The sequence below is a fragment of the Streptomyces roseifaciens genome (assembly GCF_001445655.1).
GTDB lineage: Bacteria > Actinomycetota > Actinomycetes > Streptomycetales > Streptomycetaceae > Streptomyces > Streptomyces aureoversilis.
The window spans coordinates 1-115,343 of sequence record NZ_LNBE01000005.1 but is presented as its reverse complement, the minus strand read 5'-3'; the positions used below and the strand labels follow the sequence as shown (position 1 = coordinate 115,343).

Here is a 115,343-nt window from a genome sequence, read left to right as displayed (position 1 = left end):
CGCGAAACGAGTGCTCCCCCGCCTACATCGCCCTGGCGACCCTCGGCTGTTCCGACCCCCGTCTGACGCTCTCCGCCGCCGAGTGCTCCGCCCTCGAAGGCCTCGCCGCCGAGTGGTTCGCGCGCGGCGTCACGCCGTTGGAATTCGCGCGGATCCTCACGACCGGGCTCCCTGACGTCATCCACTGCCCAGGGGCATTCACCCGCAAGAGGCTCATCGACAGGCTGCCGCCTGAGCCTTTCCAGGTCCCGTACGGGGTGGCCTCGGCACCCCACCGCGTCATGGAGTGCACCGGTTGCGGCGTCCCCGGCCGCCCCGAAGCCCTGTCCGGCGGCCTGTGCCGCCCCTGTCGCGGTGACGTGCCGTCCTCGGACCCGCTGGGCGAGGTACAAGCTGCCGTCCGCAGTCACGTCTCCCAGTTGCGCGCTCTGGCACGGGCACGGCGCTGACCAGCATCTACGCATGGGGCGCCAGTGGCAGGTGCCCTGTCGTCCGTCGCATCGTTGTGGTGCGGGTCAGAGCAGGCCGGCGCCTCCGTTCAGTCACCGCTGGCCATCACCATGGCCAGCAACCGCCCTCGGCAGGACGGGTCTCAACCCAGGGCCGGGGCGGATGGCGCTGCACACGCTAGGGACAGGGGAACGTCGGCATCAATGAGATTGCAGGCGATTGCAAGGCGATCACCCTTCGAGGACGCCGATGGCAGCTGCGACCAGTGCTCGGGCCTCACTTCCGTGGACCGCCATCTTGGACAGTTCGGCGAACGCCCGTGCGTATGTGACGACATCGCTCGGTTGTGTGACGGTGACCTTGGCTGTCAGCAGCTCCACGTGGACCCGTTGATCATCGAACATGGTGAACGTTTCCTGCCCCCACATACGCCGAGGAGCCGCGCGCGGGATGATCCCCAACGAGACGGACGGCAACGGCATGACGGACAGCAGGTAGCCCAGCTGGGCGGACATGGCCCGGGCGTCGCCGTAGCGGTAGTAGAGAACGTCCTCTTCCATGAGCAGAGCGAAGCTGTGGCCGCCTTCCCGGATCACGTGGGAGCGCGCGACGCGTGCTGACGCGGCCTCGGCTGAATCGTCCGGCAGCTGGCGGAAGCCGGCGATCGTGGCAAGCAGGGCGCGGGCGTACTCCTCGGTCTGGAGCACGCCGGGGACGACTCTGGAGGAGTAGACGCGGAAGTGTCGTGTCCGTTCATACAGAGGGACGTACGACTCTTGGAGTCTGCGCAGTCCCGTGCGCTGGAGGCGTCGCCACTGGACGTACATGGACTCGGCGGTATGGCTCGCGGCGATCAGATCGGCTGCCTGGTCTTCGGCACCACAGGCGCGGCACCACGCCCGGATGTCGTCGTCCGAGGGCCCGGTCCTCGCGTTCTCCAACCGGGAGGACTTGGCCGGGTGCCAATCGCACCGGGCGGCCACGTCGCGGCCTGACAGCCCCGCGTCCAGGCGCAGCTCCCGCAGGCGCGCTGCCAGCGCTTCACGGGCCGCTTGAGCACTGGACGACGGGGATGAGGACATGAGCTGTGGTCCGGCGGTTAGCCGATCAGACCTTGAAGCTGTCGTGCGGGACGCCGCGCGCCCACACTGTCTCGAATGCCGAGGCGCAGAGCCGCACCACTGCGGCCTCATCGGCCACTTCGGGGCCGGCGGATGCGCCGTCACCGGTGAAGTGGTTGAACCGCACTACCCGCTCGTCGAACAGCCAGAAGTCGTTACCGGGCAAGGCGATATCCGAAGCCTGCCGCCTGGGCAGCCAGCGGATCTCTTCGCCAGCTTCGATATTCAGCCCCGTTCCCGCATGCTCGAAACGGATGTACTCGGAGACAGGTTCCGAGACGATTCGGGCACGACGTACGGCCACGCCGCGTCCGACCGTTTCCCGTACAAGATCCAGCCAAGCGCGGCGTCGGCCCGTCCGGTCGTGTCGGCTGCTGTCGTCCCCGGCCTTCCATGCCTCGAACTCTGCCGCCTCCGGTGCGATCCCGTACGTGTCCCGCATCTCCAGATGAACGGCCGAGTGCCGGCAGCCGGCCATCATTTCAGCGAAGCTCGGTACGCTCTGCGGCATCGCACGCCTTCCGGATGAGCGGCACCATGCGTGCCGGGATACGAACGACAGCCTCGGTCTCCGGGATATGGCCGACCATCAGGCACTCCTTCTCGGTCGCCTCGTCGGCCCTCCACCCCTGAAATACAAGGTCGGCTGTCCGGTCGTCCACCCACACCGTGGGGCACTCGTCGCCATCGGTGTTGGGATCCTTGCCGAAGAAGACTAGGGACATGATCGCCTCCGCTGCCCAGTGGATTGCGCACCGCTGCAAGACGATTGACCTCATCAGTGATCACGTCAAGAGGGCCTCTACAGCCCCCGCCCAACCGGTCCCTACCCAGGCTCATGGCTTCGACGACGGCACGCGGGTTCGCCGCTGCGCCCGGTTGTGAAGTTAGCTTTGGGCGAGGTCGTTGTCCTTTGATGCGGAGGTGTGGGATGGCTCAGGTTCCTACTGCTGTTGTTGCTGCTGGTGGGCTTGTCGGTGGGTATGGCGTTGCTCGGTGGACCAAGAAGCGGCCGCTCGGTGGGGCGGCGCTGGCTGTGGCCGGTGGGGTGGCTGCCCGGCAGTGGGCCGGGAAGGTCGGGGCGCCCAAGGCTGCTGCGCTGACCGGGCTGTACGTTGCCGCGTTTGCCGGGTCGCATCCGCTTGCCAAGAAGGTCGGGGCCTGGCCGGCCGTGTTCGGGGTCGCCGGGGCCGTGGCCCTGGCCTCTTGGGTGGCCGAGAGCCGGGCTTGAGGGAAGGGCTTCGAGCGGTGTTCTTCCGCTCGAAGCCCTCCGCCTTGATTACGCCGACGCTTCCGTCAGGCGCTTCAGTTCCGCGTCCGTCAGCTTCAGGTCCACCACCGCCAGCAGCGGCTTGAGCTGCTGCACCGTGCGGGCGCTGGCCAAGGGGGTCGCCACGGTGGGCTGAGCCGCCAGCCAGGCCAGGGCGACCGTGGCGAGCTCGGCCTCGTGGGCCGCTGCCACCTCGTCCAGGGCCGTCAGGACGCGGCGGCCGCGGTCCGTTTGCAGGTACTCCGCGGCGCCCTCCGCCCGGGCGCTGTCCACCGTCGTGCCCGGGCGGTACTTGCCCGTGAGGAAACCCTTGGCCAGGGCGAAGTACGGGACGGCCGCCAGGCCGTGCTTCTCCGCCACCGCCGCCAGGTCGCCCTCGTAGGTGTCGCGCGACACCAGGTTGTAGTGGGGCTGGATCGCCACGTACTTCGCCAGGCCCGATGCCTCCGAGAACTCCAGCGACTCCTGCAGGCGCTCCGGCGTGATGTTCGAGGCCGCTATCTCGCGGACCTTGCCCTCCTTCACCAGCGCGTCGAGAGCGGTGATGAACTCCTCCACCGGTACCGACGGGTCGTCGTAGTGCGTGTAGTAGAGGTCGATGTAGTCGGTGCGCAGGCGGCGGAGGGATTCCTCCACGCCCGCCTTGATCACCGATGCACGCAGGCCCCGCGGCTCCGGGACGCCCGCGCCGACCTTCGTGGCGAGGACGATGTCGGCACGGTTGCCGCGCGAGGCGAACCAATTGCCGATGACGGTCTCCGACTCGCCGCCCTCGTTGCCCGGGACCCAGGCCGAGTAGACGTCGGCGGTGTCGATGAAATTGCCGCCCGCCGCCGCGTACGCGTCGAGGACGGCGAAGGATTCCGCCTCGTCCGCTGTCCACCCGAAGACATTGCCGCCGAGCGCCAACGGGTGGACGGAGAGATTGCCGATCTTCTTGTGAATGTCAGCCATGTACTCCTGCAGCGTCCCTGCGGGGGCAGGTATTCCGCTACGGCTGCAGGCCCCTGCTCCTCAGCCACCCCAGCGGGTCGATCGGGGCGCCCCCGCCCGGCCGCACCTCCAGGTGCAGGTGCGGGCCGGTCACGTTGCCCGTCGCACCGACACGGCCTATGACCTGGCCCGGCGCGACCTTCCCCGACGTGACGACCATCGACGACAGGTGGCAGAACCACAGCTCCGTACCGTCGTCGAGCCTCAGGACGATGCGGTAGCCGTACGCCCCCGCCCAGCCGGCCTGAACGATCTTGCCGCCGCCGACCGCCCTCACCGGCGTGCCGGTCGGGGCCGCGAAGTCCTCCCCCGTGTGGTTCGCGGACCACATGTTCCCTGCCTGACCGAAGCCGGCCGTCAGGGTGTACGAGGCGAGGGGGAGCTTGAACCCGCCGGAGGTGGAGTGGCGAGCCGCCGGGGCGGGAGCCTGAGGGGCCGGAGCCTGGCGGGCGGATCGCTGCTTCTTCGGCGTCTGCTGCTTCTGTACGTGTTGCTTCTGTACGTGTTGCTTCGGTGCCTGCTGCTTCGCCGTCCGTCGCTCCGACGTCTGCTGCTGCTCCGGTGCCGCCGCCCGCGCCTGCGGCGCCTCCGGTTCTGCAGCTCGCTCCCGCTCCTTCTCCGCCTCCGCCGCCTCAGCCGCCTCAGCCGTCTTCCGCTCCGCCGCCTTCTTCTGCGTCTCCGCGGCCTGCTTCACCTGGGCCGCCTGCGCCTCGGCCTCGGCCACGCCCTGCTGGTGGTCGGCCTGCTCCAGGATTCTCGCCCGGAGCACCTCACCCGCCGCCGCCGCGCTCTCCGCCATCTCCACAGCGGCCGACGCGCCTTCCTCACCGGCGAATTCGGCGGCGGCGGAATCGACCGAGCCCGCCGCGCTCCCCGCGAAGAACGAGCCCACTCCCGGCAGCTGGGCCAGGTCGGGCATGGATATGGACGCCGCCGGGCGCTCCTGGGCGTGCGCCATGCCGCCCGCGCCGACCGCCGCGATGACGCCCACGCCGAGCACCGCGCCGCTGCGGGCCATCGTGCCGCCGCGCTGCTTCACGACGCGGTGGCGGCCTCGGCCCGTGCCGAAGGCGTTGTAGACGGAGGGACGGTGGGAAGCGGGGGCGTACGGCGACTCGGGGTCGTACGCGCTGTCCGACCCGTACCGCTGCTCCGGCCGAAGCTCGGGCTCCGGCTCGTACGGCGGCACGTACGCCGGGACCAGCGGCGGATCGTACGCGGCAGGCTCATACCCGACAGGCTCATACCCAGCAGGCTCGTACGCAGCAGGCTCGTTGGATGCCACGAAGGCACTCCTTTCCTTCCTTCTCGCCTACCGGGTTAGCTGACGGGTTCGGAGCAGGAAGGTCTCCTACGGATCCCTCCGGAAAGGGGCCCGATTCACCCCAGGGACACTTGGGTCCCCGGCTCCCCTGGCTCGCGCCGTACGGGGACTCGGCGATGTCTGCCCGGGCCGCGGATGCGACGCACATCTGACGGACAGACGCTTTGACGCTAGACGCCGCCACTTTCGATCGGCAAACAGAAGCCCCATTTTGTGGCCCACGCCACAACGCAGACGTGCAACCACTCCGCTAAATCGGACATTTGGCAGGCACACGCGCCTCAGGGGCGCGCGTGCCTGCCGGTTGACGGGCCGACCGGTGCGGCCGGCCCGCCGGGGGGCCTCAGCCCGTGATCACGGTCACTTCCCCGATGCCGAGGGCCCGGACGGGCTCCTCGATCTGCGCGGCGTCACCGACGAGCACCGTCACCAGACGGTCGACCGGGAAGGCGCTCACCACGGCGGCGGTGGCCTCCACCGTGCCCGTCGCGGCGAGGCGCTCGTACAGGCGCCCCTGGAAGTCGTCCGGCAGGTGCTGCTCGACCTGGTCGGCGAGGGTGCCCGCGACGGCCGCCGCCGTCTCGTACTTCAGCGGGGCGACGCCGACGAGGTTCTGCACGGCGGAGTCGCGCTCCTCGTCCGTCAGGCCCCCGGCGGCGAGGGTGCGCAGGACGGTCCACAGGTCCTCCAGCGCGGGGCCGGTGGAGGCGGTGTCCACCGAGCCGCTGATGGCGAGCATGGCCGCCCCGGTGCCCTCCGGGGTGGACAGCAGCACCTGGCCGAAGGCCCGCACGCCGTAGGTGTAGCCCTTCTCCTCGCGCAGGACGCGGTCCAGACGGGAGGTGAGGGTGCCGCCCAGGCAGTACGTGCCGACGCTCTGGGCGGGCCAGACCTGGCCGTGCCGGTCCGCACCGATGCGGCCGATGAGGAGCTGCGTCTGGACCGCGCCGGGGCGGTCCACGATGACGACGCGGCCGGTGTCGTCCGCGGTGACCGGCTTGAGCGGGTACGGCTCGGCCGGGGAACCCGTCCAGGCGCCGAGGGAGTCCGCGAGGGCCGCGTCGAGGTCGACCCCGGTGAAGTCGCCGACGACCACGGCGGTCGTGGTGGCGGGGCGCATGTGGGCCTCGTAGAAGGCCCGCACGGAGGCGGCGTCGATGCGGGCGACGGTCTCCTCGGTGCCCTGGCGCGGGCGGGACATCCGCGAGTCGGCCGGGAAGAGCTCCTTGGAGAGCGCCATGGCGGCCCGGCGGGCGGGGTTGGCCAGCTCGTGCGGGATCTCGTCCAGGCGGTTGCCCACCAGCCGCTCGACCTCGTGGTCGGGGAAGGCGGGGGCGCGCAGCGCGTCGGCCACGAGGCCGAGGGCCTTGCCGAGCCGGGAGGCGGGGACCTCCAGGGACACGCGCACGCCGGGGTGGTCGGCGTGGGCGTCGAGGGTGGCGCCGCAGCGCTCCAGCTCGGCGGTGAACTCCTCGGCGGTGTGCTTGTCGGTGCCCTCGGACAGGGCGCGCGCCATGATGGTGGCGACGCCGTCGAGGCCCTCCGGCTCCGCGGCCAGGGGGGCCACCACGTTGATGTCGACGGCGACGACCTGCTGGCCCGGGCGGTGGCAGCGCAGCACCGTCAGGCCGTTGGGGAGCGTGCCGCGCTCGGGGGCGGGGAAGGCCCAGGGGGCCGCCGGCCCTGGCTGGGGCTGGGGGTGGAAGTCCATGGAAGGCTGGGTGTCAGCGGCCAGGGCGTCGCTCACTTGGCCGTCTCCTCTTCTGCTTCGGCGTTCTCGTCGGCGGCGGGGGCGGCCGGCTCGGTGGGCTCGTACACCAGCACGGCGCGGTTGTCGGGGCGCAGGCGGGCCTGGGCGACCTGCCGCACCTCCTCCGGCGTGATGTCCAGGACGCGCTGCACGGCGGTCAGGGCGAGCTGGGGGTCGCCGAACAGCACCGCGAAGCGGCACAGTTCGTCGGCACGGCCGCTGACGGTGGAGAGCCGGTCCAGCCACTCGCGCTCCAGCTGGGCCTGGGCGCGCTCCATCTCCGCGGGGGTCGGGCCCTCGGCGGCGAAGCGGGCGAGCTCCTCGTCGACGGCGGCCTCGATGGCGGCCACCTCGGCGCCGCCGGACGCCTTGACGTCCAGCCAGCCCAGCGAGGGGGCGCCGGCGAGCCGCAGCAGGCCGAAGCCGGCGGCGACGGCGGAGCGGTCGTGGCGGACCAGGCGGTTGTGCAGGCGGGAGGACTCGCCGCCGCCGAGGACGGTGACGGCCAGGTCGGCTGCGTCGGCCTCGCGGGAGCCGTCCTGCGGGAGGCGGTAGGCGGCCATCACGGCGCGGGCCGGGACCTCCTCGCGGACGACCTGGCGCAGCTCCTCGCCGATGACGTCGGGCAGTCCGCCGTCGCGCGGGGGCTGCTTGCCGTCGTGCGCGGGGATCGAGCCGAAGTACTTCTCGATCCAGGCGAGGGTCTGCTCGGGGTCGATGTCGCCGACGACCGACAGGACGGCGTTGCCCGGGGCGTAGTAGGTGCGGAAGAAGGCGCGGGCGTCCTCCAGGGAGGCCGCGTCCAGGTCGGCCATGGAGCCGATCGGGGTGTGGTGGTACGGGTGGCCGTCCGGGAAGACCATGGCGGTCAGCCGCTCGAAGGCGGTGCCGTAGGGGACGTTGTCGTAGCGCTGGCGGCGCTCGTTCTTGACGACGTCGCGCTGGTTCTCCATCGACTCGTCGTCGAGGGCGGTGAGCAGGGAGCCCATCCGGTCGGCCTCGAGCCACAGGGCCAGCTCCAGCTGGTGCGCCGGCATGGTCTCGAAGTAGTTGGTGCGCTCGAAGCTGGTGGTGCCGTTGAGGGAGCCGCCGGCGCCCTGAACCAGCTCGAAATGGCCGTTCCCCTTGACCTGTGCCGAGCCCTGGAACATAAGGTGCTCGAAGAGGTGGGCGAGACCTGTGCGGCCCTTGACCTCATGGCGCGAGCCGACGTCGTACCAGAGGCAGACGGCGGCGACCGGGGTCAGGTGGTCTTCGGAGAGCACCACCCGCAGGCCGTTGGCCAGGCGGTGCTCGGTCGCTGTGAGGCCGCCGGTACCGGCCTGTTGCGTGGCCGTGTGACCCATGGGCATGTACGTCCCTTCGATCGCTTCAAATCTCGCGCCGGTGCGCGATGACTCGCGTGATGAGCAGTGCTGTCACTGTATGCAAGCGCGCTGACATCCGGCGAAGTTCCCGGCGCGGTGCCCCCTTACGGACGGGTCGTGTCCGGTGTTGTCAGTGGCGCGGTCCACAATGGTCCGCGTCAGCACCCTGCCTCGGCAATCGATCGAAGGAGCCGCAGCCGCGATGGCCCGCCGCAGCACGAAGACCCCGCCGCCGGAGAACTTCGAGGAGCGCATCCTCGACATCGACGTCGTCGACGAGATGCAGGGTTCCTTCCTCGAGTACGCCTACTCCGTCATCTACTCCCGGGCCCTGCCCGACGCGCGCGACGGCCTCAAGCCGGTCCACCGCCGGATTCTCTACCAGATGAACGAGATGAGCCTGCGCCCCGACCGCGGCTACGTGAAGTGCGCCCGCGTCGTGGGCGAGGTGATGGGCAAGCTCCACCCCCACGGCGACGCCTCCATCTACGACGCCCTGGTGCGCATGGCGCAGCCGTTCTCCATGCGCGTGCCGCTGGTCGACGGCCACGGCAACTTCGGCTCCCTCGGCAATGACGACCCGCCCGCGGCCATGCGTTACACCGAGGCCCGGATGGCGTCGGCGACGTCCCTGATGACGGAGTCGATCGACGAGGACACGGTCGATTTCACGCCGAACTACGACGGCAGCGAGCGGGAGCCCGTGGCCCTGCCCGCCGCCTATCCCAACCTGCTGGTCAACGGCTCGTCCGGGATCGCGGTCGGCATGGCGACGAACATGCCGCCGCACAACCTCGGCGAGGTCGTCGCGGCCGCCCGGCACCTGATCAAGCACCCGGGCGCCGACCTCGACACGCTGATGAAGTTCATCCCCGGCCCGGACCTGCCCACGGGCGGCCGGATCGTCGGCCTCGGCGGCGTGCGCGACGCCTACGAGACGGGCCGCGGCACGTTCAAGATCCGCGCCACCGTCTCCGTGGAGACCGTGACGGCCCGCCGCAAGGGCCTGGTCGTCACCGAGCTGCCCTTCACCGTCGGCCCCGAGAAGGTCATCTCCAAGATCAAGGACCTGGTCGGCTCGAAGAAGCTCCAGGGCATCGCCGACGTCAAGGACCTCACCGACCGCGCCCACGGCCTGCGCCTGGTCATCGAGATCAAGAACGGCTTCAACCCCGAGGCCGTCCTGGAGCAGCTCTACAAGCTCACGCCGATGGAGGAGTCCTTCGGCATCAACAACGTCGCCCTGGTCGACGGCCAGCCGCTGACCCTGGGCCTCAAGGAGCTCCTGGAGGTCTACGTCGACCACCGCTTCGAGGTGGTGCGGCGGCGCAGCGAGTTCCGGCGCGGCAAGCGGCGCGACCGGCTGCACCTGGTCGAGGGCCTGCTGGTGGCCCTGCTCGACATCGACGAGGTCATCAGGATCATTCGATCGAGTGAGAACGCGGCGCAGGCCAAGGAGGCCCTCATCGCGCGCTTCTCCCTCTCCGAGGTGCAGACGCAGTACATCCTCGACACCCCGCTGCGCCGCCTGACGAAGTTCGACCGCATCGAGCTGGAGGCGGAGCGCGACAAGCTCACAGAGGAGATCGAGGAGCTGACGCGGATCCTGGAGTCCGACGCGGAGCTGCGCAAGCTGGTCTCGGGCGAACTGGCCGACGTGGCGAAGAAGTTCGGCACCGACCGCCGTACGGTCCTGCTGGAGTCGGCGGGCGCCCCGGCGTCGGCGGTCCCGCTGCAGGTCGCCGACGACCCGTGCCGCGTGCTGATGTCCTCCACCGGCCTGCTGGCCCGCACGGCCACCGGCGAGCCCTTCCCGCCCGCCGCGGGCGAGGCCAAGCGCGTCAAGCACGACGTGATCGCCTCGGCGGTGCCGGCGACGGCCCTGGGCGAGGTGGGCGCGGTGACGTCGTCCGGGCGCCTGCTGCGGATGCGGGTGATCGACCTGCCGCAGCTGCCGGAGACGGCGGCGGCGCCCAGCCTGGCGGGCGGCGCACCGGTGTCGGAGTTCCTCTCCCTGACGGACGGCGAGACGGTCGTCTGTCTCACCACGCTGGACGAGTCCTCGCCGGGGCTCGCGATCGGCACGGAGCAGGGCGTCGTCAAGCGCGTGGTCCCCGACTATCCGGCCAACAAGGACGAGCTGGAGGTCATCTCCCTCAAGGACGGCGACCGCATCGTCGGCGCCGCCGAGCTGCGGACGGGCGAGGAGGACCTGGTCTTCATCACCGACGACGCCCAGCTGCTGCGCTATCCGGCCTCGCAGGTGCGGCCGCAGGGCCGGCCCGCGGGCGGCATGGCGGGCGTCAAGCTCTCCCCGGACGCGAAGGTGATCTCCTTCACCGCCATCGACCCGGCGGCCGATGCGGTGGTGTTCACCCAGGCCGGGGCGCGGGGCACCCTGCTGGGGGCCTCGGAGGGCACGGCGAAGCTGACCCCCTTCGACCAGTACCCGCGCAAGGGCCGGGCGACGGGCGGCGTGCGCTGCCAGCGCTTCCTCAAGGGCGAGGACTGCCTCGTCATGGCCTGGGCGGGTGCCGCCCCGGCGCGGGCGGCGGATGCGAAGGGCGCCCCGGTGGAGCTGCCGGAGGCCGACCCGCGGCGGGACGGCTCGGGCACTCCCCTGGCGAAGCCGGTGAAGGCGCTGGCCGGCCCGGTGTAACCGGCACGGAGGGCGGGGGCGCCGCGTGCGCCCCCGTCAGCCCTGTGCGTAGCGCAGGACTCCCCACATGCTGTTCTCCTCCGCCGGCGGCTCTCCCGCGGTCACGCGGCAGCGGTCCAGCCCGGCCCGCAGGGCCTCCGTGTCGACCCCTCTGCCGATCAGCACGAGCTGGGTGAGCCGTTCCTCGGCCCGCGCCCAGGAGGAGCGGTAGAAGCGCAGGAAGTCGCCCACGGCGTGGACGGTGAACTTGTGCTTGTGCCCGGCTATGCCGAAGTACACGAAGCCCTTGATCCGGTAGAGCCCCTCCGGCCGGCTGTCGAGGAACTCCATCAGCCGCCGCGGGTCCACGGGCTCTTCGGAGACGAACTCGACGCTCTCGTAGGCGGCGTGCAGGTGCCCGCCGTGGTCGCAGCCGTCGTGGCAGCCGTCGCCGTGTTCGTGGTCATGGCCGTGGCCGTCCTGCTCGTCGTCGGCGCACAGGTCCTCGAAGGACAGCTGGCGCGTCTTCGACGGGTCGTCCTCGCGCGGCTTGCGGTCGAAGAGCAGCTCCGGGTCGATGCGCCCGTACGAGGCAGGCACGACGGGCGTGCCGGGGCCGAGCTCCTCCAGCACGGCGAGGATCTCCCGGCGGGCCTCGTCGCCGGCCCTGTCCGCCTTGTTGAGGACGACGAGGTCGGCGATGGCCACGTGGCGGTCGAGCTCCGGGTGCCGGGCCCGGGTGGCGGCGAACTCCGCCGCGTCGACGACCTCGACGAGGCCTCCGTAGACGATGTCCTTGTTGTCGCTGGCGAGGATCATCCGGATGACTTCCTGCGGCTCGGCCAGGCCGCTGGCCTCGATGACGATGACGTCGATGCGGGCCGCGGGGCGGGAGAGCCGGTCGAGGAAGCCGTCGAGCTCGCTGGTGTCCACGGCGCAGCACAGGCATCCGTTGCCGAGCGAGACCATCGAGTCGACCTGCCCGGCGACGCTCATGGCGTCGATCTCGATGCTGCCGAAGTCGTTGACGATCGCCCCGATGCGGGTGCCCCCGCTCCTCCCCAGGAGGTGGTTGAGGAGCGTGGTCTTGCCCGATCCCAGGAAACCGGCAAGCACGATGACCGGGATCTGTCGCTTGGCCACGGGGGGCGCCTCCATCGTCAGTCGAGCACGGCGGGGACCGGCTGGGGCGGGGGCGGGCCCACGTACCGGGCCGCCGGGCGGATGATCTTCGAGTCGTCCGCCTGCTCCAGGATATTGGCGCTCCAGCCGACGACGCGGGCCGCACAGAAGGTGGGGGTGAACATCTCGCGCGGCAGCCCGCACAGCTCCATGACGACGCCCGCGTAGAACTCGACGTTGGTGTGAAGCTCCCGGCCGGGCTTGAGCTCGGCGAGAATCGCCTCCACCCGGCCCTCGACCTCGACGGCGAAGTCCACAAGGTCCCCGCCGAACTCCCGGGCGATCTCGCGGAGCATCCGGGAGCGGGGGTCCTCGGTGCGGTAGACGGGGTGCCCGAAGCCCATGATCCGTTCGCCCGCGAGGACGCGTTCGCGGATCCAGGAGTCGATGCGGTCGGGGGTGCCGATGGCGTCGAGGGTGTCGAGCGCCCGGCTGGGGGCGCCGCCGTGCAGCGGACCGGAGAGCGCGCCGATCGCGCCGCACAGGCAGGCGGCGAGGTCCGCGCCGGTGGAGGCGATGACGCGGGCGGTGAACGTCGAGGCGTTGAAGCCGTGATCGATGGTGGAGACGAGGTACCGCTCGACGGCCCGCGCCTGCCGGGCGTCGGGCTCGGCTCCGGTGAGCATGTACAGGTAGTTGGCGGCGTGCGGGAGGTCGTCGCGCGGCTCTACGGGCTCCAGGCCGCTGCCGAGCCGGTGGAGGGCCGTGAGCAGGGTGGGGACGGCGGCGCAGGCGGCGAGCGCGGCGGCCTCGCGCCCGGCGGCGTCGGTGTCGTACAGCGGCCGGAGCCCGGACGAGGCGCCGAGCAGGGACAGCGCGGTGCGCAGCCCGGCGAGCGGGCCGGAGGCGGCACCGGCACGGGCGATGCCCGGCAGGGCGTCGCGCACGTCCTGCGGGAGCCGGCGCAGGGCCGCGGTCTCGGCGGCGAAGCGGGCGCGCTGCTGCGCGTCCGGCAGGGAGCCGCGGAACATCAGGTGCCAGACGTCCTCGAAGGACCGGGTCTGCGCGAGTTCGACGGCCGAGTACTGGCGGTAGTGGTAGAAGCCCTCCCGGCCGCGGACGTCGCCGAGGGAGGTGTCGGTGACGACGACGCCGGCGAGTCCGCGCGGCACTTCGGTGATCGGCATTGCTGCCCCCTGATCCGTGTTCAGTGATCGATCAAACCTTGACCCGACTGTCCATGCTTGACTCAATAGTTGTCAATGTTGATTCAAATCAATATGCAGAGGTGGATAGCGTGTCCTCCATGGCGGATCACAGGACGAAGGACGGCGCGGGTCGGCAGCCGGCGGACGGCACGGAGCGCGACGGCGGGCCGGGCGAGCGGCTGACCACCCGCGAGGTCGCCGAGCGGCTCGGCGTGAAGCCCGAGACGGTCTACGCGTACGTCAGCCGCGGCCAGCTCACCAGCCGCCGCGGCCCCGGCGGGCGCGGCAGCACCTTCGACGCGCGCGAGGTCGACGCGCTCGTGCGGCGCGGACGGCGCGAGACGGCGTTCGGCGGCGAGACGGCGATCCGTACGGGCATCACCCTCATCGAGGACGACCGGTACTTCTACCGCGGCGTGGACGCCACCGCGCTCGCGGAGCGGTACGGCTACGAGGAGGTCGCGGAGTGGCTGTGGACCGGCCGGCTGCGGCCCGGCACGCGGTTCACCGCCCCGGAGGACGGCCTGATCGCGGCGCTGCGCGCGGTGAGCGCCATGCCCCCGCACAGCGGCCCCACCGACCACCTGCGGGTGGCGGCGATCGCGGCGGCCGCCGCCGACCCGATGCGCTTCGACCTCTCGCCCGAGGCGGTGCTGGGCACGGCGCGCGGACTGATCCCGACGCTGGTCGACGCGCTGCCGGCCGCCGGGCGGCTGCCCCGGGAGGACGGCGGCGGCGCCCCGCTCCCCCGCAGGCTGTGGTCCCGGCTGACCGCGCAGGCGCCCGACGAGGCGTCACTGTGCGCCCTGGAGGCCGCACTCGTGCTGCTCATCGACCACGACCTGGCCGCGTCCACGCTCGCCGTACGGGTCGCCGCCTCCGCCCGCTCCCACCCCTACGCCGCGGTCTCGGCCGGGCTCGGGGTGATGGAGGGCCCGCTGCACGGCGCGGCGAGCGGCCTGGCGCACCGGATGCTGACGGAGGTGCTGCAGCGGGGCAGCGCGGGGGCGGTCGTGGCCGACCACCTGCGCGGCGGGCGCCGCGTGCCGGGCCTCGGCCACCGGCTCTACCCGGGCCCCGACCCCCGCGCCACCGCCCTGTTCGCGCGGCTGGAATCCGTACCGGCGGCCGCGGACGCCCTGGAGGCGGCGCGCGAGGTCGAGGCCACGACGGCCCGGCACGTGGCCCTGCACGCCAATGTGGACCTCGCCCTCGCCGTGCTGTCGGTCTCCGCGGAGATGCCGCCCGAGGCCGGGGAGACGGTGTTCGCGGTCGCCCGTACCGCCGGCTGGATCGCGCACGCCCTGGAGGAGTACACGGAGCGTCCGCTCCGGATGCGCCCCACGGGCGCCTACTCGGGCCCCAGGCCGCCCCAGCCCATGCCGTGAGCTTCAGCCACCTCCGCAGTGCGCCGTACGATCATCGGCAACTCAGGTTAGGCTTACCTTCGTGAGTACGTGCGCGACCGCCTCCCGCCACCTGTCCGAGCCACTGGCCGGCACCGCCGCCACCGCGCGGACGTGGCTGCTCGTCGAGCAGCCCGGGCCCTGGGGTGCGGACGCGCTGACCGCGAGCCACCTCGACCCCGCCGTCGGGCGGGCCCTGGACGCGGCCGCCGAGGGCACGGGCGTCCGGATCGCGCTGATCCGCCGCCCCGGCCGGCACGCCGACTGCCACCAGCCCGGTGCCCACCGGGTGTTCGCCGCCCACACCGCCCCGGGCCGCTCCTGGATCCGCACCACCGCGGTCGCCGACCCCGCGGAGCTGACCCGGCTCGACCTCGCCGCACTCGGCGCCGGCGAGCACGGCGGCCTGTGGGAGGCCTACGAGGGCGACCCGCTGGTGTTCGTGTGCACCAACGGCAAGCGCGACCGCTGCTGCGCCCTGCTGGGCCGCCCCCTGGCCGCCGAGCTGGCCGCCTCCGGGGCGGAGGCCTGGGAGGTCACCCACATCGGCGGCCACCGCTTCTCGCCCACGCTCTTCGTCCTCCCGTACGGCTACGCCTACGGCCGCGTCACCGCACACGGCGTCAAGGAGGTGCTGGAGGCGGTGCGCGACCGCCGGATCGTCACCGGCGACTGCCGGGGCCGCTCCGCGTGGGAGCGCCCGGCCCAGGCCGCGGAGCTGGCGGTGCGCGAACTGACCGGCGAGGAGGGCGCGGACGCCCTCGACGTGACGCGCACCGAGGGCTCGGCACCGCACTGGTCGGTGACCGTCGCCCACACCGACGGCCGCTCCTGGCGGGTGGCCGTCGAGCAGGGTGCCGCGGAGCCGGCTCGTCCGGAGAGCTGCGGACGGGCGCCGGGCATGCCGGCGCGGATGGACGTCGGGTCCGTCGTCCCGCTCTCCTGAGGCGCTCTCCGGGGGTGCTCTGCCGGGGCGCTCCCGGCAGGGGTCACCCCGCCTTCTTCACGAACTCCGTGGTGTAGGTCTTCTCCAGGTCCACCTTGGCGTCCTTCAGCGCCGGGTTGAAGGACTTCAGGACCTGGTGGACGGTCTTCGGCCCGTCCTCGGGCATCACCCCGTCCTTGGTGAACATCGGCAGCGTGTTCTTGATCGCCTCGACGTAGAGGTCCTTGCCGCCCTTGGCGTAGTCCTCCGGCATCTTGGCCGCGATCTCCTCCGGCGTGTGCTCGGACATCCACCCGAGGGTCTTCACGAAGGCGTTGGCGAGCTTCTGCACGACGTCCTTGTGACTGTTGACCCAACTGGTGTTCATGTAGAGGCTGGAGGCCGGGTAGAGGCCGCCGAGCGCCGCCCGGGACCCCTCGGGCGTCCGCATGTCGACGAGCACCTTGCCCGCGTCCTTGGCGAGGATCTGCGCGACGGTCGGGTCGGTCGTCATCCCGCCGTCGATGGCGCCCTGCTGGAGCGCGGAGATGAAGGTCTGCCCGGCGCCGACGGCCACGGGCGTGAAGTCGCTGACCTTCACCCCGTTCTTGACCGCCAGGTACTTCGTCAGGAAGTCGGTGGAGGAGCCCAGTCCGGTCACGCCGAGCTTCTTGCCCTTGAAGTCCTTGGGCGAGGTCAGGTTGCCCACGGCCTTCTTGGAGACGATCTCCACCTCCCCCGGCGTCTGCGCGAGCTGCACCACGGACTCCACCTGCTTGCCCTTCACCTGCAGGTCGAGCGTGTGGTCGTAGAAGCCCACGACGCCCTGGACGTCACCGGCGACCAGGGATGTGGTGGCCTGCACGCCCGCGGGCTCGGTGAGGAGGTTGACGGTCAGCCCCTCGTCCTGGAAGTAGCCGAGCCGCTGGGTGAGGACCGCCGGCATGTAGATGACCTTGTCCAGGCCGCCCACCATGATCTTGACGATGTCGCCCTTCGCCGCCTCGATCGCCGAATTCCGCTTGTTCGTCGAGTTGTCGTCGGCACACCCGGCCAAGGTCAGGCACATCACCGCCGCGACTGCGCCCGCGCGGGCTCCGGCGGTCTTGCTGAACGTACGCATCGCTGTTCCTTACGGTCGGAGGTTCGTAGGAGGCAAAACAGGACGTGCCGGGGGGTGGGGGATGTGCAGGGGGTGGGGGTGTGCGGGCCGCCGTGCCGTCACTCCCCCGCGCCGGAGCCGCCCGGCTTCCAGCGGAAGAGCTTCCTCTCGGCGAAGGTCAGCAGCCCTTCCGTGACCAGTGCGACGACGGCGAGGATGGCCATCGCGGCGTAGACGCCGGCCGTGTTGAAGGTGCCCTGCGAGGCGGAGATCAGCAGCCCGATCCCCTTCGCCGCACCGAGGTACTCGCCGACGATCGCGCCGATGAGCGCGAAGCCGAAGCTGACGTGCAGGCTGGTGAAGATCCAGGAGGTCGCGGAGGGGATGACGACCTGCAGCGTCACCCGGCGGTTGCTCGCGCCCAGGATGCGGGCGTTGGCCACCAGGTTGCGGTCGACCTCGCGGGCCCCCTGGAAGGCGTTGAAGAACACGGGGAAGAAGACCAGGACGACCGCCGACGCGACCTTGGACGCCGGACCCAGCCCGAACAGGATCAGGAAGACCGGCACGAGGGCGATCCTCGGCAGCGCGTTGAGCACCTTGATGTAGGGGCTGAAGACGTCCGCCAGGAAGCGCACCCGGCCGAGCGCGATCCCGAGCACCACACCGCCGGCCACGCCGAACACCCAGCCGAGCAGGGCCTCGTAGAGCGTGTACCAGATCTGCTCGCCCAGCGAGCCCTGCGGCGTGCCGTGGAGCGTCCACTGGACGATCTGGTCCCAGATCTTCGACGGCATCGAGAAGTTGAACGGATCAATGATGCCGTTGCGGGCCGTCAACTCCCATGCACCCAGCACGACGGCGAGCACCAGCAGCCGCGCCGCGTACACGGTCAGCCTGCGCCGGCGGACGGCCTTGGCGCGGGCGGCGGTCCGGCCACCGGCCGGGGGAGCAGGGAGCTTGAGGGGCTCTTCCAATGCAAGCGCCTCGGCCGAAGCGACCGAATCGACGGACTCAAGCGACACGGGAGGCACCCCTCTCACGGGTGATGCGGACCTCTTCACCGAGGGACGACCAGATCTCGCGGTAGATCTCCACGAACTCCGCCTCCAGGCGCACGGATTCGACCTTTCGCGGCCGGGGCAGCGGGATGGGGAAGACCTCCTTGACGGTCGCCGGCCCGGCGGTCATCACGACGACCTTGTCGGCGAGGGCGATCGCCTCCTCCAGGTCGTGGGTGACGAAGATGACGGACGCGGCCCGCCCGCCGGGGCGGGAGCCGCCCCACAGCTCCAGGAGCTCGTCCGACATCAGGGCCCGGGTCTGTACGTCGAGCGCCGAGAAGGGCTCGTCCATCAGCAGGATCTCCGGGTCGCCCACGAAGGTCTGGGCGAGCGCGACGCGCTTGCGCTGGCCGCCGGAGAGCTGGTGCGGATAGCGGTCGGTGAAGGCCGCGAGCCCCACGCGGCCGAGCCACTCGCGCGCCCGCTCCCGCGCCTCGGCCTTGGGCACGCCGCGGAAGCGCGGGCCCGCCATGACGTTGGACAGCACCGTCCGCCAGGGGAAGACGGCGTCCTGCTGGAAGACGAAGCCGACTTCCGGCCGGATCCCGGTCACGGGTGCGCCGCCGATCAGCACCTCGCCCTCGGTCGGCTCCTCCAGGCCGCTGACCAGCGTGAGCGTGGTGGACTTCCCACAGCCCGTGGGGCCGACGACGGCCACGAACTCGCCCTGCCCCACGGTCAGGTCGAGATCCCGTACGGCCGTGTGCGAGGCGCCCGAGGGCGTACGGAACACCTTGCTCGCTCCGCGCAGCTCGATCGCCGGGGCGTGGCCCGGCGGGGTGCCGCTGATCATCGTTGCCGCCTCCTCCTGTGCAGGTTTCCGGCCATGCGGGTGACCGGTGGTGGAGGCTAGATGTGTCGCATGGCGCACAGACAGCCTTGTGAGCGCTGTGCGGCTTCAGCGCACGAACCCTGTTCTGCTCGTTTTGCTCGCGGTAGAACAACGAAAGCGCCACGGAACCGGCGGCGGGGGGCAGGACCGGCTACGTTCGGTCCACAGTGCGGAAACGGAACGCCGCTGAAGCGGAATTGGACACTCCGGTCAGCGGCCGGCAGATCACCCGGCCGGAGGACGACATCAGGACGAGAGGGAGGGGGACACGCATGCGCCCCCGCTGGCCCCGCCGCGTCTTCGCCCAGGTCCTGCTGGTCCAGCTGCTGATCATCACCGGGGTCGCCGGGCTCGCCGCCGGGCTCTTCCTCGCGCCCCTCGCGGCCCAGCTCGACGAGCAGGCCGAGCGCCGCGCCCTGGCCATCGCCCAGGCCACCGCCGCCCAGCCCGGCATCGCGCACAGCCTGCTGGCCGGACCGCCCTCCCCCGACGGGCCGGTGCAGACCGACGCCGAGCGCATCCGGCTTGCCACCGGGGCGAGTTACGTCGTGGTCGTCGACACCCGTGGCATCCGCTACTCCCACACCGTCCCCGGGCGGATCGGGGAGCGCGTCAGCACCGACCCCGGCCGGGCCCTCGGCGGGCAGGAGTGGACGGGCATCGGCCGCGGCACCCTGGGCCGCTCCGCGCGCGGCAAAGTGCCCCTGCGCGACGGCGAGGGCGCCATCGTGGGCGCCGTCTCCGTCGGCATCGCCTACGACAACGTGCACGCACTGCTGTTACGCGCCGTGCCGGGCATCCTCATGTACGCGGGTGCGGCCCTCGGCGTCGGGGCGCTCGCCGCGCTCGCCGTCTCCCGCCGGCTGCGCAAGCGCACCCACGGCATCGAACTCACCGAGATCTCCGCCCTCCTGGGCGAGCGCGAGGCCATGCTGCACGGCATCCGCGAGGGCGTGGTCGCCCTCGACCGGCACGGGCGCGTCCGCCTGCTCAACGACGCGGCCGCGCGCCTGCTGGGTATCGGCCGGGACGCCATCGGCCACCCCCTCGACCGCGTCCTGCCGCCGGGCCGCACCACGGACGTGCTGGCGGGCCGCGTGACGGGCACCGACCTGCTGACCGTCCGGGACGGGCGGGTGCTGGTCGTCAACCGCAGGGACACCGCTGCGGGCGGCACCGTGGCGACGCTGCGCGACCGCACCGAGCTGGAACAGCTCCGCCGCGAACTCGACGGCACCCGCGGCCTGACCGACGCGCTGCGCGCCCAGGACCACGAGCACGCCAACCGTCTGCACACCATCGTCGGGCTGCTGGAACTGGGCATGCACGAGGAAGCCGCCGACTTCGTCGCGGAGGTGACCGGGGCCCACCGGGCGACGGCCGAGCAGGTCACCGAGCGCGTCCGCGACCCGCTGGTGAGCGCCCTGCTGGTGGGCAAGAGCGCGGTCGCCGCGGAGCGCGGTGTGGCCCTGCGGGTGAGCCCGGCGACCCGGCTGCCCGACCGGGTCGTGGACCCGCGCGATCTCGTCACCGTGCTAGGCAACCTCGTGGACAACGCCTTGGACGCCACGGCGGGCGCTTCACGGGCCGCGCCGGCTGTCTCTGCGGAGGGTGCGGAGGACGTGCCCCACGACGCGCCGTTCGTGGAAGTGGAGCTGCGGGCCGTCGGGGAGACGCTCGTCGTCCGGGTGGCGGACAACGGCCCCGGGGTGCCGGCCGCGGTCCGCGAACTGGTCTTCACCGACGGCTGGTCCACGAAGGAAGCCGTCCCGCACCGCCGCCGGGGCCTCGGCCTCTCGCTCGTACGGCGGCTGGCCGAGCGGTACGGCGGCTCGGTTCGGGCCGGCGAACGGGACGGCGGCGGCGCCGTGTTCACCGTGGAACTGCCCGAAGCGCTGCGATTGCCTGCCCACCCGGCCCACCCGGCCCACTCAGCTCGCTCGAAGGGGTGAACGATGATCGAGGTCCTGGTCGTGGACGACGACTTCCGTGTCGCCGAGATCAACGCCGCGTACGTGGCGCGGGTTCCCGGCTTCCGCGTCGGCGCCAAGGCCCACAACGCGGCACAGGCCATGGCCGTGCTGGAGAAGGGCGGCATCGACCTGGTGCTGCTGGACCACTTCCTCCCGGACGAGACCGGCCTGGGGCTGGTCCGCCGGCTGCGGCAGCTCGGCGACCTCACCGACGTGATCATGGTGACGGCGTCGCGCGACGTCGCGACCGTGCAGACCGCCATGCGCTACGGGGCCCTGCAGTACCTGGTCAAGCCGTTCACCTTCCCCGGGCTGCGGGTGAAGCTGGAGGCGTACGCACAGCTGCGCCGGACCCTCGACGACGCGCAGGAGGCGGGGCAGGACCAGGTCGACCGCATCTTCGGCACCCTGCGCACGGCGGCGACCAGCACGCCGCTGCCCAAGGGCCACTCGGCGCCCACGGCCGAGCTGATACGACGGGTCCTCTCCGATGCCGCGTCCCCGCTGTCGGCGCACGAGGTCGCGGCGCGGTCGGGGCTGAGCCGCTCGACGGCGCAGCGCTATCTGAAGCGGCTGGAGGAGTCCGGGCGGCTGAGCCTGACCCTCAAGTACGGCGAGACGGGGCGCCCGGAGCACCGCTACGCGTGGACGGGCCGCTGAGGCCGGCCCCCTGCGCGCTGCGGTGAGGCCGGGCGCTCCGCACGGCGGACCGGGGCCCTCGGCGGGGCCCGGGCGGCCTGCCGCTACGCCGCACCGGCTCCCGTCAGCGAGCGCACTTCCGTCTCGGCGTGGCCGCCCGCGTCGGCCGGCTCGGGCGAGGTCACCGTGCCGAGCCAGCCGGCGAGGAAGCCCAGCGGGACGGAGACGAGGCCGGGGTTCTCCAGCGGGAAGAGCGCGAAGTCCGCACCGGGGAAGATCGCGCCCGGGCCGCCGGAGACGACCGGCGAGAGGACGACGAGCACGACGGCCGGGACCAGGCCGCCGTAGACGGACCAGACCGCCCCGCGGGTGGTGAACCGCCGCCAGAAGAGCGTGTAGAGGAGCACCGGCAGGTTCGCGGAGGCGGCGACGGCGAAGGCGAGCCCGACCAGGAAGGCGACGTTGAGGTCCTGGGCGAGCAGCCCCAGCCCGATGGCCACCGCGCCGGTGCCGGCGGCCGCGACGCGCGCGACCGCCACTTCGCTGCGGGGCGTGGGGGCGCGGCGGCTCAGCGTCCGGTACAGGTCGTGGGCGACCGAGGCGGAGGAGGCCAGGGTGATCCCGGCGACGACGGCGAGGATCGTGGCGAAGGCGACGGCGGCGACCACGGCGAAGAGGACCGTGCCGCCGGTGGACCCGGCGCCGCCGCCCAGGTCGAGGGCGAGCAGCGGCACGGCGTTGTTCCCGGCGGCGCCCGCGGCCCGTACGGCGTCCGAGCCGAGGACCGCGGCGGCGCCGAAGCCGAGCACGATGGTCATCAGGTAGAAGCCGCCGATGAGCCCGATGGACCAGACGACCGAGCGGCGGGCGGCGCGGGCGGTGGGCACCGTGTAGAAGCGCGAGAGGATGTGCGGCAGACCGGCGGTGCCGAGGACGAGCGCGAGGCCCAGGCTCACGAAGTCCAGCCGGGAGGTCCAGCCGCCGCCGTACTTCAGGCCCGGGGCGAGGAAGGCCTGCCCGTGGCCGCTGCGGCCGGCTGCCGTGGTGAGCAGGGCGGAGAGGTCGCCGTGGAAGCGCAGGAGGACGAGGACGGTGAGGGCGATCGTGCCGCCCAGCAGCAGGACGGCCTTGACGATCTGGATCCAGGTGGCGGCCCGCATGCCGCCCAGGGTGATGTAGACGACCATCAGCACGCCGACGCCGACGACGGTCCAGGCGCGGGCGCGCTCGCCGGTCCCGCCCAGCAGCAGCGTCATCAGGCTGCCCGCGCCGACCATCTGGGCGACGAGGTAGAGGACGGAGACCGTGACGGAGGAGGCTCCGGTCGCGATCCGGACCGGGCGCTCGCGCAGCCGGGTGACCAGGACGTCCGCGAGGGTGAACCGGCCGCAGTTGCGGACGAGTTCGGCGACGAGGAACAGCACGACGAGCCAGGCGACCAGGAAGCCGACGGTGTAGAGGATGCCGTCGTAGCCGTAGAGGGCGATGAGGCCGGTGACGCCGAGGAAGGAGGCGGCGGACATGTAGTCGCCCGCGATGGCGAAACCGTTCTCCATGGGGCTGAAGAGCCGCCCGCCCGCGTAGAACTCCTCCGGCGAGCCGCGGCGCTCGCGGCCCACCCAGGTGGTGATGGCCAGCGTGACCAGGACGAAGACGCAGAACAGCGCGAGGGCGAGGCCGTGGTGAGTGCCCGTCATGCGCGCTCACCCCGGGTGCGGACCGGTCGGGCGCCGCAGCGCGGGTCCCCGTCGGCCGGGAGGAGACGGGCCCGCTCCTGGAGAATCGGCTCCCGGCCGTCCTGCCCGAAGGCCTGCGCCCGGAGGGTCTGCTCCTGGCGGGCCTGCTCCTGACAGGCCTGCTCATGGCGGGCCTGCTCCTGGCGGGTCTCCAGGGTGACCGCCCAGCGCAGCTCCAGCGCCGCCGGGTCCCGGTGCAGCCGTGCGTGGCGGGCGTAGGCCCAGGTCAGCAGGAACGTCGTGGCGAACTGGGCGAGTCCGGCGAGCATGGCGACGTTGAGCGCGCCCGCCACCTGCCGGGCCATCAGGCCGGGGGCCGCGGTGGCCGTCACCACATACGCCAGGTACCACAGCAGGAAGGCGGCGGCCGCCGGGAAGGCGAACCGGCGGTAGCGGCTGCGGACTTCCTGGAAGGCCGCACCGCGCTGGACCTCGCTGTAGACGTCCGGCGCGGAGAGGGCGCGAGCCGGCTGAATCGTTCCGGCATCGGCGCTTCCGGTACCGCGTCTGTCCTGTTTCTCCACCGCACTCTCCCTGGGTCCCAAGCCCGTTCGACGACCGACCGGTTGACAGCCGTCACCCGCAGCCGGGGACCCAAGGATGGACAGAACGCCGGGATGCGGACCCGGTCGTCGCCCCGACGTTCACCCCATCAGGTGATGGATGACTCCGGGGGCCGCGCGATGCCGTGCTGGAAGGCATAGCGCATGGCCTGGGCCCGGTCGCGCGCCCCCGTCTTGGCGAAGAGGTTGTTGATGTGCGTCTTGACCGTCGCCGTGCTCACATGCAGCCTGCGGGCGATCTCGGCGTTGGACAGACCGTCGGCGACCAGCGCCGGCACCTCCGCCTCGCGTGCCGTACGGCCCGGACGATCTCCTCGCCGCCCGCGTCCTTGGTGAGATAGCCGCGCGCACCGGCCCGGAGCGCCGGGAAGAGCGAGTCGTCGTCGGCGTAGGTGGTGAGGACGACGACGTGAGTGGCCGGGTGCCGGGCGCGGATGCGCCGCGTGGCCTCCACCCCGTCGCAGCGCGGCATGCGGTAGCCCCGCACGGCGGCGACCCAGACCCCGAGCCCGGCGGCGAGCAGTGCGTACCCCCAGCCGTGGAAGGGCCCCTCCCGCAGCACCCCCCACAGGACCAGGCCGGCCACCGCGGCCCGCCCCCCACGTCATCGCCTGTCTGCTCCGCGGTACCCCCATGCGGGACAGCGCCTCGCGGGCGGGCCAGGCCGTCCAGCTCTCCACCGGCACGCGAGCTCCCCCCTGCCGCCAAGGTCAGCCGCCGGCCGTGCACCGACGAGCGATGCTCCGAATCTACGGACGGGGCTCCCGGCGCGGATCGGAGCACGGGTGGGTGCCGGGTGGAGAGGCACGACGGCGCCTCTCCACCCGGGGGTGGAGAGGCGCCGCTGAGCCGGGGCCCGGCCGGGCCCCGGAAGGAGAAAACGCGGTCAGGCGTCGATGCGGGAGCGGTCCAGGGTGGCCGCGGAGTTCGTGATGAACTCCTTGCGGGGTGCCACCTCGTTGCCCATCAGCAGGTCGAAGGCGCGCTCCGCCGCCTCCAGGTCGCTGATGTTGATCCGGCGCAGGGTGCGGTGACGCGGGTCCATCGTGGTCTCCGCGAGCTGGTCGGCGTCCATCTCGCCGAGACCCTTGTAGCGCTGGATGGAGTCCTTGTAGCGCACGTTCTTGCGCTCCAGCTCCAGCAGCGTCTGCCGCAGCTCGGCGTCCGAGTACGTGTAGATGTACTTGTCCTGCCCCTTCTTGGGGTGGGTGAGCTCCACGCGGTGCAGCGGGGGCACCGCGGAGAAGACCCGCCCCTCCTCGACCATCGGGCGCATGTAGCGCTGGAAGAGGGTGAGCAGCAGGCAGCGGATGTGCGCGCCGTCGACATCGGCGTCGGCGAGGAAGATGACCTTGCCGTAGCGGGCCGCGTCGATGTCGAAGGTCCGGCCGGACCCCGCTCCTATGACCTGGATGATCGCGCCGCACTCGGCGTTCTTGAGCATGTCCGAGACCGACGACTTCTGGACATTGAGGATCTTGCCGCGGATCGGCAGCAGCGCCTGGAACTCGGAGTTCCGCGCGAGCTTGGCCGTGCCGAGCGCCGAGTCGCCCTCGACGACGAACAGCTCGCTGCGCTCGACGTCGTCGCTGCGGCAGTCGGCGAGCTTGGCCGGCAGCGACGAGGACTCCAGGGCGGTCTTCCGCCGCTGGGCCTCCTTGTGCTGGCGCGCCGCGATACGGGTGCGGGCCGCGGCGACGACCTTCTCCAGGACGGCCCGCGCCTGCTGCTTGGCGTCGCGCTTGGTGGAGGTCAGGAACGCCTTGAGCTCCTTCGCGACCACGTTCGCCACGATCCGGGAGGCGGCCGAGGTGCCCAGGACCTCCTTGGTCTGCCCCTCGAACTGCGGCTCGGCCAGGCGTACGGTCACGACCGCCGTGAGCCCCTCCATGGCGTCGTCCTTGACGACGTCGTCCTCGGCGACGCGCAGCAGCTTCGACGAGCGCAGGACCTCGTTGACGGTCTTGGTGATCGAGCGCTCGAAGCCCGTCACGTGGGTGCCGCCCTTGGGGGTGGCGATGATGTTGACGAAGGACTTGACCGTGCTGTCGTAGCCCGTGCCCCAGCGCAGGGCGATGTCCACGCCCAGCTCGCGGGTGACCTCGGTGGGGGTCATGTGGCCACGGTCGTCCAGGACCGGCACGGTCTCCTTGAAGGTGCCCTGCCCGCTCAGCCGCAGCACGTCGCAGACGCCCTTGTCCTGCGCCAGGTACTCGCAGAACTCGCTGATGCCGCCGTCGTAGCGGAAGACCTCCTCGGTGGCCTGCTCGCCGTCGATGCCGCGCTCGTCGCGGACGACGATCGTCAGGCCCGGCACCAGGAAGGCGGTCTGGCGGGCCCGCCCGTAGAGGTTCTCCAGCGAGAGCTTGGCGTCCTTGAGGAAGATCTGCCGGTCCGCCCAGTAGCGGACGCGGGTGCCGGTGCGCACCTTGGGGATCTTCTTTCCCTTGAGCAGGCCGTTGGCCGGGTCGAAGGGGGCGTCCGGGCCGGACTCGGTGAAGATGCCGGGGACGCCGCGGCGGAAGCTGATCGAGTGGGTCCTGCTGTTGCGGTCGACCTCGACGTCCAGGCGCGCGGAGAGCGCGTTGACCACCGAGGCGCCGACGCCGTGGAGACCGCCGGACGCCGCGTAGGAGCCGCCGCCGAACTTGCCGCCCGCGTGCAGCTTGGTCATGACGACCTCGACGCCCGACAGTCCGGTCTTGGGCTCGACGTCGACGGGGATGCCGCGGCCGTTGTCGCGCACCTCCACGGAGCCGTCGTCGTGGAGGATCACCTCGATGCGGTCGCAGTAGCCGCCCAGGGCCTCGTCGACGGAATTGTCGATGATCTCCCAGAGGCAGTGCATGAGGCCGCGGCTGTCGGTCGAGCCGATGTACATGCCGGGCCGCTTGCGGACGGCTTCCAGGCCTTCGAGGACGAGCAGGTGCCGCGCGGTGTAGTTGGACCCGTCCCGGTCTGCCCCGGTCAGCAGCGCAGTGGACGGCACGGACGTTTCGGCGGTCACGCGGGTTCGCTCCTCGCTGAATTTCTTTTCGGCCCCGGTCGGGCGGGCCGGCGGCCCGGTTGCCGTTCAGAGGGTACCGATGCCTGGTAGAGCCTTTGTGCAGCCACCCGTGGGAACGCCCATGCTAGTCCAGTGATCGATCACACGTTCGATGACACGATGGAGTGACGTGCACATCACGTTCCCTTGGAGGCATGAACCATTTAGGCTCCGGGCACGTCCTCAAGAACACCGGCAAGCCGGCCGGGAGGACGAAAGCCCCCAGCGATGTGAAACCGTAGGCCCACGCAATACGGCTCATTCGCCGCCAACCGTCAAGATCTGGCCGACTCGGAAGAGACTCGGAAGGAACTTTCGAGGAAAAGCCGCGAGCGGGAACGTTTTCGGCCTGGTTGGATGTTGACCCTGGTACGACAGCTCGTCGAGCTAGAGAAGAGGCGACGTGACTACTGTTCTGACCCCCGCGAGCCCGCTGACGGCCGCTGACCGCTGCGACCGGTGCGGCGCTCAGGCCTACCTGCGCGTCGTTCTCATGAGCGGCGGTGAACTGCTCTTCTGCGCCCACCACGGGCGTAAGTTCGAGCCAGAACTCAAGAAGATCGCCGCGGAAATACAGGACGAGACGGAGCGGCTCACCGCCCCCCCGGCGTCTGCGCCCGAAGAGGACCGCTGAGTCCGTAGCGGAACGCTGACACATCGCATCCGACGACGAGCGAGGTCCGGCCCCTCATGGCCGGGCAGCCGCGGGCGGCTCCCCCCTTCACGGGGGAAGCCGCCCGCTCTCGTACGCTCTTGCGCACCTTCGCGGTGTGGTGCTGGTGCTGCTTGTGCTTCTGCGGCTGCGTTGCAGCTGCCGCGGCCCCCTGGTGAGCGGCGGGAGCAGCCGGCTGGACGGCCGGGGGCTGGCCCTGCGCCGCCGGCGACTGGGCCTGCTGGGCGCCTTCGCCGCCGTGCGCCGCCACCAGCGCCGTGTAGGCCGACATCCGCGTGTAGACCCCGGGATACTGCGGCTGCCCGCAGCCCGCCCCCCAGGACACCAGGCCCACGAGCTTGCCCTGCGCCACGAGCGGTCCGCCGCTGTCCCCCTGGCAGGCGTCCCGCCCGCCGAGCGGCATCCCGGCACACAGCATGGAGGCCCGGCGGAAGACACCGTCCGCACTCCCCGGGTACGCCCGCTCGCACACCGCGTCCTGCAGGACCCGTACTCCCGCCCCGCGCAGGATCTCCGAGTAGGTGCCGTTGCCGATCACGTCGCCCCAGCCGTAGACCGTGGCCTTGGTGCCCACCCGATAGGCGGCGTCGCCCTGCTGCGCCACCGGGATCACATAACTCTCCGGCACCGGGTTGCGCAGGGTGAGCACGGCCAGGTCTCCCGCGTTGGTCCCCGGATCGAACCCCGGGTTGACCCAGGTCTCCCGCGGCTCCACCTCGGCTCCGACGGCACCCCGCAGGTCATCACGGCCCACGATGACCCGCAGGTCCCTCGCCTCGCTCACGTCGACGCCGAGCACCTCGCGGCTCAGGCAGTGCGCCGCCGTGACGACCGTCCTGCGGCCCACGAGGACCCCGCCGCAGAACTGTCCGGCCCTGGCAGCCCCGAACCGCTGCCGGCTGCCCAGAGCCACCACCCAGGGCGCCTCCGAGGCCCTCACGGCCTGCCCTCCGACGACCGCACGGTCCGCCACCGCCGGGGCCGGGACCGCGAAGACCATGGCGATCGATCCGGCCAGCAGACAGCTCAGCGAACGCATACGATCTCCTGACTCTGCGGGGTTCCTTGCACACCCAGAGTCAACCCGCACGGCGATCGGCGCATCCGGAACCTGGACGGCATGCCTCCGGATCGGCAGCACTGTCACCCGTACAGCCCGCAGGGCCCGGCTCCTCGGGGAGAGGTGCCGGGCCCTGCGGGGTCGTCGTCGTCCGTCCGGTCCTAGTCCAGGTAGTCGCGCAGGACCTGGGAACGGGACGGGTGGCGCAGCTTGGACATCGTCTTCGACTCGATCTGACGGATGCGCTCACGCGTCACGCCGTAGACCTTGCCGATCTCGTCGAGGGTCTTCGGCTGGCCGTCGGTGAGGCCGAAGCGCATGGAGACCACGCCCGCCTCGCGCTCGCTGAGCGTGTCCAGGACGGAGTGCAGCTGCTCCTGGAGCAGGGTGAAGCTCACGGCATCGGCCGGCACGACCGCCTCGGAGTCCTCGATGAGGTCACCGAACTCGCTGTCGCCGTCCTCACCCAGGGGGGTGTGGAGGGAGATCGGCTCACGGCCGTACTTCTGGACCTCGATGACCTTCTCGGGGGTCATGTCGAGCTCCTTGGCCAGCTCCTCCGGGGTGGGCTCGCGGCCCAGGTCCTGGAGCATCTGGCGCTGGACGCGCGCGAGCTTGTTGATGACCTCGACCATGTGCACCGGGATACGGATGGTGCGGGCCTGGTCGGCCATCGCGCGCGTGATGGCCTGGCGGATCCACCAGGTCGCATACGTGGAGAACTTGTAGCCCTTGGTGTAGTCGAACTTCTCGACCGCGCGGATCAGACCGAGGTTGCCCTCCTGGATCAGGTCCAGGAAGAGCATGCCGCGGCCGGTGTAGCGCTTGGCCAGGGAGACCACCAGGCGGAGGTTGGCCTCCAGGAGGTGGTTCTTGGCGCGGCGCCCGTCCTCGGCGATGATCTCCAGCTCGCGCTTGAGCTTGGGGGCGAGCTTGTCGGAGTTCGCCAGCTTGTCCTCGGCGAACAGGCCCGCCTCGATGCGCTTGGCGAGCTCCACCTCCTGCTCGGCGTTGAGGAGGGGGACCTTGCCGATCTGCTTCAGGTAGTCCTTGACCGGGTCGGCGGTGGCACCGGCGACGGCGACCTGCTGCGCGGGAGCGTCGTCCTCGTCGTCGTCGGAGAGGACGAAGCCCTTGTTCTCGCCGGTCTCGTCCTCCTCCTCGCCCTTGCCCGGGGTCGGGGTCTCGTCGACGAGGTCCTCGTCGATGAGCTCGTCGGCGTCCTTCTTCGCGGCGGTCTTCTTGGCCGCCGTCTTCTTGACGGCGGTCTTCTTCGCCGCCGTCTTCTTCGCCGCCGCCTTCTTGGTGGCGGCCTTCTTGGCGGGCGCCTCCGCGCTCTCGTCGTCGCCGTACGCCGCCGAGGCGGACGTGGCGGACGCCGAGGACGCGGTCTGCCTGGCCGTGACCGTCTTGGAGGCGACGGCCTTGGTGGCGGTGCGCTTCGCCGGGCTCTTCGCTGCGACGCTCTTGCGGGTGCGCTTGGGCGCCTCGGCGGCACTGACCATCAGCGTCACACCCTCCTCGTCGAGGACCTGGTTGAGGCTGCGCAGAACATTCTTCCACTGGGTTGGCGGAATCTGGTCAGCCTCGAAGGCCCGACGCACGTCGTCGCCGGCGATCTGCCCCTCGGCCTTTCCCTGCTCGATGAGCGCCATCAGAGACTCGGATTCGGCGATCTCCGGCGGGAGCGTACGGGATGTGCTGGCCGACACGAACAACCTCTCGGAACGATGGAAACGGCTTCCGGCCCCGGCCCGCCCTGATCGGGGAACCGGTTCCGACGACCGCCGGCATGGATGAACCGACGGCGCGCGGGTGATGAGATGCAGACGGACACAGCGCCCCGGACGAGGCCCGTATTCCCTCCGCGTCCACCACCTCTTTAGTCATCGCATTGCCTCAAGGAGCGTTACGCCCAATCCTCGTGGCCCGAGTCACACCCCAAAACGGAGTGAATGCCCGCCCAACTGGACAGAACACTCCACTTCCTGGCTTCCCGGTCCGAGTTCCGGGAGGGGCGCCGGCGCCACCGGACGGCTCACGGGTGCGGTCGCGCATCCGGCCGCACGCGTGAGCCCTGTCCCGGCCCGGCGCGTGCGGCCCTTCCGTACGAACCCACCCGTACCGTCCCGCTCCTCTCCGCGGTCAGTGCTCGCGGGGCGCGGGCACCACGCGCTCGACGTCCGGGTGGGCGATGAGCAGCTGCCTCATCGCGGCCTCGGCCCCGGCCCCGTCGCCCGCGCCGACGGCGTCGACGATGCGGAGGTGGTGTCCTACGCCGGCCTCGGTGGGGCGGTCGCAGCCGCCGGAGGGCGCGCCCGAGACGTGCAGGGCGGAGGAGACGATGCCCGCGAGGTGCTCGAGCATGCGGTTGCCGGCGACCTGCAGGAGCAGGGAGTGGAACTCGGCGTCGGCGCGCGTGAAGGTGAGGGAGTCACCCTGGGCCAGCGCGTGGCCCATGATCTCGGCCATGTCGGCCAGGCGCTGCTGGACGTCCTCTCGGCCGTGGCCGGCGGCGAGGCGGGCTGCGAGGGGCTCGATGGTCCAGCGCAGCTCGCACAGCTCGCGGCGCTGGTCCTCCCGCTGGGGGCCGAAGGCCCGCCACTCGATGATGTCGGGGTCGAGGAGGTTCCAGTCGCTGACGGGGCGGACGCGGGTGCCCACGTTGGGGCGCGCGCTGACGAGGCCCTTGGCCTCGAGGACGCGCAGGGATTCGCGGACGACGGTCCTGGAGACCTCGAAGCGCTGCCCGATCTCCTCGGGGACGAGCGGGCGGTCGGCGCCCAGGTCCCCGGAGACGATCATCTGGCCGAGCTGCTGCACGAGCTGGCCGTGCAGGCCCCGGCCCCGGCTGCCTGCGGCCCGGCGGCCGGCGCGGCTGAGCTCGGCCTCGCCGTCCCAGGCCGGCGGGGCCCCGCGGTCGTGCCCGGAGGCCTCCGCGTAGGAGTAACGGTCAAGCTCGCCCGGGCCTGCGAGGCCGGAGTCGGCGGGGCGAGCCGCGGTCATCATGGTGTGCGCAAGGGTACTCACGCCTCCTTTGTCGGCGACACCTCGAAGTCCCTTGAGGTCTTTGGTGAAAAGCACACGAAAGGGTGATCGCCCATTACCTCACAATTGACGGCCAAACGGACAGAAAAGGGCACTCTCCGAGACGGCTCGTATGCGGAGCGTGATGTCGACGGCCTGCCAACTCCGCACGTGGGAAGGGGCGTCGGGGGTCCGGGGCCCCGCGGCGGCGGCCCTCATCGCGGCCTGCCGCGGAACACCGCGAGGACATAGGCCCCGAGAAGTGCCGTGAGTGAGAACGCGAGCGCCCAGCCGACCGGTTGCGAGACCAGCCGCAGGGCGGTCGAGACGCCCCGGTCCATGCCCGAGGGCCATTGCACGACCGCGGCCGCGCGCAGCCGCTCCGGGAGCCCCACGAGCGAGCGGGCCGCGGGCTCGGCGAGCACGCTGCCCAGGACCGGCACCACGAGCGTCGGCACGGCGAGCACCGCGACCAGCCCGAGCGCCGCCGACCGGAAGAGCCCCGCGGCCAGCAGCCCCGCCCAGGCGCAGCCCAGGGTGAGCGCGGCCCAGCCGGCGAGCAGGACGGCCCAGTCGCGCGGGAGGGCGACGACCTCGTCGCCGAAGAGCAGCCCGAGGACGCCGGCGTCGAGGAAGAGGGAGGCCAGGGCGAGGAGGACGGCCGCCACGGCGGTGACGGCGAGCTTGGCGGCGAGCAGGCCGAGCCGGCGCGGCACGGTGCCCTGGTCCGGGGCGAGGGCCGGATAGCGGAACTCCTGGCCGAAGGCCATCGCGCCGATGAGGCCCGCCCCGAAGACGGCCGGCGGCAGCGGCAGCAGGGCGGGCCAGCCGGTGAGCACGCGGGGCGCCGGGGCCGATCCCGCCCGGGCGAGGAGGACGGACACGAGCAGGGAGGCCGCGAGCGCGGCGGCCGCCACGATCCAGCCGGTCCGCACGCCGGTGGCACGGCGCAGCTCGTAGCGCAGCGGCCAGGCGGGGTCGGGGGCCGGGAGGCGGGGATGGACACGGGGGAGCTCCACGGCGAGCTCCGGCGGGACGGCGGTGCCGGGCGTGCCCGCGTGTGCGGACCGCACGACGGGGCCGGGGTGGCCGGAGGGCTCCGCTTCCCCGGCGGGCGGGGGGCCGCCCTGTGCGTCCGCGCAGGGGTCTGCAGGGGCGTCTGCGGCAGCTTCCGGGGATGTCGTGCCGGGCGGCGCAGCGGTGCCGGCCCGGCGGCCGTCGGCACGCAGCAGCGGGGGCATGGCGCCGCTGTCCCCGATCTCCTCGGTCAGCCGGTGGACGAGGATCCCGTGCCGGTAGGCGGTCTCTCCGACGGCTGCGCAGGTGCTGCCGTAGACCGACAGCCGGCTGCCGCCCTCCTGCACGACCTCCACGGCCTGCCGGCCCTCGGCGGCCTCCGCCTGGTCGGCCTCGGCCGTGAGGGCATGGGCGAGGCGGGCGGCCAGGGGCGACTGGACGGCGACGCGCGGCCGCAGCCGGGTACGGGAGAACTCGGCCGCCTCCTGGTCGGCGACGAGGCGGCCGTCGTCGATGGTGACGACCCGGTCGGCGATGCGGGCCGCCTCCTTGGGGTCCTGCGAGGTGACGAGGACGGCGCCGCCGTGGTCCGCGTAGGCCCGCAGCATTCCGTGCAGCCAGGCGGTCTCGCGGGGCGAGAGGTCGTGCGCGGGCTCGTCCAGGACGAGGGTGTGCGGATCGCCGAGGAGGGCGGCGGCGATGCCGAGGCGCCGGTCCATGCCCAGGGAGAAGTCCCCGAGGTGCTGGCCGGCGAGGCCCGTCAGGCCGACGACCTCGAGGACGTCGTCGGCGCGCTCGGCGGGGACACCCGCCGCGGCGCTGAGCATGCGCAGGTGCCCGCGGGCGCTGCGGGCCGGGTGACCGGGGACGTCCCCGAGGACGACGCCGATCTCGCGGGTGGGGTGCGGGACCCGGTCGAGGGGGCGGCCGCGGAAGAGCGCGACGCCGCGGCCGGGGTCGAGGCGGAGGAGGAGGCGCAGGGCACTGGTCTTGCCCGCTCCGTGGTCACCGAGCAGGACGGTGACCCGGCCGGGGCGGGCCTCGAAGGTGAGGTCGTCGACGGCGGGGAACCGGTTGCGCTGGGGGGCGCTGGTGAGTCCGATGGCCTGGATCATGGCTTCTCTCGCGGGGCGTGAGACGGCTCGGCGGCACCCCTCGGCCCGCTCGGTGACCGAGGCGGCCGAGGGCGCGGAGGAACTGCGGGGAGGTACGGCAGCACCGTAACCCGCTATGTCCTATTTGCTACGCAATGTAGGCAGTTGTGAGGCGTGTCCTACCCCCGGGCATGCCGAAGCACGGAGTGCCCGGGACGCGCGCGACCCCGGCGGGACTAGGCCTCGGGGCGCAGCATGGGCGGGTTGAGGAGGGTGGCCCCGCCGGCCCGGAAGAGCTGGGCGGGGCGGCCGCCCTGGCGTGTCGTCGTGCCGCCGGTGGGGACCAGGAAGCCGGGCGTGCCGGTCACCTTCCGGTGGAAGTTGCGCGGGTCCAGAGCGACGCCCCACACCGCCTCGTAGACCCGGCGCAGCTCGCCGACGGTGAATTCCTGGGGGCAGAAGGCCGTGGCCAGCGAGGAGTACTCGATCTTCGAGCGGGCGCGCTCGACGCCGTCGGCGAGGATCTGCGCGTGGTCGAAGGCGAGGGGGGTCACTTGCTCGCCGTCGCGGCCGTAGCCGACCTCCTGGTCCAGCAGGTCCTCCACCGGCGCCCAGCGCACGCTGTGCGCGTCGCCTCCGGGGCGCGGGGCGGGCAGATCGGGCGCGAGCGCCAGGTGCGCGACGCTCACCACCCGCATGCGCGGGTCCCGCTTCGGGTCGCCATAGGTGGCGAGCTGTTCCAGATGGGCGGCGTTGACCGGCGAGGGGCCCGCCGGGTCGTGGGCGTTCAGCCCGGTCTCCTCGGCCAGCTCCCGCGCGGCTGCGGTCGTCAGGTCCTCGTCCCCCCGTACGAAACCGCCCGGCAGCGCCCAGCGGCCCTGGTACGGCGGCTCGCCGCGGCGGACGGCCAGCGCGCACAGCGCGTGGCGGCGCACGGTGAGCACGACCAGGTCGACGGTGACAGCGAAGGGCGGAAAGGCCGACGGGTCGTAGGGCATGACGCGATCATAGTCGTCTTCCTGACGATAAACAGGGTCTTGAGCAGGGCCGGCGAGCGCCCCCTCCGCGAGCTCCGGAATCAACCGGCTCACACCCCCAGCTGCAGGCCGTCGGCGGCTTCCTCGACCATGCCGAGGCCGAGCCTGCTGATCCTCATCGCGAACGGCTGCTCCGCGATGCGCAGCCCGGTGAACCTCAGCGCGCCGAGCGGCGCGGTGTGCAGCGGCCGCACCGCCACGCACCCCGCCGGGGCGTCGGGGCGCAGGCCGGCGAGCGCGGTCAGCAGGTGCACCGCTCCCGCGGCGGCGACGGCCGCGGGCCGGCACGCGGCCGGGTGCGGCAGCGGCGCACTCCCGGCGGTGCGCTGCTCCCCGGCGTACATCTCCGGCAGCCGGTGGCCGAAGGCGGCCGCCGCGTCCAGGGTGCCGCGCAGCAGGGCGCCGGCCTCCTTCTCGTAGCCGGCGGAGGCCAGGCCCGCCACGGCCACGGCCGTCTCGTGGACCCGGACGGCTCCGCTGCGGTGGCCGAAGGGATTGTGGCCCGGCTCCTTCGACCCGAGGCTGCGCAGGCCCCAGCCGGAGTCGAGCGCCGGTCCGCCGAGCAGCCGGGCGAGCTGCTCGGTCTGCACCCTGTCGAGCAGACCCGGTGCCTGCATTCCCCCGCCGAGCAGGCCGGTGTCGAGGAGGTGCGCGGCGGCGCTCCCCAGGTGCGGTATCCGGCGCCCCTCGGGCGTGCGGGCGGCTGCGGGACGCCCGCCGCCCGGGTCCTCCACCCAGAAGTCCTCGCGGAAGCGGCTGCGCAGCCCGGCCGCCCAGCTGCGCCAGCTCTCGGCCCCGGGGCGGCCGTAGGTCTCCAGGAGGTCGGCCCCGAGCACGGCCGCACGGTGGGCGTGCGCCTGTGTCTCGCAGCGGTACGGCCCGCCGGGCAGCGGATCCGCGAGGTACCCCTCGTCCCCCGCCGCGGCCCTCAGCCACTCGAGGCAGCGCTCGGCCGCGGGCAGCAGCGCCTCCGCCTCCCGCTCGGGGAGCCCCCACCGCCGGGCCTCGGCCAGGACGGCGGGGAACAGCAGCGTGGCCTCGGTGCCTGTGCAGCCGGGCGGCAGATGTGCCCCGGCGTGGCGCAGTGCTCCGGGGATCCGCCCCTTGTCGGGGCCCGGCCCCGCGATCTGCGTCCGGGCCAGGGTGCGCAGCGTCCCCGCGGCCAGCCGGACCCCGAGGGGGAGCGTCATCCGCGCCGCCCAGAGGGCCTCGGCAGGTGCGAGGCCGCAGCGCCAGGGGACGCCGGCCGCCAGGTGGACGTCACCGGGGCTCCCGGGGTCGCGCACGAGCAGCGCCCTGAGGTCGTCGAGGGCGGAGGCGAGCAGTGCACCTGCCCGAGGGTCGTCGCCCTCGGCCTGCGGATCGCCCCAGGGCACCGTGGAGGCACGGCCCGGGGGGACGGCCGCCTCTGGCTGCCGAACCCTGCCGGGCTGCTCGGGCAGGACGCGCAGCTCGATGCTGCGGGTGCCGCCGGGCGGGAGCTCGATCTCCCAGCAGAGCATCCCCGCCGATGCCAGGGCGTCGCCCGGAGGGGGGTCGGTGGTGACCGCCGCCTGCGCCTCGCCGGTGGACCACCGCAGCCCGGAGGCGTGCACCCCCGCGGGGACCTCGGGCCCGGGCGCACCGGCCGCGACCGCGCCCAGCTCCGCGAGGTCGGTGCCGAGCGACACCTCGACGGGCAGCCGCAGGGCGCGGGCCGCAGTGCTGCGCAAGGCGATCCGCTCCACGCCCTCCGCCGTCCGCAGGCGCTCGACCGTGACGGCGGGGTCGGGGCCGGAGTCCGCAGCGGTCCGCACGGCGCCGACGAAACGGGCCCGGTCGGCGCCGAGCATGCGTCCCTGGACGGGCAGCGGCTCGGCGCCCCCGACCTTCAGCCTGCAGCGGGCCAGGAGCCGGCGCCCGCCCCGGTAGAACCCGTCGAGACCCTGCCCGGTCATCTGCCCGTGCTCCCCGGAGATCGCCAGGGCGGGCAGTGCGACGCAGATCATGGCCGTGTGCACGGGCTGCGGGGCGGGCGGACGCCCCGGAGCGGGGCGCTGCGGCGGAGCGGAACGGGGCCGGGGCGGCTGGCCATGGGGGACGATGCCTTGCACTTGACTGCGCTCCCCTGTGGGTTTCACGAACCGGGACGACGGACGACGTTTGCGGGCCACCCGGATGAACGGCGGCGGCCCTGCCGAGGTCACGGTGTGGGGGGCCGCCTGTGTGGGCCACGGGTTCACTGGGACCGGTCCTCGTGGCTGTGGTCCCTCTTGCGCGTGCTCCTGCGCCGTGTGCGGGGCCTGCCTGCCGGGCCGCCCGGACCGGCAGGGCCGGTGCTGCCGCCGGGCCCGCCCGGCCTCGTCCGGCGCCGGACTGCCCTCGTGGCGCCGGTGCCCTCCGCTCCGGTCGCCGTCGCCGTGGCCGCCGCCTCGATGCGCTCCACCTCGGCCCGGACCGCGTCCTGCAGGTCGCGATCGGCTTTCTCGTGGCGCAGGCACTGGCGCAGCGGCTCGGGGTCCAGCCCTTCGTTGCACGCGCGGTAGAGCAGCTGGGCGAAGACGTACTCGGGGTCGGCGGCGAGGGCCCGGCTCAGCGCGACCCTCGCCTCGGGCTGGTCGTCGGTGGCCCAGGCCACCCAGCCCGCCAGTGCGACGGGCGCGGCCGCGTACTCCGCGTACGGGGGAACGCAGCGGCGGGCGAGGGCGCGCCACAGCCGCAGGACGGCCGGGGCCTGCGGGCCCTCCATCCACTCTGCGGCGTGGTCCCGGGTGACGCGGTCCTGGAGGCCGACGATGACCGTGGCGGCCTCCTCGTCGGTCAGGAGGGAGTCGTCGCGGGCGTCGGAGGCGGGGCGGCCGGGCAGGGGCGGTGTCTCCTGGAGCCGGTCGGCCAGGGCCCGCGCGAGGGCGAGGGTCTCCTGCCGCACGGGCTCGCAGCCCTCGCCGCCGAGGATCCGCGGGACCATCGCGAAGGCCGCGGCGTCCAGGGCCTTGCGCTGCCCCTCCGCCCGGTCACCCGTGAGGGGTGCGTACCGGTCCTCCATCTCCCGGAGGGTGCCGCGGACCTCGATGCCGGCATAGGTGGCCGCGGCGGCCATGACCGACGTGCCCGGCAGGGAGAGGGGGGTGCCGTCGGGCGGGCAGCAGCGGGGGTCGGGGCAGCAGTACGACCAGAAGCGGCCGTCGGAGATGCACAGGGCCTCGTGCACCGGCATGTCGAGCCGGCCGCAGGCCCGGCGCAGGCTCTGGGCGAGCGGGCGCAGCCCCTCCATCACCTGCCGCGGGGTCCGGCCCGCGGCGGTGTCGGGGTCCTGGCAGAGGAAGATGACCACGCCGTCGGGGCGGTTGCCGCGCTTGCTGCTGCCGGTCAGGAGGGTTTCGGCGAGCTGGTCGCAGACTTCCGGCCATTCCTCGCCGCTGCGCGGGATGCCGAGCCTCAGCCGGCCGCCGAAGCGGCCCCGGTCGCCGTGGAGGGCGACGAGGACGATGCTGTCGGTCGGGTGGAAGCCGAGCAGGTACGGGAGGGCGTCGGCCAGCTCGGCCGGCGAGCGGAGGGTGACCTGCTGCCCGGGGTCCCCTGCCGTGCCGGGCACGGCGGCGGACGGGGAGGAGGGCGTGGACGGGCGGGCGGATTCGTTGTGCTGCGTCATGGCCCGAGAGTCCCGCGGGTCCGCCGCAGCCCGCCAGGCCTGTGGATAACTCCGGAATATGGTCCTACTAATGCTGTGGACAGCGGTTTCCACAGCCTGGCCGGCCCGTTCGCGCATTGTCAGTGCACTCGTGTTGCATGGGGGCATGACGAACGAAGACCTCCGCGCCTCGGCCGACGCCGTCCTGGCCCGCCTCGTCGGGGACCCCACGGGCAAGGCCAGACTGCGGGAGGACCAGTGGCTGGCGATCGAGGCGCTGGTCGCCCACCACCGTCGCGCTCTGGTCGTGCAGCGCACGGGGTGGGGCAAGTCGGCGGTGTACTTCGTCGCGACGGCGCTGCTGCGGGCCCGGGGCAGCGGGCCCACGGTGATCGTCTCGCCGCTGCTCGCGCTGATGCGCAACCAGGTGGACGCCGCGGCACGGGCCGGGATCCACGCGCGCACGATCAACTCCGCCAACGTCGAGGAGTGGGACACCGTCCAGGCCGAGGTGGCCGCGGGCGCGGTCGACGTGCTGCTGGTGAGCCCCGAGCGGCTCAACAACCCCGACTTCCGCGACCAGGTCCTGCCCAAGCTCGCCGCCGCCACCGGCCTGCTGGTCGTCGACGAGGCCCACTGCATCTCCGACTGGGGCCACGACTTCCGGCCCGACTACCGCCGCCTGCGCACGATGCTCGCCGACCTTCCGCCCGGTGTCCCCGTCCTCGCCACGACGGCCACGGCCAACGCCCGCGTCACCGCCGACGTCGCCGAGCAGCTGGGCACGGGCGAGGAGTCGACGCAGGCGCTGGTGCTGCGCGGTGCGCTGGACCGGGAGAGCCTGAGCCTCAGCGTCCTGCAGCTGCCCGACGCCGCGCACCGGCTGGCCTGGCTCGCCGACCACCTCGCCGAGCTCCCCGGCTCCGGCATCATCTACACGCTCACCGTCGCGGCCGCCGAGGAGGTCACCGCGTTCCTGCGCCGGTGCGGCCACACGGTGGCGTCCTACACCGGCAAGACGGAGAACGCGGACCGCCTGCAGGCCGAGGAGGACCTGCAGGCCAACCGCGTCAAGGCGCTCGTCGCCACGTCGGCGCTGGGCATGGGCTTCGACAAGCCGGACCTGGGCTTCGTGGTCCACCTGGGCTCCCCCTCCTCCCCCATCGCCTACTACCAGCAGGTCGGCCGCGCGGGCCGCGGCGTCGAGCACGCCGAGGTCCTGCTGCTCCCGGGCCGGGAGGACGAGGCGATCTGGAAGTACTTCGCCTCCCTCGCGTTCCCCTCGGAGGAGCAGGTCCGCCGGACCCTGGAGGTGCTCGCCGCATCGGACCGCCCCGTCTCCCTGCCGGCCCTGGAGCCCCAGGTAGAGCTGCGGCGTTCGCGCCTGGAGACCATGCTCAAGGTCCTCGACGTCGACGGCGCCGTGCACCGGGTGCGCGGCGGCTGGACCGCGACGGGCCGCCCGTGGACATACGACGCTGAGCGGTACGCCTGGGTGGAGCGGCAGCGCGGGGCCGAGCAGCAGGCGATGCGCGACTACGCCGCCACGGCGCAGTGCCGGATGGAGTTCCTGCGCCGTCAGCTGGACGACGAGCAGGCGGCCCCGTGCGGGCGCTGCGACAACTGCACGGGACCGCGCTTCGGCACGGAGGTCTCCGCCGGGGCGCTCGACGCGTCGCGGGGCGAGCTGGGGCGCCCGGGCGTGGAAGTCGAACCGCGCCGGATGTGGCCCACGGGAATGCCGGCCGTAGGCGTCGACCTCAAGGGCCGCATCCCGGCCGGCGAACAGGCCGCGCCCGGCCGGGCTCTCGGGCGGCTGTCCGACATCGGCTGGGGCAACCGGCTGCGCCCTCTCCTCGCCCCGCACACTCCGGACGGCCCTGTTCCGGACGACGTCGCGGGCGCAGTGGTGACCGTGCTGGCCGACTGGGCCCGCGGGCCCGGCGGTTGGGCCTCCGGCACTGCGGACGCCCCCGGCCGCCCCGTGGGCGTCGTCACGCTCGCCTCGCGCACCCGGCCGCAGCTGATCCGCTCGCTCGGCGAGCACATCGCCACGGTCGGCCGGATGCCCCTGCTGGGCACGGTCGAGTACGGAGGCGCGGACACCGACACCCGGGTGCCCCGCACCAACAGCGCGCAGCGGCTGCGTGCGCTGGACGGCGCGCTGACGGTGCCGCCGGCCCTCGCGGAGGCCCTGGCCTCGGCCGGAGGGCCGGTCCTGCTCGTGGACGATCTCACCGACACCGGGTGGACGCTGGCCGTGGCCGCACGACTGCTGCGGCGCTCCGGCGCACCGCAGGTGTTCCCGCTGGTTCTGGCGGTGCAGGGCTAGCCGCGCACGGCACGCGGTGCGGCGGGGGCGGGTGAGGGCGGCGAGCCGCGCGCCGTCGGCCAATGGCGCCAATTGATCGTTGCCGCCTGCCCCCGGCACCGCGAGAATTGGACGCGATCCCGCTCTCGTCCGTCCACGGCCCGCCGGGGACGGCCGTCGTGGCGTGCACTCCTGCCCGGCGCCGTCCGGCCCATGGCCACGCAGCCGAAGGAGGGTCATGGCCTTCGACTTCGTACCGCCGCCTCCCGCCGAAGCCGAGCACCGGCTGAGCCGGATGCTGGAGCCCGCCGAATGGGCCGCGGCCGGAATCCCCCTGCTGCGCAACCCGCGTGAGGTGATCACCGGCCTGCACGCCCGTCACCTTCCGGCGCCGTCGACGGCCGTCGTCGCCGTTCTCGATCACGACGAACGGCTCACGGCCAGCGCCTCGTTCGTCCGCCGTCCCGTCCCGCCCGACGGCTGGGAGCTGCGCAACGCACTTCTTGCACAGCTGCGCCGGGTGATCCCGCACGACCTGCGGCGGCGCACGCCGGTGCGTACCGCCGTGCTGCTCTACTGCCGACCGGGCGAGGCCCATTGGACGGAGGAGGACGGGGCGTGGATGTGGGGCCTGCGTGACGCCTGCACGCTGCACGGGCTGCGCTGCGGCGCGTACATCACGCTGACCGAGAGCGGCTGGCAGATCCTCGGCGAGGGCCGCAGCGGACGCCGGCCGCGGTCACCGGCGCATGCCCAGGCGTCCATGACGTCCGGCGGCGGTGCGCACGAGGCACACCGCCGCACGGTCGCCCGCTGACGGACACGCGGGGACAGCACGTCCCCGGAACAAGCTCGAACCCCGCGGCCGGCACCTCTCGGAGGCGCACGACCGCCGGGTTCGTCCTCAGACGCCCGCGGAGATCAGGGCGTTGACGCGCTGCGGGTCGCCGCAGACGATCAGCAGCCCGCCGGCGCGGCCCATCGCTGCGGGCAGCGCGCGGGTCACCGCGTCGTCCGCGCCGCCGTTGACGGCCACGACCACGACCGGCCGCGTTCCCGCGCGCTCCGCGTCGGCGGCCGCGTAGAAGACGTCGTCGCGGGCGTCGTGCTGCGCCCAGTACGACGCCTCGCCGAAGGACAGCTCGTGCGCCGCCCACGGGTGCGGGTCGCCGGTCGTCAGCACCAGGATCTCGCCGGGCGCACGGCCGGTGTCGAGCAGCAGGTCGACGGCCTCGTCCGCAGCGTCCAGGGCACCCTGCGCGGAGGCGGGGATCAGCTGGATCTGCGGGCCGGCGGCCGGGGTGGCCGGCTGCGCCGCGGCGGGCCGGGACGGTGCCGGGACCGGACGGTGGGCGCCGGGGCCGGGCCGTGCCGGGGCCGGAGCCGGGCGGGGGCCAGGGACAGGGCGGGGGGTCGGCGCCGTACGGCCGGGGGCCGGCACGGCACGGGGACCCGGGACACTCTCGTGAATCTGAGGCTCCTCGGGGATGAGAGGCATGAGTTGATGTTTATCAAACGCCGGTGCGAGTCGCATCGGCGGGTGGCGGTCAGGGCCGCTCAGAATTCGAAACCGAGCTGGCCACCGGCCTCCAGTGAAGCTGCTTCGGGGACGCTGCGAACCCGCTTGAGGTGCTGCCACCTGGGCAGCGCGTCCAGATACGACCAGGACAACCGGTGGTGCGGGGTGGGGCCCAGCGCCTCGAGAGCGGCGCGGTGCACCGGCGAGGGGTATCCGGCGTTGTCACAGAAGCCGAAGTCCTCGAAGCCGACGCCCAGTTCCGCCATCATCGCGTCGCGCCGGACCTTGGCGAGCACGGACGCCGCCGCGACGACCACGCAGGACTGGTCGCCCTTGATGACCGTACGGACCCGCCAGGGATCGCCGAGGTAGTCGTGCTTGCCGTCGAGGATCACCGCCTCGGGCCGGACGGGCAACGCCTCCAGCGCGCGGGACGCGGCCAGTCGCAGCGCCGCCGTCATACCCAGTTCGTCGATCTCCTGTGGGGAGGAGTGGCCGAGTGCGTGGGCGGTGACCCAGCTCTCCAGCTGGACGGCGAGGGCGGCGCGCCGCTTGGGCGTCAGCAGCTTGGAGTCGGTCAGGCCCTCGGGAGGGCGGCGCAGTCCTGTGACGGCCGCGCACACGGTGACCGGACCGGCCCAGGCACCCCGGCCGACCTCGTCGAGCCCGGCGACGACCTTGACTCCGGTCGTTGCGCGCAGGGAGCGCTCGACGGTGTGGGTAGGCGGTTCGTACGGCATGGCGCCAGCAAGCGTACGCCCCTACGGGTGGCCCGAGTAGCCCCGCCCCCTCCCTTTTCTTATGGTCGGTTCCATTCCGGTTCCTGCGGCCGGTTCACCTACCGCCGGCCCCGCCGGACGGGAGCCAGTCCGGCAGGTCCTCGGTGCGCCGGAGCCAGTCGGCAGGAGGCGTCCCCCGCTCGCCCGCGGCGACCACTCCGCCGACGATGGCGCAGTTGGTGTCCACGTCGCCGCCCACCTGTGCGGTGGTCCAGAAGGCGGCCTCGTAGGACGTGAGGTTGCGCGCCGCGGACCACAGGGCGAACGGCACGGTGTCGTGCGCGCTGGTGCGGCGGCCGCAGCCGAGGACGGCGGCGACCGTGGTCGGGTCGCCGTAGTCGAGCATGTCCCGCGCGCGCCGCAGACCGGCCTGCACGGCACTGCGCGGCACCAGGGCGATGACGCCCTCCAGGAGCGCGTCGGGGGCCACGGGCCCGGCCGGAGCGGCGGCGATGGCCGCGGCGGCGGCCACGGCCATGGTCCCGGCCACCGCCTCGCGGTGCTGGTGGGTGGTGTACGCGGAGATCTCGGCCTGGTGCGTGGCCTGTTCCGGGTCGTCCGCGTACCAGGCGCCGAGCGGGGCGATGCGCATCGCCGCGCCGTTGCCCCAGGAGCCCTGCCCGTTGAAGAGGGCCGAGGCCAGCTCGCGCCAGTCGCCGCCCTCGCGGACCAGGCGCAGCATGCGGCCCACGGCCGGGCCGTATCCCCGGTCGAAGTCGTGGTGCTCAGCGAAGGAGCGGGCGAGCGCGTCCTGGTCGATGCGCCCGTGCCCGGCGAGGACGGCCAGCACGGAGCAGGCCATCTCGGTGTCGTCGGTCCACTGCCAGGGGGACGGGGGCAGCTCGCGCCGCTTGAGTGACGGGTAGTTGCCCGGGACGAAGAACTGGGAGCCGAGGGCGTCGCCGAGGGCCAGCCCGCGCAGGCTCGCCAGTGCGCGGTGGAATCGGTCAGCGGTCATCGGTGCGAACTCTAACCGGTGAAGCCGTACGGTTCAGGTGTGCACCAGCGCTCGAAGGGCCGATCGAGGTGGTACCGGCCGTCCGGCCCGAGGAGCAGGGCACGGGTCTCCGCATTGCCCGGGTTCGACAGGCACTCGAACTCCGCGACCGTCCAGTGGAACCACCGCATGCAGAAGAGCCGCATGGTCAGGCCATGGGTGACCAGCAGGACGTTGGGCGGGTGGTCGGGGTCCTCGAAGCTGCGCCACAGGCTCTCCAGGAAGGCTCCCACGCGGTCGTAGACGTCCGCGCCGGACTCGCCCTGGGCGAAGCGGTAGAAGAAGTGGCCGTAGGCGTCCCTGTAGGCCTTCTGCCTGCGCACGTCGACGAGGTCCTGCCAGTTCCCCCAGTCCTGCTCGCGCAGCCGGGGTTCCTCGCGGACGCGGACGCGGCCCGGGTCGAGCCCCAGGGCCCGGAAGGTCTGGTGGGTGCGGCGGTAGGGCGAGACGTAGGCCGAGACCCGCTCGTCGCCGAAGAGGTCGCGGAGGGGAGCCCCTGCGTCCCTGGCCTGCTGGCGGCCCTTCTCCGTCAGGCTCAGGGCGTGGTCGGGCTCGCGTTCGTAGACGGTGTCGTCGACGTTGCCCACCGACTCGCCGTGCCGGATGAGAACGATGCGTCGGGGCCGTGGCATGCCGCCACCCTAGATCGCGCGCCGTCCGGCCGCCTCGCTAGCCCGTGACCAGCGCCCGGCCTGCCCGTATCTCGCACTGCCGGCCCTTGAAGCGCTGCCGCAGGTGCCGGTCGTGGGTGACCACGACCAGGGCGCCGGACCATGCGGCCAGGGCCTCTTCCAGCTGCTCGACCAGGCCGAGGGCGAGGTGGTTCGTCGGCTCGTCCAGCAGGAGGAGGTCGGCGGGCCGGGCGAGGAGGCGGGCGAGCCCCAGGCGGCGGCGCTGTCCGGCCGAGAGGGCGCCGACGGGCACGTGGAGGTCGCGCTCCCGGAAGAGCCCGTAGGACAGCAGCAGGGCCCTGTGTTCCTCCTCGGTGCCCGTCAGGCCGCGGGCGAAGGCGGCGAGCAGCCGTTCCGCGGGGCGGGTCACGGGGATCTCCTGGGCGAGGTAGCCGATGCTCCCCCGCCGGGTCACGGTGCCGGCGTCCGGCTCGGTGACGCCGGCGAGCAGACGGAGCAGGGTGCTCTTCCCCGCGCCGTTGGCCCCGTGCACCAGCAGCCGCTCACCCGCGCCGACCTCCATCCGGCGGACCGCGAGCCGTTCCCCGACCCGCACGTCCTCCAGCGCCACGAGGACGCCTCCGGCCGTGCCCGCCGCCGGGCGGGCGCCGAAGCGCAGGGGCTCCGGCGGGCGGGGTACCGGATTCTCCTGGAGCCGGCGCAGCCGCTCCTGGGCGTTGCGCACCCGGCTGGAGACCGAGGCCTGGACTCGGCCCTTGTCGCGGTCGTAGGCCATCTTGTTGCCGTCCTTGGCGGCCCGGCCCGGGGCCACGCGCCGGGCGACGGTCGCAGCGGCGCCCTCGAGCGCCGTGGTCTCGGCCGACCACTCCTCGTACGCCTGCTCCCAGCGCCGGCGGGCCGCGGCCTGCTCCTCGACGAACCCGGCGTATCCCCCGCCGTAGCGGACGAGGGACCTGCGGTCGGCGTCGAGCTCCACCACGGCGGTGGCGACGCGTTCGAGGAAGACGCGGTCGTGGGAGACGGCGAGGACGGTGCCGGGGTGCGCCCGCAGGGTGTCCTCGAGCCAGACCAGGGCAGCGCCGTCCAGGTGGTTGGTCGGCTCGTCCAGGAGCATGACCTCGGGGGCAGCCGCGATGAGGCAGGCGAGCCCGAGGCGAGCCTGTTCCCCTCCGGAGAGGCTGCCCAGCAGCCTCTCCCGCCCGACGTGGGCGAGACCCAGGGCGTGCAGCGCCTTGTCCACCCTGGCGTCGGCCTCGTAGCCGCCGCGCGCCTCGAAGGCGCTGAGCAGCTCGCCGTACTCCTCCAGGACTTCGGGCCCGGCCTCCCCCATGGCGTCCTCCAGCTCCCGGAGCCTGCGCTCCATCGCACGGAGGTCGGCCAGCGCCAGGTCGACGGCGTCACCCACCATGCGGTCCGGGGGAAGCTCGGGCGTCTGCCCCAGGCGGGCCACGCCGCCCTCCGCCCCGGCGACGACGGTTCCGTCGTCGGGCACCTCGAGGCCGGCGAGGAGCCTGAGCAGCGTGGACTTCCCGGCGCCGTTCTCTCCGACGATGCCGATCCGCTCGCCCGGCCGCACCGAGAACGTGACGTCGTCCAGGAGCGGGCGGTCACCCCGGGACATGGACACACCACGCAAAGAAAGCTGAGTGGGCACGCACAAACCTCCGTCGGCATCGGGCGCGGGGCTCTGGGAGACCCCTGCGGGGACGCGCTTCCCGGCCGCCTCACACCAAATGCGACCCAAGTTGCGTTACGCTCAGCATGACACGCCCGCCCATTTAACGCAACAGGAGTTGCAGTTGCCTTCGACGCCTTCCTCCCCGGTGCCCCCGCCCCCCTCAGCCTCCCCCTCCCCGCCCTCCTCCGCGCCGGGCACGGTACGGCCCGGCGGGCGCACCGCCCGTACCCGAGCAGCCGTGCGCGACGCCGTCCTCGCGGGGCTGGTCGAGTACGGCTATCCGGGGCTCACCGTGGAGTACGTCGCCGAGCAGTCCGGCGTCCACAAGACGACGCTCTACCGCCGCTGGGGCGGGGTCGAAGGGCTCGTCGCGGACGCACTGGACCTCGCCGGAGAGGACGCGTGGACGCCGCCCGACACGGGCACCCTCAGGGGCGATCTGCACGCCCTGGCACAGGAGGTCGTCGACACCTTCGCCGACCCGGCCGCCGGAGCGGCTCCGGGGGCCTTCATCGCCGCCGCGTTCCAGTCGGAGCGGGCGGCGGAGGCCCTGCGCGCTTTCTACGCCGAGCGCTTCGCGCGCTGCGCGCCCCTGGTCGAACGAGCCGTCGCCCGCAGCGAGGCGCCGGCCGGTACCGACCACGGCTCCCTCGCCCGGGCCGTGTCGGCCCCGCTGTTCTTCCGGCTGTTCATCACCCGGGAGCCCCTCGACGACGCCGTCGCCGACCAGGCTGCGGACGCCGCCCTCGCAGCGGCCCGCGCGGGCGTCTTCGCGTCACCGGCCTGACGCCCGTGGCCGACCGGCCGTCACACCGTCCAGGAAGGTTCCAGCGCGACGATGTCGCCGCCGACCGACGCGACGTCGGCCTCGGTCTGCGCCCGCAGGGCGAGCCGTTCGACCCGCTCCGCGCGGTACTTCCCGTGCTCGGCCTCGGAGTCCCACACGGACAGCACCAGGAACTCCCGGCCCGGCGCCTCCCCGAAGACACCGCGCAGCATCCCCGGGGACCCGGCCATGGCCGGGTTCCACACCTTCTCCTGCATCAGGGTGAAGTGCTCCACGCGGTCCTCCCGGACCCGGCAGTGGGCGATCCGCACCACGTCCGCATCCGCGAACTGCGGCCGGAAGCCGACCTTCACGTCAAACCGGTGCTCGAACAGCCGCACTTGGGCGTTCTTGAAGGTTCCCGCCTGGGACGCCGCGAGCCGGTCGTGGGAGCGCGCCATGAAGGAGTCGTAGAACGCCCGGCTCTCCCAGAAGCCGAAGAGGTGCACCACATGCGGACGCCCTCTGCTCCAGCCTCCGCCCTGCCCCCGGAACCCGGGCTCGCCGAGCAGGCCCGCCCATTTTCGTTGTCCGCGTTCGAAGCCGCGGCGGTCGACCACGGTGCAGCGAGTCCACTTGACCAGCACCGCGCCATCGTACGGCCCGGACGGCGGCCCGCAGTCACGTACCGGAGGACTGCACCCGTGCGAGGGTCACGCCGTCGGCCTCGTCGAGCCCGATCCGGAACTCACGCGCCAGCAGGTCCACCAACTCCGCCACGGGCACCTCCCGTTGCTCCTCGGAACCGTCGGGGCGGGCGGTTACGAGCATGGAGCCCACCAGACTCCGCCGTATGCCGGGCTCCGTCTGCTGTACCACCACGCGCGAGACGAAGGGCGAGTGCGGGTGCGTGGAGATGTAGTGGTTCATCACCGTGTAGTCGACCGGGAAACGTTCCTCCGGGCCGAAGGCGTACAGATCGAACCAGCCCTCCGGGTGGAGCGAGCGCAGCACCCGTACGTCCTGGGACTGCCGCTCGATGCCGAACGTCCAGCCGCCCTGCTGCGCCTGCACGCCGTCCCGGAAGGGCAGGGGCTCCAGCAGCCCCTCCCCGCCGAATCCGACGTCGCACAGCCACTGCTCGCCGTCGGCCTCGACCTTGAGCGCCATGTGGGTCACCGGGCGCAGCTTGCCACTGCCCATCCTGACCCGCGCGCCGATACCCGTGAACGAGAATCCGATGCGCTCCAGGACCGCGGCGAACAGCAGGTTCTGCTCGTAGCAGTAGCCTCCGCGACGCTGCGCCACCATCTTGTCCTGCAGCGCCTTCACGTCCAGCAGAATCGGCCGCCCGAGCAGGATTTCCAGGTTCTCGAAGGGGAAGGCGGCCACATGGCCACGGTGCACCGCCCTCAGCGTCGCAAGGTCCGGCCGGACCGTTTCCCCGACTCCGATGCGCGCCAGATAGGTGCCGAGGTCCAGATCCCCGCCGCCCCACACGAACTCACCCGTCATTGCTGCTCTCTCCCCTCGGCCGTTCACCCGACAGTATTCACGCTCGGTGCGGACCGCTTTCCGCCGCCGTCACGCGGCGCCCGCGGCCCCCAGCAACACCGCTGCGGCTTCCCGGGCCCTGCGCGCGGCGGCGGGCGTTCCGGTGACCGCCGCCGTGGTGATGGCGCCGTCGGTCAGGACGGCCAGCTGCTCGGCCACCGGCCCGGGCTCCGGGACGCCGGCGGCGCGCACGAGCCCGGTCAGGTATCGCAGCACCTCCGCCTTGTGGTCCCGTACGGCTTCGGCCACGGCCGGGGAGCCCGTACCCAATTCGCCGTACGCATTGATGAACGCACAGCCGCGGAAATCCGGCTCGCCGAACCATTTCTCCAGCCAGTCGAAGACGGCGAGGGGGCGTTCCGCCGCCGAGGGGCACGCGGCGACGTAGGCGGCCAGGGCGCCGCGCCAGCGCTCGTCGCGGCGCCGCAGATAGGCCTCGACCAGGACTTCCTTCGACGGAAAGCGCTGGTAGAGGCGCTTGAGCGAGACCCCGGACGCCGCACGGATCCGGTCCATCCCGACGGCCTGCACACCGTGCTCGTAGAACAGGGATTCCGCTGCGTCGAGCAGTCGGCCGTCGGCTTCGGCGATGTCCATTGCCCCTCCCGGGCTGGCGCGGAGAACGATCGTTCTCTAGGCTACCCGAGGAAGGGGAGAACGACCGTTCTCCCCGTCATTTCCTCAACCCGTCATTTCCTCGACCCGTCGTTCCCTCATGCGTCCGGAAGGCATGCGATGACCCAGCGCCCACCCCTGCCCCCCTTCGACGAATCCTCCGCCCGGGCCAAGGTCCAGGCCGCCGAGGACGCCTGGAACAGCCGCGACCCCGAGCGGGTCGCCCTCGCGTACACCGAGGACTGCGTCTGGCGGAACCGGCACGAATTCATCACCGGCCGCGACGAGATCCGGGACTTCCTCCGCCGCAAATGGGAGAAGGAACTGGATTACCGGCTGCGCAAGGAGCTCTGGTCGTGGTCCGGCAACCGGATATCGGTCTGCTTCCGGTACGAGTGGCACGACGCCGGCGGCCAGTGGTGGCGCAGCTACGGGAACGAGCAGTGGGAATTCGCCACGGACGGTCTGATGCGGCGCCGCGAGGCCAGCATCAACGACGTGCCGATCACCGCGGACCAAAGGGAATTCGGCACATCTCCGCACGGCCCTGACGCGGGCGGGGCATGACGAAGGCGGTGGCCGGAGGGTTCCCTCCGGCCACCGCCTTCACTCACTGATCAGCCGCTGTTCGGCGCAGAATTCGCCGTCCGGCGCGGAGCCGCGTCCGCGTCAGCTGCAGCCGCTGGTCGAGCCGCAGCCCTCGCAGAGGTAGCAGCTGCCCGCACGGCGCATCTTCGTGCCGCAGGAGAAGCACAGCGGCGCGTCCGCGTTCAGGCCCAGCTGCATCTCCACCAGCTCGGTGGAGTTGTGGGCCTGCTTCGGCGCGGGGACCGCCGCGGCGGCGGCCGGCCGGGACGGCTTCGGGGCCTCGGTCTGGCGCGGCGCGGACTGGGCGAGGCCCTCGACGTCGACGTCCTCGTCGGTCGGCTCGTAGGAACCGGTGTCGAGGTGGCGCTGACGCTCCTCGGCGGAGTGGATGCCGAGCGCCGAGCGGGTCTCGAAGGGCAGGAAGTCCAGCGCCACGCGGCGGAAGATGTAGTCGACGATCGACTGCGCCATCCGCACGTCCGGGTCGTCGGTCATGCCGGCCGGCTCGAAGCGCATGTTGGTGAACTTCGAGACGTAGGTCTCCAGCGGCACGCCGTACTGCAGACCGACCGAGACGGCGATCGAGAAGGCGTCCATCATGCCCGCGAGGGTCGAGCCCTGCTTGGACATCTTCAGGAAGACCTCGCCGAGACCGTCGTCCGGGTAGGAGTTGGCGGTCATGTAGCCCTCGGCACCGCCCACTGTGAAGGAGGTGGTGATGCCCGGGCGGCCCTTGGGGAGGCGCTTGCGGACGGGGCGGTACTCGACGATCTTCTCCGCGGCGGCGGGGGCGGCCTCGGGGGCCTTGGCCTCCGTCTTCTCCTTCTTCTTGGCGGAGAGCGGCTGGCCGACCTTGCAGTTGTCGCGGTAGATCGCGAGGGCCTTCAGGCCGAGCTTCCAGCCCTCGAAGTAGACCTCCTCGACCTCCTCGACGGTGGCCGACTCCGGCAGGTTCACCGTCTTGGAGATCGCGCCCGACAGGAACGGCTGCGCGGCGGCCATCATGCGCACGTGGCCCATGGCGGAGATCGCGCGCTCGCCCATGGCGCAGTCGAAGACCTCGTAGTGCTCGGACTTCAGGCCCGGGGCGTCGATCACGTTGCCGTGCTCGGCGATGTGGGCGACGATCGCCTCGACCTGCTCCGGCTGGTAGCCCAGGCGCTTGAGCGCCTTCGGCACCGTGTTGTTCACGATCTGCATCGAGCCGCCGCCGACGAGCTTCTTGAACTTGACCAGGGCCAGGTCCGGCTCGACGCCCGTGGTGTCGCAGTCCATCATCAGGCCGATGGTGCCGGTGGGCGCCAGGACGGACGCCTGGGCGTTGCGGAAGCCGTCCTTCCCGCCGAGGCGGATGACGTCCTGCCAGGCTTCGGTCGCCGCGGCCCACACCGGGGTGTCCAGGTCGTCCATGCGCCGGGCGACACCGTTGGCGTCGGCGTGCTGCTGCATGACGCGCTTGTGGGCGTCGGCGTTGCGGGCGTAGCCGTCGTACGGGCCGACGACCGCGGCCAGCTCGGCGGAGCGCTTGTAGGAGGTGCCGGTCATCAGGGAGGTGATGGCACCGGCGAGGGCGCGGCCGCCGTCGCTGTCGTAGGCGTGGCCGGTGGCCATCAGCAGGGCGCCGAGGTTGGCGTAGCCGATGCCCAGCTGGCGGAAGGCGCGGGTGGTCTCGCCGATCTTCTCGGTCGGGAAGTCGGCGAAGCAGATGGAGATGTCCATCGCCGTGATGACGAGCTCGACGACCTTGGCGAAGCGCTCGGCGTCGAACGACTGGTTGCCCTTGTCGTCGTCGCGCAGGAACTTCATGAGGTTGAGGGAGGCGAGGTTGCACGAGGAGTTGTCCAGGTGCATGTACTCGCTGCACGGGTTGGACGCGGTGATCCGGCCCGACTCCGGCGAGGTGTGCCAGTGGTTGATCGTGTCGTCGTACTGGATGCCCGGGTCGGCGCAGGCCCACGCGGCCTCGGCCATCTTGCGGAAGAGGCCCTTGGCGTCGATCTCCTCGATGACCTCACCGGTCATCCGGGCGCGCAGCCCGAACTTCGAGCCGGTCTCGACGGCCTTCATGAACTCGTCGTTGACGCGGACGGAGTTGTTGGCGTTCTGGTACTGGACGGAGGTGATGTCGTCGCCGCCCAGGTCCATGTCGAAGCCGGCGTCGCGCAGGGCGCGGACCTTCTCCTCCTCCTTCACCTTGGTCTCGATGAAGGCCTCGACGTCGGGGTGGTCGACGTCGAGGACGACCATCTTGGCCGCGCGGCGCGTGGCGCCGCCCGACTTGATCGTTCCTGCGGAGGCGTCGGCGCCGCGCATGAAGGAGACCGGGCCGGAGGCGTTGCCGCCGGAGGAGAGCAGCTCCTTGGAGGAGCGGATGCGGGAGAGGTTCAGGCCGGCGCCGGAGCCGCCCTTGAAGATCATCCCCTCTTCCTTGTACCAGTCGAGGATCGACTCCATGGAGTCGTCGACGGAGAGGATGAAGCAGGCGGAGACCTGCTGCGGCTGCTTGGTGCCGACGTTGAACCAGACCGGCGAGTTGAAGCTGAAGACCTGGTGCAGCAGGGCGTAGGTCAGCTCGTGCTCGAAGATCTCGGCGTCCGCCGGGGACGCGAAGTAGCCGTGCTGCTCGCCCGCCTTGCGGTAGGTCAGCACGACCCGGTCGATGAGCTGACGGAGGCTGGACTCGCGCTCGGGCGAACCCGTGGCACCGCGGAAGTACTTGCTCGTGACGATGTTGACCGCGTTCACCGACCAGAAGTCGGGGAACTCCACGCCGCGCTGCTCGAAGTTGATCGAGCCGTCGCGCCAGTTGGTCATGACGACGTCACGGCGCTCCCACACGACCTCGTCGTACGGGTGCACACCGGGGGTGGTGTGGATGCGCTCGATACGCAGACCCTTGCCGCCCTTGTTCCCCTTGGCGCGGGAACCTCGTGCCGGGCCGCTCGTCGTCTCGGTCATGCCGCCTCCCTCTACGGGCAAAACGCCCTAATGCGCCCAATTCTTCCGTGGCGCGCTATGTCTGTCTTAGCCCGGGCGCGCGGCGCGCCGGGCAGGTCTGTGGTGGCCGCTGCTACTCGGCGGCCGCGGTGGGCGCGGGAACCTGCGGGTCCCCGTCGCAGTCGCCGGCGGTCGCGGCGGACCGCTTCTCGCGGAGCTCCGCGACGGCGGCCTCGAAGTCCTCGAGCGAGTCGAACGCCTGGTACACGGACGCGAACCGCAGATACGCGACCAGGTCGAGGTCCCGGAGGGGGCCGAGTATGGCCAGACCCACGTCATGGGTGGAGAGCTCGGCGCTGCCCGTGGCGCGCACTGCCTCCTCCACCCGCTGGCCGAGCTGGGCCAGGGCGTCCTCGGTGACCGGGCGGCCCTGGCACGCCTTGCGCACTCCGGAGATGACCTTCGTGCGGCTGAAGGGCTCGGTGACCCCGCTCCGCTTGATCACCATCAGTGACGCGGTCTCCACGGTCGTGAAACGACGGGAGCAGTCGGGGCACTGGCGCCGCCGGCGGATCGAGCAGCCGTCATCGGTGGTCCGGCTGTCGACGACGCGGCTGTCGGGGTGCCTGCAGAAGGGGCAGTGCATGGCTCTCCACCCTCCTCACCCTCGTAGGACTGTGCACGATCTTCAGCCTCGGCGGACCCTCGAACGGGGGCCTTGCGAAGCAGCCCCCAGCATAGGCGATGACGGCGGCCGCAAATGACCGGCGACACCCCTCGACCACAACCTGTGGGCGGCTGCCGCCAATCAAACCACTAGATCTGGTGCCGCGTGGTGAGCCGCGCCGGACGCGTTTCGCAGTCGCGAGGACCGGTCCCGACCCTACGCGAGCCGCCCCGGCACCAAGGGCACGGGGGCTTTGATGACACACTGGGACCACCGCGGAGCCGCTGCACGGAAGGGTCCGGGGCGGACCGGCCGGGCCCGCACGAGGCCCGTACGGGCGGGCGGCCCGCTCGGTGCGCTTCGCACCGAAGGGTACCGTAATAGGTCGAATTGATCTTCAGCCGTACACCCTCAGCCCTGATCACGTCAGGCAAACTTCGATATTTCACTCGAACGTGTGTTTGGCGCAACCTTTCGAAAGCAACTACCGTTGTCCAGCTAGGGAGAACATTTCGAGAGGGGCCGACGTGACCACCACCGCAGACAGCGCCACAATCACCGCCCAGGACCGCTCCCAGAACCGACTCGACCAGGCACACCCGATGAATGACGCAGCCATGAGCACCGAGGGGCAGAAGCCCGCTCGGGCCCTCCCGGGGCGACCTCCAGGCATCCGGGCCGACAGCTCGGGTCTCACCGACCGCCAACGGCGGGTCATCGAAGTGATCAGGGATTCCGTCCAGCGCCGGGGCTACCCACCCTCCATGCGGGAGATCGGCCAGGCGGTGGGGCTGTCGAGCACCTCGTCCGTGGCCCACCAGCTCATGGCCCTGGAGCGCAAGGGCTTCCTGCGCAGGGATCCGCACCGCCCCCGGGCCTACGAGGTGCGCGGCTCCGACCAGCCCAGCTCGCAGCCCACGGACACCACCGGCAAGCCCGCCGCCTCCTATGTGCCGCTCGTCGGCCGGATCGCCGCGGGTGGCCCCATCCTCGCCGAGGAGTCCGTCGAGGACGTCTTCCCGCTCCCCCGCCAACTGGTCGGTGACGGCGAGCTGTTCGTCCTGAAGGTCGTCGGCGACTCCATGATCGAGGCCGCCATCTGTGACGGCGACTGGGTGACGGTCCGCCGCCAGCCCGTCGCGGAGAACGGCGACATCGTGGCCGCCATGCTCGACGGGGAGGCCACGGTCAAGCGCTTCAAGCGCGAGGACGGCCATGTGTGGCTGCTGCCGCACAACGCCGCCTACCAGCCGATCCCCGGCGACGAGGCCACCATCCTCGGCAAGGTCGTGGCGGTGCTGCGCCGCGTGTGAGGCACAGGGCCGCAAGGCCGGGCCCCGGAACCACCTGCGCCGGTTCCGGGGCTCTTTTCCTTGCAGGCTCTTCCACCGGCTCCATCAGCTCTATCGGCCAGCTCTATCTGCATGCTGCTGCCGACAGGCTCTGCCGGCAGCATGCCCTCCTAGCGGCCCTCCGCCTTCGCCGCCTCGTCGATCGCCGCCAGGGAGCGGCGCACCTGATTACGGTCCGTGGTGTACCAGAAATCCGGCAGGGACGACTTCAGGAAGCCGCCGTAGCGGGCCGTGGCCAGCCGGGGGTCGAGCACGGCGACGACACCGCGGTCCCCCGAGGCCCGGACGAGCCGTCCGGCACCCTGGGCCATCAGCAGCGCCGCATGCGTCGCCGCCACGGCCATGAAGCCGTTGCCGCCCGCTTCCTCCACCGCCTTCTGCCGGGCGCTCATCAGAGGATCGTCCGGCCGCGGGAAGGGCACCCGGTCCATCACCACCAGCTGGCAGCTCGGCCCCGGCACATCGACCCCCTGCCACAGGGACAGCGTGCCGAACAGGCACGTACGGGCGTCGGCGGCGAAGTTACGGATCAGCTCGCCGAGCGTCTCCTCGCCCTGCAGCAGGATCGGCACGTCGAGCCGGCCGCGCAGCTCCTCGGCCGCGGCCTGAGCGGCACGCATCGAGGAGAACAGCCCGAGCGTCCGGCCGCCGGCGGCCTCCACCAGCTCGGCCAGCTCGTCGAACATGTCCGTACGGCTGCCCTCGCGGCCGGGCTGGGACAGATGCCGGGCGACGTAGAGGATGCCCTGCTTGGGATAGTCGAACGGCGAGCCGACGTCGACGCCCTTCCACTCGGGGCTCTCCGCGCCGCCGGTGCCCTCGGGGGCCAGGCCCAGGGACGCCGCCACGCCGTTGAAGTCACCGCCGAGCTTGAGCGTGGCCGAGGTGAGCACCACGGACCGCTCGCTGAAGAGCTTCTCGCGCAGCAGCCCGGAGACGGAGAGCGGGGCGACGCGCAGGGACGCCCCGAAGCGGTCGTGGCGCTCGTACCAGACGACGTCGTACTCGGAGCCCTCCACGATGCGCTCGGCGACCGCGTGGATGTTCTCCACGGAGGCCAGGGCCTGCTTGCGGACCGCGTCCTCGTCCTGGACGGACTTGTCGCGGGTGTTGCCGATGGCCGAGATGACCGTCCGGGCGGCATCGCGCAGCGCCATCAGGGCGTACTCGAGATCGTCGGGGATCTCCTCCAGCCGGCCCGGGAGGGCCAGCTCCATCAGGCGCTCGAAGCTCTCGGCCGCGGTCTGCAGGGCGTCGGCGGCCTTCTCGTCGACGAGCTTGGCCGCGCGGCGCACCGCGCGGTTGACCTGGCCGGGGGTGAGCTCGCCGGTGGCGACGCCGGTGACCCGGGAGACCAGCTCATGGGCCTCGTCGACGATGAGGACCTCGTGGCCGGGGAGCACCGGGGCGCCCTCGATGGCGTCGATCGCCAGCAGGGCATGGTTGGTGACCACCACGTCGGCGAGCTTGGCCCGCTCCCGGGCGGCCTCGGCGAAGCACTCGGCGCCGTACGCGCACTTCGAGGCGCCCAGGCACTCCCGGGACGTGACCGACACCTGGGACCACGCCCGGTCGGAGACGCCGGGGGTGAGATCGTCACGGTCGCCCGTCTCGGTCTCGTCGGCCCAGTCGCGCAGGCGCAGCAGGTCCTTGCCGAGCTTGCTGGAGGGCGCCGCCGCCTCGAAGGGGTCGAAGAGGCCCTCCTCCTCGTCCTGCGGGACCCCCTCGTGCAGCCGGTGCAGGCACAGGTAATTGGAGCGGCCCTTGAGCATGGCGAACTGCGGGCGGCGGCGCAGCAGCGGCTGCAGGGCGTCCACCGTCCGCGGGAGATCGCGCTCCACGAGCTGGCGCTGGAGCGCCAGCGTCGCGGTGGCCACCACCACGCGCTCGCCGTGGGCCAGGGCCGGCACCAGATAGCCGAGGGACTTTCCGGTGCCGGTGCCCGCCTGCACGAGCAGGTGGGAGTCGCCGTCGACGGCTTCGGCGACGGCTTCGGCCATGGTGACCTGACCGGGCCGCTCCGTGCCGCCGACGGCGGTGACGGCGGCGTGCAGCAGGTCGGTGAGGGAGGGCGAGGAGGAGGCAGTCATAGCTGTTCCACCCTAAAGGGCGGCACTGACATCGGCGGCGCCGTCACGGAATGTGCAGCGGATTGGGCACGGTGCCGTGGACGGCCGCGTGCGGGCGTTCCGGGCGGTCGCGGTAGCCGTCGAGGTGCAGCCGGTTGCGGTTGAGACAGAGCCGCTCGATCCGCGGGGTGAGCAGGTCGAAGGTCTCGTAGCGGTCCTTCATCCGCGGGAAGCGCTCGTGGTGCCCCACGATCTCCGCCCGCACGAGCGACCAGAAGGTGGCCTCCGGCACCCCGAGCTGCTCCTCGCACAGCGGCGCGAGGTAGCGGAAAACACCGACGAAGAGGCCGGAGTGGATGAACTGGGTGAGGAAGCCCGGTGGTTCGGTGAGCAGCACGGCCCTCACGTCGTCGGGCATCGAGGCGTGCTCGGGAAGGGGAACGGCACTGATGTTGATGTCGTCGACGAAGTCCTTCACGGCGAGGCGCGTGGGCACGTCGTTCTCGTCGAAGACGACGATGGCGTTCTCGCCGTGCGGGGAGAAGACGGTGCCGTAGCGGTAGAGGAAGCGCAGGAGCGGCGGGAGCAGCGCGGCGAAGAGGCGGCGGAGCCAGTCGGCCGGGGCGAGCCCCGAGCGGCCGACGAGCTCGGCGGTGAAGGAGCGGCCGGCGGGGTCGGTGTGCAGCAGGGCCGCCAAGGTGCGGGCGCGCTCCCCGGGGGCGAGGGCGGGGCCGAGGGGCTCGCGCCAGATGCAGCCGAGCAGCTCTTTGTACTGGTAGGGGACGCCGGGCACGCGGTCGTAGAGGGGGTGCTCGACGGTCACGGAGGCGGTCTCGCCGAGGAGGATCACCCGGGTCTCGTCGCGGAGGAAGTCGTCGGAGTCGCGCAGGGACTGTACCCAGGCGGTGACCGCGGGGGCGGCGAGGGTGCGCTCGGTCGGCAGGCCGCGCCAGACGAGCGTGTTGAGGATCGAGAGCGGGAGCTTCACGGTCCGGGCGTGCGGCCGGCTGGTGTTGAGGAAGGTGCGGACGGACTGCTGGGGCAGCCGGAGGTCGTTGTCAGTGGGCAGGGGGATGATGGATCCGTCGGCGAGACAGGGCGCGAAGAGGGGGGCCACCGTCTCGTCCCACTGCCAGGGGTGGACGGGGAGCCAGAGGTAGGCGGCGGGGTCGCGGCCGTGGTCGGCGACGGTACGGGCGAAAGCGGCGCGGGTGCCGGGGGCGAGCTCTTCGGCATAGAGCAGGTCGGGGGTGGCCAGTGCGGGGACGGCCCGGTAGTGCGCGAGGTCGCGGTGGGCGGCGATCCAGGGCAGGCGGCGCGGGGTGCGGGCCTCGGGGGCCCACCGGCCGGTGTCGGAGGCGGAGAAGCCGAGCCGGCCCTTGTTGGCGATCAGCCAGGGGTGGCCGGTCTGGTGGCCTTCCAGTGCGGCGTAGTCGAGGTCGGCCAGGTCCGCCGCGCTGAGGGCGCTCGCCCGGAGGCGGGTGTCGGCGGAGAGGGTGGCGAGGAGTTCCCTGGCCAGGTGGCCGGTGGTGTCGCCGGAGAGGCCGAGGACGGTGTCGTGGGCGAGGGCGAGGAAGTGGAGGGGGTCCTGGGACGGGGTGACGGAGTCCGGGTCGACCCGCCAGTGACCGTACGCGCTCCGGCGTGCGCGGAAGCGGTAGGTCACGTCTTCTGTTAAGGACAGCCGGTAGGCGGTGGTGGCGGGTGCCCCGGCCCCGTCGTCGGGCTCGGGGGTCAGCACGCCCTCGTAGCTGAGTTCGCCGAGCATCTTGGCGAGCAGATGGGCACCCGCGAGGGACCAGTCGGGGCCGGCGAGACGTTCGGACCGGGGCGAAGGAGGCAACGGGGCTCCTTTGAGTAGGCCGATGGGTGAGGAGGCCGATGGGTGGGTGGGTTCGGAGGCCAGCGGGTGGGTGGGTTTGGAAGGCCGGTGGGTGGAGGAACGGAGAGGAACTGATCGGAGGGGGAGGTTCCGGCGGAGTGCGGTGGAGGAGCAGGGGGCGGCCGGGGAGTGGGCGGTCCTAGAGGAGGGTGCGCAGGGCGCGGTCGCGGGCCACCAGGGCCGCGCGCTTCTCCGGAAGATCGATTTCCGCGGTCAGCCGGAAGCCTGCGCTCAGGAACGCGGAGACGCACGGGGTGTTGCGCAGGTCGGGTTCGGCGACGACGCGCCCGCAGGACGGCCGGTGGTCCAGGACGAGGTCGGCGACGGTCCTCAGCAGGCGGGTGCCGACGCCGCGGCCCCGGTCGGCGACCTTGCCGATCAGCAGGTGGATCCCGGTGTCGTGCGGGCGGGCCGGGTAGTGGCGCGCGATGGGGTCGAGGTCGGCGCGGTAGACCTCCCAGTAGCTCATCGGCACGCCGTCGAGCACCCCGAGGCAGGGGATGCTGCGGCCGTCACCGCCGGTCTGGGCGCGCAGGTGGGCCTCGGTCACGCTCTCGGGCCCGCCCAGCTTCCAGAACGCCGCGACGGCCGGGTCGTTCATCCAGCGGGTGATGAGCCGCAGATCGCGCTCGACCCGGACCGGCACGAGCTGGAAGGTGCCCGCGCCGGTGTCGGCGGGCCCCCAGTCGGCGAGGGAGTCGAGGAGGTCGGATCCCGGGCCGATGGCCCCGGCGGGCCCGCGGCCCGCGGTGATCGCGGCCGGCTCCGGGGGGCCGTGGTCGATCAGTTCGACGAAGTCTTCGGACAGCTTCAGTTCGAGCGTGGTCTCGTTGTCGGTCGGCGGGCCGGCACCGGCGCCCGCGGGGGCGCCGTCATCGACGCTCGGCCCCGCGAAGCCGGCGATCGGGGAGCCGGCGCGGAGGTGGTCGGTGCCCGGGCCGGGGGCCGGGCCTTCGCTGGGGTCGGTGGGCGGCACGGAGACGCTCTCCTCTCGGAGGATCCCCTCGGTGTCCGGGATCCTGTGGGCCCGCGGGGGCCCGTGTCCTCAAGGGCCCCGTTCACCCGGGGCCGGGGCTCGCGCCGGTCATCGGGCCGACGTGACCAGGGGGTTGGCGATGGTGACGTAGACGGACTGGGTGTCGACCGGGCCGACGAGCTCGTCGAGCCCCTGCAGCCTGGTCAGCATGTTGGCCTTGCAGCGCAGGGTGGGCGCTTCGAGAAGGCGGGCGGGCAGGGTGGAGCGGCCGGTGGCCGGGCCGGCCACGGCGTCCTTGAGGAAGCGGCGCAGCGCGGCCAGCAGGATCTGTTCGTCGGCGAGGCGCTGCGCGCCGAACGCCCCGATCAGGCCGAGGACGTTGTTGATGCCGAGGTAGTAGGTGAACCTCTCGTCGGTGACCTCGTCGGACACGAAGGTGTCGCTCTCCGCGCCGATTCCGGGCAGCCGCCGGTCGAGGGCGTCCCGGTGGGAGGCGCGGAAGTAGTAGCCCTGGTTGTCGCGGTAGCGGCCGCCTGCGGGCCAGCCCTCCCGGTCCAGGAGGACGAGCGTGTTCTGCTGGTGGGCCTCCAGGGCGATGCCCGCCTCGCCGTCCAGCCAGAGCACGGGGCGCACGACCGCCTCCAGGTAGCGCAGGAACCACTCTGCGGAGACGGCCCCGGCGGGGCGGCCGGTGCGGTGCGCGAGGCGGGCCACGATGTGCGCGAGACGCGAGCGCATCGCCGGCTGCCCGGCGGGCCCGCCGGGGTGCTCCTGGTGCTCCTGGTGCTCCTGGTGCTGTTGGTACTCCTGGTACGCCGGGGCGGGCCAGGGCCGGGGCGACACGAGCCCGGCGAGGCAGACGGCGTCGTCACCTGGGCCGAAGGGGTTGTGCCGGATGACGGCGTCGAGGCCGGTCAGCGGAGCGCCCTCGGGGGTGTCCACGGCGAGCCAGGCGGGGTCGCGGACGACGTCGAAGCCGAGCCCGCCCGGGCAGGCCGCGCGCCACTGCTCGGCGAGGCCGCTGCGCAGCAGGCGGTGCACCTCGACGCCGCGGTGGAGCTCCTTGCGGAGGTTCTCCCTGCGGGAGTTGGTGATGCGCAGGCCCAGGGAGAGCTTCAGCATCGCGGGGGCGCCGGGCCGGTGGACGGTCCGTACGGAGGAGGTGGCGTACCAGGGCGCGCCGAGGGGGCCGAGGTCGTGCAGCAGGCCGGCGTCCAGGAGCCGGCGGACGCCGGGGCGGCTGCGGACGTCGCGGGCCTGCCAGGGGTGCAGCGGCAGCGCCGCGGTGTCCTCGGGCAGGCGCAGCTCCGGACCGGCGAGCCGGGCGGCGAGGGTGACGGCGTCGACGGGCCGGCCCCGCTCGGTCCACGCCGAGTCCATGGCGAGCAGGGAGCGGTGGACGGCCATCCAGTGCAGCGGGAAGGCCCCGCGCAGCTCCGGGGAGTAGAGGTGCGCCTCGGTGTCGGAGAGGCCTTCGCGGCTCTTGGGCGTGGGGTGGAGGGGATGGCCGAGGAGCAGGGACTGCTCGGCGTAGAGGAAGAGCTCGCCCGCGGCCGGGTCGGCGGGACGGGCCCGCCGGTCGGCGAGGAAGGCCGCCGTACGCCGCGCGGAGTCCGCCACCCTGCCGACGAGCTCCGCCGTCCCGTCCGTGCGTCCGCATCCGGCGGGGGCGGCATGGCGGGCGGTTTCGCGGCCGAGGAGCGCCGCCACGGTGACGGCGTCGACGGCGGGGGCGTCATCGGGCGCGTCCGCCAGGGCCGGCGGGCCGAAGCGGTGCCAGCCTGCGGCGGACCAGTAGGTGACGGGGACCCTCAGGGCCGTTCCGCTCGCGGGGAGGGGCAGGTGCAGTTCAGGTCCGCCGGGTCGGGGGACGCCGGTCTCGCGGACCCAGCAGCGCAGGAGGTTCTCCACGGCGGCGGCGTCGGCCGCGAGGCCGGGGTCGGGGTGTTCCAGCGGGTCGGGGGCGCACGGGGGGCCCGTGTCCGCGGTCCCGTCGCGCGGGCCGCCGCCCTGGCGGGGGACGGCGGAGACCACGGTCTGCCGCTCGGGGGCCGGCTCGCGGTCCTGGCCGGCCGTGGAAGCACCGGTCCCGGTGGATGCGTTCATGCGGTGTACGGCGTGCACGTCGCGGCGTCAGGCCGGGGATGCGGCGCCTGCCTCCTTCGGTGTGCTCGGGGCGGGGATGCGGCGGCCGGGCCGGCAGGCCGCGGCGACGGCGTCGGCGAGCCGCTCGAGGACCGCCTCGGTCTGCTCGTCGGTGATGGTCAGGGGCGGCAGGAGGCGGACGACGCAGGAGTGACGGCCGCCCAGCTCGACGATCAGGCCCCGGCGCAGGCACTCGCGCTGGACGGCCGCGGCCCGCTCGGGCGAGGCCGGCAGCGGCCCGGCGGCGGGGCCGTCGCCGGGGGACCGGAGCGCGGCACTCTCCCCCGCGCGCGTGCCCGACGGTCGGCCGTCCTCCGGGCGCTCCCCCTCCGGGGCGACGAATTCGATGCCGATCATGAGCCCGGCCCCGCGGACCTCGCCGATGCAGTCGTACTCCCCCGCCAGCCGCCGCAGCCGGTCCAGGATGCGCGCGCCCAGCGAGGCGGCGCGCTCGGCGAGGCCGTTCTCCCTGACGTGGCGCAGCGTGGCCGCTCCTGCGGCCATAGCGAGCTGGTTGCCCCGGAACGTGCCGGCGTGGTCGCCGGGCTGCCAGGTGTCGAGGTCGCCGCGGTAGACGATGACGGCGAGCGGGAGGCTCCCGCCGATGGCCTTGGACAGGACCATCACGTCGGGCACGATCCCGCTGTGCTCGATTGCCCAGAAGGCCCCGGTGCGGCCCACGCCCGTCTGCACCTCGTCGGCGATGAGCGGGATGGAGCGTGCGGCGGTGAGCGCGCGCATCCGGCGCAGCCAGCCGTCGGGCGCCGGCAGGACGCCGCCTTCGCCCTGCACGGGTTCGACGATCATCGCGGCGGGGCGGCGCACCCCGCTCTTGGGGTCGTCCAGGAGGCTCTCGGTCCAGCGGGCGGCGAGCCGTGCCCCGTTCTCCCCGCCGACGCCGAACGGGCAGCGGTAGTCCTGCGGATAGGGCAGCCGGGTCACCCGCACGCTCGGCGCCGCGCCCGAGGCGGCGAGCGCCCCCTCCGTCATGCCGTGGTAGGCCCCCGTGAAGGCGAGCAGGCCGTCGCGGCCGGTGGCGGTGCGCACGAGTTTGAAGGCGGCCTCCACGGCGTCGGTGCCGGCCGGGCCGCAGAACTGGATGCGGCCGGACTCCGCCAGCTCCCGGGGCAGCGTGGCGAACAGCTCCTCCGTGAAGGCGTCCTTGACCGGGGTGGCCAGGTCGAGCACGTGGAGGGGCGCGCCGGAGTCAAGGACGGAGCGGATGGCCTCCAGCACGACCGGGTGATTGTGCCCCAGCGCGAGCGAGCCGGCCCCCGAGAGGCAGTCGAGATACCGGCGGCCGTCCGCGCCCTCGATCGTCAGTCCCCGGGCGCGCACCGGCACGATGGGCAGCGACCTGGCATACGTACGGGCGGCCGATTCGCGGGACGACTGCCGCCGGAGGATGCCTTCGTGCGCTGCGGCCGACGGCTCCGTGGGCGGTAGCTGGGTCAAGGCCACGGCTCTGGCTCCTCCTGCTGAACGCTGGTCGGCACTCCCCCGTACGTACTAACGACGCCGCACGCGGCGGATCACGGCCCACCGTCAAGATCCTTCACAGCGGAACCGAGGACCCGCCCGTTCCCGTCTCCTCACGCACCGGCATAGTGGGGCCCTGCCCGGCCCGTTGGGGCGGTGCATGACAACTCCACAGCGTGGCCGCGACATTGCGGACACGTCCGAACAGAACGATCAGGGGGACCCACTCCATGCCATCCATCCGCAGGCCCGCGCTGGCCGCGGCCGCCCTGACGGCCGCGCTGGCGCTGACCGCCACCGCGTGCGGCCCGACCGAGGACGAGGCCGCGGGGAGCGACAAGCCCAGCGCCACCGCCTCGCAGAAGGCCGACGAGGGCCTCGAGCTGCCCAAGAACCTTCCCAGTTCCCTGAAGGACCTGGACAAGTGGAAGAACGGCGCCTGGAAGAACTGGGACAAGGAGCAGTGGCTCCGCGAGGCCCGCGACTTCATCAACCCGATCATCAAGGGCCACTGGAAGCCCGACACGATGAAGGACGCCCGCCCCAGCGACAAGACGCTCGCCACGCAGGGTGCGCCGGGCACGGCTCCGGGCGCCTCCGGTGACCAGGGCGTGACCGACCCCGAGCCGCGGCCGGTCCAGGCCAAGTCCGTCAACGTGCCGTACCACAACAACGCGGCCCCGGTCGGCAAGGTCTTCTTCGACAGCCCCCAGGGCCACATGGTCTGCTCGGCCACGGTCGTCAAGGACCCGGCGCACCCCGGCAAGTCCAACATGGTGTGGACCGCGGGCCACTGTGTGCACGCCGGCACGAAGGGCGGCTGGTACCGCAACATCGCCTTCGTTCCGTCCTACAACGACAAGGGCCTTCCCGGTGCCCAGGTCAACAGCGCGCCGGTGCAGGACGTCGCCCCGTACGGCGTGTGGTGGGCGGACTGGGCGCAGACCTCCGCGCAGTGGATCAAGCAGGGTGCCGAGACCGGCGGCGCGGGTGCCCCGTACGACTTCGCCGTGCTGCACGTGAAGCCCGAGGCCGGCTCCGGCAAGTCCCTGGAGGAGACCGTCGGCAACGCCCTCACGGTCGACTTCAGCACCCCCCAGGTGAAGTCCATCCAGTCCATGGGCGCTTGGGGCTACCCGGCGGCGGCGCCCTTCGACGGCCAGAAGATGTACGACTGCATCGACAGGCCGGGCCGGCTGACGCTCGACCCGAACGAGCCGACGATGTACCGCATCGGCTGCACGATGACCGGCGGTTCGTCCGGTGGCGGCTGGTTCGCCAAGGGGCCCGACGGCAAGGTGAAGCTGGTCTCGAACACCTCGATCGGCCCGGCCAACAGCACCTGGCTGGCCGGCCCTCGCCTGGGCCCGGAGGCCAAGGGCGTCTACAACGCCATCAGCGGGAAGTTCGCCAACCGGTGACGTCGCGGTCGCCGCAGGCGCACTAGCCGCGAGGCAGCACGGACCACGCACATGCGGAAGGCCCGCTCCCCCGATTCGGGGGAGCGGGCCTTCCGCATGTGACGGTGACGCCGTGGCGCGTGCGCCGCGGGACGTCAGCCGCGGGCCGCGGGCGTGTACCGCTGGAGCTCGGCGGCGAGCTCCTCGTGCACCCGCGCCTTGAGCAGCGTGCCCTCCGGGGTGTGCTCCTCGGAGATGACCTCGCCGTCGGCGTGCGCCCGCGCGATCAGGGAACCGTGCGTGTACGGCACGAGCGCCTCGATCTCCACGGCCGGGCGCGGCAGCTCCGCGTCGATCAGGGCGAGGAGCTCCTCGATGCCCTCACCGCTGCGCGCCGACACCGCGATCGAGTGCTTCTCGATCCGCAGCAGCCGCTGCAGGACCAGCGGGTCGGCCGCATCCGCCTTGTTGATCACGACGATCTCGGGCACGTCGACCGCGCCGACGTCGCGGATGACCTCGCGCACGGCGGCCAGCTGCTCCTCCGGCGTCGGGTGCGAGCCGTCGACCACGTGCAGGATCAGGTCGGAGTCGCCGACCTCCTCCATGGTGGAGCGGAACGCCTCGACGAGGTGGTGCGGCAGGTGCCGGACGAAGCCGACGGTGTCGGCGAGGGTGTAGAGCCGCCCGGAGGGCGTCTCGGCCCGGCGCACGGTCGGGTCGAGGGTGGCGAACAGGGCGTTCTCCACCAGGACGCCGGCTCCGGTGAGCCGGTTGAGCAGGGAGGACTTGCCCGCGTTGGTGTAGCCGGCGATGGCGACCGACGGGACCTTGTTCCGGCGGCGCTCCTGGCGCTTGATGTCGCGGCCGGTCTTCATCTCCGCGATCTCCCGGCGCATCTTCGCCATCTTCTCGCGGATCCGCCGCCGGTCCGTCTCGATCTTGGTCTCACCGGGGCCACGGGTGGCCATGCCGCCGCCGGACGAGCCGGAGCCGCCACCACCCATCTGCCGGGACAGCGACTGACCCCAGCCGCGCAGGCGCGGCAGCATGTACTGCATCTGCGCGAGGGAGACCTGCGCCTTGCCCTCGCGGGACTTGGCGTGCTGGGCGAAGATGTCGAGGATCAGGGCGGTGCGGTCGACCACCTTGACCTTGACGACGTCCTCCAGCTGGATGAGCTGGCCGGGGCTGAGCTCACCGTCGCAGACGACGGTGTCGGCGCCGGACTCCAGGACGATGTCCCGCAGCTCCTGGGCCTTGCCCGAGCCGATGTACGTGGCGGGGTCCGGCTTGTCGCGGCGCTGGACCACGCCGTCGAGCACCAGGGCACCTGCGGTCTCGGCGAGCGCGGCGAGCTCCGCGAGGGAGTTCTCCGCGTCCCTGACCGTGCCGGACGTCCAGACGCCGACCAGTACCACGCGCTCCAGGCGCAGCTGCCGGTACTCGACCTCGGTGACGTCCTCCAGCTCGGTGGAGAGACCGGCCACGCGCCGCAGGGCCGCCCGCTCGGAGCGGTCGTACTGCTCGCCGTCGCGCTCCCCGTCGATCTCGTGGCTCCAGGCGACGTCCTCTTCCATCAGGGCGTCGGCCCGAAGGCTCTCCGGAAGGCTCTGCCGGTCCTGGGGAAGGGAAGAAGAGGAGGTCATTTGATCCTTTGCATCGTTGGGAGGTGGCGGCCGCGAATGCAGTGGCCGCACCGTCGACAACGCGCGGGCGGCCCCGGAGATTCCCGGGCCGGCGGCCTCGCCGACCCGTCGATGGTCCCACGTGGTCGGCGGAGCGTCACGCGGGTTTCCGGGGCGCCTTCCGGGCCGCCTTCCAGTCGGCGTGACCCGGCATGGGCGGGGTCTTCGGGCTGTAGAGCCAGGCCTGCAGGAACTCCTTCAGGTCCTGGCCGGAGACCTGGGAGGCGACGGCGGTGAAGTCCTCCGTGGTGGCGCTGGCGTCGCGGTAGGCGCTGATCCACTCGCGCTCCAGCCGGTCGAACGCCGCCGCGCCGATCTTCTGGCGCAGCGCGTAGAGCACCAGCGCGCCGCCGTCGTAGACGACGGGCCTGAAGATGCTGGTCCGCTTGCCGGGGTCGGGCGGCTTGGGCAGGGCGGGCGGGCCGCCGTCGGCGCGCCAGGCGTCGGAGTGCTCGTACGCGGCGCGCATCCGGACGTCGAGGGTCCGGCCGCCCTTGTGCTCGGCGTACAGCGCCTCGTACCAGGTGGCGTGCCCCTCGTTGAGCCAGAGGTCGGACCAGCTGTGCGGGCTGACGCTGTCGCCGAACCACTGGTGTGCGAGCTCGTGGACCATGATGGACTCGAGGTACCAGGAGGGGATGTCGTCCCGGATGAACAGGCCGCGCTCGAAGAGCGAGAGGGTCTGCGTCTCCAGCTCGAAACCGGTCGACGCGTCGGCGATCAGCATGCCGTAGTTCTCGAACGGGTACGGCCCGACCTTCCCCTCCAGCCACGCGATCTGCTCGGGCGTCTTCGACGTCCACTTCTCCACGCGCTGCCGGTCGGCGACGGGGACCACGTCCCGCACGGGCAGGCCGTGCGGCCCCTTGCGGTGCACCACGGCGGAGCGGCCGACGGAGACCTGGGCCAGCTCCGTGGCCATGGGGTGCTCGCTGCGGTACGCCCAAGTAGTGTTCGCCCCGCGGACCGCACGGCCCGCCGGCAGCCCGTTGGCGACGACGGTCAGGGCCTTGGGCGCGGTGACGCGGAAGGTGAAGCGGGCCTTGTCGGAGGGGTGGTCGTTGCAGGGGAAGACACGGTGCGCGGCATCGGCCTGATTGGCCATGACCAGCCCGTCCTTCGTACGGATCCAGCCGCCGTCCTTGCTGTTGCGCGGGTCGCTGGTGTGGCGGACGACGACCGTGAACAGGCCGTCCGCCGGCAGGGCGGCGGACGGCGTGACGACCAGGTCCTCCTTGGCGGAGGCGAACTTGGCGGGCGTGCCGTTGACCGTCACGGAGCGGACCGTGCCGTTGCTGAAGTCGAGGTTGAGCCGGTCCAGGCCCGTGGTGGCCCGCGCGGCGACGGTGGTGACGGCGTCGAGCGGCCGGTCGTTGCCGTGGTAGTCGAAGGCGATGTCGTAAGCGGCGACGTCGTAGCCGGGGTTGCCGAGCTCCGGGAAGAGGCGGTCGCCGACGCCCTGGGGACTCGCGGCGGGTGGAGCCGCGGCGCCGACGAGGAGGGCCGAGACGGTGGCGGCGAGGACGGCGCGGCGGCGCACGGACCTCCGGCGGACCGAGGCGGGTTTCCCGGGTGAGTGCGGCATGCGTCCATCGCTACCAGCGCAAGGGCCCCGCGCGGTGGCGGCACGGCGCCGCCCCACCCTTACGAGCGTGCCGGAAGGCTGTACGACAGGTACTCGTCCGGGGGACCGCTCCCCTGCCCCCTGTGGGGACGGCGCACCGCCCGGCGGCTCTCCCCCGCCCTCCCCGGCTAGAGCTGCGCGGTGGCCACCGGCCGTCCGGCCCGCTCGACGTCGTAGACCCCCGGCACCCGCCGCATTGCGCGCATCAGCTCCGGCAGCTGGGCGGCGTCCGGCAGCTGCAGGGTGTAGGTGTGGCGTACGCGCTGCTCGTGGGGCGGCTCGACGGCCGCCGAGATGACCGCCGCCCCCTCGGCCGCGATGGCCTCCGTCAGATCGGCCAAGAGGTGCGGTCTGCTGAACGACTCTGCGCGCAGGGTGACGCGGTAGTCGCGGGCACCACCGCCCTCCGGGCTGCTCCACCGCACCCCTACGGGCTCCCGCCCGGAGGCGACCATGCGGTGCACCGCAGGGCACTGTGCCCGGTGCACCGTCACCGCGCCCCCGCGCACGGCGAAGCCGGTCACCTCGTCGGGCGGGACGGGGGTACAGCAGCCCGCCAGCCGTACGCTCGCGGCCGCCAGGTCCGCCCCGTCGGCCGTGACGGCGACGGGCCACCGCGCGGCCGGAGCGGTGGCCCGTGGCGGCGGGCAGGGGCGGCCCGGGGCGAGCGGGACGGGCGGGGCGGGCTCCACCGCGGGATGGCTGGCCAGCCACTGCTCGATGGCGATCCGCGCGGCGGGCGTACGGGCGTGCTCCAGCCAGTCCGGGGAGGGCCCGGAGGCGCTGTCGCGGGACATCAGCAGCTGGAGGGTGTCGCCGTCGCGCAGGACCGTGCTGAGCGTGGCGAGGCGGCCGTTGACGCGGGCGCCGATGCAGCTGTGGCCGCCGTCGCCGTGCTGCACGTAGGCCGCGTCGACACAGCTCGCCCCGGCGGGCAGGCCGATCGTGCCGCCGTCGGCGCGGAAGACGGTGATCTCCCGGTCCAGGGCGAGCTCGTCGCGGAGGGAGGTCCAGAAGGTGTCGGGGTCGGGCGTGGCCCGCTGCCACTCCAGCAGCCGGGAGAGCCAGCCCGGCCGGGTGGGGTCGACGCGCTCCCCGTCCGTGGCGTCGGGCGTCTCGGGCGTGGCGTACGGATTCCCCAGGGCGACGACGCCGGCCTCGGCGACCTTGTGCATCTGGTGGGTGCGGATGAGGACCTGCGCGGCCTCCCCTCCGGTGCCCGCGACGGCCGTGTGCAGCGACTGGTAGAGGTTGAACTTCGGGGTGGCGATGAAGTCCTTGAACTCCGAGATGAACGGCGTGAAGCAGGTGTGCAGCTCGCCGAGGACCGCGTAGCAGTCGGCGTCCTCCGCGACGAGGACGAGCAGTCTGCCGAGGTCCGAGCCGGTCACCTCGCCGCGCTTGAGGCGCACCCGGTGCACGGAGACGAAGTGGCGCTGCTTGACGAGGACGTCGGCGGCGATGCCGGCCTCGCGCAGGACGGTCCGTACCCGCTCGGCGGTCGTCTCCAGGGTCACGAGGCCGGCGGCGTGCCCGGTGACGAGCTCGCGGGTGCGGGCGTACTCGTCGGGGTGGAGGATCGCGAAGACGAGGTCCTCCAGCTCGGTCTTCAGGGCCTGGACGCCCAGCCGCTCGGCGAGCGGGATGAGCACGTCCCGCGTGACCTTGGCGATGCGGACCTGCTTCTCGGGCCGCATCACGCCCAGCGTGCGCATGTTGTGCAGCCGGTCGGCGAGCTTGATGGACATCACCCGGACGTCGTTGCCGGTGGCCACGAGCATCTTGCGGAAGGTCTCCGGCTCGGCCGCGGCGCCGTAGTCGACCTTCTCCAGCTTGGTGACGCCGTCGACCAGGAAGCGGACCTCCTCGCCGAACTGCCCGCGGACCTGTTCCAGGGTCACCTCGGTGTCCTCGACCGTGTCGTGGAGGAGGGAGGCGGTCAAGGTGGTCGTCTCGGCGCCCAGTTCGGCCAGGATCAGGGTCACGGCGAGCGGATGGGTGATGTACGGCTCGCCGCTCTTGCGGGTCTGGCCGCGGTGGGAGGACTCCGCGAGGAGATAGGCCCGCCGCAGGATGTCGAGATCCGCGCCCGGATGGTGGGCGCGGTGCACCTTGGCGACGTGGTCGATGGCGTCCGGCAGCCTGCCGCGCGCGCCCGAGCCGCCGAGCGCCGCGCGCCCCAGCCGTCTCAGGTCGAGGCGGGCGCGGCCGCGCCTGCGGCCGGGAGCACCTTCGTGCGTGGCGTCTGTGCTCATGGGGGCACCTCCGGCAGCGTCGACCGGCGGTCGGCTGCGCGCCTCCGTACCGGTGCTTGATGCTACCGAGCCCATCACGCGCTGCTCACCCGCTCTCGCCCAGAGTGAAACGGATCACCCATTCGAGCGAGCCACGCCGCCGGGAGTCCGGCGAGCGGACCGGAAAGGAGGTAGTGCGCCCGGGAAGCCGCCGGGGAGCGCCCTCAGGCGAGCGCCGCGTCCAGCCAGGAGGGCTCGAAGGTGCCGCCCGCGACGATCACGGCGGGGCCGGTCATCTCGACCGTGCCGTCCGGCGCCTCGCTGATCACCAGGCGCCCGCCGGGGACGTCCACGGTGTACGTGACGGGCAGGCCGGTCACGGCCGGGTCCAGGCCGTCCCTACGGGCGGTCGCGACCATCACCGCGCACGCGCCCGTGCCGCAGGAGCGGGTCTCGCCGGAGCCGCGCTCGTGGACGCGCATGGCCACGTGCTGCGGTCCGCGGTCGACGACGAACTCGACGTTGGCGCCGTCGGGGTACGCGCCCGCGGGGGCGACGGCGGGGGCGGTGTACAGGTTCCCCGCGTCGGCGAGGTCGCCGACGAAGGTGACGGCGTGCGGGTTGCCCATGTTCACGTTGCGCGCGGGGCGGCTGCGGCCGTCCACGGTGACGGTCACCTCGCCCTCCGGGAGCACGGCCCGCCCCATGCCGACGGTGACGTCGCCGGCCGCCTCCTCGGGGCCGCCCTTGGCGATGTGGGCGTGCCGCAGGCCCGCACGGGTCGCGACGGTGAGGTCGCCCGCCTCGACGAGGCCCGCGTGGTGGAGGTAGCGGGCGAAGACCCGGACGCCGTTGCCGCACATCTCGGCGATGCTGCCGTCGCTGTTGCGGTAGTCCATGAACCACTCGGCCTCGCCGGCCATCGCACGCGCCTCGGGATGGGCCGCGGACCGTACGACGCGCAGCACTCCGTCGGCGCCGATGCCCGCGCGGCGGTCGCACAGCCGGGCGACGGCGGCGGGGGACAGCTCGATGCGGCCGTCGTGGTCCGGGATGATCACGAAGTCGTTCTCGGTGCCGTGACCCTTGAGGAAGGCGATCTGTGCGGTGCTCACGGTTCGATGGTACGGGGCCGCCCGGCGGTCTCCCCGGTGAGGCCCCGGGCCCGCCCGCGGCCTCGGGCCGGGCTCAGCGCAGCCGCGCCACGCGCCAGACGGCGAGGACGACGACCAGGGCGACGAGGGCGGCGTACGAGGCGACGTAGCGCCAGTCCGGGCGGCGCCCGGAGCCGGGGGCCGGCATGCCGGGCCAGGTGTAGCCGACCCGGCGGGCGGCCATCACCCCCCAGCCCGCGGCGCAGCAGCTGATGAGCAGGCCGAGCATGGCGACGACCGGCCCGCCGTCGCCGAACTCGAAGGCGAGGGGGAAGGCGAACATGAGCGAGCCGACGGCAGCGAGCACGACGATCGGGGCCAGCTGCCAGATGCGCAGCCTGCGCTGCGGGCGCAGCTCGCGGAACGACGCGGGCGCGGCGGTGCCGGCCTCGGCGGTTCCCTCGGTGTCCTCGGGGCCGTCCGGAGTCAGCGCCTCCGGCTCTTCCCCGGCCACCGCCGGGAGCTGCCCCCTCCGCGGCGGCTGTTGCGGTCTGTCACGAGGGCCGGCCTCCATCGCCACGCGCCCTCCCAACCCGGACTTCACGGCTCGATCGAAGCTCGATGATGGCACGCCCGCGCAGACCGGAATGGCGCGCGTAGCGTCCCGATGCCATCACGTGATCAGGCTGTGACCGCCCGTTCGAGCAACGCCAGCGCGAGTCCGGGAAGTTCCGCCCTGCGGTCGGCCGCTCCGCTCAGCCAGTGCACGCGGGTGTCCTTGCGGAACCACGAGTCCTGGCGCCGGGCGAACCGCTTGGTGGCCCGCACGGTCTCGGCGCGCGCCTCGTCCTCGGTGCACTCCCCCGCCAGGAAGGCGAGCACCTGCTGGTAGCCGAGGGCGCGCGAGGCGGTACGGCCCTCGCGCAGCCCCTGGCGCTCCAGGGCGCGCACCTCGTCCACGAGCCCCGCCTCCCACATGCGGTCCACGCGCACGGTGATCCGCTCGTCCAGCTCGGGGCGCTCGACGTCGACGCCGATCTGCAGGGCGTCGTAGACGGGCTCCTCGCCCGGCAGGTTCGCGGTGAAGGGGCGGCCGGTGAGCTCGATGACCTCCAGGGCGCGCACGATGCGGCGGCCGTTGCCGGGCAGGATGGCGCGGGCGGCAGCCGGGTCGGCCGCGGCGAGGCGGGCGTGCAGGGCGCCCGGGCCCTGCTCGGCGAGCTCCTCCTCCAGGCGGGCGCGGACGGCCGGGTCGGTGCCGGGGAAGTCCAGGGCGTCGATGGTGCCCTTGATGTAGAGCCCGGAGCCGCCGACGAGCACGGGGGTGCGGCCCTCGGCGAGGAGCCGGTCGATCTCCGCGCGGGCCAGCCGCTGGTACTCGGCGACGCTCGCGGCCTCGGTCACGTCCCAGATGTCGAGGAGGCGGTGCGGCACGCCCTGCCGCTCCTCCAGGGTCAGCTTGGCCGTGCCGATGTCCATGCCCCGGTACAGCTGCATGGAGTCGGCGTTGACGACCTCGCCGCCCAGGTGCCGGGCGAGGGCGACGCCGAGATCGGACTTGCCGGCCGCCGTGGGGCCCACGACGGCGATGACCCGCGGGGCGGGAACTGCGTTTTTCACCTGGTTTTTCACCGGATCAGTCTCGCAAACCCCACCCGCGCCCCACGAACGAGCGACGTGACGCCGCGCTGCCGGGTTCGTTGCCTGTTGCGAGGTTCCGAGAGCCGGTTCACGGCCGGTGCCCGGATGCGGTGCAACGGCACACCCCGGGCGGCACGGGACTTCGCACACACCAGTAAGGTAATGGAGTAGATATGGGCGTGTTTTCAAGGTTTCGCCGCAAGGCGTCCGAGGCGTCAACCGAAGAGGCTGCAGCGACCACTCTGACGGCGGAATCGGCGGACGCCGCCGAGACGGGGGCCGAGGCGGCCGAGGCGGAGGAGTCCGGCGAGGCCGAGGCCGAGGCTCAGGCTGCCGAGGGGGTCGAGATCCCCAAGCAGCAGTCGGCGGAGAAGGCCGTCGACAGCGAGGCCGGTGAGGGCGCCCGTAAGTAGCTCTTGAACCAGAAAGACGAGGGAAGGCGCCATGGGCCTGTTGGACACACTCAAGGCCAAGCTCGCCCCTGCGAAGGACAAGATCGGCGATCTCGCGCAGCAGCACGGGGACAAGATCGAGCAGGGGCTGGAGAAGGCCGCCAAGGTGGTCGACGAGAAGACCAAGGGCAAGTACAGCAGCCAGATCCACACGGGCACCGGCAAGGCCAAGGACGCCATCGACCGGCTCGCCGAGAAGGAAGGCGGCAAGGGCGGCGGCACCACGGCCCCCTGAGCGGCTGCCGGGAGGACCCGGCGCTGCCCCCTCGTCGGCGACGGGGCGCGGAGCACCTGCTCCGCGCCCCGTCGCTGCGTTTCCGGGTGCGTGAAGACCACCGGGGCCGCGACCGCCCGAGCCGCGGCCACCGAGACGCCCCGGCGGGCCCCGCGGAGGGTCTGTACGGCGCTCTCGCGGCCGTTCGCCCGCACGAGGTCCCCGGGGAGCCCGAACGGCTGCGAGGCCATCAGGGGCTGCCGGAGGGGGCTCGGCGAGTGTCGGTCGCGATCAGGCGGCTACGACCAGGCGGCCACGAAGTACCCCACCCCGTAGGGCGCCTCGTCGTACAGCAGCTGCCCCTTGAGTTCGGCGCCCTCGCCGGCCCCCGCGAGGACCTGCCACGGGGCGCGTCCCTCGGCCTTGAGTTCCCGGGCGAGTCCGCCGTCGAGCGCGGCGAGTGCCGCGGTGTCCGCCTCGCCCAGGGCGCGCGCCGCCTCCGCGTCGAAGTCCGCCGCCCTCTCGTCGAGATAACCCGGGGCCTTGAGCGTCCGGCAGGCGCTGCCGTCGCCCATCACCAGCAGGGCGGTCCGTCCGTCCCCGTCGGCCAGCTGACGGCCTGTGGCCAGGCACCGCCCGGCCTCCAGCGTCTCTTCGACGCCCAAGCCCTCGACGGGCGCGTCGGCCCAGCGCGTGCGCTCCAACAGCCAGGCGGCCACCGCCAGGGACTGCGGCAGCGGCCGCTCCCCCGCCTGCGGGCCCTGGCCCAGGTGCACGTCGACGTCCACGCCGAGTCCGCGGAACGATCCCTTGGCCCCCTGCGGGTGCGGCCCGCGGCCCGGCTCCGGGGCGGGGCCGAGGACGACGAGCCGGTCGGGCCGCGCGGCGGCCAGCACGCCCAGCGCGTCGAGGCAGGCGGCCCGCAGGCCGTCCAGCTCGGGTGCGGCCCCGGCGGCGACCTCCGGGACGAGCAGCGGCGGACAGGGGCATACGGCAGCGGCGACGAGCATGGCGGGAACGATACGCCCGCCGGGCGCTGCGCGCAGTCGCGGCCCGGGGGCGCTCCCGGGCCGCGGACGGTGCGTCAGTCGCAGCCGCCGCAGCCCGCGGCGGCGGGGGCGGGGCTCGGCGCGGGGGCGCCGATGGCCGGGATGCCCAGCATCACGCCGGCCGGCTTGGCGGCGGCAGCGGCGGTGCGCTTCTCCCACGCATCGCCCGCGCGCGTGCGGCGCACGGCCTTGGCGGGGCCCTCGGCGAGCAGGTGGTGCGGGGCGGCGTAGGTGATCTCGACGGTCACCACGTCGCCCGGGCGGACCGGCTCGTCGGGCTTGGTGAAGTGCACGAGGCGGTTGTCGGGCGCGCGGCCGGAGAGGCGGTGCGTGGCGTCGTCCTTGCGGCCCTCGCCCTCGGCGACCATGACCTCCAGGGTGCGGCCGACCTGCTTCTTGTTCTCGTCCCAGGAGATCTCCTCCTGGAGGGCGACGAGACGCTCGTAGCGCGCCTGCACGACCTCCTTGGGGATCTGGCCCTCCATGGTGGCCGCGGGGGTGCCGGGGCGCTTGGAGTACTGGAACGTGAAGGCGTTCGCGAAGCGCGCCTCGCGCACCACGTGCATGGTCTGCTCGAAGTCCTCCTCGGTCTCGCCGGGGAAGCCCACGATGATGTCGGTGGAGATGGCGGCGTCCGGCATGGCGGCGCGCACCTTCTCGATGATGCCCAGGAAGCGCTCCTGGCGGTACGAGCGGCGCATCGCCTTCAGGACGGTGTCCGAGCCGGACTGCAGCGGCATGTGCAGCTGGTGCATCACGTTCGGCGTCTCGGCCATGGCGGCGATCACGTCGTCGGTGAAGTCGCGCGGGTGCGGGGAGGTGAAGCGGACCCGCTCCAGGCCCTCGATCCTGCCGCAGGCGCGCAGCAGCTTGGAGAACGCCTCGCGGTCGCCGATGTCGGAGCCGTAGGCGTTGACGTTCTGGCCGAGGAGGGTGATCTCGCTGACGCCCTCGGCGACGAGCGCCTCGATCTCGGCGAGGATGTCGCCCGTGCGGCGGTCCTTCTCCTTGCCGCGCAGCGCCGGGACGATGCAGAACGTGCAGGTGTTGTTGCACCCGACGGAGATGGACACCCAGGCCGCGTAGGCGCTCTCGCGGCGCGTCGGCAGCGTCGAGGGGAACGCCTCCAGGGACTCGGCGATCTCGACCTGCGCCTCTTCCTGGATGCGGGCGCGCTCGAGCAGCACGGGCAGCTTGCCGATGTTGTGCGTGCCGAAGACGACGTCGACCCAGGGGGCCCGCTTCACGATCGTGTCGCGGTCCTTCTGGGCGAGGCAGCCGCCGACGGCGATCTGCATCCCGGGACGCTTCGTCTTCATGGGGGCCAGCCGGCCGAGGTTGCCGTAGAGCTTGTTGTCGGCGTTCTCCCGCACCGCGCAGGTGTTGAAGACGACGACGTCGGCGTCGCCCTCCGCGGTGCCCTCGGGCGCACGGACATAGCCCGCGTCCTCCAGCAGGCCCGACAGCCGCTCGGAGTCATGGACGTTCATCTGGCACCCGTAGGTGCGCACCTCGTATGTCTTCGCACTCATCTCAATCGACCAGGGTACGTGGTCGCCCGGACAGCCCGCCTCTCCCTTTCCCCGCCTCCGCCCCCGTTCCGCCGTAACCCCTGCCGAAGCCCGGCCGGGCCTGGCAGGATCCGCCCATGCTTCCCCGTTCCCCGCGCCCTGGAAGGCGCCGCGTCCTCCGTGCGGCCGCCGCGGGCACCGCCGTGCTCGCCATGCTGGTGTGGTGGCTGGTGTCACTGCACGGGGACACGTCCCCGGCCGGCCGGATGTCGTTCGCCACCGGGGTGCCGACGGGCGTGTACGCCAAGTACGGGGACCTCCTCAAGGAGGACCTGGGGCGCGACATGCCGTCCCTGGACGTGCGCCTGCGGCGCAGCCAGGGGTCGATCGACAACCTGCGGCAGCTCACCTCCGGCGAGGCGGACTTCACCCTGGCCACCGCGGACTCGGTCGCCACCTACCGCGACGAGGGGAAGCCGGGCGCGGCGGGGCTGCGCGCCTGTGCCCGGCTGTACGACGACTACATCCAGCTGGTGGTGGAGAAGTCCTCCCGGGTGCAGTCCGCACGGGACCTGCGGGGCCTGCGGGTGGGCGTGGGGACGGACGACTCCGGGGTGCAGCTGATCACGCGGCGGCTGCTGAAGGCGGCGGGGCTCGACTTCGACAAGGACATCACTCCGGTGCGGGTCGGCATCGACAGGATGCCGGGGCTGCTGGAGCGGGGGGAGCTGGACGCGTTCTTCTGGTCCGGCGGGCTGCCCACGAACGCCGTCCAGACGCTCGGCCTGCGGCTGTCCATCCGCCTGGTGCAGCTGAGCGACCTGATCGCGCCGCTGCACGCGCAGGGGCCGCAGACGCACTACTACCGGGCCGCGGTCATGCCCGTGGACGCCTATCCGGAGCTGCAGGCGACGCAGGCGGTGAAGACGCTGGCGGTCGCGAACCTCCTCGTCACCATGGACCACGCGGATCCGGAGCTGGCGGAGAGCGTCACCCGCTCCGTGATGAACAGCAGGGACCGCATAGGGCAGAAGGTGCACGCGGCGCAGAAGGTGGATCTCCGTACGGCGATCTTCACCGACCCCCTGCAGCTGCACGCGGGGGCACGACGCTACTACCTGTCGGTCAAGCCCTGAGGGGCGTCAGGTCACTGCCTGTCGGTCGCGCCCTGAGGGGTTCCGTTCACGCCCGCTCCCTGCCGCGGCACCTTGATCACCGCCCGCAGTCCGTGCGGCTCGTTGGGGGCGTACGTGAGCGTGGCGCCGCCCGCCGCGAGGAGGGCCCGGGAGATGGACAGCCCCAGGCCCGAGCCGGAGACGTTCTGGTGGCGGCTGCTGCGCCAGAAGCGGTCGCCGATGCGGGTGAGCTCCTCGTCCGTGAGGCCGGGGCCGCCGTCGGCGACCGTGATGCCGACGCAGTCGCCCTCGACCTCGACGCTGACGTGGACGGGGGAGCCCCCGGGCGTGAACTTGAGCGCGTTGTCCACCACCGCGTCGAGGGCGCTGGAGAGGGCCACCGGATCGGCCCAGCCCGTCACCGCGGCCGGACCGCTGTAGGTGAGCGTCACCTGCTCGCGGTCGGCGACCGGTGACCAGGCCCCCACCCGGTCGGTGACGATCTCCGCTATGTCGGTCAGCTGGAGGTCGGCGGCGGCGTGCTCGGCGAGGGCGAGGCCCAGGAGGTCGTCGAGCACGCGCGCGAGGCGCTTGCCCTCGGCCCGCACGGAGGCGACCTCCGTGTGGCCGGAGGGGAGGGCCAGGGCGAGGAGGTCGATGCGCAGCAGGAGGGCGGCGAGCGGGTTGCGCAGCTGGTGCGAGGCGTCGGCGACGAAGGCGCGCTGCTGGTCCAGGACGGTCTCGACGTTGTCGGCCATCTCGTTGAAGGAGCGCGCCAGGCGGCGCAGCTCGGGCGGCCCGCTGTCGGCCGCGACGCGGGAGTTCAGCCGCCCCGTGGCGATGCCGTGCGTCGCGGCGTCCAGGGTCCGTACGGGCCGCAGCACCCACCCCGTGAGGCGGAACGCGGCGGCGACGGCGACGAGCATCGCGGCGGTCTCGCCCGCCACGAGCAGCATCCAGGAGTGCAGGATCCGGGAGCGCAGCTGCCCCGTGGGGGAATCGGTGACGACGACCGCGACGACGTCGCCGTCGCGGATGACCGGGGAGGCGACGGCGAGCCGGCTGTGCTGCAGCGGCCAGACCTGCCCGGGGTCGTGGCTGCGGCGCCCCGCCAGGGCCTCCTTGAAGGCTCGCCGGCCCTCACCGGTGGACGGCACCTCCCAGCGCCTGGGGGCGACCGCCATGGCCGCTCCGTCGCGGTAGAAGATGCCGACCCTGATGTCGTACAGCTCCTCGTAGCGGAGGAGTTCGGAGCGCAGGGTGTTGAACCGTTCGTCCGTCTCGGCCGCCTGGTCCGACGGCCGGGTCGTGACGAACTGGGCGAGGGCCGCGAAGCGGGCGGTGTCGTCGATGCGGTCGACGACCACGCGCTGCTGCTCGGCCGCGGCGATGCTGGCTGCGAGGGGGAACCCGAGGGCGAGCAGCACGCCCGCGAGCAGGACGATGAGGAGCGGAAGGAGTCGTGTGCGCACAGGCTCGGCCGGCCCTCACCGGGCCGGGACGACGATTTTGTAGCCGACCCCGCGGACCGTCTCGATCAGGGCGGGCATGCGCAGTTTGGCGCGCAGGGAGGCGATGTGCACCTCCAGGGTGCGGCCGGTCCCCTCCCAACTGGTCTGCCACACCTCGCTGATGATCTGTTCGCGGCGGAAGACGACGCCGGGCCGCTGGGCGAGCAGGGCCAGCAGGTCGAACTCCTTACGGGTGAGCGGGACGGCCGTACCGGCCACGGAGACCTCGCGGTTGGGGAGTTCGATGGTGAGGCTGCCCAGCCGCAGCGAACGCGGCGCGGAGGGCTCCTGCGTCTCCTCCGGGCCCTTGCCGGCGGGCGGCTTGCGGCGGGCGACCGCATGGATGCGGGCCAGGAGCTCGCCGGTGTCGTAGGGCTTGACCACGTAGTCGTCGGCGCCGAGGTTGAGACCGTGGATCTTGGAGCGGGTGTCGGCGCGGGCGGTGACCATGATGACGGGTATGCCGGTGCGTTTGCGGATCTTGCCGCAGACCTCGAAGCCGTCCTGGTCGGGCAGGCCGAGGTCGAGCAGGACGACGGCGAAGGGCACGCCCGTGTCGGGCAGCAGGGCGCGGAGCGCCTCCTCGCCGCTCCGGGCGTGGGTGACGTCGAAGCCGTGCCGGGACAGCACCGCCGCCAGGGCCGCGGCGACGTGGTCGTCGTCCTCCACCAGCAGCAGTCTCATCCGGCCCCCTCCCTGTGACCGCAGCGTGGGCACCCCCGCATCCACGCTGATGGACACCCGGTCCGTCAAGGGGGTTCCGGGAGCGAAGGAGCTTCCGTTATCCAGCCGGTACGCCCGCGCGACCGGCGTGCACGCCGCGCGCCCCCTTCACGCAGAGTGTCCCTTTGCGGCCGGATCGTTATGCTCAATTTCAGCTCAGATGTAATGACGCTGGTCGATGCCGCTCATTAGGGTCCTCCCAATCGAGGAGGATGGAGCGAGGAACGCCGATGAGCGAAGTATCGGTGACCGACGAGGCCACTGCCGCCGCAGACCCACTGGTCGTCCTGAAAAGCGTCAACAAGCACTTCGGCGCCCTGCATGTCCTCCAGGACATCGATCTGACCATCGCACGCGGCGAGGTCGTCGTCGTGATCGGCCCGTCGGGTTCGGGCAAGTCGACGCTGTGCCGGACCATCAACCGTCTGGAAACCACGGATTCCGGATCGATCACCATCGACGGCAGACCACTGCCCCAGGAGGGCAAGGAGCTGGCCAGACTGCGTGCCGACGTCGGCATGGTCTTCCAGTCCTTCAACCTCTTCGCGCACAAGACCGTGCTCGAGAACGTGACGCTCGGTCAGATCAAGGTCCGCAGGACAGACCGCCGCAAGGCCGAGGAGAAGGCACGTGCTCTCCTCGACAGGGTCGGCGTCGGAGCCCAGGCCGACAAGTACCCCGCCCAGCTCTCGGGCGGTCAGCAGCAGCGGGTGGCCATCGCCCGTGCCCTGGCCATGGATCCGAAGGTGATGTTGTTCGACGAGCCGACGTCCGCGCTCGACCCGGAGATGATCAACGAGGTGCTGGAGGTCATGCAGCAGCTCGCCCGGGACGGCATGACGATGGTCGTCGTCACCCACGAGATGGGCTTCGCCCGCTCCGCCGCCAACCGCGTGGTCTTCATGGCCGACGGCCGCATCGTCGAGGAGGCGCGGCCGGACCAGTTCTTCAGCAACCCGCGCAGTGACCGTGCCAAGGACTTCCTCTCGAAGATCCTGCACCACTGACCGCACCGGCGCCCCGCCGCCGGACCGGCCCGTTCGGCCCTCCCGTCACGGCTGCCCGAACCGCTCCGCTCCACCTGCAGACGCAAAGGATGTTCACCATGAAGCTCCGCAAGACCGTCGCAGCCGCCGCCGTGGCACTCGCCCTCACCGCGACCGCCACCGCCTGCGGCAAGTCGGGCAGCCCGGACGACGACAAGGCCGGCAAGCCCGGCGACGGCAAGTCCGCACCGGCCGTACCGACCTACAAGGTGAACACCTCGGCCGACGTCAAGGACTCGCCCGTCTTCGACCGGATCAAGGGCAAGACGATCACCATCGGCACCAAGGCCGACCAGCCCGGCCTGGGCTACGAGAACCCCACCTCCAAGAAGCGCACCGGCTTCGACGTGGAGATCGCCCGGATGATCGCGGCCGACCTCGGCTTCGACGAGGCCCACATCAAGTTCAAGACGGTGCCGTCCGAGGCCCGCGAGACGCAGATCGCCAGTGGCGGCGTCGACTTCTACGTCGGCACCTACACGATCAACGACGAGCGCAAGAAGCAGGTCGACTTCGCCGGCCCGTACTACGTCGCCGGGCAGGACCTGCTGGTGAAGTCCGACAGCAGCATCAAGGGCCCCGAGGACCTCAAGGGCAAGAAGGTCTGCTCGGTGACCGGCTCCACGCCGCTCAAGCGCATCAAGGAGCCCAAGTACGGCGTGGGCGAGGTCAAGGCCCAGCAGGGCTACCAGGTGTGCGTCCAGGAGCTCGTGTCCGGCACGGTCGACGCCGTGACCACCGACGACACGCTCCTCAAGGGCTACGCCGCGGAGAACAAGGGCGCTCTGAAGGTGGTCGGCAAGCCGTTCTCCACGGAGCCCTACGGCGTGGGCGTGAAGAAGGACGACAAGGCACTGCGCGCGGCCATCAACGACGCCATCGAGGCGCACGTGAAGAACGGCGACTGGAAGAAGGCCTACGACGCCACCATCGGCCTCTCCGGGGTCGCCGCGCCGAACCCGCCCGCGGTCGACCGCTACTGATCCGCACGTGATCCGCTACTGATCAGCCGGGAGCGCTGCCTTGAACGTTCTGTCGGACCACTTCGCGGAGTTCCGTGAAGGATTCCTCGGCACCGTGGAGCTCACGGGGCTCAGCGGCCTGCTGGCCCTGGTGCTGGGCATACTGATGGCGGCGTTCCGGGTCTCCCCGGTGCCCGCCCTGCGAATATTCGGCGCCACTTGGGTGACGCTGCTGCGCAACACCCCGCTGGTGCTGCTCTTCCTCGCCGTCACCCTGGGCCTGCCCGCCCTCGGGCTCAAGGGCTGGGACTCCTTCTGGCTCGCCGTGCTGACGCTCGGGTGCTACACCTCGGCGTTCATCTGCGAGGCCGTCCGGTCCGGCATCAACTCCGTACCGGTGGGCCAGGCGGAGGCCGCCCGCTCGATCGGGATGACCTTCAACCAGACGCTGAGCCAGGTCGTGCTGCCCCAGGCGACCCGCACCGCGGTGCCGCCCATCGGCAGCCTGATGATCGCCCTCACCAAGAACACGGCGATCGCCTCGGGCTTCAACGTCACCCAGCTGGGCTCGGTGCAGAAGTCGCTCAACGCCGACACCGGCTACAACATCTACGTGATCTTCCTCTGGATCGCGATCTGCTACATCATCATCACCCTGGCGATCAGCGGCCTGTTCCGGCTGCTGGAGAACCGGCTGGCGGTGGCCCGGTGAGCGCTAACGTCCTCTACGACGCACCCGGCCCCCGGGCGCGGGCCCGCAACCGCCTCTACGGGGCGCTGTCCACCGTCGCGATCCTCGGTCTGATCGCCTTCATCATCTACAGGCTGGACGACACCGGTCAGTTCCAGGCCGGCCTGTGGGACGACTACGAGTACAGCGACACCCACCAGCGGATCGTCGACGGCCTGCTGACGACGCTGAAGACGTTCGCGATCGCGGCGGTGCTCTCGCTCTCGCTCGGCGCCGTGCTGGCGGCCGCCCGGCTGTCCGACCACCGGCCGGTGCGCTGGGCCGCCACGGTGGTGGTGGAGTTCTTCCGCTCCATGCCGCTGATGATCATGATCTTCCTGCTGTTCGCGGGAGTCTTCACCAACGATCCGATGTGGGCGCTGGTCATCGGGCTCACGCTCTACAACGGCTCCGTGCAGGCCGAGATCTTCCGGTCCGGGATCAACGCGGTGCCCCGGGGCCAGAGCGAGGCCGCCTACGCGCTCGGACTGCGCAAGACGCAGGTGATGTCGAGCATCCTGATCCCGCAGGGCGTACGGACGATGCTGCCGTCGATCATCAGCCAGCTCGTGGTGACCCTGAAGGACACCTCGCTCGGGTTCATCATCCTCTACGAGGAGCTGCTCTTCGTGGGCAAGGCCTTCGCCGAGCAGACCAAGCCGGTGAACGGCGTCTACGCCTTCATCCCGATGGTGATCATCTTCGGTTCGATCTACATCCTGCTCTGCCTGGCGCTGTCTTCGGTGGCCACCTGGATCGAACGGCGCACGCAGCGCTCGCGCAAGGGCAGCCCGCCCGCGATGTCGACGGCCGGAGGCGCCGTCACGACCGGGTCCGCCGCGGGCGCGGACGGCGCCTCCGGCGCACACGACTCCCGCACGGGCTGATCCTCCGCAGGTGACGCCCCGTCGGCCGGACCGGTCGGCGGGGCGCGCCGCGTGCGGCGCGCCGCGGCGAGCGCCCTGATCACTTGACGCACGCACCCGCAGTGGGTTGCATACGTTCTGTGATCGAGCACCGCGTTCCCCCCGTCGGATCCCGAACGTCCCGTACGCCCCGTACGTACCGTGGAGCCCCGGGCAGGGATCTCGGCCACAGCGCGCACCGGGGAGCCGTGCCGTGGACCCGGTGATCGTCGTCGGGGCCGGCCCGGTCGGCCTCATGCTCGCCCTCTGCCTCGCCCGCCACGAGGTGCGCGTCGTCCTCCTCGACGAGGCCTCCGACGGCCCCGCGCCGGACGAGGAGCGCCTGTCCCGGACGGTCGTGCTCGGCCCGGACACCGCGGCCATGGTGGAGCGGCTGGGGTGCGCCACGGAGGACGGCACCCGCTGGACGGGCTGGCGCACCATGCGCCGCCGCGCGGTCGTCGGCCGGCTGGCGTTCACGCGCCCCGGGGAATCCGCGGAAGCCGATGCGGCCGAGGGTTCGGTGGCAGCCGGCCCCTCGCCGCTGCACCTGCCGCAGCACGCGCTGACGCGGGAGCTGAAGGCCGCCCTCGTCTCGGAGGAGAAGGTACGGATCGTCCGCGGGGGCCGCCTGGAGAACCTGCGGCAGGACGCCTTCGGGATCTCCGCCCACCTCCGCGGCGACAAGAGCTCCGCCTGGCGGGGCAGTTACCTGGTCGGCTGCGACGGCGCCCGGTCGACCGTGCGCAAGCTGCTGGGCGCGCGCTTCCCCGGGCGCACCGCCGTCGAGCGGTACGCGGTCGCCGCGCTCCGGGCCGAGCTGCCGTGGCCCGGCGAGGCCGTGCTGCACCGGTCGCCCGCACGGGGCGGGGAGGTGACGGCCCGTCCCCTGCCGGACGGCGTGTGGCGGCTCGACTGGCCGCTGCCGCCCGGCGGTGAACTCGTCACGCCCGACGCACTCCTGGCCCGGGTGCGCGACTCGCTGGCCACCTGGTGCGAGGACGTCCCGTCGTACGAGCTCCTGGACACCGGCGTGCACCTCGTGCACCACCGCCTCACGCGCCGGATGCGCACCGGCCGCGCCTTCCTCGCCGGGGACGCCGCGCACCTGCTGGGCGCGCTCGGCACCCAGGGCCTCGACGAGGGGCTGCGCGACGCCGGGAACCTCGCCTGGAAGCTGGCCCTGGCCTGGCACCACGGCACCTCGGAGGCCCTGCTCGACAGCTACCAGGCCGAGCGGCGCGGGGCGATCGGGGACCGGCTGCGCGCCGCCGACCGGGCGCTGCCGGCGGTGCGCGGCGAGGGAGGGTGGAGCAGCGTGCGCCGCACGCTGGTGCCGGGCGCCCTGCGCGGGCACGACGAGCTGCTCACCGATGGCCACCTCGGGCGCGGGCAGCTCGGCACGCCCCCCTCGTACGCCCGTACGCCCCTGGCACCGGCCGCACCGCCCGCCGGCTCCGTCACCGTGGACACCCCGCTGGGGGCCCAGGCGGAGAACGTCCGGGTGACGGCACCGGACGGCACCCTCGTGCCACTGCGGGACCGGCTCGGCGGCGACCTCCTGGTGATCCTTACGGCGCCGGGCAGCGGGGTGTGGGAGCGGCGGCACTGGGCGGACGCCGGGCTCATGCCGCAGCTGGCGGCCGCCGTCAGCGCCCTGCCCATGCGCGCCGAGCTGCTGGTCACCGACGAGTACCCGGGCGCTCCGGCCCACACGGTGCTGGTGGTGCGCCCGGACGGGCACCTGGTCGCGGCGCTCGCCGGGGTGCGGCCTGCGGAGCTGTACGCGTGCGCGGACGCCGTACGGGGCGGTACGGCCGGCGGCGCAGAGCCTGCGGGCAGGGGCCGGAAGGGCTCCGACGGGGCCGCGGCGGCGGGTGCGGGGCCGAGCGCCGCGGGCACGGCCTCCGGGGACGGCGCGGGCGCGGGGAGCGCGCAGCCGCCGTCGGAAGCCCCCAGCGAAGCCACAGCCAACCGTTGACCTGCACCGAACGCCATGGTTGACTACGGACCGTGACTGACACCGGCGCGCACTTCTGGCGGAGGGTCCATCTGGACCTGGTCCGCTACGCGGGCTGCGTCTGTCGTCCGTCCTGCTGATCCGCATTCCCTCCGCGCGGCCTGCGTGTGCGCTCTGTGCGCCGGCCGCCGCGCGCTCCTTCGCGATCACTCAGGACGGTTCCCGTGTTCCTTCCCCTGCCCACGCCCGTGCCCGGCTCCTCCACGGTCTCCCCCGGCTCCCCCGGCGCGCCCTCCGAGGCCGACCTGCTCGCCTTCGCCCGGCGCGCGGCCGCCGACGCACAACTGGTCTCCTCCCTCCCGTTGGATCCCCGGGGCCGCACCTGGATGCGGCTGAACGGCCCGGGTGACAGCGAGGCCTGGCTGATCGGCTGGCCGCCCGGCACCGGCACCGGCTGGCACGACCACGGCGGTTCGCACGGCGCGTTCGCCACCGCCGGCGGCGTGCTGACCGAGCACTCGCTCGCGGCCCGGATGCCCACCGACGGCTGGAGGAGTCTGGAGCTGGCCGACGGCATCGACCGCGAGCGACGGCTCTCCGAAGGAGAGGGCCGGGCCTTCGGAGCCCATCACGTGCACCAGGTGTTCAACGCTTCGGCGGAGCAGCACGCGGTGTCCGTGCACGCGTACTATCCGCCGCTGCCGCTGATGAGGCGGTACAGCCGCAGCGGGCAGGTGCTGCGGCTGGAGCAGGTCGAGTGGCCGGAGGAGTGGGCGTGAGGGTCGAGGAGCTCCTGGCGGCCGCCCGGGAGGGCCTGGACCGGCTCGGCCCCGCCGAGACCGCGGCCGCCCAGGCCGGGGGCGGGCTGCTGGTGGACATCCGGTACGCGGCGCTGCGGGAGCGCGACGGGCTCGTCCCCGGCGCTCTGGTGGTGGAGCGCAACGAGCTGGAATGGCGGCTCGACCCGCAGTGCGAGCACCGCGCCGCCGAGGCGACCGGGCACGATCTGAGGGTGGTCGTGATCTGCAACGAGGGCTACGCCTCCAGCCTGGCCGCAGCCTCCCTGCGCCTGCTGGGCCTGCACCGCGCCACGGACCTGGCGGGCGGTTTCCAGGCCTGGCGCGCGGCGGGCCTGCCGGTGGACACCGGGGACGGGACGGTCACCGGGACGTGACCGGTGGCCGGGAGGTGACCGGTGGCCGCAAGGTGACGGTCGCCGCGGCGGCGTGACGGCGCCCGGCGGGCGGCGCCGCCGCGGGGCCTATACGTCCGGCAGGCAGTGGTCCAGCAGCTCCGGGTCCTCGCCCTCCTCCTCCAGCGCGCGGCGCACCACGCGCAGGGCGAGGCCCTCGGAATAGCCCTTGCGGGCGAGCATCCCGGCGAGGCGGCGCAGTCGCTTCTCGCGGTCCAGCCCACGGGTGGCGCGGAGCTTGCGCTCGACCAGCTCGCGAGCGGTCCGCTCCTCCTGCTCGGCGTCGAGCTGCCCCACGGCCTCGTCGATCACGGCCGAGTCCACGCCCTTGGTGCGCAGCTCGCGCGCCAGGGCCCGGCGGGCCAGGCCCCGGCCGTGGTGCCGGGACTCGACCCAGGCCCCGGCGAACGCGGAGTCGTCGATCAGGCCCACGCCCTCGAAGCGGGAGAGGACCTCCTCGGCTACCTCGTCCGGGATTCCCCGCTTGGCCAGGGCGTCCGCGAGCTGCTTGCGGGTGCGCGGGGTCCCGGTGAGCAGGCGCAGGCAGATCGCCCGCGCCTGCTCCTCGGGCCGCGGCGGTGCCCCGTCGTCCCCGGCCCTCGACGGGGAGGGGGCGCCACCGCCCGTACGGTCGTCCATGTCCGGTCCCGGAGGGTCTTCCCCGGCGCCCGGCCGGGGGTACTCCCATCGCCGTGTCATGGATCAGCTCTTGGCAGCCGTGGCCTTGGCCGCCTTCGCCGTGGACTTCGCCGGGGCGGGCACGGACTTGGCCGGCTCGGCGGCCTCGGTGCCCGCGGCCTCCGCGCCGGGCTCGCCCTCCTTGTCCCCGGGCTTGACGCCCACGCCCAGCTTCTCCTTGATCTTCTTCTCGATCTCGTCGGCGAGGTCGGGGTTGTCCTTGAGGAAGTTGCGGGCGTTCTCCTTGCCCTGGCCGAGCTGGTCGCCCTCGTACGTGTACCAGGCGCCGGCCTTGCGGATGAAGCCGTGCTCCACACCCATGTCGATCAGGCCGCCCTCGCGGCTGATGCCCTGGCCGTAGAGGATGTCGAACTCGGCCTGCTTGAAGGGCGGCGCGACCTTGTTCTTGACGACCTTGCAGCGGGTGCGGTTGCCGACGGCCTCCGTGCCGTCCTTCAGGGTCTCGATGCGGCGGATGTCGATGCGCACCGAGGCGTAGAACTTCAGCGCCCGGCCACCGGTCGTGGTCTCGGGGGAGCCGAACATCACGCCGATCTTCTCGCGGAGCTGGTTGATGAAGATCGCGGTGGTCTTGGACTGGTTGAGCGCGCTGGTGATCTTCCGGAGCGCCTGGCTCATCAGACGGGCCTGGAGACCCACGTGCGAGTCGCCCATCTCGCCCTCGATCTCCGCGCGCGGCACCAGGGCCGCGACGGAGTCGATGACGATCAGGTCGAGCGCGCCGGAGCGGACCAGCATGTCGACGATCTCGAGGGCCTGCTCGCCGTTGTCCGGCTGGGACAGGATGAGGTTGTCGATGTCGACGCCGAGCTTCTTGGCGTACTCGGGGTCCAGCGCGTGCTCGGCGTCCACGAAGGCCACCGTGCCGCCGGCCCGCTGCGCATTGGCCACGGCGTGCAGGGTCAGGGTCGTCTTACCGGAGGACTCCGGTCCGTAGATCTCCACCACACGGCCGCGCGGGAGCCCGCCGACGCCGAGGGCGACGTCGAGAGCGGTCGACCCGGTGGAGATGACCTCGATGGGCTCGTTCGGCCGCTCTCCGAGGCGCATCACGGCGCCCTTGCCGAATTGCCGTTCAATCTGTGCGAGCGCGGCGTCCAGCGCCTTCTCGCGGTCGGTGCCTGCCATGGGTTCCACCCGGTTTGCTTGAGTCGATCGCTTCACGTCCACGACGCTAACGCCTGCCACTGACAATGCGCCCGGGCGCCGCTCCCGCCTGTGGATAACCCGGCCCGCGAGGGAGCCCGGGACACGGTCCCGCACACGGCTCCACAGCGCCGGGGAACCCATAAGAATGGATGTTCGATTTTGCTGTCAAGCGCGCCGCTCCGGAGCCGGCACCGTCCCCGTGACCTCGTACCGCCTCACGTACGCGCCGAGGAAGGCCTGCAGCGTCGCCGTCGCCGGGATGGCCACCAGCGCCCCCACGGCCCCGAGCAGCGCGGCACCCGCCACCACCGACCCGAAGGCGACGGCGGGGTGGATGTCGACGGTCCGCGAGGTGATGCGCGGCTGCAGCACGTAGTTCTCGAACTGCTGGTAGACCACGACGAAGCCGAGCACCCAGACCGCGTACCAGGGGTTCACCGTGAAGGCGAGCAGCACGGGCAGGGCGCCCGCCAGGTAGGTGCCGATGGTCGGGATGAACTGGGAGACGAAGCCCACCCAGATCGCGAGGGCCGGGGCGTAGGGCACGCCGAGGATCACCAGCAGCACGTAGTGGGCGATGCCGGAGATCAGCGCCATCAGGCCGCGCGAGTAGATGTAGCCGCCGGTCTTGGCGACGGCGAGCTCCCAGGCGCGCAGCACCTCGGCCTGCCGGCGGGGCGGCAGCACGGAGCACAGGGCACGGCGCAGCCGGGGCCCGTCGGCCGCGAAGTAGAACGAGAACAGCAGCACGGTCAGCAGCTGGAACAGCCCGCCCAGGACGGTGGCCGAGATGTCCAGGACGCCGCTGGCGCTGCTCTTCACGTACCGCTGGAGCCATTCCGAGTGCAGCAGGCTCTCCTGGACCGCGACGCGGGACAGGCTCGTGCGGAACACCCGGTTGACCCACTTGATCACCGAGTCCAGGTAGGAGGGGAAGTTCTCCACCATGGTCACGATCTGGTCGGCGAGCATCGAGCCGAGCAGTGCGAAGAAGCCCGCGACGACGACGGTGACGGCGAGGAAGACCAGGCCCGTCGCGAGCCCGCGGCGCATGCCGCGGGCGGACAGCCGCGACACGGCCGGCTCGACGGCCAGGGCGAGGAAGAAGGCGATCAGGATGTTGAGCAGCAGGCCGATGAGCTGCTGGAAGGCCCAGACCGCCAGCATGAAGCAGGCGAGCAGGGCGAGCGCGGTCACCATCGCGCGGGGCAGCCAGCGCGGCATGGCGGTGCCGGTGCCGGACGGATCGGACGGAGGCGGTGGGGCGGGTTCCGGAGCGGGGTCGTCTGCCACGCCGCAAGTGTGGCCTATCGGATGAAACGGAACCCCGCGACAGCCGCCCGGTATGTCACCGTCTGTCTTCGGGGACCTCCATGGCCCTGCACACCGCGCGCCACACGTCCTTGGCGTTCCAGCCGGCGTCGAGGGCCTCGTGCACCGTCCTCCCGCCCAGCTCGGACATCACGTGGTCACGTGCGAAGGAGTCGGCGTACGCCGCGCCGAAATGATTCGCCATCCGCTGCCAGAAAACCGTCAACCGCATGCGCCCAGTATCCCGCCCCTGAGGGTGCTGCCCGGCACGAGCCGCTGACCGGGGGCCGTTTCCCGCCCTACGGTCGGTGCATGGCCCGATCCGGAACATCCCCCGCAGTCCGTGCCGAACAGTTCATCTGGCTGACCGCCCGCGTCCTGGAGCAGCGGAGATTCGCCTTTCACTTCCTGGACGGCGACCCCGGCGCCGTGGAAGCCGCCCTGACGGCCTACCTGGGCGAGGACGGCGGGTACGGCTTCGCCCTGGAGCCGGATCTGCGCGGCCCGGTGAGCCAGCCGCTGCACACCGTCCACGCGCTGCGCGTCCTCGACGAGATCGGCCGCTGCGGCGACCGCCGCATGGAGCGCGTCTGCCGCTACCTGACGTCCGTCTCCACCTCCGACGGCGCGCTGCCCGCGCTCCACCCCTCGCTGCGCGGCTATCCGGCGGCCCCGTGGACCCCGGTGGTGGAGGATCCGCCGAGCGACCTGCTGGCCACCGGCCCCGTGGTGGGACTGCTGCACCGCAACGAGGTCTGGCACGCGTGGCTGTTCCGGGCGACCGACTTCTGCTGGGCCGCGGTCGAGGCCCTCGGGAACGGGGCGAGAACTCACCCGTACGAGGTAGAGGCGGCCGTCGCCTTCCTGGACGGGGCACCCGACCGGGCACGTGCCCGTACCGCGGCCGAGCGCCTCGGCCGGGTCGTGCGGGAGCAGCGGCTGGCGGTCCTGGACCCCGCGCGCGTGGCCGACTACCCCGTCCCGGAGGGGTACGCACCGGGCGAGCACCACTACCCGCACGACTTCGCGCCCGCCCCGGACTCGCTGGCCCGCCCCTGGTTCACCGATGCCGAGCTGGACCGCTCGCTGGACTTCCTCGCCGCCTCGCAGCAGGAGGACGGCGGCTGGCCGATCCGCTGGCGGGAGTGGGCCCCCGGCACCCGCCTGGAGGGCCGGCCGATGGTCACCCTCGCCGCCCTGCTGACCCTGCGCGCGTACGCCCGCACCGTGTGACGGCCGCCCCCGCCGCTCCTCCCTCGCCGCCTCCGTTCCGCCCGACCGCCTGCGCTGACCTGCAGGTCCGGGGCATTGTCAGTGGTGCGGTGCACGATGGGTGGCATGGCGGACGAGACGGCGGCCGGTGCGGCGGCGGATGCGGACGGGGCCCTCGCGGGGTTCTCCCCGGCGACACGCGCCTGGTTCACGGGAGCCTTCAGCGCGCCCACGGCGGCGCAGGAAGGGGCCTGGCGGGCCATCGGCGAGGGGTCGGACGTCCTGGTGGTCGCGCCGACGGGATCGGGCAAGACGCTGGCGGCCTTCCTCGCCTCGCTCGACCGGCTGGCGAGCGTCCCGCCGCCGGCCGAGACCAAGAAGCGCTGCCGGGTGCTCTACGTGTCCCCGCTCAAGGCCCTCGCCGTGGATGTGGAGCGCAATCTCCGCAGCCCGCTGACCGGCATCCGGCAGGCGGCCGTCCGCCTGGGGCTGCCCGAGCCGGAGGTGCGCGTCGGGATCCGCTCCGGCGACACCCCGCCCGCCGAGCGCCGGGCCCTCGTCAACCGCCCGCCGGACATCCTGATCACGACCCCCGAGTCGCTCTTCCTGATGCTCACGTCCGCCGCCAGGGACGCGCTCAAGGGCGTGGAGACCGTCATCCTCGACGAGGTGCACGCGGTCGCGGGCACCAAGCGGGGTGCTCACCTCGCCCTGTCCCTGGAGCGGCTCGACACACTGCTGCCCCGCCCCGCGCGGCGCATCGGCCTCTCCGCGACGGTCCGGCCGGTGGACGAGGTGGCACGCTATCTCTCGCCGCAGCGGCGGGTGGAGATCGTCCAGCCGCCGTCCGGCAAGGAGTTCGACCTGTCGGTGGTCGTCCCCGTGCAGGATCTGGGCGAGCTGGGTGCGTCGCCGGTCCAGGACGGCGGTGACGGCAAGGACAGGCCGTCCATCTGGCCCCATGTGGAGGAGCGGATCGCCGATCTCGTCCAGGCTCACCGTTCCACCATCGTCTTCGCCAACTCCCGCCGGCTGGCCGAGCGGCTGTGCAACCGGCTGAACGAGATCGCCTACGAGCGCGCCACGGGCGCACCCCTGCCCGAGCACCACTCCCCCGCCGAGCTGATGGCCGAGTCCGGCGCGGCCAAGGGGGCGCCGCCGGTCCTCGCCCGCGCGCACCACGGTTCGGTCTCCAAGGAGCAGCGGGCCCTGGTCGAGGAGGACCTCAAGGCGGGCCGGCTGCCCGCCGTCGTCGCCACCTCCAGCCTGGAGCTGGGCATCGACATGGGCGCGGTGGACCTGGTCGTCCAGGTCGAGTCGCCGCCGTCGGTCGCCTCGGGGCTGCAGCGGGTCGGCCGCGCGGGCCACCAGGTCGGCGCGGTCTCCACGGGCGTCGTCTTCCCCAAGTACCGGGGAGACCTGGTGCAGGCGGCCGTGGTGACCGAGCGGATGCGCTCGGGGGGCATCGAGTCCCTGCGGGTGCCCGCCAATCCGCTGGACGTCCTGGCCCAGCAGATCGTCGCCATGGTCTCCGTCGACACCTGGGACGTGGAGGAGCTGCTGGCCCTGGTGCGGCGCGCCGCCCCCTTCGCCTCCCTGCCGGAGTCCGCGTACACGGCGGTGCTCGACATGCTCGCGGGCCGCTATCCGTCCGACGCCTTCGCCGAACTGCGGCCGCGCCTGGTGTGGGACCGCGTCGCCGGTACGGTCACGGGCCGCCCGGGTGCGCAGCGGCTCGCCGTCACCTCCGGCGGCACCATCCCCGACCGCGGGCTGTTCGGCGTCTTCCTGGCCGGCGCCGATTCCAAGGAGGGCGCCAAGGGCGGCCGCCGGGTCGGCGAGCTGGACGAGGAGATGGTCTACGAGTCGCGCGTGGGCGACGTCTTCACCCTGGGCACCACCTCGTGGCGGATCGAGGACATCACGCGCGACCGCGTCCTCGTCACACCCGCGCCCGGCGTCCCGGGGCGGCTGCCGTTCTGGAAGGGCGACCAGCTGGGGCGCCCCCTCGAACTGGGCCGCGCCCTGGGCGCCTTCCTCCGTGAAATCGGCTCCGCGGATGCGGACGCCGCCCGGGAGCGGCTCGCCTCCGCCGGCCTCGACACCTGGGCGGCGGACAACGTCCTGGCCTACCTGAGCGAGCAGCGCCAGGCGTGCGGGCACGTCCCGGACGACCGGACCATCGTCGTGGAGCGCTTCCGCGACGAGCTCGGCGATTGGCGCGTGGTCGTCCACTCGCCCTTCGGCGCCCAGGTGCACGCCCCCTGGGCACTGGCCCTGGGAGCCCGCCTCGCCGAGCGGTACGGCATGGACGCCCAGGTGATGCACGCCGACGACGGCATCGTGCTGCGGCTGCCCGACGCCGACCTCATGGGCCTCGACCTGCTGGACGCCGACCCCGCCCGCAAGGGCACGGAGTACGACGGCGAGCAGTCGCCCGTCGGCGCCGCGGACGTCACCTTCGACAAGGGCGAGATCGGCCAGATCGTCACCGACCAGGTCGGGGGCTCCGCCCTGTTCGCCGCGCGCTTCCGCGAGTGCGCCGCCCGGGCCCTGCTGCTTCCCCGGCGCAACCCCGGCAAGCGCACCCCGCTGTGGCAGCAGCGCCAGCGCGCCGCCCAGCTGCTGCAGGTCGCCGGGGAGTTCGGTTCGTTCCCGATCATCCTGGAGGCCGTCCGCGAGTGCCTCCAGGACGTCTTCGACGTCCCCGGTCTCGCCGAGCTCATGGGCGACATCGAGTCGCGCCGCGTCCGGCTGGTGGAGGTGACCACCCCGGAGCCGTCGCCGTTCGCCCGCTCGCTGCTCTTCGGCTACGTCGCCCAGTTCCTCTACGAGGGCGACTCGCCGCTCGCGGAGCGCCGTGCCGCCGCCCTGTCGCTGGACTCGCGGCTGCTCGCCGAGCTCCTGGGCCAGGCCGAGCTGCGCGAGCTGCTCGACGCGGAGGTGCTGGCCGAGCTGGAGCGCGAGCTGCAGTGGCTGACGGAGGACCGGCGCGCCAAGGACCGCGAAGGCGTCGCCGACCTGCTGCGCCTGCTGGGCCCGCTGACCGACGCCGGCCTCGCCGGGCGCGGCGCCGAACCGGCCTGGGTGCGGGAGCTGGCGGAGTCCCGGCGCGCCGTCCGCGTACGGATCGCCGGGGAGGAGCGCTGGGCGGCCGTCGAGGATTCGGGGCGGCTGCGCGACGCCCTGGGCACAGCTCTGCCCGTCGGCGTCCCGGAGGCCTTCACCGAGCCCGTAAAGGACCCGCTGGGCGACCTCCTTGCCCGGTACGCCCGGACCCACGGCCCCTTCACCTCGGCCGATGCCGCCGCCCACTTCGGCCTGGGCACGGCCGTGACCGACGGCGCGCTGCAGCGCCTCATGGCCGGCGGCCGCGTCGTCCAGGGCGAGTTCCACCCCTCCGGCATCGGCCAGGAGTGGTGCGACGCGGCGGTCCTGCGCAGGCTGCGCCGCCGTTCCCTCGCGGCGCTGCGGCACGAGCTGGAGCCCGTACCGCCCGCCGCGCTGGCCGCGTTCCTCCCCCAGTGGCAGCACGTCGGCACCCACAGCCTGCGCGGCATCGACGGACTGCTGCGCGCGGTCGAGCAGTTGCAGGGCGCGCCGGTCCCGGCGTCGGCCCTGGAGAAGCTGGTGCTCCCCGGCCGCGTGCGCGACTTCTCCCCGGCCATGCTCGACGAACTCACCGCGGCGGGCGAGGTGGTGTGGGCCGGAGCCGGAGCCCTCCCCGGCAAGGACGGCTGGGTGTCCCTGCTGCTCGCCGATGCGGCCCCGCTGCTGCTGCCCGCCCCCCACCCGCTGGAGCTCTCCCCCGTGCACCAGGCGGTGCTCGACGCGCTCTCCGGCGGCTACGGCCTGTTCTTCCGTCAGATCGCCGAGCGCGTGCGCGCCGCCGTCCCCGACGTCACGGAGCCGCAGATCGCCGACGCCCTGTGGGACCTCGCCTGGTCCGGCCGGCTCACCAACGACACCCTCGCCCCGCTGCGCGCCCTCCTCGGCTCGGGGCGGACGGCAGGCTCCACGGCGCACCGCGCCAAGCGCGCGGTGCCGCGCGGCCGTTACGGTTCCTTCACAGCGCGCGGCGGCCTGCCCACCTCGCCGACCGCCTCCCGCGGGGGACCTCCCACGGTCGCGGGCCGCTGGTCCCTGCTGCCCGGGCACGAGCCCGACCCCACGCACCGCGCCCACGCCCTGGCCCGTACGCTCCTCGACCGGCACGGGGTCGTCACCCGCGGAGCGGTGGCCGCCGAGGGCGTGGAGGGAGGCTTCTCCGCCGCGTACCGCGTGCTGTCCGTCTTCGAGGAGAGCGGCCAGGCGCGCCGCGGATACGTGGTCGAGGGCCTGGGGGCCGCGCAGTTCGCCATGGACGGCGCCGTCGACCGGCTCCGGGCCGCGAGCACGGCCCGCGACCGGGCGGCAGGCGGCACCCCCGCCGCCGCGAGCGGCATGCCGTGGGAGGCCCCGTCCACGGCCCCCCGCCGCACCCGGGCCGTCGTCCTCGCCGCGGCCGACCCCGCCAACGCCTACGGTGCAGCGCTCTCCTGGCCCGAGCCGCCCGCCGGTGCCACCCACAAGCCGGGGCGCAAGGCGGGCTCCCTGGTCGTGCTCCTCGACGGCGCTCTCGCCCTGTACATGGAGCGCGGCGGCAAGACTCTGCTCGCCTGGCCGCAGCAGGAGGGGGCCGAGACGGCCGATGCGGACGACCCGGGGCTGCGCGAGGCGGCCGAGGCTTTGGCCGGGGCGGCCCGGGCGGGCGCGCTCGGCACCGTCACGGTCGAGCGCATCAACGGCGCAGCCGCGCTGTCCTCCCCCCTGGGCCCCCTGCTGGAGGCGGCGGGCTTCCACGCCACACCCAAGGGCCTGCGCCTGCGCGCGCCCTGAGCCGGAAGCCGGACAAGGGCAGACAAGGACGGACTGGGCAACGGGAAGGACGGAGGAGCACATGCCCGAGGGAGACACCGTCTGGCGCACCGCGCGGGAGCTCGACCGCGCCCTGGCCGGCGCCCCGTTGGTCCGCTCCGACCTGCGCGTCCCCTCACTGGCCACCGTGGACCTCACAGGCCGCCGCGTCACCGAGGTCCTCCCCCGCGGCAAGCATCTGCTCACGCGCGTGGAAGGCGGCCTGACCCTGCACTCGCACCTGAGGATGGACGGCGCCTGGCGCGTGTACGCCGCCGGCGAGCGGTGGCGCGGCGGCCCCGGGCACCAGATCCGCGCCGTGCTGGCCACCGCCGACCGCACCGCCGTGGGGTACCGCCTGCCCGTCCTGGAGCTGCTGCGCACCGCCGACGAGAGCTCGGTGGTCGGCCACCTCGGCCCGGATCTCCTGGGCCCCGGCTGGGACGCGGAGGAGGCGCTGCGCCGGCTGCTCGCCGACGCGGGCCGGCCCGTCGGCGAGGCCCTGCTCGACCAGCGCAACCTCGCCGGCATCGGCAATGTCTACAAGTCGGAGCTCTGCTTCCTGCTCCGGGTCTCCCCCTGGCTGCCCGTCCGCGACGTCCCGGCCCCCGAGCGTCTGCCCGCCCTCGCCAGGAAGCTCCTGGAGGCCAACAAGGCGCGCACCGCCCGCATCACCACCGGCGATCCGCGCCCCGACCACCGGGTGTGGGTGTACGGCCGCGCCGGTCGGCCCTGCCGCCGCTGCGGCACGCCGCTGCGCACGGCGGACCAGGGCGAGCCGGGTCAGGAGCGCGTCACGTACTGGTGCCCCGCCTGCCAGCCCGGCCCCGCACCCGGGCACACCGGATGATTAAGCCGAACGAGTGAAGCCCTGCATTCCGTCGGGCTCCACCCTCATACCCGCCCCCTCACGCCCACCCGTCCTCATCCCCGACCACCCCGGCCGTCCTCACGACCGGCCGGCCCCGCCGCGCCGCCAGCACGCCCACGCCACCCGCCCCGCCCGTGCGGCCAAGGCGCCCAGGAGCCCCTCCCGGGCGTCACGCCGCCTCCAGGGACCGCAGTGCACCGGCAGCAGGCTCAGGCCCCACCCTCCGGCGAGGACGAGCCCGTCCACGGGCCCCGCCCGCCCCGGCTGGACGAGCAGCCTCAGCAGGGCCCACCACCACACACCGCCGGCGACGAGCGCCGCCACCCGCCCCAGCAGGGCGTACGGCCGACGGCAGCCCCAGACATCACGCCGGACCATGGCTGCCTCCTTCGGCCGACGCTAGACCGGCTTCCCCTGGCGTGGGAGAGCGCACCGGAAGCCGGAAGCGGCGCGCTGCACGCCCGTTCGCGCCCTGCGACGCCGGCGGTCAGCCGTAGTCCCCGCCCCGCAGCCGCGCCAGCTCCTGCTCCAGCTCCGTGATCCTGCGATCGCGCTGGTGCAGGTCGACGATCAGCCGCTGCTCGCCCTCGTGGGTGCCCTCCTGGTACACCCGGCGCACGAAGGTGCCGGCCGTGGTCTGGTCGAGGTCCGTGAGCACCATCAGCTCGTTCGTGAAGCGGATCACCGGGTGCTCGTCCATGTCCCCAGGAGAGCGCGGCCGCGCCGCGGGCGCCACCGGAGGCGGATCCGGCGGGACAGAAGCCCACGGGACCTCCGGCGCTCCGGCACCAGAGGCCCGACACCAGAAGACCGGCACCAGAGGACCGGCACCAGAAGACCGGCACCGTAGCCCCGGCACGACGGATCCCCCGGGCTCCGGCGCCCGGGGGATCCCGTCTCCGCTACGTCGGGGTCTCCCCCCGGCGTCGTCAGGCGTTCTCGGCCTGGAACATCCAGTGGTGCTTCTCGAGGTCGCCGGTCAGACCGATCAGGAGGTCCTGGGTGACCGGGTCCGGCTCCTCGGTGGCGCGAATGCGCTCCCGCATCCGGGTGATCACCGCGCCGAGCGCGGAGACGAGGGTCTGTACGGCCTCGGTGTCCTTGGCCCAGCCACCGCCGACGGGGTCGATACCGCTGGTCTTGGCGACGGTCTCGGCGCGCCCGTCCGGCGCGACGCCGAGGGCCGAGGCGCGCTCGGCGACGGTGTCGGCGTGCACGCGGGCGCTCGCGACGACTTCGTCCAGCTGGAGGTGGACCGAGCGGAAACGGGGACCCACGACGGTCCAGTGCACCTGCTTGGCCACCAGCGAGAGGTCCACCAGGTCGACCAGCGCGCCCTGGAGGGCGTCCCCCACGGTCTTGCGGTCCTGCTCGGACAGCGAGCTCTTGACGACAGACATCCAGGTTCTCCCCATCTCAACGGTTTGGCCCGTTTGTTCCGTGTTGTTCGTCTTTTTATCCGCCTTCCCGCCGGCCCGCCATCGCACACCACCGCAAATCCACCCCGGAACGAACGGCTCCGGGAAACACGAAATCCCGGTCGGAGATCCGACCGGGATTTCACGGAAAACGCCTGTCAGGCCGCGACCACATCCACGGCCTCGGCGGGAGCCTTGATCGTGACTCGCTCCCCCGTCACGGACACCGCATTGAACATCGGCCGCATCGGCGCGGGTACCGGCTCGCTCGCCGCTGCCGACTGCGCCAGCTCGGCGAGCGACAATTCATCGCTGACCTCGCGCATGACCTCGGACATCCGTACGTCCAGAGCGTCGCAGATTGCGGAGAGAAGCTCGGAGGACGCCTCTTTCTGCCCCCGCTCGACCTCGGAGAGGTAACCGAGCGAGACCCGGGCGGATGAGGAGACCTCGCGCAGAGTGCGGCCCTGGCGCTGGCGCTGCCGACGCAGCACGTCACCCAGCAGGCGACGGAGCAGAATCATCGGTGGCTCCCTCCTTGGACCGCGAATCCGGATCCTTCACGCCCCACCGTACCGCCTCGGGCTCCGGCCGTGCGGGGAGCTATGTCGTGTTCACTCAGGGCTGCAAACATCCATTCCCCCCGTTGTGTTCCGTATCCTTTGCGCCCACGTTTTCCGTCAGTTCGTTCAGCAGCAGTTCCAGCACCGACCGGACGCTCTCCGACCGGATCCGGGAGCGCTCCCCGTCCAGCGAGAGCTCGCGCACCCGGGTGCGCTCCCCCGGCCCCGCGACGGCCACGAAGACCGTCCCGACGGGCTTGCCGTCCTGGGGGTCGGGACCGGCGACACCGGTTGTGGCGAGACCCCAGTCGGCGCCCAGCAGCGCGCGGACGCCGTGGGCCATCTGCCCGGCAACCTCGCCGTCCACGGCGCCGCGGCCAGCGAGCAGTTCCCCGTCCACGCCCAGCACCGCGGCCTTGACCTCGGTGGCGTAGGCCGTGACCGACCCGCGCACCGAGCGGGACGCGCCGGGCGCCGCGGTCAGCTCCGCCGCGACCAGCCCTCCGGTGAGCGACTCGGCGGCGGCGACGGTCTCGCCGCGCGCCACCAGCGCTGCCAGGACCGCCGACGCCGCCGGGGTGCACGTGTCGCCCGCCGTGCTCATCGGGATGCGGTCCCCGGGTTTCCGGCGCCCGCAGCGGCCCGGCCGGCCCTGCGCAGCACGACGGCCTGCTTCACGTAGTCGAGCCCCGTGGCCACCGTCAACACCACGGCCACCGCCATCACCCAGAAGCGAGCGGTGGCCAGCGCCCCGGTCAGCGCCAGGATGTACATCCCGACGGCGACGCCCTGCGCGAGGGTCTTCATCTTGCCGCCGCGGCTGGCCGGGATGACGCCGTGCTTGATCACCCAGAACCGCATCAGCGTGATGCCGATCTCGCGGAAGAGGATCACGCCGGTGACCCACCACCACAGGTCGCCCAGTGCGGACAGGCAGATCAGAGCCGCACCCATGATCGCCTTGTCCGCGATCGGGTCGGCGATCTTGCCGAAGTCCGTGACCAGGTTGTACGTCCGGGCCAGATGACCGTCGAAGAGATCGGTGATCATGGCGATGGCGAAGGCGGCCCAGGCGAAGGAGCGCCAGGCCGGGTCGTAGCCGCCGTTGTGGAGCATCAGCAGCACGAACCCGGGCACGAGCAGCAGCCGCACCATGGTGAGGATGTTGGCGATGTTCCACAGCCCGGCCTGCCTTACGGCTGCCGCCGGGGCATGGCCTCCGGTGGCGGAGGCCGGGACTCCGGTCATCTGCCCGCCTCCTCGGTACACCCTCCGTCGCCGAGCGGTTCGGCGACGAGGTCGACACCCTCGCTCGCCACCACCTTGGCCACGACCATACGGCCGGGGACGAGGTCCGGGCCGGCGCCGAGCAGGACCTGGCCGTCGGTCTCGGGCGCCTGGTGCGCGGCCCGGCCGATCACGCCGTCCTCCTCGTCCACACGGTCGACCATCACCTCAATGGTCTCTCCGATCCGCTCCTCCGCGCGCTGCGCGGTGAGCTCCTCGGCGAGCCGGGAGATGTGCGCGAGGCGCTCGGCGACGGTCTCGGCGTCGAGCTTGTGGTCGTAGGTGGCCGCTTCGGTGCCGTCCTCGTCGGAGTAGCCGAAGACGCCGATGGCGTCCAGGCGGGCTCCGGTCAGGAAACGTTCCAGCTCAGCGACGTCCTCCTCGGTCTCACCGGGGAAGCCGACGATGAAGTTGGAGCGGGCGCCGGCCTGCGGGGCCTTGGCCCGGATCTGGTCGAGCAGCTCCAGGAAGCGGTCGGTGTCGCCGAAGCGGCGCATGGCGCGCAGCACGCCGGGGGCCGAGTGCTGGAAGGACAGGTCGAAGTAGGGCGCGACCTTCTCGGTGGAGGTCAGCACGTCGATGAGACCCGGCCGCATCTCCGCCGGCTGCAGGTAGCTGACCCGGATGCGCTCCAGGCCGTCGACGGCCGCCAGCTCGGGCAGCAGCGTCTCCAGCAGGCGGATGTCGCCGAGGTCCTTGCCGTAGGAGGTGTTGTTCTCCGAGACCAGCATGACCTCCTTCACGCCCTGCTCCGCGAGCCAGCGCGTCTCGCCCAGCACGTCGGAGGGGCGGCGGGAGATGAAGGAGCCTCGGAAGGAGGGGATCGCGCAGAAGGAGCACCGCCGGTCGCAGCCGGAGGCGAGCTTCACGGACGCGACGGGGCTGGACTCCAGCCGGCGGCGCAGCGGCGCGCGCGGCCCGGAGGCCGGCGCCACGCCCTCGGGCAGGTCGTCGGGAGGGGTGTCCTGGGCGTGCCCCGGGAGGGCCACATCGGCGCTCTGCCGCTCGGCGGGGCTGATCGGCAGCAGCTTGCGGCGGTCGCGCGGGGTGTGGGAGGCGTGGACGCCGCCGGAGAGGATGGTCTGGAGCCGGTCGGAGATGTCGGCGTAGTCGTCGAAGCCGAGCACGCCGTCGGCCTCGGGCAGCGCCTCGGCGAGCTCCTTGCCGTACCGCTCGGCCATGCAGCCGACGGCGACCACGGCCTGGGTGCGCCCCTGGTCCTTGAGGTCGTTGGCCTCCAGGAGGGCGTCGACGGAGTCCTTCTTCGCGGCCTCGACGAAGCCACAGGTGTTGACGACGGCCACATCGGCGTCGGCGGCGTCCTCCACGAGGTCCCAGCCATCCGCCGCCAAGCGGCCTGCCAGCTCCTCCGAGTCCACCTCGTTACGGGCGCAGCCAAGTGTGACAAGAGCGACGGTACGGCGTTCGGGCATAGGGCTCAGCCTACTTTGTCCCGGAGCCGCATCCGCTGCCGAGGCTCCCGGCGAGGCCGGTGGGCCACGAGAGAACGATCACCAGGGGGCGCGTCCCCCAGCCGTCCGCGCCCGCCTTCCGCCGCAGGTCAGCCCGCTACGGGGTCTCCCTTGGTGTAGCTGAGGCGCTGGACCTGGCCCTTGTCGCCGACATTCTTGACTTCCTTGCCGTTCACGAACAGCCGAACGGCCCCGGCGTTGCCGAGAACAAGATCGATCCGGGTGTTGTCGGTGAAGGTCTTGGAATCGCCCTGCTTGAGGACGCCCTCCTCCAGCAGTCTGCCGTTGTGATCCTTGGCGGACATCCAGGTCTGGCCGTTCTCGGCGGCGAGCTTGACGGTGACCTTGTTGGCCGGCGCCCCGGCGATGGCCTTGCCCGAGGGCTCCGCCTTCGGGTCGGCCGGCTTGCCCGAGGGCAGCTTCCGGCTCGGCGAGGCGGAGGGCTTGGCGGAGGGCGAGTCCGCGGCGACGGAGCCGTTGGTGCTCTTGGCGCCGCCGTTGAAGAGCGTGAAGCCGACGAAGCCGACGACGGCCACGATCGCGGCGACCATCGCCGCCGTCCAGTTGGGCCGGCGGGGCTCGGGGCGGATGCGCTCGGCGTCGAAGACGGGTGCCGCGGGGGTCGGCGCGGGGCGCCCGCCGCGCTCGGCGTCGTAGCGCGCGAGCAGCTCGGCCGGATCGAGGCCGACGGTGACCGCCAGGGTGCGGATGTGCCCACGTGCGTAGACGTCTCCGCCGCAGCGCGAGAAGTCGTCCTGTTCGATCGCGTGCAGGATCGGGATGCGCACGCGGGTGGTGGAGCTGACCTCGTCGACGGTCAGTCCGGCGCTGATACGGGCCTGCTGGAGAGCCCGGCCGATCGACGGCCGGTCATCTGCTTCTGCGTCTGCGGAGGAGTTGCCGATGGACACGTGGGCGCCTTTCGAGCGTGTAGCCACCTGCTGGGAGTTCAGTCTAGGGGGGATACGAAAGCCGCGGGCAAGCGGGAAGCCGGACTTTGTACGCCATCAGATGACTCTGCGGCGCCGACGGTGGAACATCGGACCGCCCCCCTTTCTCAACTCGACACGCCGCCGAGAGAAACGGTTGGGCAGGAATCTTCGGCGCCGTCAGGACCCGCCGTCCCCGCGGATCACCGCGAGCACGGCATCCAGCTCATCGGGCTTGACGAGGACGTCGCGGGCCTTGGAGCCCTCGCTCGGGCCCACGATGCCCCGCGACTCCATCAGGTCCATCAGTCTGCCCGCCTTCGCGAATCCCACACGCAGTTTGCGCTGCAGCATCGAGGTCGAGCCGAACTGGGTGGAGACGACCAGCTCCGCGGCCTGGCACAGCAGGTCCAGGTCGTCGCCGATGTCCTCGTCGATCTCCTTCTTCCTGGCCGTGCCCACGGTGACGTCGTCCCGGAAGACCGGCGCCATCTGGTCCTTGCAGTGCTGCACGACGGCCGCGACCTCGGCCTCCGTGACGAAGGCGCCCTGCATGCGGACCGGCTTGCCCGCCCCCATGGGCAGGAAGAGGCCGTCGCCCTTGCCGATCAGCTTCTCCGCGCCCGGCTGGTCGAGGATGACGCGGCTGTCGGCGAGCGAGGAGGTGGCGAAGGCGAGCCGGGACGGCACGTTCGCCTTGATCAGGCCGGTGACCACGTCGACGGACGGGCGCTGGGTGGCCAGCACAAGGTGGATGCCGGCGGCACGGGCGAGCTGGGTGATCCGCACGATCGAGTCCTCGACGTCCCGCGGGGCGACCATCATCAGGTCCGCCAGCTCGTCGACGATCACCAGCAGATAGGGGTACGGGGAGAGCTCGCGTCCGCTGCCCTCCGGAGGAGTGACCTTGCCCGCCCGGACGGCCGCGTTGAAGTCGTCGATGTGCCGGAAGCCGAAGGCCGCCAGGTCGTCGTAGCGCAGGTCCATCTCGCGGACGACCCACTGCAGGGCCTCGGCCGCCCGCTTGGGGTTGGTGATGATCGGGGTGATCAGGTGCGGGATGCCCTCGTAGGCGGTCAGCTCCACGCGCTTGGGGTCGACGAGCACCATGCGCACCTCGTCGGGCGTGGCCCGCACCATCAGCGAGGTGATGAGGCAGTTGATGCACGAGGACTTGCCGGAGCCGGTGGCGCCGGCGACGAGGATGTGCGGCATCTTCGTCAGGTTGGCCATCACGTAGCCGCCCTCGACGTCCTTGCCGAGCGCGACGAGCATCGGGTGGTCGTCCCCGGCGGCGTCCGCGAGGCGCAGGACGTCGCCCAGGTTGACCATCTCCCGGTCGGTGTTGGGGATCTCGATGCCCACGGCGGACTTGCCGGGGATCGGGGAGATGATGCGGACGTCCGGGCTGGCGACGGCGTAGGCGATGTTCTTGGCGAGGGCGGTGATGCGCTCGACCTTGACGGCGGGGCCCAGCTCCACCTCGTAGCGCGTGACCGTGGGGCCGCGGGTGAAGCCGGTGACGGCGGCGTCGACCTTGAACTCGGAGAAGACGGTGGTCAGCGCGGCCACTATGGCGTCGTTCGCGGCGCTGCGCGCCTTGCCCGGCCCGCCCCGCTCCAGCAGGTCGAGCGTGGGCAGGGAGTAGGTGATGTCGCCCGAGAGCTGGAGCTGCTCGGCGCGCGCGGGCAGGCCCGGGGCCGCGTCGGGGGCGGGCGCGGCCTTGGTGAGGTCCGGCACGCCGCGGGTGAGGTCGGGGACGCCCTTGGTGCGGTCCTGGACGGCGCCCGGCCCCTGGCCGCGGCCCCGCGCGCCCGGCACGGCGCCCGGCTGCCCGCCGTCGTCCTGCACGATGCCGCTGCTGAGCCCGGCGACGAGCGGGGTGGGCGGCACGCCGTGCAGCACGGCCCCGTCGAGCGAGGCGGCGGCAGCGGCCGCCATGTCGACCGCGTCGGGCTCGCGGCCGGCGGGGGGCTCCACGGGCTGCCCGGCGGGGCGCCGCGGCTTGCGCCGCTTGTTCAGCGCCTCCTCCTCGGCCCGCTCCGGGTCGGCCGCCCCGGCGGCCCGTCGCGTCGCAGCGCGGCGGGGGCGCGCGGCGGGCTCCTCGCGCCAGTCCTCGGCGTACTCCGCGTAGCCGGCGGCGTCCTCCGCCTCGTACTCGCCGGGCAGCGGCTCGATCAGCCCGAGCCGGATCCCCAGCTGCCGCAGGCGGCGCGGGATGGCGTTGACCGGGGTGGCGGTGACGACCAGCAGGCCGAAGACGGTGAGCAGCACCAGCAGCGGCACGGCGAGCACCTCGCCGACCGTGAAGACCAGGGGTTTGGACGCGGCCCAGCCGATCAGGCCGCCCGCGTCCTGCAGGGCTTGCGAGCCGTCGCCCCGCCCGGGCGACCCGCAGGCCACGTGGACCTGTCCGAGGACGCCGACGACCAGCGCGGACAGACCGATGACGATCCGTCCGTTGGCCTCGGGGCGCTCGGGGTGGCGGAAGAGCCGGATCGCGATGATGCCGAGAAGTATCGGTACGACGAGGTCGAGCCGGCCGAAGGCGCCGGTGACGAGCATGGTCACCAGGTCGCCGACGGGGCCCTCCAGGCTGGACCAGGTGCCCGCCGCCACGATCAGGGCGAGGCCCAGGAGCAGCAGCGCCACGCCGTCCTTGCGGTGGGCCGGATCGAGGCCCCGCGCGCCGCGGCCGACGCCGCGGAACAGCGCGCCCACGCCGTGGGCCACGCCCCGCCCCACGCGGCGGACGCCGCCGGCGGGAGCGGGCGCACGCTTGGGTGCCCGCTTGGCCGCGGCCTTCTTGGCGGGCGCTTTGCGGGGCGGCGCCTTCTTGGCGGGCGCCCGTCCCGCGGGCCTGGGCGCTGCCTTCTTGGCGGCGCCCCCGGAGCGCCCGGCACGCTGCTTCGAGGTGCCCGCCGCGCTCTGGGAACCCTTGCCGGACGTACGTGAGGCCATGGAGCCGAGATTACCGTTGCCGGGCGCGTGGGACACCCGCGCCCCGGCGTTCACCCGTTCGTGTCGTGGCCCAATGTTTTCAAGGGTGACAGGGCGTCAAAGAGTCAGCTGGGAGCGGGCAGCGGGCTCGCTCCGCTGCCGGCCCCGGGCTCCAGGGCGTCCAGCGCGCGCCGCAGGCCGGTGAGTTTGCGCTCGAGGTGGGCGGCGGTGGCAACGGCCGCGGCGTCGGCGGACTCGTCGAGCTGCTTGGTGAGCGCCTCGGCCTGCTCCTCGACGGCGGCGAGCCGTGCGGAGAGCTCGGCGAGCAGCCCCGCGGGCTCCTGGGCGGCCGCAGCGCCCGTACGCCCCGACTGGCCGTTCTCCAGCTGCAGCCGCAACAGGGCCGCCTGCTCGCGCAGCTGGCAGTTCTTCATGTACAGCTCGACGAAGACCGAGACCTTGGCGCGCAGCACCCACGGGTCGAAGGGCTTGGAGATGTAGTCCACCGCACCCGCCGCGTAGCCCCGGAAGGTGTGGTGCGGGCCGTGGTTGATGGCGGTCAGGAAGATGATGGGGATGTCCCGCGTCCGCTCCCGCCGCTTGATGTGCGCCGCGGTCTCGAATCCATCCATGCCAGGCATCTGGACGTCCAGCAGGATCACTGCGAAATCGTCCGTCAGCAGCGCCTTGAGCGCTTCCTCCCCTGACGATGCCCGTACCAGTGTCTGATCGAGCGCCGAGAGGATGGCCTCCAGCGCCAGCAGATTTTCCGGCCGGTCATCGACCAGGAGGATCTTGGCCTTCTGCACCATGGCCCGTCCTCCTCGCCCCGGCAGTGCACCGGGCGCCGCCCCAGGGGACGACTCCCTTGCGCCGCCCGTCCTTGTGCCGGTCATGGTAGCCGCACCCCGCCGGTCGCCACACCCTGTCACCGCGATGTCACTGTGCACGTAGCAGAAACGTAGTGGGGGACCAGAAGGTTCCCCGAATCCCCGGTCCCCACACGTCCTCGCGCACACTCGGTCAGCGGCCGCCCGCCAACGCCGGGCGGCCCGTGCGGCTCCTCCTCACTCGGCGCGCATCCATTGCTCCATCACCGTGAGCAGGTGATCGGTGTCGACGGGCTTGGTGACGTAGTCCGACGCCCCCGCGTCGATGCTCTTCTCCCGGTCGCCCTTCATCGCCTTCGCGGTGAGCGCGATGATGGGCAGGCCCGCGAACTGCGGCATCCTGCGGATGGCGGCCGTCGTGGCGTAGCCGTCCATCTCCGGCATCATGATGTCCATCAGGACCACCACGACGTCGTCGTGCTGCTCCAGCACCTCGATCCCCTCGCGGCCGTTCTCCGCGTAAAGCACCGAGAGCCCGTGCTGCTCCAGGACGCTCGTGAGGGCGAAGACGTTGCGGATGTCGTCGTCGACGATCAGCACCTTCTCGCCGTGGAAGCCCCCGCCGAACCCGGACCCGAAGTCCTTGGCCGTCGGTTGCTCTGCGTCACCATGGAGCTCGGTCGGCCACGGCTCGCCCTGGGGGACGGCCGGCGGCTGGGTCCCCGGCGCGGGCGGAGCGGGCCACTGCGCGGCGGCCTGCGCGGCCCGCTGGCGCCGCAGGAGGAGGCCGGCCGCCCCGCGCGCGAGCGTATCCGCCCCGGCCGGCGGCAGGCCCGCCTCGACGGCCGTGACGTCCTCGACGCCGCCCTGCTCGGCACCGGGCTCGGGCCGGCTGCCCGGCGCGAGCTGCGGGTAGCCCTGGGGCGGCAGCTCACCGGCGTTGAGCGGGAGGTAGAGGGTGAAGGTGGAGCCGCGCCCGGGCTCGCTCGCGGCGTGGATCTCGCCGCCGAGCAGCCGGGCGATCTCCCGGCTGATCGACAGCCCGAGACCGGTGCCGCCGTACTTGCGGCTGGTCGTGCCGTCGGCCTGCTTGAACGCCTCGAAGATCACGCGCATCTTGCTGGCCGCGATGCCGATGCCGGTGTCGGTGACCGAGAAGGCGATCACCTCACCGTCCGGGTCGCGCAGCGAGCCCGCCTCCAGGAGCTGCTCGCGGATGGTGTCCGGGACGTCCCCGCCGGCCGGCCGGATGACCAGCTCCACCGCGCCGGTGTCGGTGAACTTGACCGCGTTCGACAGGAGGTTGCGCAGCACCTGCAGCAGCCGCTGCTCGTCGGTGTGCAGCGTGGCCGGCAGCTCGGGCGAGACCCGTACGGAGAAGTCGAGCCCCTTCTCCGCCGTCAGCGGCCGGAACGTGGCCTCCACGTAGTCGACCAGCTGGACGAGCGCGATACGGGTCGGGCTGACGTCCATCTTGCCCGCCTCGACCTTGGACAGGTCCAGGATGTCGTTGATCAGCTGCAGCAGGTCCGAGCCCGCGCCGTGGATGGTCTCGGCGAACTCCACCTGCTTGGGCGAGAGGTTGCCGTCCGCGTTGTCGGCGAGCAGCTTCGCGAGGATGAGCAGCGAGTTGAGCGGCGTGCGCAGCTCGTGCGACATGTTGGCGAGGAACTCGGACTTGTAGCGCATCGAGACCGCGAGCTGCTCGGCGCGCTCCTCCAGCACCTGCCGGGCCTCCTCGATCTCGGTGTTCTTCACCTCGATGTCGCGGTTCTGCCGCGCCAGCCGCTCGGACTTCTCCTCCAGCTCGGCGTTGGAGATCTCCAGCGCCTTCTGCCGGTTCTCCAACTCCGCCGACCGCTCGCGCAGTTGCTCGGTCAGCTCCTGCGACTGCTTGAGCAGCATCTCCGTCTTGGTGTTGACGCTGATGGTGTTGACGCTGGTGCCGATCATCTCGGCGATCTGGTTGAGGAAGTCCTTCTGGATCTGCGCGAACGGCTGGAACGAGGCCAGCTCGATCACGCCGAGCACCTGGCCCTCGAAGAGCACCGGCAACACGATGACGTGCGCCGGAGGCGCCTCGCCCAGACCGGAGGCGATCTTCAGGTAGCCCGGCGGAACGTTCTCCACCAGGATCGTCCGCTTCTCCTTCGCGGCGGTGCCGATCAGCGTCTCGCCCGGCCGGAAGGAGGTGGGCATGGAGCCCATCGAGTAACCGTACGAGCCGAGCATGCGCAGCTCGTAGGCGTCCCGGCCCTCCTCCGCGCCCTGACCGCCCGGCGAGCCCGTCGGCATGGCCAGGAAGAACGCGCCGTGCTGCGCGGAGACCACCGGCGTCAGCTCGCTCATGATCAGCCCGGCGACGTCGTCCAGGTCCCGGCGGCCCTGCAGGAGGCCGGAGATCCGGGCGACGTTGCCCTTGAGCCAGTCCTGCTCCTTGTTGGCCAGGGTGGTCTCGCGGAGGTTGGCGATCATCGTGTTGATGTTGTCCTGGAGCTCCAGGATCTCGCCGGCCGCATCCACGTCGATCTTGAGGTTGAGATCGCCGCGGGTCACCGCGGTGGCGACCTCGGCGATGGCCCGCACCTGACGGGTCAGGTTCCCGGCCATCTCGTTGACCGACTCGGTCAGGTCGCGCCAGGTGCCGTCCACGTCCCGCACCCGGGCCTGGCCGCCCAGCTGGCCCTCCGTACCCACCTCGCGGGCCACGCGCGTGACCTGCTCGGCGAACGACGACAGCTGGTCGACCATCGTGTTGATGGTGGTCTTCAGCTGGAGGATCTCGCCGCGGGCGTCGATGTCGATCTTCTTGGTGAGATCGCCCTGGGCGATGGCCGTGGTGACCATCGCGATGTTGCGGACCTGGCCCGTGAGGTTGGAGGCCATGGCGTTCACGGACTCCGTGAGGTCCTTCCAGGTGCCGCTGACGCCCGGCACGCGCGCCTGGCCGCCCAGGATGCCGTCCGTGCCCACCTCGCGCGCCACGCGCGTGACCTCGTCCGCGAAGGACGACAGCGTCGTCACCATGGTGTTGACGGTGTCGGCCAGCTGCGCGACCTCGCCGCGCGCCTCGACCGTCACCTTCTTGGTCAGGTCGCCGTTGGCGACCGCCGCCGCGACCTGCGAGATGTTACGGACCTGGCTGGTGAGGTTGTTGGCCATCAGGTTGACGTTGTCGCTGAGGTCCTTCCAGATGCCGGTGACGTCCCGCACCCGCGCCTGACCGCCCAGCTGCCCCTCGGTGCCCACCTCGCGGGCCACCCGCGTCACCTGCTCCGCGAAGTCCGAGAGCTGGTCCACCATCGTGTTCACGGTGGTGACCAGTTCGAGGATCTCGCCCTTCGCATCGACGGTGATCTTCTTCGACAGGTCGCCCTTGGCGACCGCCGTCGTCACCTCGGCGATGTTGCGCACCTGCGAAGTGAGGTTGTTGGCCATGAAGTTGACCGACTGGGTGAGGTCCTTCCAGGTGCCGGAGACGCCCTGCACCTCGGCCTGGCCGCCCAGGATGCCCTCGGTGCCGACCTCGCGGGCCACGCGCGTGACCTGATCGGCGAACGACGACAGCTGGTCCACCATCGTGTTGAGGGTGTTCTTCAGCTCCAGGATCTCGCCCCGGGCGTCCACGTCGATCTTCTGCGAGAGGTCACCGCGCGCGACGGCCGTCGCGACCTGCGCGATGTTGCGCACCTGCGCCGTCAGGTTGCCCGCCATGCCGTTGACGGAGTCCGTGAGGTCGCGCCACACGCCGGCCACGCCCGGCACCTGCGCCTGGCCGCCCAGCCTGCCGTCCGTACCCACCTCGCGGGCGACCCGGGTCACCTGCTCGGCGAAGGCCGAGAGCTGGTCGACCATCGTGTTGATGGTGTTCTTCAGCTCCAGGATCTCGCCGCGCGCGTCCACGTCGATCTTCTGCGAGAGGTCGCCGCGCGCGACCGCCGTGGTCACCTGCGCGATCTGCCGCACCTGGGAGGTGAGGTTGCCCGCCATGAAGTTGACCGAGTCGGTCAACTCCTTCCAGGTGCCGCTGACGCCGTCCACCCGGGCCTGACCGCCCAGCCGGCCCTCCGTGCCGACGTCGCGCGCCATGCGCGTGACCTGGTCGGCGAACGAGGACAGCTGGTCGACCATGGTGTTCACGGTGTTCTTCAGCTGCAGCATCTCGCCGGAGACGTCGACCGTCACCTTCTGCGAGAGATCGCCGTTGGCCACCGCGGTCGTCACCTGGGCGATGTTGCGCACCTGCCCCGTGAGGTTGCGGAAGGCGGTGTTCACCGAATCGGTGAGGTCCTTCCACGTACCCGCCGCACCCGGCACCGCGGCCTGGCCGCCGAGCTCGCCCTCGACGCCGATCTCCCGCGCCACGCGCGTGACTTCGGCACCGAAGGAGGACAGCTGGTCCACCATCGTGTTGACCGTGTTCTTCAGCTCCAGCATCTCGCCGGAGACGTCGACGGTCACCTTCTGGCCCAGGTCGCCGTTGGCCACGGCCGTGGTCACCTGGGCGATGTCCCGCACCTGCGTCGTGACGTTGCGGAAGGCGGTGTTCACCGAATCGGTGAGGTCCTTCCACGTACCCGCCGCACCCGGCACCTGGGCCTGGCCGCCGAGCCGGCCCTCCGCGCCGACCTCGCTGGCCACCCGCGTCACCTCGTCGGCGAAGGTGCGCAGCGTCTCCGTCATCTGGTTGATCGTCTCGGCCAGCTGGGCGATCTCGCCCCGCGCGCTGACCGTCACCTTCTGCGACAGATCGCCGTTGGCCACCGCCGTCGTCACCTGCGCGATGCCCCGCACCTGCGCGGTCAGGTTCCCGGCCATCAGGTTGACGGAGTCCGTGAGGTCCTTCCAGACGCCCGCGACGCCGGGCACCTGCGCCTGGCCCCCCAGCTCGCCCTCCGTGCCCACCTCGCGCGCCACGCGCGTGACCTCGGAGGCGAAGGAGGACAGCTGGTCGACCATCGTGTTGACGGTGTTCTTCAGCTCCAGCATCTCCCCGGCCACGTGCACCGTGACCTTGCGGGAGAGGTCGCCCTTGGCGACCGCCGTCGTCACGAGAGCGATGTCACGCACCTGGGCGGTGAGCCTCGACGCCATCGTGTTGACGGAATCCGTTAGATCCTTCCACGAACCCGACATACCGCGCACCCGGGCCTGGCCGCCCAGCTTGCCCTCGGTGCCCACCTCGCTCGCCACCCGCGTCACCTCGTCGGTGAACGCCGACAGCTGGTCCACGAGGCCGTTGACCGTACGCCCGACCTTCAGGAACTCGCCGCGCAGCGGGTGCGCCGACCCGTCCGCCCCCTGCGAGCGCAGGTCCATCCGCTGCTCCAGGTCGCCCTCGGCCACCGCCGACAGCACCCGCCCGACCTCGGACACCGGCCGCACCAGGTCGTCCACCAGGGCGTTCGACGCGTCGATCGCGGCGGCCCAGGCGCCCTCGCAGGCCCCGACCTCCAGCCGCTCCGTGAGCTTGCCCTCACGGCCCACGACCCGGCGCACCCTGGCCAGCTCCCCGGTGAGCTGCAGATTGCGGTCCGCGACCTCGTTGAAGACCGCGGCGATCTCGGCCATCACCCCGTCGCCGGAGACCGTCAGCCGCTTCCGGAAGTTTCCGTCGCGCATGGCGGACAGTGCCGTCAGCAGCCTGGTCAAGGCCGCCGTGTCGACTTCCGTCGTCCCATTGGCCCGGGACCGTCCGCCCTTCGCGCGCGTGCTCACGCCCCGCGCCTCCGCGCCAGACTCCACCGTGTCCCTCCCGCAGGGTCGATCATCCTCGTCGGGCTTCCACTTCAATCTTTCCCAGTGTTTCACCCCGGCCCGGCCAGGCCATAACAGTTCGGCAGCATCGCACACGGTCCGCGGGCACTCCCAAGGTGGAATCCGTTCGCACCGGCCTCCGCCTGTGCGGTGAAGGTAAGTAACCTGGCATCCGGCCAGGGCAATGGAGGGGCGCTGCGACATGGGTGAGCAGATCGCCGAGACCTACACGAGGAGACCTGTGATCACCGCGCGGGCTGCCGCCACCTTCGAGCCGGTCGGACGCTCGGTCGCCTCCGCCCGTGCCTTCGTCCGGGACACTCTCCAGGGCTGGGGCCACCCCGACATCATCGACGACGCCGTCGTCCTGACCAGCGAGCTCGTCACCAACGCCGTCGTCCACGCCGGCACCGCCGCGGACGTCCTGTGCATGCGCACCGCCACCGGCGTGCGCGTAGAGGTCGCCGACCGCTATCCGGAGCGCGAGGTGCCCCTGCAGAGCTCCGCCCGGCGCATCGGCGGCGTCGACCGCGAGGGAGGCCGCGGCCTGCTGCTGTGCGCCGCCCTGGCCACCCGCTGGGGCGTCGAGTACACCCCCACCCACAAGCAGGTGTGGTTCCAGCTCGACCTGCCCGACCGCCCCGCGGGCACCCGCTCCGCGGGCCCCGCCCTGCCCACCGAGGCCCTGCCGGTGGCCGACGCCCGCGTCCGCGTCGCCGTCGTCCAGCTCGACCGCAGCGGCGGCATCACCGCCTGGAACGACGACGCGGACTCCCTCTTCGGCTTCGCCGCCGAGCAGGTCCTCGGCAAGCCGCTCACCGACTTCGCCGCCTGGCCGCACACCCCCGGCACCTCCACCGGCATCGCCGAGGCCCTGCGCCTGTCCCGCTGGGAGGGGTCCTACGGCATAAGGGGCGCCGACGGCCGCATCACGCCCGTCTACGCCTCCCACCTCCGCGTCCGCGACACCGAGGGCGCCCCCTCCACCGTCTGCCTGCTGGTGCGCGAGGAGGAGCGCGCCGTCCTGCAGAGCCTGCAGCGCACTCCCGCCGCATCCGACAGCGGCACCACCGACCGGGGCACCGCCACCGACCCCTTCGAGGTCTTCATCGGCTCCCCCGCCCCCGACGACCTCGACGGCCTCCTCCAGCGCACCGTCGAGCGCGCCCGCGACATGCTCGACGGCGACGCCGCCTACCTCCTGCTGGCCACCGACGACGAGACCGAGCTGGAGGTCCGCGCCTCCACCGGCCTGCCCTCCGCCCGCCAGCGCTTCGCCCGCGTCCCCGTGGAGGCCGGCACCGGCCGCTACGGCTCCGCCCGGATGCCCGCCGTCCACGAGGACCTCGCCGTCCTCCCCGGCGCCGTGCCCCTCCTCAACGACACCGGCATGCGCTCCGTCGTCACCGTCCCCCTCAAGGTCGAGGGACGCCTCACCGGCTCGCTGGGCGTCGCCGCAGAGGCCCCGGGCCGCTACAGCAACGAAGAAGCCCTCCGCCTGCAGTTCGCCGCCGACCGCATCGCACTCGCCGTCGAGCGCGCCCGCCTCAACGAACTCGAACGCCTGCGCCGCGGCTCCCTGTCCTTCCTCGTCGAGGCCTCCGACCTCCTCGCCGGCACCCTCGACCGCGACCAGACACTCGCCCTCATGGCACAGATGACGGTGCCCACTCTCGCCACCTGGTGCGCCGTCTACACCGTGGCCGACCCCGCATCCGAACCCGAGCTGTCCTACGTCCTGCACGAGGACGAGGACCGCATCGACGGCCTCAAGACCCTCCTCGGCCGGCTCGCCCCGCCGGACCCCGTCCCCACGCCCGGCGCCCGCATCTGGACCTCTCCCTCCGAGGCCGCCCACGCCGCCGCGCTCCGCGGCTCCCTGCGCACCCTCGGCATCGCCGAGAGCGACCGCCACGCGGCCGCTCCCAGCACCTCCCTCGCCACGGCTGCCGCCGTCGGCGGAGAGACCGTCGTCCTGCCGCTCGTCGCCCGCAACCGCGTCATCGGCATGCTCACCCTCGGCAAGCCCACCGACGACCACTTCCGCCAGGAGATCCTGGAGCTCGCCGAGGACCTCTCCCGCCGGGCCGCCCTGGCACTGGACAACGCCCGCCTCTACAGCGAGCGCACCGCCATCAGCCAGTCCCTCCAGCGCAGCCTCCTCCCGCCGGAGCTGCTGCACGTCCCCGGCGTCGAGGTCGACGTCATCTACCGCGCCGCGGGCGAGGGCAACGAGGTCGGCGGCGACTTCTACGACCTCTTCCCCATCCGCGACGGCGCCTACGGCTTCGCCATCGGCGACGTCTGCGGCACGGGGCCCGAGGCCGCGGCCGTCACCGGCCTCGCCCGCCACGCCCTGCGCCTCCTCGCCCGCGAGGGCTACGGCGGCCCGGCCGTCCTGGAGCGCCTCAACGCCGCCATCCTCGACGAGGGCGCACGCAGCCGCTTCCTGACGCTGCTGTACGGCGAGCTGTGGCCCCAGGAGGACGGCAGCGCGATCCTCAAGGTCGTCTGCGCGGGCCACCCCCTGCCGCTGCGCCTGCGCCAGGACGGCACGGTGGAAGCGGCGGCCGACCCGCAGCCGCTGCTGGGCGTCATGGAGGACCTGGAGCTGTACGAGCAGACGGTCACCCTCGAACCGGGCGACGTCCTCCTGTGCGTCACGGACGGTGTGACCGAGCGCCGCGAGGGCACGCGCATGCTGGGCGACGACGGCCTCACCGACCTGCTGACGACCTGTACGGGGCTGACGGCGGGGGCGGTGGCCGCCCGGGTGCTGCGAGCGGTCGAGCGCTTCGCCGCGGAGCCCGCGTCCGACGACATGGCGATCCTGGCGATGCGGGTGCCGGAGCTGCCGTGAGGATCCGGTCCCGGATTCGGGTCCGGGTCCGGGTGTGAACCGGACGTGAATACGAAGAAGGCCCCCGCCAATTGGCGGAGGCCTTCTTTCATGGAGCCCCAAAACGGAATCGAACCGTTGACCTTCTCCTTACCATGGAGACGCTCTGCCGACTGAGCTATTGGGGCCGGCAACGAGATAAAGCATACCCCATGTTCGTACGCCCTTTTGACCACGTGGGCGGGGCGTCGAAGCCGAGCCTCGCCGTGCCTCGCCGAGCCCTGCAGGAGCTTTTCTCAGGCGGCTTCCGGAACCAGCCCGCCGAGCGCATTGCACACGGCCACGACGCGGTGCAGCTCCCGCTCGGTGGTGGCGGCGTCGACGGGCAGCGCCAGGCACTGATCGGCGGCCCGCTCGGTCTCGGCCAGCCACAAGTCCCGCCGGTAGGAGGGAAGTCGGTGCACGGGCGTCTGTACGGGCACGTGGCACCGTACGCCGCGGGCCCGCACCGCCCGTGCGAACGCATCGCGGTCCGGCCGGCCGTTGCCCAGCACACGCACCACGTAGGAGTGGTAGCTGTGCTCAACGCCCGGGGTCACGGCGGGCGTCACGACGCCCCGCAGCCTGGCGTTCAGGTACGCGGCGTTCGCCCACCTGCGCCTGGTGCTCTCGTCCACGGGAGCCGGCGGCTCGTACTGCGCATGCTGCTCGAACTCGACCACGAGCAATCCGCGCCGGTCGGCGACGGCACGCAGACCCGCCAGGTCGGCGCGGCGGCCGAAGAGGTGAACGGGCATCACTGCGGCCGCCCGGAGGGTGAGCGTCGCGGCGACCGAGTCCGGGTCCAGGCAGAGGCTCTCCGGGTCGATGTCCGCGAACACGGGCACGGCTCCGGCCCGACGGACCGCCTCGGCCGCGTCCGCCATCGCGTACGACGGCACGACGACCTCGTCACCTGCACCGATGCCCGCTGCCGTGAGCGTCTCCACTGTCCCCATGCCTGGAGGGTTTCCGGGGGACGTGAACACGGCGTGACGCTCCGCAGTTCATTGTGGAAATAAAAAAGCTCCGGTAGCTGAACTGGGTTCAGCTACCGGAGCTTTTTCTAAAATTTGTTCGGCGGCGT

Annotated in this window: 91 protein-coding genes, 1 tRNA gene, 2 pseudogenes and 1 riboswitch (1 of these 95 running past the window's edge); of the genes and pseudogenes, 29 read left to right on the top strand and 65 right to left on the bottom strand. The window is 72.5% G+C overall.

Translation table 11 applies throughout. The features are described 5' to 3' along the window. On the top strand, window positions 1–449 hold the 3' portion of the coding sequence (locus AS857_RS33925) for a hypothetical protein (RefSeq protein ID WP_063804431.1). Its footprint begins 397 nt before the window's first position; 449 of the gene's 846 nt are visible here — the last part of the coding sequence; the start codon falls outside the window, past its left edge; the stop codon is at window positions 447–449. Window positions 450–680: 231 nt separating this feature from the next. On the opposite strand, the gene AS857_RS33920 is transcribed toward AS857_RS33925, so the two are convergent. The 3 genes from AS857_RS33920 to AS857_RS33910 are packed head-to-tail and all read right to left on the bottom strand — an operon-like array spanning window position 681 to window position 2,296. Then, window positions 681–1,532 (bottom strand): helix-turn-helix domain-containing protein, encoded by an 852-nt coding sequence (locus AS857_RS33920; protein WP_058047306.1) that lies wholly within the window; start codon window positions 1,530–1,532, stop codon window positions 681–683. Window positions 1,533–1,557: 25 nt separating this feature from the next. Continuing rightward, the gene (locus AS857_RS33915) at window positions 1,558–2,082 is read right to left on the bottom strand and encodes a DUF6879 family protein (protein ID WP_058047305.1); all 525 of its coding nucleotides are present in this window, start codon (window positions 2,080–2,082) and stop codon (window positions 1,558–1,560) included. Continuing rightward, window positions 2,054–2,296, bottom strand: a complete 243-nt coding sequence (locus AS857_RS33910) for a hypothetical protein (protein WP_058047328.1) — start codon at window positions 2,294–2,296, stop codon at window positions 2,054–2,056. The genes AS857_RS33915 and AS857_RS33910 overlap by 29 nt, the downstream gene beginning before the upstream one ends. 206 nt (window positions 2,297–2,502) lie before the next feature. Between AS857_RS33910 and AS857_RS41720 the strand changes: the two genes are divergently transcribed. Next, the gene (locus AS857_RS41720) at window positions 2,503–2,802 is read left to right on the top strand and encodes a hypothetical protein (protein WP_058047304.1); all 300 of its coding nucleotides are present in this window, start codon (window positions 2,503–2,505) and stop codon (window positions 2,800–2,802) included. A 48-nt stretch (window positions 2,803–2,850) separates the two neighbouring features. Here AS857_RS41720 and AS857_RS33900 read toward each other — a convergent pair whose 3' ends face one another. The 4 genes from AS857_RS33900 to AS857_RS33885 form a co-directional block, all read right to left on the bottom strand. Then, window positions 2,851–3,795, bottom strand: coding sequence for an aldo/keto reductase (locus AS857_RS33900; RefSeq protein ID WP_058047303.1), 945 nt, complete (start codon window positions 3,793–3,795; stop codon window positions 2,851–2,853). 37 nt (window positions 3,796–3,832) lie between these two features. Next, on the bottom strand, window positions 3,833–5,119 hold the full coding sequence (locus AS857_RS33895) for a M23 family metallopeptidase (RefSeq protein WP_245700766.1): 1,287 nt from the start codon (window positions 5,117–5,119) through the stop codon (window positions 3,833–3,835). A 9-nt stretch (window positions 5,120–5,128) separates the two neighbouring features. After that, a riboswitch (cyclic di-AMP (ydaO/yuaA leader) is annotated at window positions 5,129–5,284 on the bottom strand. A 217-nt stretch (window positions 5,285–5,501) separates the two neighbouring features. Next, the gene (locus AS857_RS33890) at window positions 5,502–6,869 is read right to left on the bottom strand and encodes a M16 family metallopeptidase (RefSeq protein WP_058047326.1); all 1,368 of its coding nucleotides are present in this window, start codon (window positions 6,867–6,869) and stop codon (window positions 5,502–5,504) included. Between the two features lie 32 nt (window positions 6,870–6,901). Then, window positions 6,902–8,254 carry a M16 family metallopeptidase gene (locus tag AS857_RS33885; protein WP_058047302.1) on the bottom strand — a complete coding sequence of 451 codons (1,353 nt, stop codon included), beginning with the start codon at window positions 8,252–8,254 and terminating at the stop codon, window positions 6,902–6,904. Window positions 8,255–8,477: 223 nt separating this feature from the next. Here AS857_RS33885 and AS857_RS33880 point away from each other — a divergent pair, with 223 nt between their 5' ends. Beyond that, window positions 8,478–10,934: a DNA gyrase/topoisomerase IV subunit A gene (locus AS857_RS33880; RefSeq protein WP_058047301.1), complete on the top strand. Its 2,457-nt coding sequence runs from the start codon at window positions 8,478–8,480 to the stop codon at window positions 10,932–10,934. Between the two features lie 36 nt (window positions 10,935–10,970). Here AS857_RS33880 and AS857_RS33875 read toward each other — a convergent pair whose 3' ends face one another. Continuing rightward, entirely contained in the window at window positions 10,971–12,056 is a 1,086-nt protein-coding gene (locus tag AS857_RS33875; RefSeq protein ID WP_107105757.1) for a CobW family GTP-binding protein, read from the bottom strand. A gap of 17 nt (window positions 12,057–12,073) precedes the next feature. Next, a complete protein-coding gene (locus AS857_RS33870) occupies window positions 12,074–13,222 on the bottom strand; it encodes a citrate synthase/methylcitrate synthase (protein ID WP_058047299.1) in 1,149 nt (382 codons plus the stop codon). 119 nt (window positions 13,223–13,341) lie between these two features. Here AS857_RS33870 and AS857_RS33865 point away from each other — a divergent pair, with 119 nt between their 5' ends. Together AS857_RS33865 and AS857_RS33860 are read left to right on the top strand one after the other, a co-directional pair. Continuing rightward, window positions 13,342–14,631: a citrate synthase family protein gene (locus AS857_RS33865; RefSeq protein WP_058047298.1), complete on the top strand. Its 1,290-nt coding sequence runs from the start codon at window positions 13,342–13,344 to the stop codon at window positions 14,629–14,631. A 61-nt stretch (window positions 14,632–14,692) separates the two neighbouring features. Continuing rightward, on the top strand, window positions 14,693–15,595 hold the full coding sequence (locus tag AS857_RS33860) for a sucrase ferredoxin (RefSeq protein ID WP_058047297.1): 903 nt from the start codon (window positions 14,693–14,695) through the stop codon (window positions 15,593–15,595). Between the two features lie 43 nt (window positions 15,596–15,638). Here the strand turns inward: AS857_RS33860 and AS857_RS33855 are convergent, their stop codons facing one another. From AS857_RS33855 to AS857_RS33845, 3 genes are all read right to left on the bottom strand, one after another. Continuing rightward, complete coding sequence (locus AS857_RS33855) at window positions 15,639–16,697, bottom strand: ABC transporter substrate-binding protein (RefSeq protein WP_058047296.1); 1,059 nt, start codon at window positions 16,695–16,697, stop codon at window positions 15,639–15,641. A gap of 98 nt (window positions 16,698–16,795) precedes the next feature. Then, window positions 16,796–17,653: an ABC transporter permease gene (locus tag AS857_RS33850; RefSeq protein WP_058047295.1), complete on the bottom strand. Its 858-nt coding sequence runs from the start codon at window positions 17,651–17,653 to the stop codon at window positions 16,796–16,798. A 37-nt stretch (window positions 17,654–17,690) separates the two neighbouring features. Then, window positions 17,691–18,533 (bottom strand): ABC transporter ATP-binding protein, encoded by an 843-nt coding sequence (locus tag AS857_RS33845; RefSeq protein WP_058047294.1) that lies wholly within the window; start codon window positions 18,531–18,533, stop codon window positions 17,691–17,693. 311 nt (window positions 18,534–18,844) lie between these two features. Between AS857_RS33845 and AS857_RS33840 the strand changes: the two genes are divergently transcribed. Together AS857_RS33840 and AS857_RS33835 are read left to right on the top strand one after the other, a co-directional pair. Further along, a complete protein-coding gene (locus tag AS857_RS33840) occupies window positions 18,845–20,524 on the top strand; it encodes a sensor histidine kinase (RefSeq protein ID WP_058047293.1) in 1,680 nt (559 codons plus the stop codon). A gap of 3 nt (window positions 20,525–20,527) precedes the next feature. Further along, on the top strand, window positions 20,528–21,205 hold the full coding sequence (locus AS857_RS33835; protein ID WP_058047292.1) for a response regulator: 678 nt from the start codon (window positions 20,528–20,530) through the stop codon (window positions 21,203–21,205). Window positions 21,206–21,288: 83 nt separating this feature from the next. On the opposite strand, the gene AS857_RS33830 is transcribed toward AS857_RS33835, so the two are convergent. The 4 genes and pseudogenes from AS857_RS33830 to AS857_RS33815 form a co-directional block, all read right to left on the bottom strand. Further along, entirely contained in the window at window positions 21,289–22,881 is a 1,593-nt protein-coding gene (locus AS857_RS33830; protein ID WP_058047291.1) for a solute symporter family protein, read from the bottom strand. Window positions 22,882–23,063: 182 nt separating this feature from the next. After that, window positions 23,064–23,444 (bottom strand): annotated as a pseudogene (locus AS857_RS41715) (DUF485 domain-containing protein); the annotation flags it as partial. Window positions 23,445–23,572: 128 nt separating this feature from the next. Beyond that, window positions 23,573–24,069, bottom strand: a pseudogene (locus AS857_RS33820) (LuxR C-terminal-related transcriptional regulator). Window positions 24,070–24,369: 300 nt separating this feature from the next. Next, window positions 24,370–26,490 (bottom strand): DNA gyrase/topoisomerase IV subunit B, encoded by a 2,121-nt coding sequence (locus AS857_RS33815; protein WP_058047289.1) that lies wholly within the window; start codon window positions 26,488–26,490, stop codon window positions 24,370–24,372. 442 nt (window positions 26,491–26,932) lie between these two features. Between AS857_RS33815 and AS857_RS33810 the strand changes: the two genes are divergently transcribed. Further along, window positions 26,933–27,163: a DUF7455 domain-containing protein gene (locus AS857_RS33810; RefSeq protein ID WP_058047288.1), complete on the top strand. Its 231-nt coding sequence runs from the start codon at window positions 26,933–26,935 to the stop codon at window positions 27,161–27,163. Here AS857_RS33810 and AS857_RS33805 read toward each other — a convergent pair. The 7 genes from AS857_RS33805 to AS857_RS33775 all read right to left on the bottom strand — a co-directional run bounded on the left by AS857_RS33805 (window position 27,123) and on the right by AS857_RS33775 (window position 38,068). Further along, window positions 27,123–28,241, bottom strand: coding sequence for a S1 family peptidase (locus AS857_RS33805; protein WP_063804430.1), 1,119 nt, complete (start codon window positions 28,239–28,241; stop codon window positions 27,123–27,125). The two genes, AS857_RS33810 and AS857_RS33805, sit on opposite strands and share 41 nt — an antisense overlap. Window positions 28,242–28,423: 182 nt before the next feature. Further along, window positions 28,424–29,974: an RNA polymerase sigma factor gene (locus AS857_RS33800; protein WP_058047325.1), complete on the bottom strand. Its 1,551-nt coding sequence runs from the start codon at window positions 29,972–29,974 to the stop codon at window positions 28,424–28,426. Between the two features lie 433 nt (window positions 29,975–30,407). Next, window positions 30,408–31,346: a FadR/GntR family transcriptional regulator gene (locus AS857_RS33795; protein WP_079110903.1), complete on the bottom strand. Its 939-nt coding sequence runs from the start codon at window positions 31,344–31,346 to the stop codon at window positions 30,408–30,410. A gap of 158 nt (window positions 31,347–31,504) precedes the next feature. Next, window positions 31,505–33,421: an ABC transporter ATP-binding protein gene (locus AS857_RS33790; RefSeq protein WP_058047286.1), complete on the bottom strand. Its 1,917-nt coding sequence runs from the start codon at window positions 33,419–33,421 to the stop codon at window positions 31,505–31,507. A gap of 215 nt (window positions 33,422–33,636) precedes the next feature. Continuing rightward, window positions 33,637–34,398: an NUDIX hydrolase gene (locus tag AS857_RS33785; RefSeq protein WP_058047285.1), complete on the bottom strand. Its 762-nt coding sequence runs from the start codon at window positions 34,396–34,398 to the stop codon at window positions 33,637–33,639. An 89-nt stretch (window positions 34,399–34,487) separates the two neighbouring features. Further along, the gene (locus AS857_RS33780) at window positions 34,488–36,425 is read right to left on the bottom strand and encodes a glycogen debranching N-terminal domain-containing protein (protein ID WP_058047324.1); all 1,938 of its coding nucleotides are present in this window, start codon (window positions 36,423–36,425) and stop codon (window positions 34,488–34,490) included. A gap of 230 nt (window positions 36,426–36,655) precedes the next feature. Continuing rightward, window positions 36,656–38,068, bottom strand: a complete 1,413-nt coding sequence (locus AS857_RS33775; RefSeq protein ID WP_079110902.1) for a DUF4192 domain-containing protein — start codon at window positions 38,066–38,068, stop codon at window positions 36,656–36,658. Window positions 38,069–38,213: 145 nt separating this feature from the next. Here AS857_RS33775 and AS857_RS33770 point away from each other — a divergent pair, with 145 nt between their 5' ends. Both AS857_RS33770 and AS857_RS33765 read left to right on the top strand, forming a co-directional pair. Further along, window positions 38,214–40,379, top strand: a complete 2,166-nt coding sequence (locus tag AS857_RS33770) for a RecQ family ATP-dependent DNA helicase (RefSeq protein WP_058047284.1) — start codon at window positions 38,214–38,216, stop codon at window positions 40,377–40,379. Between the two features lie 217 nt (window positions 40,380–40,596). Further along, entirely contained in the window at window positions 40,597–41,175 is a 579-nt protein-coding gene (locus tag AS857_RS33765) for a hypothetical protein (RefSeq protein ID WP_058047283.1), read from the top strand. 87 nt (window positions 41,176–41,262) lie between these two features. Here AS857_RS33765 and AS857_RS33760 read toward each other — a convergent pair whose 3' ends face one another. The 5 genes from AS857_RS33760 to abc-f form a co-directional block, all read right to left on the bottom strand. Beyond that, the gene (locus tag AS857_RS33760) at window positions 41,263–41,856 is read right to left on the bottom strand and encodes a hypothetical protein (RefSeq protein ID WP_058047282.1); all 594 of its coding nucleotides are present in this window, start codon (window positions 41,854–41,856) and stop codon (window positions 41,263–41,265) included. 59 nt (window positions 41,857–41,915) lie between these two features. Continuing rightward, window positions 41,916–42,617: a ribonuclease HII gene (locus AS857_RS33755; RefSeq protein WP_058047281.1), complete on the bottom strand. Its 702-nt coding sequence runs from the start codon at window positions 42,615–42,617 to the stop codon at window positions 41,916–41,918. A 94-nt stretch (window positions 42,618–42,711) separates the two neighbouring features. Beyond that, window positions 42,712–43,614: an ADP-ribosylglycohydrolase family protein gene (locus AS857_RS33750; RefSeq protein ID WP_058047280.1), complete on the bottom strand. Its 903-nt coding sequence runs from the start codon at window positions 43,612–43,614 to the stop codon at window positions 42,712–42,714. A gap of 11 nt (window positions 43,615–43,625) precedes the next feature. Next, the gene (locus AS857_RS33745; RefSeq protein WP_058047279.1) at window positions 43,626–44,285 is read right to left on the bottom strand and encodes a histidine phosphatase family protein; all 660 of its coding nucleotides are present in this window, start codon (window positions 44,283–44,285) and stop codon (window positions 43,626–43,628) included. Between the two features lie 37 nt (window positions 44,286–44,322). Continuing rightward, window positions 44,323–45,939: a ribosomal protection-like ABC-F family protein gene (gene abc-f / locus AS857_RS33740; RefSeq protein WP_338058294.1), complete on the bottom strand. Its 1,617-nt coding sequence runs from the start codon at window positions 45,937–45,939 to the stop codon at window positions 44,323–44,325. A 262-nt stretch (window positions 45,940–46,201) separates the two neighbouring features. On the opposite strand from abc-f, the gene AS857_RS33735 reads away from it, so the two are divergent. Continuing rightward, on the top strand, window positions 46,202–46,750 hold the full coding sequence (locus AS857_RS33735; RefSeq protein WP_420824001.1) for a TetR/AcrR family transcriptional regulator: 549 nt from the start codon (window positions 46,202–46,204) through the stop codon (window positions 46,748–46,750). 20 nt (window positions 46,751–46,770) lie between these two features. On the opposite strand, the gene AS857_RS33730 is transcribed toward AS857_RS33735, so the two are convergent. The 3 genes from AS857_RS33730 to AS857_RS33720 all read right to left on the bottom strand — a co-directional run bounded on the left by AS857_RS33730 (window position 46,771) and on the right by AS857_RS33720 (window position 48,880). Beyond that, on the bottom strand, window positions 46,771–47,376 hold the full coding sequence (locus tag AS857_RS33730; protein WP_079110900.1) for a YdbC family protein: 606 nt from the start codon (window positions 47,374–47,376) through the stop codon (window positions 46,771–46,773). A gap of 34 nt (window positions 47,377–47,410) precedes the next feature. Continuing rightward, window positions 47,411–48,244, bottom strand: coding sequence for an arylamine N-acetyltransferase family protein (locus AS857_RS33725; protein WP_058047275.1), 834 nt, complete (start codon window positions 48,242–48,244; stop codon window positions 47,411–47,413). A 69-nt stretch (window positions 48,245–48,313) separates the two neighbouring features. Beyond that, window positions 48,314–48,880 (bottom strand): TetR/AcrR family transcriptional regulator, encoded by a 567-nt coding sequence (locus tag AS857_RS33720; RefSeq protein ID WP_058047274.1) that lies wholly within the window; start codon window positions 48,878–48,880, stop codon window positions 48,314–48,316. A gap of 138 nt (window positions 48,881–49,018) precedes the next feature. Between AS857_RS33720 and AS857_RS33715 the strand changes: the two genes are divergently transcribed. Further along, a complete protein-coding gene (locus AS857_RS33715; RefSeq protein WP_058047273.1) occupies window positions 49,019–49,465 on the top strand; it encodes a nuclear transport factor 2 family protein in 447 nt (148 codons plus the stop codon). Between the two features lie 102 nt (window positions 49,466–49,567). Here the strand turns inward: AS857_RS33715 and AS857_RS33710 are convergent, their stop codons facing one another. Next, window positions 49,568–52,444, bottom strand: coding sequence for a vitamin B12-dependent ribonucleotide reductase (locus AS857_RS33710; protein ID WP_058047272.1), 2,877 nt, complete (start codon window positions 52,442–52,444; stop codon window positions 49,568–49,570). Window positions 52,445–52,556: 112 nt separating this feature from the next. Continuing rightward, entirely contained in the window at window positions 52,557–53,069 is a 513-nt protein-coding gene (gene nrdR / locus AS857_RS33705) for a transcriptional regulator NrdR (protein WP_058047271.1), read from the bottom strand. A gap of 548 nt (window positions 53,070–53,617) precedes the next feature. Between nrdR and lexA the strand changes: the two genes are divergently transcribed. After that, window positions 53,618–54,403 carry a transcriptional repressor LexA gene (lexA, locus tag AS857_RS33700; protein ID WP_058047270.1) on the top strand — a complete coding sequence of 262 codons (786 nt, stop codon included), beginning with the start codon at window positions 53,618–53,620 and terminating at the stop codon, window positions 54,401–54,403. Window positions 54,404–54,552: 149 nt separating this feature from the next. Here lexA and AS857_RS33695 read toward each other — a convergent pair whose 3' ends face one another. The 5 genes from AS857_RS33695 to AS857_RS33675 all read right to left on the bottom strand — a co-directional run bounded on the left by AS857_RS33695 (window position 54,553) and on the right by AS857_RS33675 (window position 62,975). Further along, window positions 54,553–56,532, bottom strand: a complete 1,980-nt coding sequence (locus tag AS857_RS33695; RefSeq protein ID WP_058047269.1) for an ATP-dependent DNA helicase — start codon at window positions 56,530–56,532, stop codon at window positions 54,553–54,555. Between the two features lie 43 nt (window positions 56,533–56,575). Next, the gene (locus tag AS857_RS33690) at window positions 56,576–58,417 is read right to left on the bottom strand and encodes an IucA/IucC family protein (RefSeq protein ID WP_420824002.1); all 1,842 of its coding nucleotides are present in this window, start codon (window positions 58,415–58,417) and stop codon (window positions 56,576–56,578) included. Between the two features lie 115 nt (window positions 58,418–58,532). After that, window positions 58,533–59,369, bottom strand: a complete 837-nt coding sequence (locus AS857_RS33685) for a GNAT family N-acetyltransferase (protein ID WP_079110899.1) — start codon at window positions 59,367–59,369, stop codon at window positions 58,533–58,535. A gap of 108 nt (window positions 59,370–59,477) precedes the next feature. Next, window positions 59,478–61,475 (bottom strand): IucA/IucC family protein, encoded by a 1,998-nt coding sequence (locus AS857_RS33680; RefSeq protein WP_079110909.1) that lies wholly within the window; start codon window positions 61,473–61,475, stop codon window positions 59,478–59,480. 27 nt (window positions 61,476–61,502) lie between these two features. Then, window positions 61,503–62,975, bottom strand: a complete 1,473-nt coding sequence (locus AS857_RS33675) for a diaminobutyrate--2-oxoglutarate transaminase family protein (RefSeq protein WP_058047268.1) — start codon at window positions 62,973–62,975, stop codon at window positions 61,503–61,505. Window positions 62,976–63,223: 248 nt separating this feature from the next. Here AS857_RS33675 and AS857_RS33670 point away from each other — a divergent pair, with 248 nt between their 5' ends. After that, window positions 63,224–64,414, top strand: a complete 1,191-nt coding sequence (locus AS857_RS33670) for a trypsin-like serine peptidase (protein ID WP_058047267.1) — start codon at window positions 63,224–63,226, stop codon at window positions 64,412–64,414. A gap of 134 nt (window positions 64,415–64,548) precedes the next feature. Here AS857_RS33670 and hflX read toward each other — a convergent pair whose 3' ends face one another. From hflX to miaA, 6 genes are all read right to left on the bottom strand, one after another. Then, complete coding sequence (gene hflX / locus AS857_RS33665; protein WP_058047266.1) at window positions 64,549–66,042, bottom strand: GTPase HflX; 1,494 nt, start codon at window positions 66,040–66,042, stop codon at window positions 64,549–64,551. A 136-nt stretch (window positions 66,043–66,178) separates the two neighbouring features. Continuing rightward, complete coding sequence (locus AS857_RS33660; protein ID WP_058047265.1) at window positions 66,179–67,666, bottom strand: M1 family metallopeptidase; 1,488 nt, start codon at window positions 67,664–67,666, stop codon at window positions 66,179–66,181. 167 nt (window positions 67,667–67,833) lie between these two features. Beyond that, a complete protein-coding gene (locus tag AS857_RS33655) occupies window positions 67,834–69,960 on the bottom strand; it encodes a RelA/SpoT family protein (protein WP_058047264.1) in 2,127 nt (708 codons plus the stop codon). Between the two features lie 203 nt (window positions 69,961–70,163). Continuing rightward, on the bottom strand, window positions 70,164–71,054 hold the full coding sequence (gene dapF, locus AS857_RS33650; protein WP_058047263.1) for a diaminopimelate epimerase: 891 nt from the start codon (window positions 71,052–71,054) through the stop codon (window positions 70,164–70,166). Between the two features lie 73 nt (window positions 71,055–71,127). Beyond that, on the bottom strand, window positions 71,128–71,607 hold the full coding sequence (locus AS857_RS33645; protein ID WP_058047262.1) for a hypothetical protein: 480 nt from the start codon (window positions 71,605–71,607) through the stop codon (window positions 71,128–71,130). Window positions 71,608–71,714: 107 nt separating this feature from the next. Continuing rightward, on the bottom strand, window positions 71,715–72,653 hold the full coding sequence (gene miaA, locus AS857_RS33640; protein WP_058047261.1) for a tRNA (adenosine(37)-N6)-dimethylallyltransferase MiaA: 939 nt from the start codon (window positions 72,651–72,653) through the stop codon (window positions 71,715–71,717). Between the two features lie 194 nt (window positions 72,654–72,847). Between miaA and AS857_RS33635 the strand changes: the two genes are divergently transcribed. Next, complete coding sequence (locus AS857_RS33635; RefSeq protein WP_058047260.1) at window positions 72,848–73,087, top strand: hypothetical protein; 240 nt, start codon at window positions 72,848–72,850, stop codon at window positions 73,085–73,087. 31 nt (window positions 73,088–73,118) lie between these two features. Further along, a complete protein-coding gene (locus tag AS857_RS33630) occupies window positions 73,119–73,361 on the top strand; it encodes an antitoxin (protein ID WP_058047259.1) in 243 nt (80 codons plus the stop codon). 278 nt (window positions 73,362–73,639) lie between these two features. Here AS857_RS33630 and AS857_RS33625 read toward each other — a convergent pair whose 3' ends face one another. Then, window positions 73,640–74,350: a class III extradiol dioxygenase subunit B-like domain-containing protein gene (locus AS857_RS33625; RefSeq protein WP_058047258.1), complete on the bottom strand. Its 711-nt coding sequence runs from the start codon at window positions 74,348–74,350 to the stop codon at window positions 73,640–73,642. A 74-nt stretch (window positions 74,351–74,424) separates the two neighbouring features. Beyond that, window positions 74,425–75,921 (bottom strand): tRNA (N6-isopentenyl adenosine(37)-C2)-methylthiotransferase MiaB, encoded by a 1,497-nt coding sequence (gene miaB, locus AS857_RS33620; protein WP_058047257.1) that lies wholly within the window; start codon window positions 75,919–75,921, stop codon window positions 74,425–74,427. Window positions 75,922–76,037: 116 nt separating this feature from the next. On the opposite strand from miaB, the gene AS857_RS33615 reads away from it, so the two are divergent. Further along, complete coding sequence (locus AS857_RS33615) at window positions 76,038–77,036, top strand: TAXI family TRAP transporter solute-binding subunit (RefSeq protein ID WP_058047256.1); 999 nt, start codon at window positions 76,038–76,040, stop codon at window positions 77,034–77,036. 11 nt (window positions 77,037–77,047) lie between these two features. On the opposite strand, the gene AS857_RS33610 is transcribed toward AS857_RS33615, so the two are convergent. Then, window positions 77,048–78,487 carry a sensor histidine kinase gene (locus AS857_RS33610; protein ID WP_058047255.1) on the bottom strand — a complete coding sequence of 480 codons (1,440 nt, stop codon included), beginning with the start codon at window positions 78,485–78,487 and terminating at the stop codon, window positions 77,048–77,050. 15 nt (window positions 78,488–78,502) lie between these two features. Next, a complete protein-coding gene (locus AS857_RS33605; protein ID WP_058047254.1) occupies window positions 78,503–79,210 on the bottom strand; it encodes a response regulator transcription factor in 708 nt (235 codons plus the stop codon). A gap of 269 nt (window positions 79,211–79,479) precedes the next feature. Here AS857_RS33605 and AS857_RS33600 point away from each other — a divergent pair, with 269 nt between their 5' ends. From AS857_RS33600 to AS857_RS33570, 8 genes are all read left to right on the top strand, one after another. Further along, on the top strand, window positions 79,480–80,256 hold the full coding sequence (locus tag AS857_RS33600) for an amino acid ABC transporter ATP-binding protein (RefSeq protein ID WP_058047253.1): 777 nt from the start codon (window positions 79,480–79,482) through the stop codon (window positions 80,254–80,256). 98 nt (window positions 80,257–80,354) lie between these two features. Further along, window positions 80,355–81,278, top strand: coding sequence for a glutamate ABC transporter substrate-binding protein (locus AS857_RS33595; RefSeq protein WP_058047252.1), 924 nt, complete (start codon window positions 80,355–80,357; stop codon window positions 81,276–81,278). 40 nt (window positions 81,279–81,318) lie between these two features. Continuing rightward, on the top strand, window positions 81,319–81,969 hold the full coding sequence (locus AS857_RS33590) for an amino acid ABC transporter permease (protein WP_058047251.1): 651 nt from the start codon (window positions 81,319–81,321) through the stop codon (window positions 81,967–81,969). Then, window positions 81,966–82,874, top strand: a complete 909-nt coding sequence (locus AS857_RS33585) for an amino acid ABC transporter permease (protein WP_058047250.1) — start codon at window positions 81,966–81,968, stop codon at window positions 82,872–82,874. Before AS857_RS33590 ends, AS857_RS33585 begins: the two co-directional genes overlap by 4 nt. A 232-nt stretch (window positions 82,875–83,106) precedes the next feature. Beyond that, complete coding sequence (locus AS857_RS33580) at window positions 83,107–84,873, top strand: FAD-dependent monooxygenase (RefSeq protein ID WP_063804429.1); 1,767 nt, start codon at window positions 83,107–83,109, stop codon at window positions 84,871–84,873. A gap of 32 nt (window positions 84,874–84,905) precedes the next feature. Next, a complete protein-coding gene (locus AS857_RS42475) occupies window positions 84,906–84,992 on the top strand; it encodes a putative leader peptide (protein ID WP_356287137.1) in 87 nt (28 codons plus the stop codon). 84 nt (window positions 84,993–85,076) lie between these two features. Then, window positions 85,077–85,631, top strand: coding sequence for a cupin domain-containing protein (locus AS857_RS33575; protein ID WP_420824000.1), 555 nt, complete (start codon window positions 85,077–85,079; stop codon window positions 85,629–85,631). Further along, a complete protein-coding gene (locus AS857_RS33570; protein ID WP_173864868.1) occupies window positions 85,628–86,026 on the top strand; it encodes a rhodanese-like domain-containing protein in 399 nt (132 codons plus the stop codon). Before AS857_RS33575 ends, AS857_RS33570 begins: the two co-directional genes overlap by 4 nt. Window positions 86,027–86,113: 87 nt before the next feature. Here AS857_RS33570 and recX read toward each other — a convergent pair whose 3' ends face one another. The 4 genes from recX to AS857_RS33550 all read right to left on the bottom strand — a co-directional run bounded on the left by recX (window position 86,114) and on the right by AS857_RS33550 (window position 89,435). Next, a complete protein-coding gene (recX, locus tag AS857_RS33565; RefSeq protein ID WP_058047248.1) occupies window positions 86,114–86,743 on the bottom strand; it encodes a recombination regulator RecX in 630 nt (209 codons plus the stop codon). Between the two features lie 3 nt (window positions 86,744–86,746). After that, on the bottom strand, window positions 86,747–87,871 hold the full coding sequence (recA, locus tag AS857_RS33560) for a recombinase RecA (RefSeq protein ID WP_058047247.1): 1,125 nt from the start codon (window positions 87,869–87,871) through the stop codon (window positions 86,747–86,749). Window positions 87,872–88,057: 186 nt separating this feature from the next. Continuing rightward, window positions 88,058–89,203, bottom strand: coding sequence for an AI-2E family transporter (locus AS857_RS33555; protein ID WP_245700768.1), 1,146 nt, complete (start codon window positions 89,201–89,203; stop codon window positions 88,058–88,060). A 37-nt stretch (window positions 89,204–89,240) separates the two neighbouring features. After that, the gene (locus AS857_RS33550; RefSeq protein ID WP_058047245.1) at window positions 89,241–89,435 is read right to left on the bottom strand and encodes a DUF3046 domain-containing protein; all 195 of its coding nucleotides are present in this window, start codon (window positions 89,433–89,435) and stop codon (window positions 89,241–89,243) included. 80 nt (window positions 89,436–89,515) lie between these two features. Here AS857_RS33550 and AS857_RS33545 point away from each other — a divergent pair, with 80 nt between their 5' ends. The 3 genes from AS857_RS33545 (at window position 89,516) to AS857_RS33535 (ending at window position 96,161) form a co-directional block, all read left to right on the top strand. Next, window positions 89,516–90,436: a hypothetical protein gene (locus AS857_RS33545; RefSeq protein WP_058047244.1), complete on the top strand. Its 921-nt coding sequence runs from the start codon at window positions 89,516–89,518 to the stop codon at window positions 90,434–90,436. Between the two features lie 105 nt (window positions 90,437–90,541). Continuing rightward, entirely contained in the window at window positions 90,542–95,293 is a 4,752-nt protein-coding gene (locus AS857_RS33540; protein WP_058047243.1) for an ATP-dependent helicase, read from the top strand. 61 nt (window positions 95,294–95,354) lie between these two features. Beyond that, window positions 95,355–96,161, top strand: a complete 807-nt coding sequence (locus AS857_RS33535) for a DNA-formamidopyrimidine glycosylase family protein (RefSeq protein WP_058047242.1) — start codon at window positions 95,355–95,357, stop codon at window positions 96,159–96,161. Between the two features lie 99 nt (window positions 96,162–96,260). On the opposite strand, the gene AS857_RS41710 is transcribed toward AS857_RS33535, so the two are convergent. The 11 genes from AS857_RS41710 to AS857_RS33480 form a co-directional block, all read right to left on the bottom strand. Then, window positions 96,261–96,560 (bottom strand): hypothetical protein, encoded by a 300-nt coding sequence (locus tag AS857_RS41710; RefSeq protein ID WP_245700764.1) that lies wholly within the window; start codon window positions 96,558–96,560, stop codon window positions 96,261–96,263. A 109-nt stretch (window positions 96,561–96,669) separates the two neighbouring features. Next, window positions 96,670–96,882 carry a hypothetical protein gene (locus AS857_RS33525; protein ID WP_058047241.1) on the bottom strand — a complete coding sequence of 71 codons (213 nt, stop codon included), beginning with the start codon at window positions 96,880–96,882 and terminating at the stop codon, window positions 96,670–96,672. Window positions 96,883–97,111: 229 nt separating this feature from the next. Then, window positions 97,112–97,582 (bottom strand): Dps family protein, encoded by a 471-nt coding sequence (locus tag AS857_RS33520; protein WP_058047240.1) that lies wholly within the window; start codon window positions 97,580–97,582, stop codon window positions 97,112–97,114. A 176-nt stretch (window positions 97,583–97,758) separates the two neighbouring features. Beyond that, entirely contained in the window at window positions 97,759–98,124 is a 366-nt protein-coding gene (locus AS857_RS33515; protein ID WP_058047239.1) for a helix-turn-helix domain-containing protein, read from the bottom strand. A gap of 94 nt (window positions 98,125–98,218) precedes the next feature. Beyond that, the gene (locus tag AS857_RS33510; protein ID WP_058047238.1) at window positions 98,219–98,767 is read right to left on the bottom strand and encodes a CinA family protein; all 549 of its coding nucleotides are present in this window, start codon (window positions 98,765–98,767) and stop codon (window positions 98,219–98,221) included. Continuing rightward, window positions 98,764–99,411 (bottom strand): CDP-diacylglycerol--glycerol-3-phosphate 3-phosphatidyltransferase, encoded by a 648-nt coding sequence (gene pgsA / locus AS857_RS33505; RefSeq protein WP_058047237.1) that lies wholly within the window; start codon window positions 99,409–99,411, stop codon window positions 98,764–98,766. Before pgsA ends, AS857_RS33510 begins: the two co-directional genes overlap by 4 nt. Beyond that, a complete protein-coding gene (rimO, locus tag AS857_RS33500) occupies window positions 99,408–100,883 on the bottom strand; it encodes a 30S ribosomal protein S12 methylthiotransferase RimO (protein WP_079110896.1) in 1,476 nt (491 codons plus the stop codon). The genes pgsA and rimO overlap by 4 nt, the downstream gene beginning before the upstream one ends. A gap of 128 nt (window positions 100,884–101,011) precedes the next feature. Then, on the bottom strand, window positions 101,012–101,833 hold the full coding sequence (locus AS857_RS33495) for a helix-turn-helix domain-containing protein (protein ID WP_058047235.1): 822 nt from the start codon (window positions 101,831–101,833) through the stop codon (window positions 101,012–101,014). Between the two features lie 198 nt (window positions 101,834–102,031). Beyond that, window positions 102,032–104,812, bottom strand: a complete 2,781-nt coding sequence (locus tag AS857_RS33490; RefSeq protein WP_058047319.1) for a DNA translocase FtsK — start codon at window positions 104,810–104,812, stop codon at window positions 102,032–102,034. 104 nt (window positions 104,813–104,916) lie between these two features. After that, complete coding sequence (locus tag AS857_RS33485; protein WP_058047234.1) at window positions 104,917–105,603, bottom strand: response regulator; 687 nt, start codon at window positions 105,601–105,603, stop codon at window positions 104,917–104,919. A gap of 255 nt (window positions 105,604–105,858) precedes the next feature. After that, window positions 105,859–111,366, bottom strand: a complete 5,508-nt coding sequence (locus AS857_RS33480; RefSeq protein WP_079110895.1) for a HAMP domain-containing protein — start codon at window positions 111,364–111,366, stop codon at window positions 105,859–105,861. Between the two features lie 214 nt (window positions 111,367–111,580). Between AS857_RS33480 and AS857_RS33475 the strand changes: the two genes are divergently transcribed. Beyond that, window positions 111,581–114,238 (top strand): SpoIIE family protein phosphatase, encoded by a 2,658-nt coding sequence (locus AS857_RS33475; RefSeq protein WP_058047233.1) that lies wholly within the window; start codon window positions 111,581–111,583, stop codon window positions 114,236–114,238. Window positions 114,239–114,329: 91 nt separating this feature from the next. On the opposite strand, the gene AS857_RS33470 is transcribed toward AS857_RS33475, so the two are convergent. After that, window positions 114,330–114,405: transfer RNA gene (locus tag AS857_RS33470), tRNA-Thr, on the bottom strand. Between the two features lie 108 nt (window positions 114,406–114,513). Further along, window positions 114,514–115,215 carry a DegT/DnrJ/EryC1/StrS family aminotransferase gene (locus tag AS857_RS33465; RefSeq protein WP_058047232.1) on the bottom strand — a complete coding sequence of 234 codons (702 nt, stop codon included), beginning with the start codon at window positions 115,213–115,215 and terminating at the stop codon, window positions 114,514–114,516. Window positions 115,216–115,343: the final 128 nt, after the last annotated feature.

What these genes read in the sequence shown, in the direction of transcription:
- AS857_RS33695 (WP_058047269.1), bottom strand. Translation starts at nt 56,532, where the DNA reads ATGACTGCCTCCTCCTCGCCCTCCCTCACCGACCTGCTGCACGCCGCC.
- AS857_RS33790 (WP_058047286.1), bottom strand. Translation starts at nt 33,421, where the DNA reads ATGATCCAGGCCATCGGACTCACCAGCGCCCCCCAGCGCAACCGGTTC.
- AS857_RS33915 (WP_058047305.1), bottom strand. Translation starts at nt 2,082, where the DNA reads ATGCCGCAGAGCGTACCGAGCTTCGCTGAAATGATGGCCGGCTGCCGG.
- AS857_RS33465 (WP_058047232.1), bottom strand. Translation starts at nt 115,215, where the DNA reads ATGGGGACAGTGGAGACGCTCACGGCAGCGGGCATCGGTGCAGGTGAC.
- AS857_RS33715 (WP_058047273.1), top strand. Translation starts at nt 49,019, where the DNA reads ATGACCCAGCGCCCACCCCTGCCCCCCTTCGACGAATCCTCCGCCCGG.
- rimO (WP_079110896.1), bottom strand. Translation starts at nt 100,883, where the DNA reads ATGCCCGAACGCCGTACCGTCGCTCTTGTCACACTTGGCTGCGCCCGT.
- AS857_RS33920 (WP_058047306.1), bottom strand. Translation starts at nt 1,532, where the DNA reads ATGTCCTCATCCCCGTCGTCCAGTGCTCAAGCGGCCCGTGAAGCGCTG.
- miaB (WP_058047257.1), bottom strand. Translation starts at nt 75,921, where the DNA reads ATGAGTGCGAAGACATACGAGGTGCGCACCTACGGGTGCCAGATGAAC.
- recX (WP_058047248.1), bottom strand. Translation starts at nt 86,743, where the DNA reads ATGACACGGCGATGGGAGTACCCCCGGCCGGGCGCCGGGGAAGACCCT.
- AS857_RS33745 (WP_058047279.1), bottom strand. Translation starts at nt 44,285, where the DNA reads ATGCCACGGCCCCGACGCATCGTTCTCATCCGGCACGGCGAGTCGGTG.
- AS857_RS33805 (WP_063804430.1), bottom strand. Translation starts at nt 28,241, where the DNA reads ATGCGTTCGCTGAGCTGTCTGCTGGCCGGATCGATCGCCATGGTCTTC.
- AS857_RS33635 (WP_058047260.1), top strand. Translation starts at nt 72,848, where the DNA reads ATGGGCGTGTTTTCAAGGTTTCGCCGCAAGGCGTCCGAGGCGTCAACC.
- AS857_RS33840 (WP_058047293.1), top strand. Translation starts at nt 18,845, where the DNA reads ATGCGCCCCCGCTGGCCCCGCCGCGTCTTCGCCCAGGTCCTGCTGGTC.
- AS857_RS33780 (WP_058047324.1), bottom strand. Translation starts at nt 36,425, where the DNA reads ATGATCTGCGTCGCACTGCCCGCCCTGGCGATCTCCGGGGAGCACGGG.
- AS857_RS33870 (WP_058047299.1), bottom strand. Translation starts at nt 13,222, where the DNA reads ATGCCGATCACCGAAGTGCCGCGCGGACTCGCCGGCGTCGTCGTCACC.
- AS857_RS33615 (WP_058047256.1), top strand. Translation starts at nt 76,038, where the DNA reads ATGCTTCCCCGTTCCCCGCGCCCTGGAAGGCGCCGCGTCCTCCGTGCG.
- AS857_RS33865 (WP_058047298.1), top strand. Translation starts at nt 13,342, where the DNA reads ATGGCGGATCACAGGACGAAGGACGGCGCGGGTCGGCAGCCGGCGGAC.
- AS857_RS33720 (WP_058047274.1), bottom strand. Translation starts at nt 48,880, where the DNA reads ATGGACATCGCCGAAGCCGACGGCCGACTGCTCGACGCAGCGGAATCC.
- AS857_RS33680 (WP_079110909.1), bottom strand. Translation starts at nt 61,475, where the DNA reads ATGAACGCATCCACCGGGACCGGTGCTTCCACGGCCGGCCAGGACCGC.
- AS857_RS33775 (WP_079110902.1), bottom strand. Translation starts at nt 38,068, where the DNA reads ATGACGCAGCACAACGAATCCGCCCGCCCGTCCACGCCCTCCTCCCCG.
- AS857_RS33490 (WP_058047319.1), bottom strand. Translation starts at nt 104,812, where the DNA reads ATGGCCTCACGTACGTCCGGCAAGGGTTCCCAGAGCGCGGCGGGCACC.
- AS857_RS41720 (WP_058047304.1), top strand. Translation starts at nt 2,503, where the DNA reads ATGGCTCAGGTTCCTACTGCTGTTGTTGCTGCTGGTGGGCTTGTCGGT.
- AS857_RS33655 (WP_058047264.1), bottom strand. Translation starts at nt 69,960, where the DNA reads ATGAGCACAGACGCCACGCACGAAGGTGCTCCCGGCCGCAGGCGCGGC.
- pgsA (WP_058047237.1), bottom strand. Translation starts at nt 99,411, where the DNA reads ATGACCGGAGTCCCGGCCTCCGCCACCGGAGGCCATGCCCCGGCGGCA.
- AS857_RS33605 (WP_058047254.1), bottom strand. Translation starts at nt 79,210, where the DNA reads ATGAGACTGCTGCTGGTGGAGGACGACGACCACGTCGCCGCGGCCCTG.
- AS857_RS33885 (WP_058047302.1), bottom strand. Translation starts at nt 8,254, where the DNA reads ATGGGTCACACGGCCACGCAACAGGCCGGTACCGGCGGCCTCACAGCG.
- AS857_RS33475 (WP_058047233.1), top strand. Translation starts at nt 111,581, where the DNA reads ATGGGTGAGCAGATCGCCGAGACCTACACGAGGAGACCTGTGATCACC.
- AS857_RS33900 (WP_058047303.1), bottom strand. Translation starts at nt 3,795, where the DNA reads ATGGCTGACATTCACAAGAAGATCGGCAATCTCTCCGTCCACCCGTTG.
- AS857_RS33880 (WP_058047301.1), top strand. Translation starts at nt 8,478, where the DNA reads ATGGCCCGCCGCAGCACGAAGACCCCGCCGCCGGAGAACTTCGAGGAG.
- AS857_RS33540 (WP_058047243.1), top strand. Translation starts at nt 90,542, where the DNA reads ATGGCGGACGAGACGGCGGCCGGTGCGGCGGCGGATGCGGACGGGGCC.
- AS857_RS33760 (WP_058047282.1), bottom strand. Translation starts at nt 41,856, where the DNA reads ATGCCTCTCATCCCCGAGGAGCCTCAGATTCACGAGAGTGTCCCGGGT.
- hflX (WP_058047266.1), bottom strand. Translation starts at nt 66,042, where the DNA reads ATGACCTCCTCTTCTTCCCTTCCCCAGGACCGGCAGAGCCTTCCGGAG.
- AS857_RS33725 (WP_058047275.1), bottom strand. Translation starts at nt 48,244, where the DNA reads ATGACGGGTGAGTTCGTGTGGGGCGGCGGGGATCTGGACCTCGGCACC.
- AS857_RS33600 (WP_058047253.1), top strand. Translation starts at nt 79,480, where the DNA reads ATGAGCGAAGTATCGGTGACCGACGAGGCCACTGCCGCCGCAGACCCA.
- AS857_RS33750 (WP_058047280.1), bottom strand. Translation starts at nt 43,614, where the DNA reads ATGACCGCTGACCGATTCCACCGCGCACTGGCGAGCCTGCGCGGGCTG.
- AS857_RS33845 (WP_058047294.1), bottom strand. Translation starts at nt 18,533, where the DNA reads ATGATCAGCGGCACCCCGCCGGGCCACGCCCCGGCGATCGAGCTGCGC.
- AS857_RS33515 (WP_058047239.1), bottom strand. Translation starts at nt 98,124, where the DNA reads ATGATTCTGCTCCGTCGCCTGCTGGGTGACGTGCTGCGTCGGCAGCGC.
- AS857_RS33630 (WP_058047259.1), top strand. Translation starts at nt 73,119, where the DNA reads ATGGGCCTGTTGGACACACTCAAGGCCAAGCTCGCCCCTGCGAAGGAC.
- AS857_RS33755 (WP_058047281.1), bottom strand. Translation starts at nt 42,617, where the DNA reads ATGCCGTACGAACCGCCTACCCACACCGTCGAGCGCTCCCTGCGCGCA.
- nrdR (WP_058047271.1), bottom strand. Translation starts at nt 53,069, where the DNA reads ATGCACTGCCCCTTCTGCAGGCACCCCGACAGCCGCGTCGTCGACAGC.
- AS857_RS33510 (WP_058047238.1), bottom strand. Translation starts at nt 98,767, where the DNA reads ATGAGCACGGCGGGCGACACGTGCACCCCGGCGGCGTCGGCGGTCCTG.
- AS857_RS33645 (WP_058047262.1), bottom strand. Translation starts at nt 71,607, where the DNA reads ATGGAGGCCGGCCCTCGTGACAGACCGCAACAGCCGCCGCGGAGGGGG.
- AS857_RS33770 (WP_058047284.1), top strand. Translation starts at nt 38,214, where the DNA reads ATGACGAACGAAGACCTCCGCGCCTCGGCCGACGCCGTCCTGGCCCGC.
- AS857_RS33670 (WP_058047267.1), top strand. Translation starts at nt 63,224, where the DNA reads ATGCCATCCATCCGCAGGCCCGCGCTGGCCGCGGCCGCCCTGACGGCC.
- AS857_RS33710 (WP_058047272.1), bottom strand. Translation starts at nt 52,444, where the DNA reads ATGACCGAGACGACGAGCGGCCCGGCACGAGGTTCCCGCGCCAAGGGG.
- recA (WP_058047247.1), bottom strand. Translation starts at nt 87,871, where the DNA reads ATGGCAGGCACCGACCGCGAGAAGGCGCTGGACGCCGCGCTCGCACAG.
- AS857_RS33910 (WP_058047328.1), bottom strand. Translation starts at nt 2,296, where the DNA reads ATGTCCCTAGTCTTCTTCGGCAAGGATCCCAACACCGATGGCGACGAG.
- AS857_RS33545 (WP_058047244.1), top strand. Translation starts at nt 89,516, where the DNA reads ATGGCCCGATCCGGAACATCCCCCGCAGTCCGTGCCGAACAGTTCATC.
- AS857_RS33595 (WP_058047252.1), top strand. Translation starts at nt 80,355, where the DNA reads ATGAAGCTCCGCAAGACCGTCGCAGCCGCCGCCGTGGCACTCGCCCTC.
- AS857_RS33625 (WP_058047258.1), bottom strand. Translation starts at nt 74,350, where the DNA reads ATGCTCGTCGCCGCTGCCGTATGCCCCTGTCCGCCGCTGCTCGTCCCG.
- AS857_RS33785 (WP_058047285.1), bottom strand. Translation starts at nt 34,398, where the DNA reads ATGCCCTACGACCCGTCGGCCTTTCCGCCCTTCGCTGTCACCGTCGAC.
- AS857_RS33535 (WP_058047242.1), top strand. Translation starts at nt 95,355, where the DNA reads ATGCCCGAGGGAGACACCGTCTGGCGCACCGCGCGGGAGCTCGACCGC.
- AS857_RS33660 (WP_058047265.1), bottom strand. Translation starts at nt 67,666, where the DNA reads ATGCCGCACTCACCCGGGAAACCCGCCTCGGTCCGCCGGAGGTCCGTG.
- AS857_RS33550 (WP_058047245.1), bottom strand. Translation starts at nt 89,435, where the DNA reads ATGCGGTTGACGGTTTTCTGGCAGCGGATGGCGAATCATTTCGGCGCG.
- AS857_RS41710 (WP_245700764.1), bottom strand. Translation starts at nt 96,560, where the DNA reads ATGGTCCGGCGTGATGTCTGGGGCTGCCGTCGGCCGTACGCCCTGCTG.
- AS857_RS33525 (WP_058047241.1), bottom strand. Translation starts at nt 96,882, where the DNA reads ATGGACGAGCACCCGGTGATCCGCTTCACGAACGAGCTGATGGTGCTC.
- AS857_RS33830 (WP_058047291.1), bottom strand. Translation starts at nt 22,881, where the DNA reads ATGACGGGCACTCACCACGGCCTCGCCCTCGCGCTGTTCTGCGTCTTC.
- AS857_RS33835 (WP_058047292.1), top strand. Translation starts at nt 20,528, where the DNA reads ATGATCGAGGTCCTGGTCGTGGACGACGACTTCCGTGTCGCCGAGATC.
- AS857_RS33890 (WP_058047326.1), bottom strand. Translation starts at nt 6,869, where the DNA reads ATGGACTTCCACCCCCAGCCCCAGCCAGGGCCGGCGGCCCCCTGGGCC.
- AS857_RS33765 (WP_058047283.1), top strand. Translation starts at nt 40,597, where the DNA reads ATGGCCTTCGACTTCGTACCGCCGCCTCCCGCCGAAGCCGAGCACCGG.
- AS857_RS33855 (WP_058047296.1), bottom strand. Translation starts at nt 16,697, where the DNA reads ATGCGTACGTTCAGCAAGACCGCCGGAGCCCGCGCGGGCGCAGTCGCG.
- AS857_RS33520 (WP_058047240.1), bottom strand. Translation starts at nt 97,582, where the DNA reads ATGTCTGTCGTCAAGAGCTCGCTGTCCGAGCAGGACCGCAAGACCGTG.
- AS857_RS33485 (WP_058047234.1), bottom strand. Translation starts at nt 105,603, where the DNA reads ATGGTGCAGAAGGCCAAGATCCTCCTGGTCGATGACCGGCCGGAAAAT.